Annotated in this window: 104 protein-coding genes and 4 tRNA genes (2 of these 108 only partly in view); 61 read left to right on the top strand and 47 right to left on the bottom strand. The window is 68.1% G+C overall.

Annotation, left to right across the window (positions count from 1 at the left end):
* From A5775_RS05515 to fadD8, 10 genes are all read right to left on the bottom strand, one after another.
* On the bottom strand, positions 1-8 hold the 5' end (the start) of the coding sequence (locus A5775_RS05515; protein WP_082952884.1) for a hypothetical protein. It extends 1,357 nt beyond the left edge of the window; the window shows 8 of its 1,365 coding nt (coding positions 1-8); the start codon lies at positions 6-8; the stop codon falls past the left edge of the window.
* A gap of 35 nt (positions 9-43) precedes the next feature.
* A complete protein-coding gene (gene menE, locus A5775_RS05510) occupies positions 44-1,144 on the bottom strand; it encodes an o-succinylbenzoate--CoA ligase (protein WP_231995118.1) in 1,101 nt (366 codons plus the stop codon).
* Between the two features lie 59 nt (positions 1,145-1,203).
* The gene (locus tag A5775_RS05505) at positions 1,204-1,506 is read right to left on the bottom strand and encodes a DUF3349 domain-containing protein (protein ID WP_067248734.1); all 303 of its coding nucleotides are present in this window, start codon (positions 1,504-1,506) and stop codon (positions 1,204-1,206) included.
* A 56-nt stretch (positions 1,507-1,562) separates the two neighbouring features.
* Entirely contained in the window at positions 1,563-1,874 is a 312-nt protein-coding gene (locus A5775_RS05500; protein ID WP_067248730.1) for a hypothetical protein, read from the bottom strand.
* A complete protein-coding gene (locus A5775_RS05495) occupies positions 1,871-3,112 on the bottom strand; it encodes an inorganic phosphate transporter (protein WP_067248727.1) in 1,242 nt (413 codons plus the stop codon). The genes A5775_RS05500 and A5775_RS05495 overlap by 4 nt, the downstream gene beginning before the upstream one ends.
* Positions 3,113-3,209: 97 nt before the next feature.
* Positions 3,210-3,617 carry a VOC family protein gene (locus A5775_RS05490; RefSeq protein ID WP_067248724.1) on the bottom strand — a complete coding sequence of 136 codons (408 nt, stop codon included), beginning with the start codon at positions 3,615-3,617 and terminating at the stop codon, positions 3,210-3,212.
* Between the two features lie 39 nt (positions 3,618-3,656).
* Positions 3,657-4,553, bottom strand: a complete 897-nt coding sequence (locus A5775_RS05485) for an SDR family oxidoreductase (RefSeq protein WP_067248720.1) — start codon at positions 4,551-4,553, stop codon at positions 3,657-3,659.
* Between the two features lie 29 nt (positions 4,554-4,582).
* Entirely contained in the window at positions 4,583-5,485 is a 903-nt protein-coding gene (locus A5775_RS05480) for a 1,4-dihydroxy-2-naphthoyl-CoA synthase (RefSeq protein ID WP_067248717.1), read from the bottom strand.
* Positions 5,486-5,497: 12 nt separating this feature from the next.
* Positions 5,498-5,953, bottom strand: coding sequence for a nitroreductase family deazaflavin-dependent oxidoreductase (locus A5775_RS05475; protein WP_067248714.1), 456 nt, complete (start codon positions 5,951-5,953; stop codon positions 5,498-5,500).
* Between the two features lie 101 nt (positions 5,954-6,054).
* Positions 6,055-7,656 carry a fatty-acid--CoA ligase FadD8 gene (gene fadD8, locus A5775_RS05470; RefSeq protein WP_067248710.1) on the bottom strand — a complete coding sequence of 534 codons (1,602 nt, stop codon included), beginning with the start codon at positions 7,654-7,656 and terminating at the stop codon, positions 6,055-6,057.
* A 133-nt stretch (positions 7,657-7,789) separates the two neighbouring features.
* On the opposite strand from fadD8, the gene A5775_RS05465 reads away from it, so the two are divergent.
* The 6 genes from A5775_RS05465 to A5775_RS05440 all read left to right on the top strand — a co-directional run bounded on the left by A5775_RS05465 (position 7,790) and on the right by A5775_RS05440 (position 14,689).
* The gene (locus A5775_RS05465) at positions 7,790-9,394 is read left to right on the top strand and encodes an amidohydrolase (RefSeq protein WP_067248707.1); all 1,605 of its coding nucleotides are present in this window, start codon (positions 7,790-7,792) and stop codon (positions 9,392-9,394) included.
* A gap of 50 nt (positions 9,395-9,444) precedes the next feature.
* Positions 9,445-10,362, top strand: a complete 918-nt coding sequence (locus A5775_RS05460) for an o-succinylbenzoate synthase (protein ID WP_231995117.1) — start codon at positions 9,445-9,447, stop codon at positions 10,360-10,362.
* Complete coding sequence (locus A5775_RS05455) at positions 10,359-11,144, top strand: alpha/beta fold hydrolase (RefSeq protein WP_067248701.1); 786 nt, start codon at positions 10,359-10,361, stop codon at positions 11,142-11,144. Before A5775_RS05460 ends, A5775_RS05455 begins: the two co-directional genes overlap by 4 nt.
* 153 nt (positions 11,145-11,297) lie before the next feature.
* The gene (menD, locus tag A5775_RS05450; protein ID WP_067248697.1) at positions 11,298-12,947 is read left to right on the top strand and encodes a 2-succinyl-5-enolpyruvyl-6-hydroxy-3-cyclohexene-1-carboxylic-acid synthase; all 1,650 of its coding nucleotides are present in this window, start codon (positions 11,298-11,300) and stop codon (positions 12,945-12,947) included.
* Between the two features lie 14 nt (positions 12,948-12,961).
* Complete coding sequence (locus tag A5775_RS05445; RefSeq protein WP_197512372.1) at positions 12,962-13,483, top strand: DUF3592 domain-containing protein; 522 nt, start codon at positions 12,962-12,964, stop codon at positions 13,481-13,483.
* A gap of 51 nt (positions 13,484-13,534) precedes the next feature.
* Positions 13,535-14,689 carry a glycosyltransferase family 1 protein gene (locus A5775_RS05440; RefSeq protein WP_067248690.1) on the top strand — a complete coding sequence of 385 codons (1,155 nt, stop codon included), beginning with the start codon at positions 13,535-13,537 and terminating at the stop codon, positions 14,687-14,689.
* A gap of 10 nt (positions 14,690-14,699) precedes the next feature.
* Here the strand turns inward: A5775_RS05440 and A5775_RS05435 are convergent, their stop codons facing one another.
* Entirely contained in the window at positions 14,700-15,524 is an 825-nt protein-coding gene (locus A5775_RS05435) for an SDR family oxidoreductase (protein WP_067248687.1), read from the bottom strand.
* 55 nt (positions 15,525-15,579) lie between these two features.
* On the opposite strand from A5775_RS05435, the gene A5775_RS05430 reads away from it, so the two are divergent.
* On the top strand, positions 15,580-16,272 hold the full coding sequence (locus A5775_RS05430; RefSeq protein ID WP_067249018.1) for a demethylmenaquinone methyltransferase: 693 nt from the start codon (positions 15,580-15,582) through the stop codon (positions 16,270-16,272).
* 7 nt (positions 16,273-16,279) lie between these two features.
* Here the strand turns inward: A5775_RS05430 and A5775_RS05425 are convergent, their stop codons facing one another.
* Positions 16,280-16,687, bottom strand: a complete 408-nt coding sequence (locus A5775_RS05425; RefSeq protein ID WP_067248684.1) for a DUF732 domain-containing protein — start codon at positions 16,685-16,687, stop codon at positions 16,280-16,282.
* A gap of 103 nt (positions 16,688-16,790) precedes the next feature.
* Positions 16,791-18,038, bottom strand: coding sequence for a menaquinone reductase (gene menJ, locus A5775_RS05420; RefSeq protein ID WP_067248679.1), 1,248 nt, complete (start codon positions 18,036-18,038; stop codon positions 16,791-16,793).
* 22 nt (positions 18,039-18,060) lie between these two features.
* Between menJ and grcC1 the strand changes: the two genes are divergently transcribed.
* The 3 genes from grcC1 to A5775_RS05405 all read left to right on the top strand — a co-directional run bounded on the left by grcC1 (position 18,061) and on the right by A5775_RS05405 (position 20,379).
* Positions 18,061-19,077: a nonaprenyl/(2E,6E)-farnesyl/geranylgeranyl diphosphat synthase gene (grcC1, locus tag A5775_RS05415; protein WP_067249014.1), complete on the top strand. Its 1,017-nt coding sequence runs from the start codon at positions 18,061-18,063 to the stop codon at positions 19,075-19,077.
* Positions 19,078-19,173: 96 nt separating this feature from the next.
* On the top strand, positions 19,174-20,037 hold the full coding sequence (htpX, locus tag A5775_RS05410; RefSeq protein ID WP_067248677.1) for a zinc metalloprotease HtpX: 864 nt from the start codon (positions 19,174-19,176) through the stop codon (positions 20,035-20,037).
* Between the two features lie 81 nt (positions 20,038-20,118).
* Positions 20,119-20,379 (top strand): helix-turn-helix transcriptional regulator, encoded by a 261-nt coding sequence (locus tag A5775_RS05405; RefSeq protein ID WP_067248674.1) that lies wholly within the window; start codon positions 20,119-20,121, stop codon positions 20,377-20,379.
* Between the two features lie 26 nt (positions 20,380-20,405).
* Here A5775_RS05405 and A5775_RS05400 read toward each other — a convergent pair whose 3' ends face one another.
* From A5775_RS05400 to A5775_RS05385, 4 genes are all read right to left on the bottom strand, one after another.
* Entirely contained in the window at positions 20,406-21,944 is a 1,539-nt protein-coding gene (locus A5775_RS05400; protein WP_067248671.1) for a SulP family inorganic anion transporter, read from the bottom strand.
* 244 nt (positions 21,945-22,188) lie between these two features.
* Positions 22,189-23,214, bottom strand: a complete 1,026-nt coding sequence (locus A5775_RS05395) for an NAD(P)H-dependent glycerol-3-phosphate dehydrogenase (protein WP_067248668.1) — start codon at positions 23,212-23,214, stop codon at positions 22,189-22,191.
* 59 nt (positions 23,215-23,273) lie between these two features.
* Entirely contained in the window at positions 23,274-24,785 is a 1,512-nt protein-coding gene (locus tag A5775_RS05390) for an NAD(P)/FAD-dependent oxidoreductase (RefSeq protein WP_067248665.1), read from the bottom strand.
* A 219-nt stretch (positions 24,786-25,004) separates the two neighbouring features.
* The gene (locus A5775_RS05385; RefSeq protein WP_067248662.1) at positions 25,005-25,496 is read right to left on the bottom strand and encodes a YajQ family cyclic di-GMP-binding protein; all 492 of its coding nucleotides are present in this window, start codon (positions 25,494-25,496) and stop codon (positions 25,005-25,007) included.
* A 69-nt stretch (positions 25,497-25,565) separates the two neighbouring features.
* Here A5775_RS05385 and A5775_RS05380 point away from each other — a divergent pair.
* Both A5775_RS05380 and A5775_RS05375 read left to right on the top strand, forming a co-directional pair.
* Positions 25,566-25,649: transfer RNA gene (locus A5775_RS05380), tRNA-Tyr, on the top strand.
* Between the two features lie 317 nt (positions 25,650-25,966).
* Positions 25,967-26,176 carry a hypothetical protein gene (locus A5775_RS05375; protein ID WP_067248659.1) on the top strand — a complete coding sequence of 70 codons (210 nt, stop codon included), beginning with the start codon at positions 25,967-25,969 and terminating at the stop codon, positions 26,174-26,176.
* 121 nt (positions 26,177-26,297) lie between these two features.
* Here the strand turns inward: A5775_RS05375 and A5775_RS05370 are convergent, their stop codons facing one another.
* The 3 genes from A5775_RS05370 to A5775_RS05360 all read right to left on the bottom strand — a co-directional run bounded on the left by A5775_RS05370 (position 26,298) and on the right by A5775_RS05360 (position 30,186).
* Positions 26,298-27,626, bottom strand: a complete 1,329-nt coding sequence (locus A5775_RS05370) for a hypothetical protein (protein ID WP_067249010.1) — start codon at positions 27,624-27,626, stop codon at positions 26,298-26,300.
* Positions 27,627-27,894: 268 nt separating this feature from the next.
* Positions 27,895-29,124 (bottom strand): cytochrome P450, encoded by a 1,230-nt coding sequence (locus A5775_RS05365; RefSeq protein ID WP_067248656.1) that lies wholly within the window; start codon positions 29,122-29,124, stop codon positions 27,895-27,897.
* Between the two features lie 174 nt (positions 29,125-29,298).
* On the bottom strand, positions 29,299-30,186 hold the full coding sequence (locus A5775_RS05360) for an NYN domain-containing protein (protein WP_067248651.1): 888 nt from the start codon (positions 30,184-30,186) through the stop codon (positions 29,299-29,301).
* Positions 30,187-30,265: 79 nt separating this feature from the next.
* Here A5775_RS05360 and A5775_RS05355 point away from each other — a divergent pair, with 79 nt between their 5' ends.
* Complete coding sequence (locus tag A5775_RS05355) at positions 30,266-31,135, top strand: alpha/beta fold hydrolase (protein WP_067248647.1); 870 nt, start codon at positions 30,266-30,268, stop codon at positions 31,133-31,135.
* 59 nt (positions 31,136-31,194) lie between these two features.
* The gene (locus A5775_RS05350; RefSeq protein WP_067249004.1) at positions 31,195-32,562 is read left to right on the top strand and encodes a cytochrome P450; all 1,368 of its coding nucleotides are present in this window, start codon (positions 31,195-31,197) and stop codon (positions 32,560-32,562) included.
* Here A5775_RS05350 and A5775_RS05345 read toward each other — a convergent pair whose 3' ends face one another.
* Genes A5775_RS05345 through A5775_RS05335 form a run of 3 tightly spaced genes read right to left on the bottom strand, consistent with a single transcriptional unit; the run spans position 32,563 to position 34,441 of the window.
* Entirely contained in the window at positions 32,563-33,741 is a 1,179-nt protein-coding gene (locus tag A5775_RS05345) for an FAD-binding domain (protein ID WP_067249001.1), read from the bottom strand.
* A gap of 8 nt (positions 33,742-33,749) precedes the next feature.
* Positions 33,750-34,115: an STAS/SEC14 domain-containing protein gene (locus A5775_RS05340; protein WP_067248643.1), complete on the bottom strand. Its 366-nt coding sequence runs from the start codon at positions 34,113-34,115 to the stop codon at positions 33,750-33,752.
* Positions 34,112-34,441 (bottom strand): hypothetical protein, encoded by a 330-nt coding sequence (locus tag A5775_RS05335; RefSeq protein ID WP_067248640.1) that lies wholly within the window; start codon positions 34,439-34,441, stop codon positions 34,112-34,114. Before A5775_RS05335 ends, A5775_RS05340 begins: the two co-directional genes overlap by 4 nt.
* A gap of 61 nt (positions 34,442-34,502) precedes the next feature.
* Here A5775_RS05335 and A5775_RS05330 point away from each other — a divergent pair, with 61 nt between their 5' ends.
* A complete protein-coding gene (locus tag A5775_RS05330) occupies positions 34,503-34,910 on the top strand; it encodes a helix-turn-helix domain-containing protein (RefSeq protein WP_067248638.1) in 408 nt (135 codons plus the stop codon).
* Here A5775_RS05330 and A5775_RS05325 read toward each other — a convergent pair.
* Positions 34,907-36,172 (bottom strand): cytochrome P450, encoded by a 1,266-nt coding sequence (locus A5775_RS05325; RefSeq protein WP_067248634.1) that lies wholly within the window; start codon positions 36,170-36,172, stop codon positions 34,907-34,909. The genes A5775_RS05330 and A5775_RS05325 overlap by 4 nt on opposite strands.
* Positions 36,173-36,266: 94 nt before the next feature.
* A complete protein-coding gene (locus A5775_RS05320) occupies positions 36,267-38,477 on the bottom strand; it encodes an FUSC family protein (protein WP_067248997.1) in 2,211 nt (736 codons plus the stop codon).
* Positions 38,478-38,626: 149 nt separating this feature from the next.
* Between A5775_RS05320 and galT the strand changes: the two genes are divergently transcribed.
* The 3 genes from galT to A5775_RS05305 all read left to right on the top strand — a co-directional run bounded on the left by galT (position 38,627) and on the right by A5775_RS05305 (position 41,723).
* Positions 38,627-39,730: a galactose-1-phosphate uridylyltransferase gene (galT, locus tag A5775_RS05315; RefSeq protein WP_197512360.1), complete on the top strand. Its 1,104-nt coding sequence runs from the start codon at positions 38,627-38,629 to the stop codon at positions 39,728-39,730.
* Positions 39,727-40,818, top strand: a complete 1,092-nt coding sequence (locus tag A5775_RS05310) for a galactokinase (RefSeq protein ID WP_067248628.1) — start codon at positions 39,727-39,729, stop codon at positions 40,816-40,818. The genes galT and A5775_RS05310 overlap by 4 nt, the downstream gene beginning before the upstream one ends.
* Positions 40,819-41,021: 203 nt before the next feature.
* Positions 41,022-41,723 (top strand): PAS and ANTAR domain-containing protein, encoded by a 702-nt coding sequence (locus tag A5775_RS05305; protein WP_067248625.1) that lies wholly within the window; start codon positions 41,022-41,024, stop codon positions 41,721-41,723.
* Positions 41,724-41,727: 4 nt separating this feature from the next.
* Here the strand turns inward: A5775_RS05305 and A5775_RS05300 are convergent, their stop codons facing one another.
* A complete protein-coding gene (locus A5775_RS05300; RefSeq protein WP_067248622.1) occupies positions 41,728-42,213 on the bottom strand; it encodes a hypothetical protein in 486 nt (161 codons plus the stop codon).
* Positions 42,214-42,253: 40 nt separating this feature from the next.
* Positions 42,254-42,934, bottom strand: coding sequence for an LpqN/LpqT family lipoprotein (locus tag A5775_RS05295; RefSeq protein ID WP_067248619.1), 681 nt, complete (start codon positions 42,932-42,934; stop codon positions 42,254-42,256).
* A 199-nt stretch (positions 42,935-43,133) separates the two neighbouring features.
* On the opposite strand from A5775_RS05295, the gene A5775_RS05290 reads away from it, so the two are divergent.
* On the top strand, positions 43,134-45,770 hold the full coding sequence (locus A5775_RS05290; protein WP_067248616.1) for a GH92 family glycosyl hydrolase: 2,637 nt from the start codon (positions 43,134-43,136) through the stop codon (positions 45,768-45,770).
* Between the two features lie 9 nt (positions 45,771-45,779).
* On the opposite strand, the gene A5775_RS05285 is transcribed toward A5775_RS05290, so the two are convergent.
* Complete coding sequence (locus tag A5775_RS05285; RefSeq protein ID WP_067248614.1) at positions 45,780-48,155, bottom strand: lysylphosphatidylglycerol synthase transmembrane domain-containing protein; 2,376 nt, start codon at positions 48,153-48,155, stop codon at positions 45,780-45,782.
* A 172-nt stretch (positions 48,156-48,327) separates the two neighbouring features.
* Here A5775_RS05285 and A5775_RS05280 point away from each other — a divergent pair, with 172 nt between their 5' ends.
* The 10 genes from A5775_RS05280 (at position 48,328) to A5775_RS05235 (ending at position 59,700) form a co-directional block, all read left to right on the top strand.
* Positions 48,328-49,275, top strand: coding sequence for a class I SAM-dependent methyltransferase (locus A5775_RS05280; protein WP_067248993.1), 948 nt, complete (start codon positions 48,328-48,330; stop codon positions 49,273-49,275).
* 74 nt (positions 49,276-49,349) lie between these two features.
* Entirely contained in the window at positions 49,350-50,072 is a 723-nt protein-coding gene (locus tag A5775_RS05275) for a FadR/GntR family transcriptional regulator (RefSeq protein WP_067248610.1), read from the top strand.
* Positions 50,069-50,866 carry an ABC transporter permease gene (locus A5775_RS05270; RefSeq protein ID WP_067248605.1) on the top strand — a complete coding sequence of 266 codons (798 nt, stop codon included), beginning with the start codon at positions 50,069-50,071 and terminating at the stop codon, positions 50,864-50,866. Before A5775_RS05275 ends, A5775_RS05270 begins: the two co-directional genes overlap by 4 nt.
* A gap of 1 nt (position 50,867) precedes the next feature.
* Entirely contained in the window at positions 50,868-51,746 is an 879-nt protein-coding gene (locus tag A5775_RS05265) for an ABC transporter permease (protein WP_067248602.1), read from the top strand.
* 5 nt (positions 51,747-51,751) lie between these two features.
* On the top strand, positions 51,752-52,975 hold the full coding sequence (locus A5775_RS05260) for an MCE family protein (RefSeq protein ID WP_067248599.1): 1,224 nt from the start codon (positions 51,752-51,754) through the stop codon (positions 52,973-52,975).
* Positions 52,972-54,003 carry a virulence factor Mce family protein gene (locus A5775_RS05255; protein WP_067248596.1) on the top strand — a complete coding sequence of 344 codons (1,032 nt, stop codon included), beginning with the start codon at positions 52,972-52,974 and terminating at the stop codon, positions 54,001-54,003. Before A5775_RS05260 ends, A5775_RS05255 begins: the two co-directional genes overlap by 4 nt.
* Positions 54,000-55,475, top strand: coding sequence for a virulence factor Mce family protein (locus tag A5775_RS05250; protein ID WP_067248593.1), 1,476 nt, complete (start codon positions 54,000-54,002; stop codon positions 55,473-55,475). The genes A5775_RS05255 and A5775_RS05250 overlap by 4 nt, the downstream gene beginning before the upstream one ends.
* On the top strand, positions 55,472-56,971 hold the full coding sequence (locus A5775_RS05245) for a virulence factor Mce family protein (RefSeq protein ID WP_067248590.1): 1,500 nt from the start codon (positions 55,472-55,474) through the stop codon (positions 56,969-56,971). Before A5775_RS05250 ends, A5775_RS05245 begins: the two co-directional genes overlap by 4 nt.
* Positions 56,972-57,042: 71 nt before the next feature.
* The gene (locus A5775_RS05240) at positions 57,043-58,146 is read left to right on the top strand and encodes a virulence factor Mce family protein (RefSeq protein WP_082952894.1); all 1,104 of its coding nucleotides are present in this window, start codon (positions 57,043-57,045) and stop codon (positions 58,144-58,146) included.
* A gap of 3 nt (positions 58,147-58,149) precedes the next feature.
* Positions 58,150-59,700, top strand: a complete 1,551-nt coding sequence (locus A5775_RS05235; RefSeq protein WP_067248587.1) for an MCE family protein — start codon at positions 58,150-58,152, stop codon at positions 59,698-59,700.
* Between the two features lie 17 nt (positions 59,701-59,717).
* Here A5775_RS05235 and A5775_RS05230 read toward each other — a convergent pair whose 3' ends face one another.
* From A5775_RS05230 to A5775_RS05210, 5 genes are read right to left on the bottom strand one after another with little or no spacing between them, the layout of a single operon-like run.
* A complete protein-coding gene (locus tag A5775_RS05230; RefSeq protein ID WP_082952882.1) occupies positions 59,718-60,473 on the bottom strand; it encodes a TVP38/TMEM64 family protein in 756 nt (251 codons plus the stop codon).
* Between the two features lie 8 nt (positions 60,474-60,481).
* Positions 60,482-62,188 (bottom strand): exodeoxyribonuclease V subunit alpha, encoded by a 1,707-nt coding sequence (recD, locus tag A5775_RS05225; protein ID WP_067248983.1) that lies wholly within the window; start codon positions 62,186-62,188, stop codon positions 60,482-60,484.
* A gap of 11 nt (positions 62,189-62,199) precedes the next feature.
* Positions 62,200-65,502 (bottom strand): exodeoxyribonuclease V subunit beta, encoded by a 3,303-nt coding sequence (recB, locus tag A5775_RS05220; RefSeq protein ID WP_067248584.1) that lies wholly within the window; start codon positions 65,500-65,502, stop codon positions 62,200-62,202.
* The gene (gene recC / locus A5775_RS05215) at positions 65,502-68,798 is read right to left on the bottom strand and encodes an exodeoxyribonuclease V subunit gamma (RefSeq protein ID WP_067248581.1); all 3,297 of its coding nucleotides are present in this window, start codon (positions 68,796-68,798) and stop codon (positions 65,502-65,504) included. Before recC ends, recB begins: the two co-directional genes overlap by 1 nt.
* A 37-nt stretch (positions 68,799-68,835) precedes the next feature.
* Positions 68,836-69,702, bottom strand: coding sequence for a cyclopropane mycolic acid synthase family methyltransferase (locus A5775_RS05210; protein WP_067248576.1), 867 nt, complete (start codon positions 69,700-69,702; stop codon positions 68,836-68,838).
* A gap of 163 nt (positions 69,703-69,865) precedes the next feature.
* On the opposite strand from A5775_RS05210, the gene A5775_RS05205 reads away from it, so the two are divergent.
* From A5775_RS05205 to A5775_RS05190, 4 genes are read left to right on the top strand one after another with little or no spacing between them, the layout of a single operon-like run.
* Positions 69,866-70,381: a nitroreductase family protein gene (locus A5775_RS05205; RefSeq protein WP_067248572.1), complete on the top strand. Its 516-nt coding sequence runs from the start codon at positions 69,866-69,868 to the stop codon at positions 70,379-70,381.
* Positions 70,382-70,430: 49 nt separating this feature from the next.
* A complete protein-coding gene (locus A5775_RS05200; RefSeq protein WP_067248568.1) occupies positions 70,431-71,180 on the top strand; it encodes a class I SAM-dependent methyltransferase in 750 nt (249 codons plus the stop codon).
* Between the two features lie 27 nt (positions 71,181-71,207).
* Complete coding sequence (gene cynS, locus A5775_RS05195; protein ID WP_067248565.1) at positions 71,208-71,675, top strand: cyanase; 468 nt, start codon at positions 71,208-71,210, stop codon at positions 71,673-71,675.
* On the top strand, positions 71,676-72,680 hold the full coding sequence (locus A5775_RS05190) for a patatin-like phospholipase family protein (protein WP_067248562.1): 1,005 nt from the start codon (positions 71,676-71,678) through the stop codon (positions 72,678-72,680).
* Between the two features lie 111 nt (positions 72,681-72,791).
* Here the strand turns inward: A5775_RS05190 and A5775_RS05185 are convergent, their stop codons facing one another.
* The 5 genes from A5775_RS05185 to A5775_RS05165 all read right to left on the bottom strand — a co-directional run bounded on the left by A5775_RS05185 (position 72,792) and on the right by A5775_RS05165 (position 78,074).
* Complete coding sequence (locus tag A5775_RS05185; RefSeq protein ID WP_067248559.1) at positions 72,792-73,271, bottom strand: hypothetical protein; 480 nt, start codon at positions 73,269-73,271, stop codon at positions 72,792-72,794.
* Positions 73,268-75,688 (bottom strand): molybdopterin oxidoreductase family protein, encoded by a 2,421-nt coding sequence (locus A5775_RS05180; RefSeq protein ID WP_067248555.1) that lies wholly within the window; start codon positions 75,686-75,688, stop codon positions 73,268-73,270. The genes A5775_RS05185 and A5775_RS05180 overlap by 4 nt, the downstream gene beginning before the upstream one ends.
* A 56-nt stretch (positions 75,689-75,744) precedes the next feature.
* Positions 75,745-76,440 carry a crotonase/enoyl-CoA hydratase family protein gene (locus A5775_RS05175; protein ID WP_067248552.1) on the bottom strand — a complete coding sequence of 232 codons (696 nt, stop codon included), beginning with the start codon at positions 76,438-76,440 and terminating at the stop codon, positions 75,745-75,747.
* Positions 76,441-76,456: 16 nt separating this feature from the next.
* Positions 76,457-77,290 (bottom strand): hypothetical protein, encoded by an 834-nt coding sequence (locus A5775_RS05170; protein ID WP_067248980.1) that lies wholly within the window; start codon positions 77,288-77,290, stop codon positions 76,457-76,459.
* Between the two features lie 70 nt (positions 77,291-77,360).
* Positions 77,361-78,074 (bottom strand): MBL fold metallo-hydrolase, encoded by a 714-nt coding sequence (locus A5775_RS05165; protein WP_067248549.1) that lies wholly within the window; start codon positions 78,072-78,074, stop codon positions 77,361-77,363.
* 131 nt (positions 78,075-78,205) lie between these two features.
* On the opposite strand from A5775_RS05165, the gene A5775_RS05160 reads away from it, so the two are divergent.
* The 12 genes from A5775_RS05160 to rplA all read left to right on the top strand — a co-directional run bounded on the left by A5775_RS05160 (position 78,206) and on the right by rplA (position 83,345).
* Entirely contained in the window at positions 78,206-78,412 is a 207-nt protein-coding gene (locus tag A5775_RS05160) for a type II toxin-antitoxin system VapB family antitoxin (RefSeq protein ID WP_067248547.1), read from the top strand.
* A 150-nt stretch (positions 78,413-78,562) separates the two neighbouring features.
* Positions 78,563-78,635 (top strand) — tRNA-Thr (locus tag A5775_RS05155).
* 51 nt (positions 78,636-78,686) lie between these two features.
* Positions 78,687-78,760: transfer RNA gene (locus A5775_RS05150), tRNA-Met, on the top strand.
* Positions 78,761-78,805: 45 nt separating this feature from the next.
* Positions 78,806-78,973, top strand: coding sequence for a 50S ribosomal protein L33 (gene rpmG / locus A5775_RS05145; protein ID WP_067248545.1), 168 nt, complete (start codon positions 78,806-78,808; stop codon positions 78,971-78,973).
* A 75-nt stretch (positions 78,974-79,048) separates the two neighbouring features.
* Positions 79,049-79,501, top strand: coding sequence for a (3R)-hydroxyacyl-ACP dehydratase subunit HadA (gene hadA / locus A5775_RS05140; RefSeq protein ID WP_369827779.1), 453 nt, complete (start codon positions 79,049-79,051; stop codon positions 79,499-79,501).
* Complete coding sequence (hadB, locus tag A5775_RS05135) at positions 79,488-79,916, top strand: (3R)-hydroxyacyl-ACP dehydratase subunit HadB (RefSeq protein WP_067248540.1); 429 nt, start codon at positions 79,488-79,490, stop codon at positions 79,914-79,916. Before hadA ends, hadB begins: the two co-directional genes overlap by 14 nt.
* Positions 79,917-79,919: 3 nt before the next feature.
* Positions 79,920-80,420 (top strand): (3R)-hydroxyacyl-ACP dehydratase subunit HadC, encoded by a 501-nt coding sequence (gene hadC, locus A5775_RS05130; protein ID WP_067248537.1) that lies wholly within the window; start codon positions 79,920-79,922, stop codon positions 80,418-80,420.
* A gap of 144 nt (positions 80,421-80,564) precedes the next feature.
* A tRNA-Trp gene (locus tag A5775_RS05125) sits at positions 80,565-80,637 on the top strand.
* A gap of 163 nt (positions 80,638-80,800) precedes the next feature.
* A complete protein-coding gene (gene secE / locus A5775_RS05120; protein ID WP_067248534.1) occupies positions 80,801-81,244 on the top strand; it encodes a preprotein translocase subunit SecE in 444 nt (147 codons plus the stop codon).
* Between the two features lie 44 nt (positions 81,245-81,288).
* On the top strand, positions 81,289-82,092 hold the full coding sequence (gene nusG / locus A5775_RS05115; RefSeq protein ID WP_067248532.1) for a transcription termination/antitermination protein NusG: 804 nt from the start codon (positions 81,289-81,291) through the stop codon (positions 82,090-82,092).
* A 47-nt stretch (positions 82,093-82,139) separates the two neighbouring features.
* Complete coding sequence (gene rplK, locus A5775_RS05110) at positions 82,140-82,568, top strand: 50S ribosomal protein L11 (RefSeq protein ID WP_067248529.1); 429 nt, start codon at positions 82,140-82,142, stop codon at positions 82,566-82,568.
* A gap of 69 nt (positions 82,569-82,637) precedes the next feature.
* Complete coding sequence (gene rplA, locus A5775_RS05105; RefSeq protein ID WP_067248527.1) at positions 82,638-83,345, top strand: 50S ribosomal protein L1; 708 nt, start codon at positions 82,638-82,640, stop codon at positions 83,343-83,345.
* A 74-nt stretch (positions 83,346-83,419) separates the two neighbouring features.
* Here the strand turns inward: rplA and A5775_RS05100 are convergent, their stop codons facing one another.
* The 7 genes from A5775_RS05100 to A5775_RS05070 all read right to left on the bottom strand — a co-directional run bounded on the left by A5775_RS05100 (position 83,420) and on the right by A5775_RS05070 (position 90,331).
* The gene (locus A5775_RS05100) at positions 83,420-84,637 is read right to left on the bottom strand and encodes an RNA polymerase sigma factor (RefSeq protein WP_067248524.1); all 1,218 of its coding nucleotides are present in this window, start codon (positions 84,635-84,637) and stop codon (positions 83,420-83,422) included.
* A gap of 4 nt (positions 84,638-84,641) precedes the next feature.
* Complete coding sequence (locus A5775_RS05095) at positions 84,642-85,340, bottom strand: YciI family protein (RefSeq protein WP_067248976.1); 699 nt, start codon at positions 85,338-85,340, stop codon at positions 84,642-84,644.
* 94 nt (positions 85,341-85,434) lie between these two features.
* A complete protein-coding gene (mmaA4, locus tag A5775_RS05090; RefSeq protein ID WP_067248973.1) occupies positions 85,435-86,331 on the bottom strand; it encodes a hydroxymycolate synthase MmaA4 in 897 nt (298 codons plus the stop codon).
* A 164-nt stretch (positions 86,332-86,495) separates the two neighbouring features.
* Positions 86,496-87,356 carry a cyclopropane mycolic acid synthase family methyltransferase gene (locus A5775_RS05085; RefSeq protein ID WP_067248521.1) on the bottom strand — a complete coding sequence of 287 codons (861 nt, stop codon included), beginning with the start codon at positions 87,354-87,356 and terminating at the stop codon, positions 86,496-86,498.
* Between the two features lie 88 nt (positions 87,357-87,444).
* Positions 87,445-88,293 carry an alpha/beta fold hydrolase gene (locus A5775_RS05080; RefSeq protein WP_369827778.1) on the bottom strand — a complete coding sequence of 283 codons (849 nt, stop codon included), beginning with the start codon at positions 88,291-88,293 and terminating at the stop codon, positions 87,445-87,447.
* Positions 88,294-88,359: 66 nt separating this feature from the next.
* The gene (locus A5775_RS05075; protein ID WP_067248516.1) at positions 88,360-89,706 is read right to left on the bottom strand and encodes an AarF/ABC1/UbiB kinase family protein; all 1,347 of its coding nucleotides are present in this window, start codon (positions 89,704-89,706) and stop codon (positions 88,360-88,362) included.
* A 40-nt stretch (positions 89,707-89,746) separates the two neighbouring features.
* Positions 89,747-90,331 (bottom strand): DinB family protein, encoded by a 585-nt coding sequence (locus A5775_RS05070; RefSeq protein WP_067248513.1) that lies wholly within the window; start codon positions 90,329-90,331, stop codon positions 89,747-89,749.
* Positions 90,332-90,392: 61 nt separating this feature from the next.
* On the opposite strand from A5775_RS05070, the gene A5775_RS05065 reads away from it, so the two are divergent.
* From A5775_RS05065 to rplL, 6 genes are all read left to right on the top strand, one after another.
* Positions 90,393-94,574, top strand: a complete 4,182-nt coding sequence (locus tag A5775_RS05065) for an NEW3 domain-containing protein (protein ID WP_067248510.1) — start codon at positions 90,393-90,395, stop codon at positions 94,572-94,574.
* The gene (locus A5775_RS05060; protein WP_067248506.1) at positions 94,571-95,188 is read left to right on the top strand and encodes a malonyl CoA-ACP transacylase; all 618 of its coding nucleotides are present in this window, start codon (positions 94,571-94,573) and stop codon (positions 95,186-95,188) included. Before A5775_RS05065 ends, A5775_RS05060 begins: the two co-directional genes overlap by 4 nt.
* A 5-nt stretch (positions 95,189-95,193) precedes the next feature.
* Positions 95,194-96,114, top strand: coding sequence for an ROK family protein (locus A5775_RS05055; RefSeq protein WP_067248503.1), 921 nt, complete (start codon positions 95,194-95,196; stop codon positions 96,112-96,114).
* A gap of 42 nt (positions 96,115-96,156) precedes the next feature.
* A complete protein-coding gene (locus A5775_RS05050) occupies positions 96,157-96,597 on the top strand; it encodes an anthrone oxygenase family protein (RefSeq protein WP_067248500.1) in 441 nt (146 codons plus the stop codon).
* Between the two features lie 253 nt (positions 96,598-96,850).
* Entirely contained in the window at positions 96,851-97,480 is a 630-nt protein-coding gene (gene rplJ / locus A5775_RS05045; RefSeq protein WP_067248498.1) for a 50S ribosomal protein L10, read from the top strand.
* A 44-nt stretch (positions 97,481-97,524) separates the two neighbouring features.
* Positions 97,525-97,917, top strand: coding sequence for a 50S ribosomal protein L7/L12 (gene rplL, locus A5775_RS05040; protein WP_067248495.1), 393 nt, complete (start codon positions 97,525-97,527; stop codon positions 97,915-97,917).
* A 49-nt stretch (positions 97,918-97,966) separates the two neighbouring features.
* On the opposite strand, the gene A5775_RS05035 is transcribed toward rplL, so the two are convergent.
* Complete coding sequence (locus tag A5775_RS05035; RefSeq protein ID WP_369827777.1) at positions 97,967-98,650, bottom strand: TetR/AcrR family transcriptional regulator; 684 nt, start codon at positions 98,648-98,650, stop codon at positions 97,967-97,969.
* An 83-nt stretch (positions 98,651-98,733) separates the two neighbouring features.
* On the opposite strand from A5775_RS05035, the gene A5775_RS05030 reads away from it, so the two are divergent.
* The 10 genes from A5775_RS05030 to A5775_RS04985 all read left to right on the top strand — a co-directional run bounded on the left by A5775_RS05030 (position 98,734) and on the right by A5775_RS04985 (position 115,267).
* Positions 98,734-100,236, top strand: a complete 1,503-nt coding sequence (locus tag A5775_RS05030) for a carotenoid oxygenase family protein (RefSeq protein ID WP_067248493.1) — start codon at positions 98,734-98,736, stop codon at positions 100,234-100,236.
* Between the two features lie 172 nt (positions 100,237-100,408).
* Positions 100,409-101,419 (top strand): ABC transporter ATP-binding protein, encoded by a 1,011-nt coding sequence (locus tag A5775_RS05025; RefSeq protein WP_067248492.1) that lies wholly within the window; start codon positions 100,409-100,411, stop codon positions 101,417-101,419.
* A gap of 393 nt (positions 101,420-101,812) precedes the next feature.
* The gene (locus A5775_RS05020; protein ID WP_156660574.1) at positions 101,813-105,352 is read left to right on the top strand and encodes a DNA-directed RNA polymerase subunit beta; all 3,540 of its coding nucleotides are present in this window, start codon (positions 101,813-101,815) and stop codon (positions 105,350-105,352) included.
* 69 nt (positions 105,353-105,421) lie between these two features.
* Positions 105,422-109,372 (top strand): DNA-directed RNA polymerase subunit beta', encoded by a 3,951-nt coding sequence (locus tag A5775_RS05015; RefSeq protein ID WP_067248487.1) that lies wholly within the window; start codon positions 105,422-105,424, stop codon positions 109,370-109,372.
* Between the two features lie 97 nt (positions 109,373-109,469).
* On the top strand, positions 109,470-110,225 hold the full coding sequence (locus tag A5775_RS05010) for a deoxyribonuclease IV (protein ID WP_067248483.1): 756 nt from the start codon (positions 109,470-109,472) through the stop codon (positions 110,223-110,225).
* A gap of 28 nt (positions 110,226-110,253) precedes the next feature.
* Entirely contained in the window at positions 110,254-111,093 is an 840-nt protein-coding gene (locus A5775_RS05005; protein WP_067248478.1) for a PHB depolymerase family esterase, read from the top strand.
* A gap of 47 nt (positions 111,094-111,140) precedes the next feature.
* Positions 111,141-112,769 (top strand): acyl-CoA dehydrogenase family protein, encoded by a 1,629-nt coding sequence (locus A5775_RS05000; protein WP_067248474.1) that lies wholly within the window; start codon positions 111,141-111,143, stop codon positions 112,767-112,769.
* Between the two features lie 73 nt (positions 112,770-112,842).
* Positions 112,843-113,781: a crotonase/enoyl-CoA hydratase family protein gene (locus A5775_RS04995; RefSeq protein ID WP_067248471.1), complete on the top strand. Its 939-nt coding sequence runs from the start codon at positions 112,843-112,845 to the stop codon at positions 113,779-113,781.
* Positions 113,782-113,783: 2 nt separating this feature from the next.
* Positions 113,784-114,503, top strand: coding sequence for a PaaX family transcriptional regulator C-terminal domain-containing protein (locus A5775_RS04990; RefSeq protein WP_067248467.1), 720 nt, complete (start codon positions 113,784-113,786; stop codon positions 114,501-114,503).
* The gene (locus tag A5775_RS04985; RefSeq protein WP_067248970.1) at positions 114,500-115,267 is read left to right on the top strand and encodes a crotonase/enoyl-CoA hydratase family protein; all 768 of its coding nucleotides are present in this window, start codon (positions 114,500-114,502) and stop codon (positions 115,265-115,267) included. The genes A5775_RS04990 and A5775_RS04985 overlap by 4 nt, the downstream gene beginning before the upstream one ends.
* Before the next feature lie 12 nt (positions 115,268-115,279).
* Here A5775_RS04985 and A5775_RS04980 read toward each other — a convergent pair whose 3' ends face one another.
* On the bottom strand, positions 115,280-115,343 hold the end of the coding sequence (locus A5775_RS04980) for a DUF3060 domain-containing protein (protein WP_067248462.1). The gene runs 395 nt beyond the window's last position; only the last 64 of its 459 coding nucleotides appear in the window; its start codon lies off the right edge, out of view — the gene reads right to left on this strand; it ends in the stop codon at positions 115,280-115,282.

Genomic DNA, 115,343 nt, shown 5'->3' with positions numbered 1-115,343 from the left:
TCCCGCACTGCCTGCCGTCGAGCGAGCCTCACGGACGAACAGCCTATTGATCGCTCGCGCCGCCGAAGCGGCGCACCAACGCCGCGCGGTCGACCTTGCCGATGCCGCGGCGCGGCAGCGCGTCGACGATGTGTACCTCGCGCGGCGCGGCGGTGGCGTCCAGGGTGCGCGTCACCTGCGCGCGCAGCGCGTCCAGGGTCGGCGCCACGCCGCCGTCTCGGAGGACGATCGCGGCGGCCACGCGTTGCCCCAGCCGGCCGTCGGGCAGCCCGAACACCGCGCAATCGCTCACGGCGGGGTGGGTGCACAGCGCCGCCTCGACCGGCTGCGGCAGCACGGTCAGCCCGCCGGTGCTGATCGCGTCGTCGGCGCGGCCCAGGACCGTCAGCGCCCCCGCGTCGTCGATGGCGCCGAGGTCGTCGGTCTTAAACCAGCCGGGCTCGGCGAACGGGTCCGGTTCGATGGGGTTGCGGTAGCCCTTGGCCACCGTCGCGCCCCCGATGGCGATCCGCCCGTCGGTCACGCGGAGCCGCACCCCATTCAGCGCGACGCCGTCGTACACGCACCCGCCCGCGGTCTCGCTCATGCCGTAGGTGCGGACCACGGTGATGCCGGCTGCGGCCGCGGCGTCCAGGACGGGCCGCGGGGCGGGTCCGCCGCCGAGCAGCACGGCGTCGAGTCCGGCCAGCGCGGCCGCGGCCGCCGGGTCGGTGAGCGCCTTGGCCAACTGTGCGGCAACCAGTGAGGTGTATCGCCGGCCGGGATCCAATGCGCTTATGGCACTGGGCAATTCGGCGAGATCAAACCCAGCCGACACGTCCATCTCGACCGGGGTGGTGCCGGCGAGCAGACTGCGCACCAGCACCTGCACCCCGGCGATGTGGTGTGGCGGCAGGGCGAGCAGCCAGCCGCCCGGCCCGCCGAGACGGTCGTGGGTGGCCGTCGCGCTGGCCCGCAGGGCGGCGGCGGTCAGCAGCGCGCCCTTGGGGGTGCCAGTGGTTCCCGACGTCGCCGCCACCAGGGCCACGTCGTCGTCGATGGCGTCCCCGACCCGCAGCCCCGCCCGCAATGCTGCCGACTCGCGATCGTCGCCCGCGGCCAGCGCCACCAGGGCGGGGTCGCGTCCCTGCAGTACCCGTTCCAGCGCGGGCAACAGTGTCGAGGCCGCCGACCCCGACGGAACGTGCACTGCGCGCAGTACGGCTATGCGGAATCTCCGGCCTGATCGGCATCATCGAAGGGCCAGCCCTGGGCCGCCAGCCGCACCCGCACCCGCTCGACGTCCTTCGGCGACGGCAGCTCGTCGGTGATCTGGGTGATCAGCACGCCGATGTCGACGTCGTCGAACTCGCCGCGCCGCACCAGCTCGCTGGCCACCGCCTTGGCTTCGTCATTGGAGAACCGGCGCGCCAGCAGCGCGAGGACCGGAAAGGTGTCGGTGGGTGGCACGCCCTCGGGATAGCCCGCGCGGAGCCACGAAACGATGGAATTGAGGAATCCGTTCACGCGGATGCAGCTCTCCCCGGCGTCCGGTTCGCCAACTCGGTAGACATTGAACGATGCTACTTGGGATTCGCTCCGAGCAGCGGATAGCCAGTGTGATGGGCGATGAAGTCCCGGGCAATGTAGAGCAGGGCCAGTGCGATCGCCGCGATGACCAGCGCATAAATGGTCCACGCCAAAGCGGTCAGCATCGGGTTGCGGTGGGGGGCGTTTCCGTTGCTGGCGCCGCCGGACTCGATGTCGCCGGCGCCCCCGGACTGCAGCCGTATCCCGAGGGCGAACAGCCCCGGCAGGGCGGCCCCGGCCAGCATGGCGAAGAGCAGAATCTTCAAGCTGGCTTGGTAGTTGAACCAGTCGCCGATGTGGCTCATGAGGCGTTCGCTTTCAGCGACGGGTCATCGGAGTCGTATCGGGCCGCGATGTCGCCGAGTATGGGTCCGGCATCGGCGGGTGGTCGTGGGTCATCGGCCGCGTCCAGCCCGCTGGTCAGATCGCCCTGCCATTCGGCGTTGACGTTGTGGTGGTCGACCTTGATCTTGCGCGAGCGGATGTAGATGGTGGCCGAGACCGCGACCAGCAGCGTGAAGCCGACGATCGCGCCCGGGTAGCCGCCGATCAGGTGCACGATCTCGTACGTCAAGGCGCCGACCAGCCCGGCGAGCGGCAGGGTGACCAGCCAGGCCACCCCCATGCGGCCGGCGACGCCCCAGCGGACCTCGCCGCCGGGCTTGCCCAGCCCGCTGCCCAGCACCGACCCGGTGCACACCTGGGTCGTCGACAGCGCGTAGCCGAAGTGGGCCGAGAGCAGGATCACCGCGGCCGAGGAGGACTCGGCGGCCATGCCTTGCGGCGACTGGATTTCGACCAGGCCCTTGCCCAGGGTCCGGATGATGCGCCACCCGCCGAGGTAGGTGCCGGTCGCCATCGCCAACGCGCAGCTCACGATGACCCACACGGGCGGCATGGTGGCGGTGTTGCTGACCGACCCGTAGGAGATCAGCGCCAGGAAGATGATGCCCATCGTCTTCTGCGCGTCGTTGGTGCCGTGCGCCAGCGAGACCAGCGAGGCCGAGCCGATCTGGCCGCGCCGGAAACCCGCCTCGGTGCGCGCTTTCGGGACGCCGCGGGTGACACGGTAGACCAGCCAGGTGGCGACCGCGCCGATCAGGATGGCCAGGATCGCCGACACGACGGCCGGAACGATGGCCTTGGAGATCACGCCCTTCCAGATCACTCCGTGCGCGCCGACGGCCGCGATCGTGGCGCCGACGATGCCGCCGATCAAGGCGTGCGATGAACTCGAGGGGATACCGAGGAGCCAGGTCAGCAGGTTCCAGACGACGCCGCCGACCAGGCCGGCGAACACCAGTTCCAGTGTCACGATGTTGGAGTCGATGAGGCCTTTGGCGATCGTGGCGGCGACGGCGGTGGACAGGAACGCGCCCACCAAATTCAGTACCGCGGAGAGTAAGACGGCCGTTTTGGGTTTGAGCGCGCCGCTGGCGATAGAGGTGGCCATCGCGTTGCCCGTGTCGTGGAAGCCGTTGGTGAAATCGAAAGCCAATGCCGTGATTACAACGACGATCAAGAGGAACAATTGGATGTTCACAGAGCCTGATTCTGGTGGTAGGGGCAATCCATTGTCGAATGCGGCATGACGTGAAACGCGGGTGTATTTTCAGTCGTCGCCGAATGTTACCTTTCAGTTAACCGGAATTTGCCTGCCGTTCACCTCGTGTGTCGCGCCGTAGCGGATGGTCCGCGGGGATCTGAATGAAGATGAGCGTGATTCCGTCCGGGTCCAGGACGTGCATCTCGTGCAGGCCCCACGGTTCCTGGCGCGCCTCGCGAGCGATCGACACGCCGCGGGAGCGTAGCTCGGCCTGGGTTGCCTCGATGTCGCGGACCTGCAGCCACAGCGCACCCGGGAACGGGCCGCGGGAGTGGTCCGGGGAGCCGTACCCGGCGAGCTCCAGCAGCGACTGCCCCGCGAAAAACACTGTGCCGCCGCCATATTCACGGGCTATCGCCAGGCCGATCTGATCGCGGTAGAAGGCCAGCGACTGCTGATAATCGGCAGGCCGAAGCAGCATCCGGCTCGCCAGGATCTCCATGCCTCGTGTCTATCACACGGCGTGATCGCGCTGGTCGGGTCAGCTGTCGCCCTTGCGGTTGGGCTGAATGCTCTGGCGCTGCATGACGGCGTTGACCCAGCGGGGGCCGAAGGTGTCCAGCGCCTTGGCGGCGATCGCCATCCGCGGCGCGATGCGTACCGGCCGGGTGCGGGCGGCGGTGATCATCCACTCGCCGGCCTCTTCCGGGGTCAGCGCCGGCATGCCCTGGTACGCCTTGGTCGGCGCGATCATCGGGGTGGCGACCAGCGGGTAGTACAGCGCCGTGGAGTGCACACCCTTGTCGCCCCACTCCGTTTCGATGACCCGGCTCACCGTCGACAGCGCGGCCTTCGACGCGTTGTACACCGCGAACAGCGGCGACGCCTCCGAGAGCACCCCCCACGTCGACACGTTGATGATGTGGCCGTCGCCGCGCTCGATCATGCCCGGCGCTAGGCCGCGAATCAGCCGCAGCGGCGCGTAGTAGTTGAGCACCATGGTGCGTTCGACGTCGTGCCAGCGCTCCAGCGATTCGGCCAGCGGACGGCGGATGGACCGGCCGGCGTTGTTGATCAGGATGTCGATGCCGCCGAACCGTTTCTCGACGTCGGCGACCAGCGCGTCGACGGCGTCCATGTCCGAGACGTCGCAGGTGATCGCCGTGGCGTTACCGCCGGCCGTGGTGATCCGCTCGGCGAGTGCGTCCAACAGCTCTTGGCGCCGCGCGACGACGACCACCGTGGCCCCTTCGCGGGCGAACTGTTCGGCCGCGGCCTCGCCGATCCCCGAGGACGCCCCGGTGAGCAGGATGCGCTTCCCCGCCAGGTTGATCGGCTTGATCAGCGGCCGGTTGACCAGCACCTGCGGGGCCATGGGCGGTCGCATGGTGGCCAGCACCAGCTGGTCGGTGAACCGTCGAAGCGGACTCTTACTCACGGGACGCGAGTCTAGGCGGGCGGGCGGCCTCAGAAGTACCGGGGAAACCGGCTCCAGTCCGGGTCCCGCTTTTCCAGGAACGCGTCGCGGCCCTCGACGGCTTCGTCGGTCATGTACGCCAGCCGGGTGGCCTCGCCCGCGAACAGCTGCTGGCCCACCAGGCCGTCGTCGAGCAGGTTGAACGCGAACTTCAGCATGCGTTGCGCCTGAGGGGATTTGGCATTGATCTCGCGCGCCCACTGCACACCGACTCGTTCGAGGTCGGCGTGATCGACCACCTCGTTGACCGCGCCCATGTGGTGCATCTGCTCGGCGCTGTAGGGCCGCCCCAGAAAGAAGACCTCGCGGGCGAACTTCTGGCCGACCTGGCGGGCCAGATAGGCGCTGCCGTAGCCGCCGTCGAAGCTGCCGACGTCGGCGTCGGTCTGCTTGAACCGGGCGTGTTCGCGGCTGGCCAGGGTGAGGTCGCAGACCACGTGCAGGCTGTGCCCGCCGCCGGCCGCCCACCCGTTGACCAGACAGATGACCACCTTGGGCATGAATCGGATCAGCCGCTGGACCTCGAGGATGTGCAGCCGCCCGGCCCGCGCGGTGTCGACGGTGTCCGCGGTCTCGCCGCTGGCGTACTGGTAGCCGCTGCGTCCGCGGATGCGCTGATCCCCGCCGGAGCAGAACGCCCAGCCGCCGTCCTTGGGGGAGGGGCCGTTACCGGTCAGCAACACCACACCCACGTCGGGCGACATCCGGGCGTGGTCGAGCACCCGGTAGAGCTCGTCGACGGTGTGTGGCCGAAACGCGTTGCGCACCTCGGGCCGGTTGAAGGCCACCCGCACGGTGGCGTCGTCGACATGCCGGTGATAGGTGATGTCGGTCAGGTCGTCGAAGCCGTCGACAACGTGCCAAGCCTGTGCATCAAACGGGTTGTCACTCAAGGGTTTCAGCTCCTATACCGGGTCCAGCCGGAACACGGCGCAGCGGCCGGCCAGCGCCTCGAACTCCTCGGGGCGCCCGTCGGTGACCAGGCCCGCCCGCTTCATGAAACCGACGCCGGTGGGCACCTCGGTCGGGAAGGCCCGCAGAATCGGCCGCGCGTCGTCGGGCGACAACTCGGCCATCCGCACTCGCTCGACGTGCCGGCCGCGCGCGATCGTCGCCTGCTGTGCCGCGCGCACGTTGGCCACCCAGTCGGCGCCGGGGAATCCGGCGACGACGTACCGGGTGCCGTCGAGGACCATCGGGGTCACCGGCGTCGATCGCGCGGCGCCGGAATTACGGCCGGGCACGGTCAACACGACCGGACTCTCGCCGCCGAAACTCATTCCCAGCCGTGACATTCCGATGAAGACCTTGTTCGCCGGCTTCAGCCACCACGGGGGCCGGACGCGGTTGGCGCTTCCCATAGGCAGCGACGTTACCTCTCGGCCCCTCATGCGCCGAGTGTGCGGCCAGCCGCACGTTCGGCCGCGGGTGTGCGGACAGCCGCACACTGGAGCGGCCGGCGTCAGCCCACCGAGCGTTCGGCGCCTTCCCAGAACTGCGCCCGCACGGCCTTCTTGTCGGGCTTGCCCAGCCCGGTCAGCGGCAGCGATTCGGCGAGCACCACCCGCTTGGGTGACTGCACCGAGCCCTTGCGGTCTTTGACCGCGGCCTGGATCTCGGCGGTCATCTTCTCGATCGCCGCGTCGTCGCGGGGCGCGTCGGCGCGCAGCACCACCACCGCGGTGACGGCCTCACCCCACTTGTCGTCCGGTGCGCCGACCACGCACACCTGGGCGATGGCCGGGTGCTCGGCGACCACGTCCTCGACCTCGCGCGGGAACACGTTGAAGCCACCGGTGACGATCATGTCCTTGACCCGGTCGACGATGAAGTAGAAGCCGTCCTCGTCCTCGCGGGCCATGTCGCCGGTATGCAGCCAGCCGTCCTTGAAGGTTTCGGCCGTGGCCTCCGGCAGGTTCCAGTAACCCCCGGCCAAAAGCGGCCCGCTGACACAGATTTCGCCCGGCTCGCCCTGGGGCACCGGCTTGCCGTCCTCGCCCAGCAGCGCGACCCGCGCGAACAGCGTCGGGCGCCCGCACGAGGTGAGCCGCTTCTCGTCGTGCTCGTTCTTGGCCAGGTAGGTGATGGCCATCGGGGCCTCGGACTGCCCGTAGTTCTGGGCGAAGATCTTGCCGAACCGGCGGATCGCCTCGGCCAGTCGCACCGGGTTGATCGCCGACGCGCCGTAATAGACGGTCTCAAGCGACGAGAGGTCGCGGGTGTGCGAATCCGGGTGGTCCATCAGCGCGTACAGCATCGACGGCACCAGAAAAGTGGCCGTAATGCGTTTCTCTTCAATGGTTTTCAGCACATCGGCGGGGTCGAACTTGGGCAGCACGTGCATTTCGCCACCCTTGATCAGGGTGGGCAGGAAATACGCCGCGCCCGCGTGCGAGAGCGGGGTGATCATCAAAAACCGCGGGTCCTCCGGCCATTCCCATTCGCTGAGCTGGATCTGGGTCATCGAAGAGATCGACTGCGCGGTGCCCATCACGCCCTTGGGCTTGCCGGTGGTGCCGCCGGTGTAGGTCAGGCCGATGACCTGATCCGGCGGCAGGTCAGCGGCGGTCAGCGGCTGCGGGTCGTATTTGGCCGCCTCGGCCGCCAGGTCGACCGCGACGCCGTTGAGCGCTTCGGGCACCGGGCCGATGGTGAGGATCTGCTTGAGCCCGGGGACCTTCTCCAGCAGGGCCAGCGCACGCTCGACGAACATCGGGTTGGGGTCGATGATCAGCGAGCTGATGCCGGCGTCGTTGAGCACGTACGCGTGGTCGTCCAGCGAGCCCAGCGGGTGCAGGGCGGTGCGCCGGTAGCCGCGGGTCTGGCCGGCGCCGATGATCAGCAGCACCTCGGGGCGGTTGAGCGAGAGCAGGCCGACCGCCACGCCGGTGCCCGCGCCCAGCGCCTCGAACGCCTGGATGTACTGACTGATCCGCTCGGCCATCTGACCACCGGTCAGCGTGGTGTCGCCGAGGAACAGCACCGGCTTGTTCTTGTGGCGCTTGAGCGCGCCCACGAGCAGGTGGCCGTTGTGGGTCGGGTTCCGCAACAGATCGTCCGTCATGTGGCAAGACTAGAACGTGTTGCAATTTGGGTCCGCCGCACCCTCAGCCGTCCCCCCGGATCATTGCCTGACCCGTGACGACCCGCTTCGACCGGCCCCGCCGCTCTCGCGATCGCCACTAGGATCGCTACTCATGGGACAGGCAGATCTCGTCGTCACCGGAACCATCCTGACGGTCGACGAGACGCGGCCCACCGCCGAGGCGCTCGCCGTCGCCGACGGCCGCATCATCGCCGTCGGTAGCCGGGCCGAGGTGGCCGAACTCACCGGCCCCGACACCCAGACCATCGACATCGCCGACGGCTGCGTCATGCCGGGATTCGTTGAGGCCCATGGCCATCCGCTGATGGAGGCGGTCGCCCTGTCGGACCGTCTCGTCGACATCCGGCCGGTCACCATGCGCAGCGCCGACGACGTGGTCTCCGCGGTGCACTCGGAGGTCGCGCGGCGCGGATCCGACGGCGCCTACCTCAACGGCTGGGATCCGCTGCTGCAGAACGGTCTTCCGGAACCGACGCTGAGTTGGCTCGACGGCATCGCGCCCGACGGCCCGCTGGTGATCATGCACAACTCCGGGCACAAGGCCTACTTCAACTCGCGCGCCGCCCAGCTGCAGGGCCTGAACCGCGACACCCCCGACCCCAAGGGCGCCAAGTATGGCCGCGACGCCAACGGTGAACTCGACGGCACCGCCGAGGAGACCGGCGCGGTGTTCCCCCTGCTGGGCGGGGTCATCGACTTCGCCGACTACCCGCGAATGCTGCTCGCCGAGTGTGCCCGGCTCAATCGCGCCGGACTGACCACCTGCTCGGAGATGGCGTTCGACCCCGGGTTCCGGCCGTTGGTCGAACAGCTGCGCGCACAGCTGACGGTGCGGCTGCGGACCTACGAGATCTCCAACCCGCAGATGTCGACCGCCGCCACACCCGGGCAGGGCGACGACATCCTGCGCCAGGTCGGCATCAAGATCTGGGTCGACGGCTCGCCCTGGATCGGCAACATCGACCTCTCGTTTCCTTACCTGGACACCGAGGCCACCCGGATCATCGGCGTCGCCCCCGGTTCGTGCGGCTGCGCCAACTACACCGCCGAGCAGCTGCACGAGATCGTCGGCGCCTACTTCCCGCTCGGTTGGCCGATGGCCTGCCACGTGCAGGGCGACGCCGGCGTGGACACCATCCTCGATGTGTACGAAGAGGCGCTGCAGCGCCACCCGCGCGACGACCACCGATTAAGACTCGAGCACGTCGGCGCCATCCGGCCCGAGCAGCTGCGGCGCGCCCACGATCTCGGCGTCACCTGCAGCATCTTCGTCGACCAGATCCACTACTGGGGCGACGTCATCGTCGACGGCCTATTCGGTGAGGAGCGTGGAAACCGTTGGATGCCAGCGGGATCCGCGGTGGCCACCGGGATGCGGATCTCATTGCACAACGACCCGCCGGTCACGCCCGAGGAGCCGCTGCGCAACATCAGCGTGGCGGTGACCCGCACGGCGCCGAGCGGCCGGGTGCTCGGACCCGAGGAGCGTCTGACGGTCGAGCAGGCGATCCGCGCGCAGACCATCGACGCCGCCTGGCAACTGTTCTCCGACGACGCGATCGGCTCGCTGGAGGTCGGCAAGTACGCCGACCTGGTGGTGCTCTCAGCCGACCCGCGCACCGTGGCGCCCGAGCGGATCGCCGACCTCGACGTGCGGGCGACGTATCTGGCCGGCCGGCAGGTCTACAGCGCGTGACTGCGGCACTCGAGGACATTTTGGACCGCCTGCACGTGGTCGCGCTGCCCATGCGGGTGCGGTTCCGCGGCATCACCACCCGCGAAGTCGCGCTGATCGAGGGCCCCGCCGGCTGGGGGGAGTTCGGGGCGTTCGTCGAGTACGAGCCGCCGGAGGCCGCGCACTGGCTGGCCTCCGGGATAGAAGCCGCCTACCGCCGGCCGCCGCCGACCCGTCGCGACCGCGTCCCGATCAACGCCACCGTGCCGGCCGTGCCCGCCGCCCAGGTGGGCGAGGTGCTGGCCCGCTTTCCCGGCGCCGCGACGGCCAAGGTGAAGGTCGCCGAGCCAGGGCAGACGCTGGCCGACGACGTCGCGCGGGTCAACGCCGTGCGTGACCTGATGCCGACCGTGCGGGTGGACGCCAACGGCGGCTGGAGCGTCGAGCAGGCGGTGGCCGCCGCGTCCGCGTTGACCGCCGACGGCCCGCTGGAGTACCTCGAACAACCCTGCGCGACGGTCGGCGAACTCGCCGAGTTGCGCCGGCGGGTCGACGTGCCGATCGCCGCGGACGAAAGCATCCGCAAGGCCGACGATCCGCTGGCCGTGGTCCGCGCCGGCGCCGCCGACATCGCGGTGCTCAAAGTCGCTCCGCTGGGCGGGATTTCGGCCATGCTCGCCATCGCCGACCAGATCGACATCCCCGTCGTGGTCTCCAGCGCGCTGGACTCGGCGGTGGGGATCGCCGCCGGGCTGACCGCCGCGGCGGCCCTGCCGCAGCTTCGGCACGCGTGCGGACTGGGCACCGGCGGGTTGTTCCTCGAGGACGTGGCCGAGACCGCCGCACCCGTCGACGGGAGCCTGGGCGTCGGCCCGGTGACGCCGGATCCGGCGCGGCTGCGCACGCTGGCGGCACCGTCGCAGCGTCGGCAGTGGTGGATCGACCGGGTCAAGGTGTGCCATCGGTTGCTTGTACCGTCGTCCGGGTGATCAACCTGGCTTACGACGACCGCGGCTCCGGTGAGCCCGTGGTCTTTATCGCCGGCCACGGCGGCGCCGGACGGACCTGGCACCCCTATCAAGTCCCCGCGTTCCTGGCGGCCGGATACCGCGTCATCACCTTCGACAATCGCGGAATCGGCGCCACGGAGAACGCGGAAGGCTTCTCGACGCAAACCATGGTCGCCGACACCGTGGCGCTGATCGAAGAGCTGAACGCGGCCCCCGCCCGCATCGTCGGAATGTCGATGGGCGCCTTCATCACCCAAGAACTCATGCTCGCCCGGCCCGACCTGGTCAGCTCGGCGGTGCTGATGGGCACCCGCGGCCGCATGGACCGCGCGCGGCAGTTTTTTCGCGACGCGGAGGCCGAGCTGGCCGACGCCGGCGTCACGCTGCCGGCCGCCTACGAGGCGAAAATCCGCCTGCTGGAAAACTTTTCCCGCAAGACACTCAATGATGACACCGCGGTCGCCGACTGGATCGCCATGTTTTCCACCTGGCCCGTCAAGTCCACTCCGGGCATGCGCGCCCAGCTCGACATCGCGCCGTACACCAGCCGGTTGTCGGCCTACCGCAGCATCGCGACGCCGGTGCTGGTGATCGGCTTCTCCGACGACGTCCTCACGCCGCCGTATCTGGGCCGGGAGGTCGCCGACGCGTTGCCCAACGGCCGCTACATGCAGATTCCCGACACCGGCCATCTCGGCTTCTTCGAACGGCCGGACGCCGTCAACGCCGCCATGCTGAAGTTCTTCGACGAACCCAGATAGGCGCCCAACGTCGACTTGCGGGGCGAAATCACGCGATAGGGCCGCAATAACTCCACGCTCGGCGTGCGATGAACGGGCTGGGTTGGATTGCCCGCTTCCTCCTCCCGCCGCTGTGCGGCGGGCATCGTCAGCGGGCTGTGACACCCTGTAGGAGTGAACCCCTCGACGACACAGGCTCGCGTCGTCGTTGACGAGCTGATTCGCGGCGGTGTCCGCGACGTGGTGCTTTGCCCGGGTTCGCGGAACGCGCCGCTGGCCTTCGCGTTGCAGGACGCCGACCGGTCCGGTCGGATCCGGCTGCACGTGCGCATCGACGAGCGCACCGCCGGCTATCTGGCCATCGGCCTGGCGATCGCCGCCGGCGCGCCGGTGTGTGTCGCCATGACGTCGGGCACCGCCGTCGCCAATCTGGGCCCGGCCGTGGTGGAGGCCAACTACGCGCGGGTTCCACTGATCGTGCTGTCGGCCAACCGACCCTACGAACTGCTGGGCACCGGCGCCAACCAGACCATGGAACAGTTGGGCTACTTCGGCACCCAGGTCCGGGCCGCCATCAGCCTGGGCCTGGCCGAGGACGCCCCGGAGCGGCTGGATGCGCACAACGCCACCTGGCGCTCGGCCACCTGCCGGGTGCTGGCCGCCGCCACCGGGTCTCGCACCGCCAACGCCGGCCCCGTCCAGTTCGACATCCCGCTGCGCGAACCGCTGGTGCCCGGTCCCGCACCCCATGGCGCGGTGATCCCCCCGGGCCGCCCGGGCGGCCGGCCGTGGACCTACACCCCGCCCGTCAGCTTCGACCAGCCGCTGGAAATCGACCTCACACCCGACACGGTCGTCATCGCCGGTCACGGCGCGGGCGCGCACCCGGCTCTCGCGCAGCTGCCGACCGTGGCCGAGCCGACGGCGCCGGCCGCGGAAAACCCGCTGCACCCCTTGGCCCTGCCCTTGCTGCGGCCCAAGCAGGTCATCATGCTCGGGCGCCCGACCCTGCATAGGCCGGTGTCGGCGTTGCTGGCCGACCCCCAGGTGCCGGTGTACGCGCTGACCACTGGCCCCCGCTGGCCGGACGTCTCGGGAAACTCGCAGGCCACCGGCACCCGCGCTGTCACCACCGGGGCGCCGAACCCGGCGTGGCTGCACCGCTGCGCGGAGACGAACCGGCACGCGAACGACGCGGTGCGCGGCCAGCTGGCGGCGCACCCGCTGACCACCGGCCTGCACGTCGCCGCGGCCGTGGCCGACGCCTTGCGGCCCGGTGACCAGCTGGTGCTCGGGGCGTCCAACCCGGTCCGCGACGCGGCGCTGGTCGGCCTGGACACCCACGGCATCCGGGTGCGCTCCAATCGCGGGGTCGCCGGCATCGACGGGACGGTGTCGACGGCGATCGGGGCGGCTCTCGCCCACGAACGGGACGGGAACGCGGACGGCCCGGCGCGCACCGTCGCGCTGATCGGCGATCTGACGTTCGTGCATGACAGTTCCGGGCTGCTGATCGGCCCCACCGAGCCGACCCCGCGCCACCTGGCCATCGTGGTCTCCAACGACAACGGCGGCGGCATCTTCGAGCTGCTCGAGCAGGGCGACCCGCGGTTTTCCGACGTGTCGTCGCGGGTGTTCGGCACCCCGCACGATGTCGACGTGGGCGCGCTGTGCCGCGCCTACCACGTGGAGAGCCGTCAGATCGAGGTCGACGAATTGCGCGCCGCCCTCGACGAACCCGGCCCCGGGATGCGGGTGCTGGAAGTCAAGGCGGACCGCTCCTCGCTGCGGCAACTGCACGCCGCCATCAAGGCGGCGCTATGAGGCGCGGGTAGATGGTGCGATCCCCAAAGGTTCTGCTGCACATACTGATTCATGGACGCAGTGATGAACCGACGAAAACGCGCGCCAGAATCGCGTTGCGGTGGGCCCGGATTGCGGTACTGATCGTCGCCGCCCTGGTCACGCTGCAGTCGATGCTGCTGGTGGCCGGCGCCTGGCGCGACGACCTCGCGATCAGCCACCACATGGGCGTCGCGCAGGCGGAGGTGCTCAGCGCCGGGCCGCGTCGCTCCACGATCGAATTCGTCACCCCCGAGCGCGTCACCTATCGTCCCGAGCTCGGTGTGCTCTATCCGTCCCACCTGGCCACCGGGATGCGGATCTACGTCGAGTACAACAAGAACGACCCCAACCTGGTCCGCGTGCAGCATCGCAACGCCGGGCTGGCGATCATCCCGGCGGGATCCCTCGCGGTGGTGGGCTGGCTGGCCGCGGCGGCCATCCTGGTGCTGCTGGCGCTGCTGGACAAGTGGCTGGACCGCCGCGCCGAAACCGCCGAACCTGCAAATTTCGCGTGACGGATGCCGGTAGGCAACCTTGTCGACAGCCGGCGCTGACACGGTGATGGTGTGCGCGTTGCCATCGTCGCGGAATCTTTCCTGCCGGAAGTCAACGGTGTCAGCAACTCGGTGATCCGGGTGCTCGAGCATCTGCGCCGCACGGGCCACGAAGCCCTCGTCATCGCCCCCGACACGCCCCCCGGCGAACCGCCCGCGGAGCGCATTCACGACGGCATCCGCGTGCACCGGGTGCCGTCGCGGATGTTTCCGAAGGTGACCACGCTGCCGCTGGGCGTGCCGACGCCCCGGCTGGTGAGCGTGCTGCGCGGATTCGACCCCCACGTCGTGCATCTGGCGTCACCGGCGTTGCTGGGCTATGGCGGCGTGCGCGCGGCGCGGTGGCTGGGGGTGCCGACGGTCGCGGTGTATCAAACCGACGTACCGGGTTTCGCGGCGAGCTACGGCATCCCGATGACCGCACGCGCCGCCTGGGCCTGGTTTCGCCACCTGCACGGCCTCGCCGACCGCAACCTGGCCCCGTCCAGTGTAACGATGGAAGCGCTTGTCACCCACCGTTTTCCGCGAGTGCACCGGTGGGCGCGCGGCGTCGACGTGCTGCAGTTTGCGCCGTCGGCGCGCGACGAAGCGCTGCGGCGGCGGTGGTCGCCTCACCGCAAACCCATCGTCGGGTTCGTGGGCCGGCTCGCGCCCGAGAAACACGTCGAGCGACTTGCCGGGCTGGCCGGCGGTGGCGCGGTGCAGCTTGTCATCGTGGGCGACGGTGTCGACCGCGACAGGCTGCAATCGGCAATGCCGACAGCGGTTTTCACCGGCGCGCTCTACGGCGACGAGCTCGCCGCGGCGTACGCCAGCATGGACGTGTTCGTGCATCCCGGTGAGCACGAGACGTTTTGTCAGGTCGTGCAGGAAGCGCTGGCGTCGGGGTTGCCGGTCATCGCCCCCGACGCCGGCGGCCCACGCGACCTCGTCACGCCGTGGCGGACGGGTCTGCTGTTGGGGGTCAACGAGTTCGAGGCGCGGCTGCCCGAGGCCGTCGCGCATCTGATCGCCGAACGGCCACGCTACGCGCCGGCCGCGCGGCGCAGCGTGATCGGCCGTAGCTGGCCGGTCATCTGCGACGAGCTGCTCGGCCACTACGAGGCGGTGCTGTCGCCGTTCGAGCGGCGCCGGCTGTTCGCCGCGCGGTACGCGCAGGGTCAGTGACGGCCTGCGATCAGCCTTGCGCCAATTCGGCGACGGGCTGCCAATCCTCCCAGTTGCGGAGCCGGCTCTCGTAGTCGGCCCTGGCCGTCTCCAGCGGGGACGAGCCGAAGAACACTCGCAGCGGCGGCTTTTCGGCGTCGACCACCTTGACTAGCGCGGCCGCCGAGGCGGTCGGGTCACCCGGGCTGGCCCACCGCCGGCTGCGCTCGGCCTGCACGGCGGCGCGAATGTCGTCATAGGCCGGCAGCGGCTCGGCGTGCCTGGCCGACGGACCGGCCCAGTCGGTGTCGAAGCCAGCCGGCTCGATCAGCGTGACGTGCACACCGAACGGGGCGACCTCCTGGGCCAGCGCCTGCGAAAAGCCTTCCAGCGCCCACTTCGACGCGTGGTACATGCCTACCAATGGGAACGCGGTGATGCCCCCGATCGAGGACACCTGGATGATGTGGCCGCTGCCCTGCTCGCGCAGGTACGGCAGCGCGGCCTGGGTGATCCACAGCGCTCCAAAGACATTGGTCTCGATCTGGTCGCGTGCGTCTTGTTCGGAGAGTTCCTCGACGAACCCGAACTGGCCGTAGCCGGCGTTGTTCACCACGATGTCGAGCCGGCCGAAGTGGTCGTGCGCCTGCTTGACCGCCGCGAAGTCCGCGTCGCGGTCGGTGACGTCCAATCGAATCGGCAACAGCGCGTCGCCGTACTTGCGCGCCAGGTCGTCCAGCGACGCCGTATCGCGGGCGGTGGCGGCGACCCTGTCGCCGCGCTCCAGCGCCGCGATCGCCCAGGCCCGTCCGAAACCTCGCGATGTACCGGTGATAAACCACACTTTCTCAGTCACGCAGAGTTGCAACGCTGCTGTCGCCGCGTAATTCCCCAGGGGTACCGTCCGTGTGGTGAGCCGCGCGGAGTTGGACAAGGACCCCCGGGACGTCGCGTCGATGTTCGACGGCGTCGCCCGGCGCTATGACCTGACCAACACCGTGCTGTCGATGGGCCAGGACCGCTACTGGCGCAAGGCCACCCGGGCGGCGCTGGAACTCCGGCCCGGCCAGCGGGTGCTGGATCTCGCCGCCGGCACCGCGGTATCGACTGTCGAGCTGGCGAAATCCGGCGCGTGGTGTGTGGCCGCCGATTTCTCGGTCGGCATGCTGGCGGCGGGGGCGGCGCGCAACGTGCCGAAGGTCGCCGGCGACGCCACCAGGCTGCCCTTCGGTGACGACGTATTCGACGCCGTAACAATCAGTTTCGGGTTGCGCAACGTGGTCGACACCCAAGCCGCGCTGCGCGAGATGGCGCGCGTCACGCGTCCGGGCGGTCGACTGGCGGTGTGCGAGTTCTCCACGCCCACCAACGGCCTGTTCGCCACGGTCTACAAGGAATACCTGATGCGGGCGCTGCCGCGGGTGGCGCGGGCGGTGTCGAGTAACCCCGAGGCCTACGTGTACCTGGCGGAGTCGATCAGGGCGTGGCCCGACCAGGAGGGGTTGGCGCAGCAGCTGACCCAGGCCGGCTGGGTGGGGGTGCGGTGGCGGAACCTGACGGGCGGCATCGTCGCCCTACACGCGGGGTACCTGCCCCCGCGCTGAGGCGGTTTTAGTGATTGCCGGCCGCTTGGACGACGTCGACGTGTTCCGGGCAGTAGTGGTCGACCGCCGCGCCGAGGAACTGCAGCGACTGGCCCTCGGTGGTGCCGCGCGGCAGGTTGCGCTGGATGAACGTCGCGGACTGGTGGGCGTCGTGGTCGACGCCGTGATCTATCCGGTCGCAGGTGATCTTGCCCAGCCACGCCAGTTGGTCCTGCGGCTGGTAGATGCCGAAGCCGTTGACGGTGTTCTTGAACGGCGCGTCGTAGTCGCTGGGCGGTGACGGTGTCCGCGGGGTCGGGTACGGCGCCGTCGGCGGGGGATCCGCCTGCGCCGGAGCGGAGAGCTGCGCCGGCGCGGCCAGCGCGAAAGCAGCAACAGCAGCGGCACCGATAGTAGCCAGCATCGTTCCCTTCATTAGCTGGACTATACACGCCCGGTATCAGGCCCGCCGACAAACGGCGCAGGCCGATCGAGCGCCCCATTGGGCCCGCCGCACCCGCCGACCAGCGGCGATGCGCTCAGCTGAACGGCGTCCGGCGGTCGATCAGCCGCGACAGTCGGCCACCGCCGCGCCAGGCGCGCGCCACCCAGTCCGCGTCCTCGTCGGTGACCAGGTTGGCCATCACCCGCACGGCGATGGTCATCAGCGTCGGCGAGCGCATGGCGATCGGCCCGGTCGAGGGCAGGAATCGCTGGAAGGTCAGCAGCAGCGCGAGCCTGCGCGCCACCGAGAACCCGCGACCGTAGTGCTGCCGCAGCAGCGACGGCCAGACCTGCGACAGGTCGCCGCCATCGAGCAGCTCGAGCATTTCAGAGGCCAGCCGGCCGGTCTCCAGCCCGTAGTCGATGCCTTCGCCGTTGAGCGGGTTCACGCACGCCGCGGCGTCGCCGATCAGCATCCAGTTGGCCCCGGCCACCCCGGACACCGCGCCGCCCATCGGCAGCAGCGCCGACGACACCGCCCGGGGCGGGCCGGTGAAGTCCCACTCGTCGCGGCGCAGGTCGGTGTAGTAGTCGATCAGCGGCCGCAGCGCCAGATCCGCCGGCCGTCTCGACGTCGACAGCGCCCCGACGCCGATGTTCACCTCGCCGTTGCCCAGCGGAAAAATCCAGCCGTAGCCAGGCAGCACTTTGTCCTTGGAGCCGTCGGGTCCGCGCAGTTCCAGGTGCGAGGTCAGCCAGGGGTCGTCGGCACGCGGCGTACTCAGGTATCCGCGGGCGGCGACGCCGTACACCGTTTCCTGATGCCACCGCCGGCCCAGCTTGCGCCCGAGCGACGAACGGGCGCCGTCGGCCACGATCAGCTGGCGACACCCCACCTCGGTGCCGTCGGCCAGGGTCAGCGACGTCACCCGGCCCGATGAGTCATGTTGCACGCCAACGGCTTTGGTGCCCAGCATCATCCGCGCCCCGGAATCCTCGGCGACTTTGCGGATCCGGTCGTCCAGCTCGACGCGGGCCACCGCGCTGCCGGTGGACGGGAAGGACGGGCCGGGCCAGTCCACTTCCACCTCGCCGCCGAACCCGCTCATCCGCAATCCCCGGTGCCGGATGCGGGTGTCCAGCCAGTCCCCGAGGCCCAGGCGTTCCAGCTCGGCGACCGCGCGCGGGGTCAGCCCGTCACCGCAGGCTTTGTCGCGGGGAAAGCTCGCCGAATCGATGACCAGGACCTCGTTGCCTGCGCGCGCGGCCCAGGCCGCCGCCGCCGAACCGGCGGGTCCGGCACCCACGACCACCACGTGGGCTCGGGTCGCTCGCGTCTTCATGCACACCAGTATGTTTGGTCCCGTGAATACTCCGGCGACGGTGGTGGCGGGCGTTGATCTCGGTGACGCGGCCTTCGCGGCGACGGTGCGCGACGGTGTCGGGCGGATCGAGCAGCTCATGGACACCGAGCTGCGCAGCGCCGACGAGATCATGACCGAGTCGCTGACCCATCTGTTCAAGGCGGGCGGCAAGCGGTTCCGGCCGCTGTTCACCGTGTTGTCGGCGCAGCTCGGGCCCCACCCCGACGCCGTGGACGTGACGATCGCCGGCGCCGTGATCGAGCTGGTGCACCTGGCCACGCTGTATCACGACGACGTGATGGACGAGGCCGAGGTGCGGCGCGGCACCCCCACCGCCAACGTGCGCTGGGGCAACAACGTCGCGATCCTGGCCGGCGATTACCTGTTCGCCACCGCATCGCGGCTGGTGTCCCGGCTGGGTCCCGAGGCGGTGCGCCTGATCGCTGAGACGTTCGCCCAGCTGGTGACCGGGCAGATGCGCGAGACCCGCGGCCTGACGGGCGCGGCCGAAGGGGCGGACCCGATCGAGCACTACCTGAAGGTGGTGTACGAGAAGACCGCGTGCCTGATCGCCGCGGCGGGCCGGTTCGGTGCCATGTTCTCCGGCGCCGACGCCGACCAGGTGGAGCGGCTCAGCCGCCTCGGCGGCATCGTGGGCACCGCGTTCCAGATCTCCGACGACATCATCGACATCGACAGCGACTCCCACGAGTCCGGCAAGCTGCCCGGCACCGACGTGCGTGAAGGTGTGCACACCTTGCCGATGGTCTACGCGCTGCGCGAACCCGGTCCCGAAGCGGCGCGGCTGCGCGAGCTGCTGGTCGGGCCCATCGACGACGACGAGGTGGTGGCCGAGGCGCTGGCGTTGCTGCGGGCGTCGGCGGGCATGGCCAAGGCCAAGCAGGTGCTGCACGAGTACGCGGCGCAGGCGCACGGGGAGCTGGCCCTGCTGCCCGACGTGCCCGGCCGGCACGCGCTGCAGACGCTGGTCGACTACACCATCAGCCGCCACGGCTAGCCGGTCACGGAACTCCTTGACCCGTTTCGGGCGTTCCATAGTCGACAATGAACGAGCGTTCCGGAGTCTGCTCCGGTATGTCCTAGGAGGACACCGATGACCTGGCATCCGCACACCAACAGGTTGAAGACCTTCGCCCTGTTGGTCGGCATGTCCGCGTTGATCGTGTTTGTGGGCTCGCTGTTCGGTAAGACCGCGATGTTCATCGCGGTGCTGTTCGCCATCGGCATGAACATCTACACGTACTACAACAGCGACAAGCTGGCGCTGCGGGCGATGCATGCGCAGCCGGTCTCCGAGCTCCAGGCGCCCGCGATGTACCGGATCGTCCGGGAGCTGGCCACCGCCGCGCACCAACCGATGCCCCGGTTGTACGTCAGCGACACCAACGCGCCCAACGCGTTCGCGACCGGCCGCAATCCGCGCAATGCCGCGGTGTGTTGCACCACCGGGATTTTGGGCATTCTCACCGAGCGTGAGCTGCGTGCCGTGTTGGGACACGAGCTTTCGCACGTCTACAACCGCGACATCCTGATCTCGTGCGTCGCCGGCGCGATGGCGTCGGTGATCACCGCGCTGGCCAACATGGCGATGTTCGCCGGCATGTTCGGTGGTAACCACCGCGATGGCGAGAATCCCTTTGCGCTGCTGCTGGTTTCGTTGCTGGGCCCCATTGCCGCGACGGTCGTGCGCCTGGCGGTGTCCCGGTCACGGGAATACCAGGCGGACGAATCGGGCGCGGTGTTGACCGGCGACCCGCTGGCCCTGGCGTCGGCCCTGCGCAAGATCTCCGGCGGGGTCGAGGTGGCTCCGCTTCCGCCGGAGCCTCAGCTGGCCAGCCAGGCACACCTGATGATCGCCAGCCCCTTCCGCGCCGGCGAGCGGATCGGGTCGCTGTTTTCGACGCACCCGCCGATCGAGGACCGCATCCGCCGGCTGGAGCAGATGGCCGGGCGGTAGTAACGGCGGCACAACGCCGCGTGCACATAGCCCGAACCACACGTAACATCGGAGTTAGCTGTAGTCCTTTGGCTGCCGTTAATGAAAGCGGTGATTGCGATGTCGGACTCTCATTCGATCGATATTCACGAAGCCGGGCTGGCGCTGAACTTGCCCGACCTGATTTTCGAAACACGTGCCGGTGCCGATATGAACCAGGAGCAACTGGCGCACGCACTCGGCACCACCCGGGCGGAGGTCGCCGCGTGGGAGAGCGGAGACGAGGTGCCGCGCGTGGATGTGCTGCAGCGCCTTGCGGAGGTTTGCGGCAAGCGGCTGCACATCAGGATCGACGTCGACTGACCGAACGGGCGATGCGCGGCGGGCAATTACGCGGCGGCTCCGGGCGTTTGCGCCTCGACCAGCGGGTCGTGCGTCCCGCGGTGACCCGTCTCGACCACGCCCTGGATGTGAACCATGCCGCCCGTCGCCTCGTGCTGGCGCTGCCAGTCGGTAATCGCTTGGTGCGCAGCGTGATCGAGGTAGTGCACCGAAATGGCCACCGTCGCCGTCGCGCCTTGGGGAACCAACGCCAGCATCCGCGTCAGCCTCGGCAGCGCCAGGAAGGTGCAGGCCGCGCCCCCGATGACCACTCGCCATTCGTCGTCGACCTGGTGGGCATCGATCTTGGCCCGGATCACCCGCCATCCGGTCAGCGCGATCGCCAGCGCGAGCCCGATCAGCACCCCGTGCAGCAGGTTGAGAAAGATGACGCTGACCGCGGTCACCACGTACACCGCGAGATCGCGGTGCTTCATTGCGGTTTCGATGTGGGCCGGCTTGAGCAGCTGAACGCCGATGACGATGAGCAGACCGGCAAGAGCGGCGGTGGGGATCTCTTCGACCAGGCCGGCGAACGGAATGGTGAACAGCAAGATCCAGACGCCGTGCATGATCGCCGAGGCGCGGGATTTGGCGCCCGCGTTGACGTTTGTCGAGCTGCGGACGATCACCCCGGTGATCGGCAGCCCGCCGACGGTCCCCGAGATGATGTTGGCGGCCCCCTGTCCGACCAGCTCGCGGTTGAAGTCGGTGCGGGGCCCGTGGTGCATCCGGTCGACCGACACCGCTGACAGCAGGCTCTCGACGCTGGCAATGAGCGCGACGGTGATCACCCCGATGGTGAACGCGCCCCAGTTGCCGTGGGGGAGGTCGGGCAGCTGCAGCGCGTCCAGCGGTGACCCCTCGAGGTCGATCCGGCGCACGTGGAATCCGAAGACGATCGAAATCACCGTCGCCGCCACGATGGCGACCAGGGGACCCGGAATCCGGCGCACGGTGGCGGGCACCCACCGCCAGGCGACCAGGATGACGATCACCAGAACGCCCAGGATCACCCCCGGCCGGTGCGCACCGATGATTTGACCCGGCAGGCCGATCAGGTTGTGCCAGGCCGTGCTCTTGGACTTTCCGCCCAGCAACACGTGCGCCTGCTGCAGGGCAATCGTGATGCCGATGCCGGCCAGCATGGCGTGCACGACGACCGGTGAAATCGCCAGCGCGGCGCGCGCCACGCGGCTCAGCCCCAGCAGAACCTGCACGATTCCGGCGGCAACGGTGATCAAACACGTGATGCCCCAACCGAATTCGGAAATAAGGCCGGCAACGACGACGGTAAGCCCGGCCGCGGGCCCGCTGACTTGCAGCGGGGATCCACCCAGGCTGCCGACCACGATGCCCCCGACGATCGCGGCGATCAGACCGGCGAGCACCGGGGCGTTGGATGCGATCGCGATCCCCAACGACAGAGGGAGCGCGACCAGGAAGACCACCAGCGAGGAGGGCAGGTCATGCCGGATGAGGCCGCGCAACCGGTCGGCGGGTGGCCCGATGCGTTTCCGATCGCCCGCCTGTTGGATGTCTAGCATCGGTCCCGTCCCTCGTTGGGAGTTTGCGGGGGATGTTCCGATATCCGCCCCATCTCGCGGCCAGTTACATCTTCGTAACGGGTTGGCGTGCAGCAGATTACGGCGAGATGATCCGTAGGATCGCACCCGAATACCGCTGGCTACCTGGTCTGACGGTATTTTGCTGGCAAACTTGGGTCAAGCCGACGGGGCCGGCCCATAGAGAACGCAAAGATTTGAATTTGGCCAGCGGGGGACGCCCAGGTCAGAAGCCCGAGCCGTGCACCTCGTGACCGGGAACCTCGGCGATCAGGCCGCGGTAGGCCTCCTCGACGGACGAATTGTGGTTGATCACGGCGTCGACCTCACGGGCCACGGGCATGGTGAGGCCGAACTCGTTGGCAAACTCCATGATCACGCTGGCGGCTTTGACGCCCTCGGCGACCTGGTTCATCGAGGCGATGATCTCGTCGATCGGCTTGCCCGCCCCCAGTTGTTCACCGACGTGGCGGTTACGGCTGCGCTGGCTGGTACAGGTGACGATGAGGTCGCCCAGTCCGGCCAGCCCCGGGAAGGTGTCGGGATGCCCGCCCACCGCGACGCCCAGCTTGGTCATTTCGCGCAGTGCGCGGGCGATCACCAGCGCGCGGGTGTTTTCGCCGATGCCCAGCGAGTACCCCATGCCGACCGCGATGGCGAACACGTTCTTCAACGCCCCGGCCATTTCCGCCCCGATGACGTCGTCGGTGGTGTACACGCGAAAGCGCCGGGTACGGAACAGTCCGGACAGCCGCGTCGCCAGATGCTGGTCGGGCATGGCCAGCACCGCGGCGGCGGCGTAGCCCTCGGCCACCTCGCGCGCGATGTTCGGTCCGGCCAGGATGCCCGCGGGGTGCCCGGGCAGCACCTCCTCGACGATCTGGGACATCCGCATGTTGGTGCCCTGCTCGAGCCCTTTGACCAGTGACACCACCGGCACCCACGGCCGCAGCTCCTTTGCCAGTTCGGTGAGCACCCCGCGGAAGCCGTGCGAGGGCACGCCCATGACGACGACGTCGGCCGAGTTCGCCGCCTCCGCGAAGTCGGTGGTGGCGCGCAGTGTGTCGCTCAGGATGACGTCGTTGCCGAGGTAGCGGCTGTTGCGGTGGTTGTCGTTGATGTCGGTGGCGGTCTCCTCGGAGCGCACCCACTGCAGCGTCGGCCCGCGGCGCGCGCAGATTGAGGCCACGGTGGTGCCCCAGGAACCGCCACCGAGGACAACGACTTTGGGCTCGCGCTTGTCAGATGCCATGGCGATCAGCGTATTGCCGACATCTGAGTTTTAGAAGCAGTTCACGAACTCCGCTGCTCCTAGCCCGCCAGGGGTTCGCGGTCGGCGGCCCGGCCGAACACCATCGCCTCTTCGATGCGGTCGAAGCGGTAGTCGATCGCGTCGGCGAGATAGTTCTGCCGCACGTTCCACGGCCGTTTGGTGCCCGACTTCGGCAGCGCGTGTACCGAACGCAGCACGTAGCCGGCGTTGATGTCCCACGACGGCTTCTCGGTCATCGGCTCGTTGCCGCGGTGCGGGGCGGCGTGCGTGTAGCCGTGAGACCTCATGTGTTCCAAGAGTTTTGCCGTCGCCCGGGCGGTGATGTCGGCTCGCAGCGTCCATGACGCGTTGGTGTAGCCCACACACCAGAAAAGGTTCGGCACGTCTTCGAGCATGTGCGCTTTGTAGACGAAGCGGTCGCTGGTCTTGATCTCGTTGCCGTCCAGACTGATTGTGGTGCCGCCGAGGGCCTGCAGCTGCAGGCCGGTGGCGGTGACGATGACGTCGGCGTCGAGGTGCCCGCCGGATTTGAGCGCAATACCGGTCGCGTCGAAATGGTCGATGTGGTCGGTGACCACGTCGGCGCGTCCGGCGCTGATGGCCTCGTACAGGTCGGCGTCGGGGATCAGGCACATCCGCTGGTCCCACGGGTTGTAGCTGGGCTTGAAGTGGGTGTCGACGTCGTAGCCGGCCGGCAGGCTGTTGATCGCCTTGCGCCGCAACAGCCATCGCACGAGCCCCGGCGCCTTGCGGGATAACGCGAAGAACACCGCCTCGGTCAGCGCGCTGTACATGCGGACGACGAGATGAGCGGGCTTGCGGGGCAGCAACTTTCGAGAGACGGAGGCGACGGTGCCGTACTTGGACGCCGAGATGAGATAGGTGGGTGAGCGCTGCAGCATGGTCACCTGGGCCGCGCGCTCCGACAGCGACGGCAGCAGCGTCACCGCGGTCGCTCCGCTACCGATCACCACGACCTTCTTGCCGGCGTAATCCAGGTCCTCGGGCCAGTGCTGGGGGTGGACCACCGTGCCCTTGAACTCTTCGATGCCCGGGAAGTCGGGCGTATAGCCCTCGTCGTAGTTGTAGTAGCCGCTGCCGAAGAACAGGAAGCGGCCGCGGTAGAGCTTGCGCGCCCCGTCCTGCTCGACGGTGACCGTCCAGGTGTCGGTCGAGGAATCCCAGTCCGCCGAGCGCACGTAGCTGTTGAACCGGATGTGGCCCTCGATGCCGTACTTGCGCGCGGTGGCGCTCAGGTACTCGCGGATGTGCACACCGTCGGCCACGCCCTCTTTGCGGGTCCACGGCTCGAACGGGAAGGACAGCGTGAAGATGCTGCTGTCGGAGCGCACCCCCGGGTAGCGGAACAGGTCCCAGGTCCCGCCGATCTGCGCGCGCCGCTCCAGGACGGTGTACGTCAGTTGCGGATTGCGTTCGGTGATCCGATAGGCCGCGTCGATACCGGAGATGCCGGCGCCGACGATGATGACGTCGGAGTAGTCGGCCTCGGTCTCGTCGTGGCCGGCGGCCTCCTGGGGAGTCACGGTCATCGTGAACCTCGCTCAAATTGTGGGACTCGTCACTAGCGTAGAGACCCACCGGTTGGTCGGGCTAGTAACCGGCCAAACCGGGTCGCATTGCGCGGGCGGGGGCTCGCATTGGGCCGCGGCTCGCATTTGGACCGCGACTCGCATTTGGACCGCGAGCGTAACCTCACGGCGAAAAAGTGCGCCGGAAATCGCAGTGCCGTTACGCTCGCGCCCCGAGAATCACCGGTAGTTGACGAACTGCAGCGCCACGTCCAGGTCGGCCTGCTTCAGCATCGCCTGGACTGCCTGCAAATCGTCGCGCTTTTTGCTGGTGACCCGGATTTCGTCGCCCTGGATTTGAGTCTTGACGGACTTGGGACCGTCATCGCGGATCAGCTTGGTGATCTTCTTGGCGTTCTCACTGCTGATGCCTTGCTTCAGCGACCCGCTGACCTTGTAGGACTTGCCCGAGGCCTGGGGCTCGCCGGCGTCGAAGGCCTTCATGGAGATGTCGCGGCGGATCAGCTTCTCCTTGAAGACGTCGACGGCCGCCTTGACGCGTTCCTCGGTGGACGACGTCAGCTCGATGGCCTCGTCGCCCTTCCAGGCGATCGTGGTGTCGGTGCCGCGGAAGTCGAACCGGGTGGCCAGCTCCTTGGCGGCCTGGTTGAGCGCGTTATCGACCTCTTGGCGATCCACTTTGCTGACGATGTCGAACGATGAGTCCGCCATGCATTCCGTCCCTTCATCAGGTGATAGGCGTTTGTGCTTTGTCTACTCGCTCGTTGTAACCTGTCTGGCGGCAGGTTGCCCGAGCGGCCAATGGGAGCGGACTGTAAATCCGTCGCGAAAGCTTCACAGGTTCGAATCCTGTACCTGCCACCACAGTTTTTCAGATCGATGGCCTCTTGGTTCCGGGGAGGATGCCGGCCGCCTGGCCGCACCCTCCCGCCTGACGGTTGCAGGCCCGCAAGTGTCTGCAACCCCTAAGATTCGGTTTGCTCGGCGCAGCCGCGTGGCGCGCCGCCGCTTGCCCCGCTGAGCGACGCTGGCCGGGCGACCGGCCGGTAGGCCAGGGCCGCCGGTGCCGTTGTGCGACACGTGCGCAATTTCTACAAACCAATTGTAAAAATTTGCGCCGCACCGGTGTGGCGGGTGCCGCGGCGGGTACTGCTGTGAGAGCGCGATTTCTAGGGGGCGACATGTCTATCAGTCCCGCCACCATCTCAGTACTCCGCGAGTGCCGCAGCGCACTGACGACAGCGCGCGAATCGGCCCTCTCCGCGCAGACCGGCCTGGCCGGCGTCCGCAAGGCCCGCGCCGCCGAGCTGGCCGAGAAGATCGCCGATGCCATCGCTTTCGCCGACCGGCTTTTCTTCGTCGTCCAATCCGACCAACGCGCCGGACAGTGACGTACGAGCATTGAACGCCAAGCAGGCACCCTCCCGGTTCGACTCCTCCAACCCATCGGCCGGGAGGGTGTCCTATGGTGCGGCGACTGGTCCGGCTTCCCCACGTCCTCGCATCCGAAGGTCAGAACCAGGGTCCGGGGTAGTGGCCGTCCTGGTCTTGCACCATGACGATCTCCTTGCATTCGCCATTGGCCGACGGCGCGGTCTCGCCGCGGCACACCAGCGTCCATCCGGAGATCCGCTCGAACGGGCGTACCGACCAGCTGGAGGCGACGGGATCCGTTGCGGGCAGCGCGATTACCGAGAATGTCCCGCCGGCGCCGGTGAGGTAGAGGTGGTCCTCGAAGAACGCCAGCTTGGAAATCGACAGCTTCTTGGCGTCGTCCCGGTTCTTCAGGAAATCCCACCGTTGGTCGCGTAGGTTCCACACGCCGAACCCGAATGAGGAGTTGTCCGAATTGTGGCCGTCGACCAACAGTTTCCCGCCGGACAATGACGCGGTCAGCCCGCTGCCGGAAACCCGATCGGAATCGCCGATCTTGATGATGGACTTCGCGTTGAGGTCGTAGAACATGGTCGACACCGCCGGGGGATTGGACGAATCCCTGCGGGTGAGCTTCACCAATGTATTTGGGCCGTCGGTTAATTCGTCGTCCACGGATTGCACGTCGTTGTCCTGATAGATCGCTTCCCCGGTCGGGCGGCGCAGCTCGGCTCCCGAGGCCCTACCGGGATCGGTGTTGCGTTGAAACGCCAGCACGTCCTGCCATACCCGGGCGGGCTGGGGGTCGTCCCACATGATCGCCAGGTCGGCGCCGGAGAGGACCGCGGTTCGGGGTGGGGACGCGGCGGCGCGACCGTCGGTGAAGGCGTTCACCCACGCCACACCCGAGGAGGTCGAGGCCAGCCCCCATTCCTTCGGCGCAGTCAACTTCAGACCCGGGGACGGCGGCTGCAGTTCTTTGCTGGCCACCTGCCGGCCCGAGGCCCAGTCGTAGGAATATGCGGTGGTCTTCGAGAGTTCGGGCGCTGGGGCCTGCGCCGGCTTGACCGTGGTGACCACGTACACGACCTTCATGTCGGCGGCGCCGCCGGTCAGCGCGCACATCGCGCCGGTGAGGTTCTCGCCGGCGGGAACGGTGGGGACGGCGGGCGCAATGTACTGCCCCGTCTTCGGGTCGAAGATCTTCGGCCGGATGTCGTCGAGCGCGGACTTGCCCGCCGAAAAGGTCTGCGGGCAACCGAAATACGCGGTGCCGCCATAGCTTTTCCAATCCTTTTCCAGCGGTCCCGTGATCGGGGCGGGCGCCGCGGCCGCGCGGGTGCTGGTTTTCGAAGCCGACGTCGACGCGGTGGGGGTCAGCGGGGGCGCCGACACGGTTTCCGAACACGACGCCAGGACCAGGCAGGCGGTCGACGCGACGACGGCGCGCCCCCAGGCTGCACCCATCGAAACCCCCATGACGTTCGTGTGACCACAGGAGCGTAAAGCCGCCCCGATGCCACCGCGACTTGGCGGAGGACTAACGATTGCCGCGGCCTGGCCGCATTGGCGGTGTGAAGCCGTGGCGTTTGGTGTGAAGCTCCGGCTTTCGGTGTGAAGCTACGGCGGCCGCGCTCGGCGTGTCGACACCCTGTGCGCACAGTCAAAGCCGTGGATTCACACTCGACGCCCAGAGCACACTCGACGCCCAGAGCGCACACTCAACGCCGGAGGACTAGCTGTCGAACTCCAGGGGCAGGCTCAGCGGGCCGCTCAGGGTTCCCATCGGCTTCCATGGCGCCGGCCCGGCGATGCGCGGATTGAGCAGGCGGCCGGTCAAGACGGTCAGCGCCTCGGCGATCTCGCGCCTGGCCAGGTTGGCGCCGAGGCAGTAATGCGCGCCGCCCCCGAACGTCAGGATGGGCGGGGCGCCCTCGCGGGTGATGTCGACGCGTTCCGGGTCGTCGTAGACCGCGGGGTCGCGGTTCGCCGCGCCGGTGTTCACCAGGACCATCGTGCCGGCGGGGAACACGTAGCCGTCGACGTCGGCGTCCTCGGCCACCAGCCGCAGCGTTCCGCACACGATCGGCGAGTGACGCATGGTCTCCTCGACGGCACGCATCGCCAATTCCGGCCGCGCGCGCAACAGCTCCCACTGCTGCCGGTGCTGGCACAGCAGGTGCACCGACGCGGCGACCTGGTTGCGGGTGGTGTCCGTCCCCGCCAGCAGCAGCCCCCCGGCGAGCATGCGCAGTTCGGCCGCGTTGAGACGGTCGCCCTCATCCTCGGCGCGGATCAAATCGGACAGCAGGTCGTCGGTCAGGCTGTGCCGGCGGCGGGCGACCATCTCGTCGACGTAGGCGTCGAGCTGGCGCCACGCGCGCATCACGACGGGCTCGACCTCGGTCAGGTCGACGGTGAAGCTGAAGGCCTTGAAAACGTCGTCCGCCCACAGTGAGAACTGTTGCCAATCCTCGCGCGGCGCCCCGAGCAGCGCGCAGATGATCGGCACGGGATACGGGCGGGCGATGTCGGTGACGATGTCACAGCGCCCGGCGTCGGCCACCTGATCGACCAGGTCGTTCAGCACGCCGACCATGGTGTCGTGCAGGCGCAGGGTGGCCTTCGGCGTGAACGCCTTGGAGGTCAGGCTCCGCAGCCGGTGGTGCTCGTCGCCCTCGAGGCACAGCAGGCTGTTGACCACCTTGTCCCACAGCGGGCCCGAAGTGATGCCCTGGACAAGGAGATTCAGGCCGGGCGGGATCTGGAATCGCGTATCCCGCAGAACGGACCGGACCATGTGGTAGCCGAGCACCTCGGGGCCGTGCGGTCCCAGCGCGACGGGTGCGTGCCGCTGCGCCTCCCGCAGGCGCGGATAGATCTCCGCGGGAGTTTCGTCGTCGCGGTAGCACAGGGTGGGCAGATCGGCATCGAAAACGCTTGGGGGAGCGGCACCGACGGTCATGACGGTCTCCTCATCGATCCCCCACCACCTGCGGACGACTTTCAGACAATGTATGGCCACCGCGGGGGGCTGTCAACGACATCGGCTGACAACCCGTGCGGCGAACCGTGCGGGTGTGGAAAACGCCATACATCGAAGAGAAAATGCATTGCGGCGGGATGCACGCCGCACTGCTCAATCGTGTGCGCGCAGCCGCACCATCCGTGTCGTCGAGGTCTCGTCCAACTCGACGACATCGGACCGCGAACGCAGAAAGTCGCTGAATGACCGGAAACCCAAAGACCTTTCGCTGAACGACGGGTCCATGCGCCTCATCTGTGCCTTCACCGCGGAGTTGTGCAGCCAGTCGACGTCGTCTTTCTCCAAGCCGATCTGCAGCGCGCGGATCAGCAGCGCGGTGGCGGCGGCTTGCGCGTCGGGCGGCTCCGGCTCCTCGGGCTGGGCCGCCTTGGCGCGCCCGCCGCGCCGCTTCGGGGGGTCCGCCTCGGCCGGCGCCGCCTCGCGGTCGACCACCGGAACCCCCGGCAGTGCGTCGTACACGACGAACTCCTCGCAGGCCGCCGCCAACGCCCGGCTCGATGCCCCCGCCACCCCGATGCCCACCACGTACCGGCCGAGCCTCTTGCAGCGCTGGGCCAGCGGGATGTAGTCGGAGTCGCCGGCCACGATCACCACGTGGGTCAGGTCGGGCAGTCGGAACATGTCCTCGACCGCGTCGACGGCCAACCGGATGTCGGCGCCGTTCTTGCCGTAGGCCGCCGCGGGGAACAACTGCACCAGGTCGACCGCGCGGGCCACCAACTGTCCGCGGTACCCGGCGTTGATGTCCGCCGACCAGTCCGCGTAGGCGCGGGTGAGGACCAGGGTCCCGAACGACGACGCGAAGTCGAGGATCGCGCCGACGTCGACCGTCGCCCGGGCCAGGTGCTCGGAATACTGCTCGAGGCCCTTGGCTTTGTCCTTCTGAAACGAGTTTCGCCCGTGAATCTGGTCGTAGCGGGAGATCACGATGTTGTCGAAGTCGAGGTAGACGGCCACGCGGGCCGCAACCGGTTCGGTCATGCACTAGATCATTGCTCAACCGGCGGGCATTTGCCGCGACCCCGGTCGTGAGCAGGACCAAAGCGGGTACACAGCCCCCATGAGTGACATGAAATTTCTCGAGCTACATGGCGATCGCATCGCCTACCGCGACGAGGGGGAGGGCGAGGTGCTGCTGCTCATCCACGGCATGGCAGGCAGTTCGGGCACCTGGCGGTCGGTCATACCGGCGTTGTCGAAGAGGTTCCGGGTCATCGCGCCCGACCTGCTCGGTCACGGCGAGTCGGCGAAGCCCCGCACGGACTACTCGCTGGGCGCGTTCGCCGTGTGGCTGCGCGATTTCCTCGACCAACTCGGCGTCAGCCAGGCCACCGTGGTCGGTCATTCGCTCGGCGGTGGGGTCGCGATGCAGTTCGTCTATCAGCACCCCGACTACGCCAAGCGGTTGATCCTGATCAGCAGCGGCGGGCTCGGTCCCGATGTGGGATGGGTGCTGCGGCTGCTCGCGGCCCCCGGAGCGGAACTGGTGCTGCCGATCATCGCGCCGCCGCCCGTGCTGTCCGCCGGCAACAAGCTCAGGTCCTGGTTGAGAAGCGCGGGCATCCAGTCGCCGCGCGGGGCCGAGCTGTGGAGCGCCTACTCGTCGTTGTCCGATGGCCAGACGCGGCAGTCATTCCTGCGAACGCTCAGGTCGGTGGTCGACTACCGAGGCCAGGCGGTCAGCGCGCTCAACAGGCTCTCGCTGCGTGAGGACTTGCCGGTCATGGCGATCTGGGGAGAGCGCGACGGCATCATCCCCGTCGACCACGCGTATGCCGCACATAAGGCTCGTACCGACGCCAGGCTCGAAATTCTGCCCGACGTGGGTCATTTCGCGCAGGTGGAAGCGCCGAACCAGGTGGTGGAGCTGATCGAGGACTTCATCGCCACCGAGCACCGCGATGCGGAGACCACCCGGCTGCCCTTGTGATTCAGGTGCCCGGCGACGCAACCCCGCTTTATGCGCGCGCCGGTCGTAAAATTGTGGCGATGCGCAAAGCAGCGCCCGCATTTCCGCCGGGGCCCCGGCTGCCCCGGGCGGTACAGGCCGCTTTGATGCTGCACAGCGGGTCGCACTTCGTCGCCGCCTGCCGTCGCCGTTATGGCAGCGTGTTCACGCTGCGGGTCGCCTCGATCGGCACGCTCGTGTATCTGGCCGACCCCGCCGACATCAAGACGGTATTCGCCGGCGACCCGCGTGTCTTCCACGCCGGTGAGGCCAATTCGATTCTGGGCGGTTTGCTCGGCGAGAGCTCCCTGCTGGTGATCGACGAAGACGTCCACCGCGATCGGCGGCGTCTGATGGTGCCGCCGTTTCATCGGGACGCCGTCGCACGCCAAGCCGGACTGATGGCCGAGATCGCCGCGGCGAAGATCGCACAGTGGCCGGTGGGCACGAGCTTCGCGGCCGCGCCCAGGATGTCGGAAATCACCCTCGAGGTGATCCTGCGGACGGTCATCGGCGCCTCGGACCCGGCCCGGCTTGCCGCGCTGCGTGCGATCATGCCCCGGCTGCTCACCGTCGGCCCGTGGACGACGCTGGCACTGGCGAAGCCGGACCTGCAGCGCTATCTCCCGTGGCGGGGGCTGCGTCGGCGAATCGCCGAAGCCGACCGTCTGCTCTACGCAGAGATCGCCGAGCGCCGCGCGGACCCAAACTTGGCCGACCGCACCGACGTGCTGGCGATGCTGGTCCGCGCCGACATCGGCGGGGACACGATGTCCGACCGTGAGCTGCGAGACCAGCTGATGACGCTGCTGGTGGCCGGGCACGACACCACCGCCAACGGGTTGTCCTGGGCGCTCGAACGGTTGACCCGCCATCCGGCCGTACTGGCCAAGGCCGTGGCCGCCGCCGAGGCCAGCGCCGCGGGCGATCCGGCCGGCGACGAATATCTCGACGCGCTGGCGAAGGAAACGCTGCGGATCCGTCCGGTGGTGTTCGACGTGGGGCGGATCCTCACCGAACCGGCCGACGTCGCCGGATACCGGCTGCCGGCCGGGGTGACGGTGGCACCCGGAATAGGGCTGGTGCACACGAGCGCCGCGGTGTACCCGGACCCGCACCGGTTCGACCCGGACCGCATGCTGGGCGCCACGCTGAGCCCGACGACCTGGTTCCCGTTCGGCGGCGGCAACCGGCGCTGTCTGGGCGCCGGATTCGCCATGGTCGAGATGCGCGTGGTGCTCCGCGAGATCCTTCGCCGGACCGAATTGAGCACCACCACGGCGGCCGATGAACACCAAAGGCTCAAATTCGTCGTCCTGGTGCCGCATCGGGGCGCTCGCATCCGGGTGCGGGCGATCCGGGAGCTCCCCGCCGCCACGCCCGCGGCCACGCGGACGCCGGCACGGTAGTCAGATGCCGTAGTCGGGCAGCTCGAAGTCGTCGCGCACGTCGCCCGCGAGGAGCGTCGCCATCGGGGCGAAATTCATGGTGCGGATGGCCATGTTGCGCACCCACAGACCGAATCGGGTCCGGGTGGCGAAGAAACCGATGAACCGCGCCGCGCCGGCTTGCTTGCTTTCGATGAAGGGACGCAGCCGCGTCTCGTAGGCGTCGAACGCGCGGCGATGGTCACCCCCGGCCCGCGCGAGCTCGCCGGCCAGCACGTAGGCCTCGGTGATGGCCAGGCCGGTGCCCTCGCCGCCGAGCAGCGAAATGCATCCGGCCGCATCGCCGACGAGTAGCACTCGCCCCCGCGACCAGCGGTTCATGTGGATCTGGCTCACGACATCGAAGTACAGGTCGTCGACACCGGCGGGGCCATCGTCAAGCGCGGCCAGCATGGTGTTGGCTTCCCAGCCGCAGTCACCGAACATGTTGCGTAGCTGCTCTTTTGGTGGCACGCCGGCGCCGTCGTGTTCGGCGCGGAAGATGAACAAGAACGTGGTCCGGTCGCCGCGCAGCGCGAAACGCGCCAATTGCCGCCCCGGTGCCGCATAGGTGACGTAGGCCAGTTCGTCGCGCGGCCGGTAACCGTCGACCACGCAGGCCGCCACCTTGCAGCCCAGATAGCGCTCGAATTGTCGCTCGGGCCCGAAGACCAGACGGCGCACGGTGGAATGCAGCCCGTCGGCGCCGATCACCAGGTCGAAATTGCGCGCGGCGCCCCTGTCGAAGCCGAGTCGAACACCGTCGTCGCGCTCGTCGACGGAGGCGATGCTGTCGCCGAAGACCGTTTCGACCTTGCCCTCGAGGGTGGCGTAGATCGCGGCGGCCAGGTCGCCGCGCGCCAAGCTGGTGAAGTCGTCGCCGAGCAGGCGGCGAAAGACGTTGACGTCCACGTCCGCCTTGACCTCGCCGCGCGACCCGACCGAACGGAGCCGTTCCATGTCGTAGCCGGCGGCCCGGATCGGTCCTTCGATGCCCATCCGCTTGGCCACCTGGTAGCCGACGCCCCAGAAGTCGATCATGTAACCGCCGGTGCGGAATTGCGGCGCCTGCTCGATCAGCGTCGGCGTGTGGCCGCTGCGATGCAACCAGTGGGCAAGCGACGCCCCGGCCACTCCAGCACCGCTGATGGCGATTCTCATGGTGGCCTCTACGTTCGCACCCACTCCCATGCGGCGTCTAGGCGTTCACGGTCGAACGTTCGCAACTCGCCGCTCATCAGCAACGCGGCGGCGACGTTGACGCACCATTGTTCCCAGCGTGGTGCGCCGACCACGGCCACCCTGCGAAAGTCGTTGCGGTGCCTGATATCGAAAAGGGTGTTGACCCACGCCGCGCGCAGGGTCCATCCATCGAAGGGCTCGTCGATGAAGAACAGCACGTTCAACGTGCCGAACTGGTCGAGCAAGGTTCGCACCGCGGGCACGAGCACGTCGCGGTAATCGCTGGTGGTCAGCTTGTTCTTCGCCCGCAGTCCCAACACGTCGCCGTCGCTCTCGCGCATGACGTCGATCACGACTGGACTCCCGGTTGGGTGTAGGGCGAAAGCAGATCGTCGGCGATAGTGCCCAAATCGGCTGGGGCGTCGATGATCACAACAAATGCGTCGTCGTCTGCCTCGGTGCTGAACCGAAGAAACGGGCAGCACTCCCGCTCCCGACGAATTAGTTCCCGCGCCAGCGCGGCCGCTGCCGGCCGGTACCGGAGCCGGACGCGGTGACCGTCGCGCTGATAGGTCTGCAGGGCCGTCGCGTTGAGCTGTTTTATCCACGCAATCCGCGCCGCGTGGTCGGACACCGGGAGGGCACAAGCGGCCGGTATGGATCGATCGTCGGTGGACATGACTCCAGGATCGGACTTCACGTGGGTTGAGGGTCAAGGCAGCACGGGAGACCATGGGCATATGGCTCTCAAAATCGGCGAGCTTGCCGATGCAACCGGGACGACGGCACCGGCGATTCGCTACTACGAACAAATCGGTCTGCTGCCCCGCCCGCGACGGGTTGGCGGTCAGCGTCGCTATGAAGACGACGATGTGCGCCGGGTGACGTTCATTCGACGCTGCCGCGACCTTGACTTCTCGGTCGAGCAGGTCCGCGGCCTCGTCGAACTCACACGTGATCGCGACCGTTCGTGCCTGCAGGCCCGTGACTTGGCGGAGCTGCATCTGACGGCGGTGCGGGCAAAGATCGCGGACTTGCGCATGCTCGAAAGCCACATCGCCGAGCTGATCGCGACCTCGAAGGTCGAGTGCGGCGGCGGGCCCGCCGCGGAGTGCGTGGTGTTGAACGGGCTGTCGCGTCCCGTTTAAGCGCCTCGATTGACCGGGCAGGCGCCCAGGTAATCGACGTGCCAGTGCTTGATGCCGTTGATGAACGACGATCGCAGGCGCTGCGGGTTCTCCAGCGGGGCCAGGTCGGGCAGCCGATCGGCGAGGGCATTGAACATGAGGTCGATCGTCATGCGGGCCAGGTTGGCGCCAATGCAATAGTGCGCTCCGGTGCCGCCGAAACCGACATGCGGGTTGGGGCTGCGCAGGATGTCGAAGGTGAACGGGTCGTCGAAGACCTCTTCGTCGAAGTTGGCCGAGCGGTAGAACAACACCACCCGCTGGCCCTTCGTGATGGCCACGCCACCGAGTTCGGTGTCCTCGCGCGCGGTGCGCTGAAACGCCGTGATCGGTGTGGCCCAACGGATTATCTCGTCGGCCGTGGTCTTGGGTCGCTGCGCCTTGAACAACTCCCACTGGTCCGGATGGTCGGTGAAGGCCATCATTCCCTGGGTGATCGAGTTGCGCGTCGTCTCGTTTCCGGCGACGGCCAGCGTGACCACGAACATGCCGAACTCGGCCTCCGAGAGGCGCTGACCGTCGGCATCGGCCCGGATCAGCGTGGTGACGATGTCTGGATTTTCTGACCCGGGCTCCTCGGCCTTGCGCGCCGCCAATTGCATGGCGTACCACATCAATTCGCCCGCCGAGGTCAGCGCGTCGTTGCCGGCGAACTCCGGGTCGTTACTGCCGATCATGTTGTTCGTCCAGTCGAACAGCTTGTCGTAGTCCTCGTGCGGCACGCCGAGCAGCGCGGAAATGGCCTGCAGCGGCAACTCGCAGGCCACCTGGCGGACGAAGTCGCCCGACCCCGCGGCCGCCGCGTCGGTAACGATGCGCCGCGCGCGCTCGGAGAGTTCGGCGCGCAGCCGCTCGACCGCGCGCGGCGTGAAGGCCCGCGAGACGATCTTGCGCAGCCGGGTGTGCTCGGGATCGTCCATCATGATCATCGACGCCCGGCCGGCCTCAATCTGCCCGGCCGCCAAGTCTTCCCGGTAACGCGGGACGATCGACTTCGCGGCCGACGAGAACACGTCGCTGCGCAGCGAGACGTCGCGAATGTCGCGGTGCTTGGTCACCACCCAGTAGCCGCCATCACCGAATCCGCCCTGCCCCGGCGCCTGCTCGTTCCACCAGACCGGTTCGGTGGCGCGCAATTCGGCGAACTCCTGCACCGGCAATCGGTGGGCATAGATGTCGGGATCGGTGAAATCAAAACCCGGCGGAAGGTTCGGTGGGGCCATGGGATTGCTCCTCGGCTGTGGCTACGGACCTCGACGGTTAGCACAATGGTAGCCGCGTGCGTGCGCGATCGGTAGCAAACCGGGGCGCCGCGCGTCAGCGCGGGGCGAGGCCGGCGGTCTGGACGCGTTCGCGCCCACCGAGATTGGTGGCGGCGGTGATGATGGCCCGCTCGATCTGGCGAAGGGCGTGCACCGCGGTGAGGAATCGCCGGGTGTCGGGCCGTGGTTGCCCGCCCTGACCGTCGCCGTCGCGTTGCCGGGCCAGGGTTTCGGCGGCGTCGAGGTCGTCGGCCGCCGAGAGCAGGGTCGGTGCGTGACCACCATCGATGGCCTCCTGCAACGCCTCGATGTTGCGTCGCGTCTGGGCGGCGGCCGCCGAAAAGGCCTGGGCGAGCGGCGGTGAACCGACCGGGTCCTGATACTGCTCGCTGCTGCGCGCCAGGCTGCGGCCGTACTGGTCGCACGCGGTGAAGATCCGCAAGGCGCGGCGGATGCTGCGTCGGCCCGCGAGCCCGGCGACGCCCGCCAGGTGTGGCTTGGCGGTGACCCGGAACTGCTGCAGATCCCGGTCGACCCGGCGCGCCAGTTCGGACGGGCTGGCGCCCTCGTCCTCACCGAACATGGTCGCGGTGCAGACCTCGATCAGCGCCGACAGGCTCGTCAGGAAGGCGCGGGTGTCGGTGCGGATCGCGGTTCGGGTGTTCGTCGGCAACACCACGATGGCCACGGTCGCTCCGATGACGGCACCGATCGCGGTCTCTTCGATCCGCAGCATCAGCACGCCGAAGGAGAACTGCCCGAGCAGGCCGTACAGCAGCGCCAGCATCGTGGTGATCCAGAAGGTCATCAGGCTGTAGGTGACCGTCATGAAGTAGAAGGCGCAGAACAGGCACGCGAAGATTCCGGCGAGCGCGGCCGCTTGGTGGCCGGTCAGCAGCGTGGCCACCAGCACGCCGGCGGGCACGCCGAGCAGCGTGCCGAGCAGGCGCTGCCAGCCCTTGGTCAGGGTTTCGCCCCAGGAGTTGGTGCCGGCGAAAATGACGAACGCGGCGATCACCGCCCAATACCAGCGGGCCGGCGAGACCAGCTCCCCGGCGACGATGGCCAGCGATGCGGCGACGGAGACCTGGATGGCTTGCCGGGTGGTCGGCAGCAGCCCGCCGGGGTGGTCTTCTCCGGGCGTCTCCTCCGGCGCGGCGCGCTCCGCAGTCGGTGGGCGCTCGCCGTCGGCGTCGTCGAGGGGGGCGCCGGCGGCCATGCGGTCGACGATCGCCCGCACGTCGGACGTGGCCCCCGCGGCGTTGATGATCGCCAGGGCGAGGCGGCGGACGGCGGTGGCGCCCGGGTCCTCATCGGCCGCCGCGGCGCCGCGCCGCTCGTTTAGCAGCCGTTGCGCGTCGCCGGCGGCGCGGCGCAGCCCTTCGGGTTCGGGCAGGCGGATCGCCCGCGCCAGCTGGGACAGCGCGTCCACGAGCGCCACCCGGGTGGGGGCGGGGATGGCTTCCGGGTCCTCGCCCACCACGACGGCGGCACGGCGGCCGGCGGTGGCGACCCATTCGATGGCCAGCTCGGCGTCCAGCAGCCACGGCGCCAGCTGCTCGGCGGTGACGCCGGGCCACACCGTGCCCGGATCGGCGTTGTCCTCGATCTGGCTTTGCACCTGCAGGGCGGTCTCGTTGAGCCGGACGGTGCGCGCCCGCATGCGGCGCCGCCGCCGTTCGTCGAGGCGGCCCGTCCGCACCACTTCGGCGGTGGTGTCGACGACGATCGCCATCCGCGCCCGCAGCGAGCGGATGGTGGCGCGCAGCACCCGCTCGGGCCGGTCGGGCAGCACGTAGGTGGTCATCACGTAGGTGCACACCGCGCCCACCGCGACCGCGCCGATCATCCAGGGCAGCTCCGAGACTCGGGCCCGCAGATACAGGGTGAAGAAGTACGACATGAACGCGACCATCCCCAGGGCCCTGCCGCGCGCCCCGAAGCGGCGGATGTAGGCCGCGGTGAACACGATCACCACGAAGACGGCATCGCTGGCCACCACGTGCGGCGCCAGCAGCGCGGCGGCGGTGATGGCCACCGCGGCGGGGACGGGCAACAGCGCCATGGTGATTCGTTGCCGGCGGGGGTCGGGCTCGTTCACGGATCGCGACGCGACCATGGTGATGACGACGCCCAGCAGTGCGACCGTCAGGGGTTGTCCCGTGGCCCTGGTGAGGACGAAGAGGACCAGCAGGGAAAGGCCGAGCGCGGCCGTCGTCCGAGTCGCCATCCGCAGCCGGAGCAAGCCAGGATCGGAGCCGATCACCCAGTTGCGGGCGCGATCGTAGCCAGCAAAGATCGGGGACCCCCTCGTCTCCGCGAGCAGCCGCGGAATCGCACTGTCAGGCCGGCTCGCGTGCGGCTCGGTGTCTGCTCGCTGCCGGGACATACCTGACCAAGCTAGTCTTCGACATCGTGACTCCGCCGACGCGCGCGAAGCTGGCTGACGGTCGTGACCTGCTGTTCTTCTCGCTGCCCGGGCATCATCCGGCGCCGGTCGCGGATCGCCGGCCGCTGCCGGCGCGCGCCACCGGGGCCGCTGCGCCCTCGGGGCAGTCGCAGTTGCGGTTCGACCGAACCACCGGGCAGTGGGTGATCATCGCCGCGCTGCGCCAGGACCGCACCTACAAGCCGCCGCCGGAGGCCTGCCCGCTGTGTCCGGGTCCGACCGGGCTGACCAGTGAGGTACCCGCCCCCGACTACGACGTGGTCGTCTTCGAGAACCGCTTTCCCAGCCTGTCCGGCGCCGCGATGCCGCTTCCCGACCCCGGCGACGTCGACGGCTTCGTGTCCGCCGCGGCGCATGGCCGCTGCGAGGTGATCTGCTTTTCGGCCGACCACACCGGGTCCTTCGCCGAGTTGGAGCCTGCGCACGCGCGGCTGGTGGTCGAGGCGTGGCGGCACCGCACGGCCGACCTGCTGGACACACCGGGCATCGAGCAGGTGTTCTGCTTCGAGAACCGCGGCGAGGAAATCGGGGTCACGCTGACCCATCCGCACGGTCAGATCTACGGCTATCCCTATCTGACGCCGCGCACGGCCGCCATGCTGGAACAGGCTCGCACACACCGAAAACGCCACGGCAGCAACCTGTTCGGTGATCTGCTGGCCCGCGAGGTCGCCGACGGCAGTCGCATCGTCGCGCGTAATGATTTGTTCACCGCGTTCGTGCCGTTCGCGGCGCGCTGGCCGGTCGAGGTGCACATCTATCCGAACAGGTTCGTGCCCAACGTGATAGGCCTCGACGAGGACGAAGTGGATGGGTTCGTGGCTGTCTATCTCGACGTGCTGAAGCGTTTCGACCGGATGTATTCCGCACCGCTGCCCTACATTTCGGCGGTGCACCAGTATTCCGGCACCGGAGCTCAGGCGGAGGGATACTTCCACATCGAATTGATGTCCATCCGGCGCAGCGCCACCAAGCTCAAGTACCTGGCGGCCTCCGAATCGGCGATGGACGCCTTCATCAGTGACGTCACCCCCGAAAGCGTGGCCGAGCGGTTACGGGAACTGCAGTGACGGTGCGCTATGGCGCGCCGGGGCGGATCAACCTGATCGGCGAGCACACCGACTACAACCTGGGTTTCTCGCTGCCGATCGCGTTGCCGCAGCGCACCGTGGCGACCTTCACACCCGGCCCCGGCGACGCGATCACGGTGGCCAGTGACCGCGCCGATGTTCCGGTACGCATCCCGATCACCACCGCTCCGGGGGAGGTGACCGGCTGGGCGGCCTATGTCGCCGGGGTGATGTGGGCGCTGCGCCGGGGGGGCCATCCGGTGCCCGGCGGCGTGATGTCGATCAGCAGCGACGTAGAAATGGGTTCGGGCCTGTCGTCCTCGGCGGCGTTGGAATGCGCGGTGCTGGGCGCGATCGCCTCGGCCGCCGGTGTGCGCATCGACCTCAAAGAGCGGGCGCGGCTCGCCCAGCGGGCGGAAAACGAATATGTCGGTGCGCCAACGGGTTTGCTCGACCAGCTCGCCTCGCTGTTCGGCCGGCCGGCGAGCGCGGTGCTGATCGACTTCGCCGACCTCGCCGTCACACCGGTGGCATTCGACCCCGACGCCGCCGGCGTCGCCCTGTTGCTGATCGACTCCCGGGAGCGCCACAGTCATGCGGGCGGCGACTATGCGGCCAGGCGCCGGTCGTGCGAGCGGGCGGCCGCCGATCTGGGCGCGTCGTCACTGCGTGAGGTCGGGGACCGCGGGACCGCCGACCTGGCGGCGGTAAGGGACCCGGTCGACGCCCGTCGCGCCCGCCACGTGCTCACCGAAAACCAGCGTGTCATCGATTGCGTCACGGCGCTGAATGATTCGGACTATGCCGAAGCCGGGCGGATCTTCACCGCCTCACACGCCTCCATGCGTGAGGACTTCGACATCACCACCGAACGCATCGACCTGATCGCGGATGTCGCGGTGCGCGCGGGCGCGCTGGGCGCGCGGATGACCGGCGGCGGATTCGGCGGCTGTGTGATCGCGCTGGTGCCCATCGAGCGCACCGGGCTGGTCGGCGAAGCGGTGCGGCAGTCCGTGGTCGACGCCGGCTTCGAACAACCCGTCGTCACCCGCACCCGCGCGGCCGCGGGCGCGGGCCCGTGCGAGTGAGCGGAGCCCAAACTTACTCGTCCGGCAATTTTCTTTATTCCGCGGTGACCACCGGTCAGAAACTGTAATCTCACCGCCATGGGGGTAGCAGCTCACTCCTGCACATGCAGTGCCAGTTTTCCCGCGCGGGCATCGGCGATCCACGCGAGATCGCCGCTGCTTTCTGCCGCCAGTCCGATTGCTCTCGACGTGAAACATCCGCCATGGCTTGGGAATTAGACCGCCAGGCGGCAGCGATCGAGCGCGGTTTGGCCGGCGACGTACCGCAGTGCGCGGGCTGGTTCCGCTTCTACTTCGAGGGCCGGCGCTGGGTGTGGTCCGACCAGGTCCAGCGCATGCACGGCTACCAACCCGGCACCGTGACACCCACCACCGAGCTAGTGCTGTCGCACAAGCATCCGGCCGACCGCCCCCAGGTGGTCGAGATCATCAACGACATGATCAGGCGTCGTCAGGCGTTCAGCACGCGGCACCGCATCGTGGACACCCGCGGGCTCATCCACCATGTCCTCGTGGTGGGCGACCGATTCTGCGACGACAACGACGAGGTCGTCGGAACCCACGGCTTCTACATCGAAGTCACACCGGCGCCCACCCGCACCCGCGAGGAATCCATCACCGCCAAGGTCTCCGAGATCGTCCGGCGCCGCGGCGTGATCGACCGCACCAAGGGGATGCTGATGCTGATCTACGGCATCGACGAGGACGCTGCGTTCACCATGCTCAAAACGCTGTCCCAATCGGGAAACCTGAAGCTCGGGTCGCTCGCCCAGCGAATCGCCGAAGACTTCACCGCGCTGGGCAAGGAAGTCATCACCGCGCGTTCGCGATTCGACCGGTGCCTGCGCGCCGCGCACCTGGGTGCGCCCGGCGGCGATCGCCATCCCGGCGACACCGCCGGCTGAGCGGCTATTGCGCCGCGCTCAGCCGGACCGCGCCCAGGTGGAGCCGGTCGACCGCCTCGGCGAACTCGTCGCGCGTCGGTATGCGGTGATCGCGGAATTTCAATCCGATCATGCGCTGCGCGCGCGCCAGGCCATAGGACTGCGCAGCGCGCAACAAGAGATCCGAAACCATGGCCCGGTCGCGGATGAGCTCGCCGCGCATCGCCGTCGTCTTACCGCCGTACACGACGTCGACGGGGGCGCCATCGCGGAAGTTCTGCTTCCATGGCGCACCGGTCAGTGCGTAAAGCTGACCATCAATCAGGTGCGCGCTCAACGGAATTGAATACGGGCGCCCCGTCCTGCGGCCGGTGAAACTCAACACCATGAATTGCTTGCGCGCGGCCCCGGCGAAGGGGCTGCCCAGCAGAAACCCCATCACCGGGTTGATGAGACGCATTAGCGCCGACGGTGGATGCCCGGCATCGACCGCATATGACTGCTCTGTGATGCGTTTACCGTAGGGCCAATTCGGCTCGGCGGACCACCTCTCAGCCGGTGATGGTGGTCTGGGCGTCGATGACGCTCGCCGCTTCGATCAGCGGGCCTTGATCGCCCTCCAGGCCATCGGCGCTGAGCCGCAGCACATAGACCGCCCCCTGGCTGGGGATCACCACCGTCTTCTGGGCGATGACGCGGGTTTTGCCGCCCTTCTCGTACGTGCCCCCCAACTGCCAGGCCTGGAAACCGCCGAGCGTGGACGCGGAACCATCACCGCCGCCTTGGAATCCCGGCAGGTTCTGCACCTCGCCCGGGGCGTATTGGAGGACCTTGGCCGGATCGACGCTCCCGGTGAGCTTGGAGAACAACGACGAGATGGTGGGCGGATCGGAGGGATTGGCGGGGTGGCTTTGCACGATGCTGCCCCAGGAGGTGCCCGAGTCCTGGTTGGGCTGCCAGCCCGTGGGCACCGGCAGGTCGACGCTCGGCCCGGGATCGCCGTGGCGGACGGGTGTCTGGGAGATGTTGTTGTCCTTGACGTAGTCGGCGACGGTGTACTTGGCTTTCGCCGCCGGTGCCCCGCCGGTCTGCGACGAGGTCGTCGACGAGGTCTGCGACGAGGTGGTAGTCGTGGACGTCGGCGTTTTGTCACCGGATTTGTGGTCGTTGCCGCAACCGGCGAGCGCCAAACTCAGCGCCAAGGAAATGGTTGCTAGAGTCAAATATTTCATTAATTCAATCTCCCGAAAATAGGGCAGGTACCTGGGTCGGCAACGCTGAAATGACAGTAACCGAAAATTCCTATGCGTTTGCCAGAATTCTGCGTCTTTTGCCGGCCGTCCGGGCGCGCGCCGATCGTTATCCAATTCGCGGGTCAAAACGCCACCGCAATACACCGCTGCGCGGCCGTTATCGGAGTAAGAGACAGGTATGCGGTCACGAAGGGCGCTGATTGCGGTCATCGCGGCCTCGGCCGTCTTCATGACCTTCATCGCGGCGGCGCCGCCGAAGGGGTATGACGGCCCGCCCGTCTTCGTGGCGAATCCGGTCGATCACGTTGCGACGCTCATCGGCACCGGGACGGGCGGCGAGACGGTCGGTGAGATCAACAACTTCCCCGGCGCCACCGTCCCGTTCGGGATGGTGCAGTACTCGCCGGACACCGCCGGCAACTACGCCGGCTACAACTACGACAACCCGCGCTCGACCGGGTTCAGCATGACTCACGCGTCGGTGGGATGCGCTGCGTTCGGCGACATCTCGATGCTGCCGGCCACCGGCGGCGTCGGCCTGCAACCCTGGAACGCCTGGGAGACGATCGCCCACGACGACACCGAGCAGGGCGTGCCCGGCTACTACACGGTGCGGTTTCCCAGCACCGGAGTGAAGGCGGAACTGACCGCCACCGCGCACACGGGCGTCGGTCGATTCAGCTACCCGGACAACGGCCGCCCCGCCCTGCTGCAGGTGCGCTCGGGCTCGTCGCTGGCGGGCAACTCCCGCGCGACCATCCAGATCGGGGAGGACAACACCACCATCACGGGCTGGGCCACCAGCGGCGGGTTCTGCGACAAGCCGAACGCCTACACGGTGTATTTCGCCATGAAGTTCAGCCGGCCCTTCACCTCGTACGGCTCCTGGGACGGCGCCATGGTCTACGCCGGGGCACGCAGCGCGAACGCGCCGTACAGCGGTGGCTACGTGGGGTTTCCGGCTGGCTCGGTGCTCGAGGTGCGCACCGCGATCTCCTACGTCGGAATCGAGGGTGCGCGGGCGAACTTGGCGGCCGAGGACGCGGCGAACTTCGACGACGTCCGCGCCGCCGCATCGCGGGAATGGAACGCCGCCCTGTCCCGCATCTCGGTTGCCGGCCGCAATGTCGACGATCTGACGACCTTCTACACCTCCCTGTACCGATCCCTCTTGCACCCCAACATCTTCAACGACGCCGACGGCCGCTACGTCGGGTTCGACGGCGCTATCCGCACCGTGGCGGCGGGGCATACGCAATACGCCAACTTCTCCGACTGGGACACCTATCGATGCCTGGCGGCGTTGCAGGCGTTGCTGTTTCCGGACCGGGCCAGCGACATGGCCCAATCGCTGGTGAACGACGCCGAGCAGAGTGGTTCGCTGCCGCGCTGGGCGTTCGCCAACGCCGCGACCGGCGAGATGACCGGAGACAGCGTGGTGCCGCTCATCGTCAACCTGAATACGTTCGGGGCCAAGGACTTCGACGCCCGCGCCGCGTTGCGCCACATGGTGGACGGGGCGACCAAGGGCGGGGCGGGGCTGGCCGGTTACGTGGAGCGGCCCGGCATCGAGACCTATCTGCGGTTCGGTTACGCGCCGTTCACCCTGGAATTCGGCCGCAACGGCTGGATCGCCGACGCGTCGATCACGCTGGAGTGGTCGATCGACGACTTCACCATCTCCCGGTTCGCCGACTCGCTCGGAGACGCCGCCACCGCCGCCGAATTCCAGAAACGGTCGCAGTACTGGCAGAACCTGTTCAATCCCACCACCCAGTCCGTGGTGTCGCGCAGCTGGAGCGGATTCTTTCGCTCCGGCCCCGCGGTCGTGGTGTCCCCGGAGAACTTCGGCCAAATCGGGTACGACGAGGGCAACGCCGAGCAGTACGTCTGGTCGGTGCCGCACAATGTCGCGGGCCTGGTGACCGCCCTGGGCGGCCGCGCTGCCGTGGCCGACCGGCTCGATCGCTTCACCGAGAAGCTCAACGTCGGCCCCAACCAGCCCTATCTGTGGGCGGGCAACGAGCCGAGTTTCGGTGTGCCGTGGCTGTACAACTACATCGGTCAACCGTGGAAGACTCAGCGCACGGTCGACCGGGTGCGGGGGCTCTTCGCGCCGACGGCTGACGGCGAGCCGGGCAACGACGACCTGGGCGCTCTGTCCGCCTGGTATGTGTGGGCGGCGCTGGGCCTGTACCCGGCCACCCCGGGAACGTCGATCCTCACCGTGGGCGCACCGCTTTTCGATCGTATCGACATCGCGCTCCCGGCAGACAAGTCCTTGCGGATCTCCGCCCCCGGCGCGTCCGCGCCGCACCACCTCAAATACATCAGCGGCCTGAAGATCGACGGCCGTCCCACCGAGCGCACGTCGCTGCCGGAGTCGATCATCACTACCGGCGGCACGCTGACGTTCTCGCTCGCCGCCTATCCCGACAAGCGCTGGGGCACAGCAGAATCGGATGCGCCACCGTCGTTCGGGGAGGGCAGTTCGACGGTGACCGTCAACGTCGCCCAACCCGTCGTCACGATCGCACCCGGGCACACGGGAACCGTCAGCCTCGACGCTCAGCGCATGATCGACGACGCCGGAGGCTACTCGGTCTCCGGCACCTCCTCCGACGCCGGGATCACCGTGACACCCACGTCCGGCCAGTTCGCCACGGACGGGGCGGCCAAGGTTTCGGTCCCGATCGCGGTGGCACAGTCGGTGCCCGAGGACTACTACCTGGTGTATTTGACCACTACCGTCGGCCAAAGTGTGCGTAGGTCAACGGTTCTCGTGGTCACGCAGGCTGAATCCGCCAACTCCTAGCCGGCCCGCTCAGATCATCTCGTTGGTGGTCAGCCACCGCATCACCGGCCACCCGACGAACACCGGTAGCCAGCAGGTCAGCATCCGGTACAGCAGCACCGACGGCACACCGATGGCGGCCGGCACGCCGAAGGCGGCCAGGCCACCGATCAGCGCCGCCTCGACGGCGCCCACGCCGCCCGGCGTCGGGGCGGCCGAAGCCAGCGTCCCGCCGACCATCGTGACCACGGTGACGGCGACGAACGTCGTCCCGCCGCCGAAAGCCTCGATGCTGGCCCACAGCGCCAGCGCCGCACCGAGCGTGGTGCCCGCACACCCCAGCAGGATCACGGCCAGCCGCCGGGGCTCGCGCGCGAGCTTCACCAGATCGCTGATCACCTCGTTCAGCTTCGGGCGCACCTCGGTGGCCAGCCACCTGCGCAGCGTGGGCACGAACAAGAACGTGCCGATGATGCCCAGCGCCACACCGGCGATCAGATACAGCAACGTCGCACTCGGCACGAAGTGCGAGAGATTCATCGAGGCGCCGGCGGCGGCGGTGAACACGATCAGCAGCGCGAGATGCGCGATCACCTGGACCGACTGCTGCAGCGCCACCGCCGCGGTGGCCCGCATCGCCGGCAGGCCGCTCTTCTGCAAAAACCGGGTGGACAGCGCCAACCCACCGACACCTGCGGGTGTGGTGGTCGCCGCAAAAGTATTGGCCACCTGCGCAATTGACAGCGTCCAGAAGTTCACCGTGCCATCCGTGCAGGCCCACAGCGCGGCGGCCGCACCGACGTAGGTCAGGGCCGACACCAGCAAGCCCAGCGCCGCCCACGACCAGTTCGCCGACTTCAGCTCGGAGAAGAACGTCGGCGCCGTGCTGATGAAGGGATACGCGACATAGACCAGCGCACCGAAGAGCACCAGCTGAAACATCTGGCTGCGGGTGAACCGGGTGATGGTTTGCGGTCTGATCTGATCGGCGCCGGTTTGGCGCTTCACCTCCGCGCGCGCCCCGGAGATGACCGTGCCGGCGTCGGGCACCGATCGCCGAATGAACCGCGGCAGAGCGACTTTGGTGAGCCGACGCGATGCGGACAAGATGGTGGCCGCGCCGAACACGTCGATCGCCGCGCGCACCGCCGACTTCGGGTCATACAGCGCCGACGTCGTCACCAGCAGCTGCGCGATGTCGGACTGAAGCTGGGCGTCGGTCGCGCCGTACTCGGCGCTGCCGAAGCTGCCGAACAACACCGCGCCGTCGTCGACCGTGATGTGCTGACTGCGCAGGTCACCGTGGGCGATCTGACGGTCGTTGAGGATCCGCAGCGATTCCCACAGCCGGCGAACGGGCGTCGTCGTCGCGCAGCGGTCGATGGACGTGCCGCGAGCAGGCTTGTGCGAGTGCAGCATCCATCCCCGGGCCAGGGGGGCGAGGGCGATCGTCGCGGTGTTGGCCAGCCCGGTGTCACCGATGGCGATCGCCATCAAGGCGCGGTGCTCCACCGCGCGGCGCATGGACGTCACCAGGGGAGCGGTCTCGGTGTCGCGCAGCTTCAGCTTCCCCCAGAGCTGGCGCAGCGCGCCGCCGCTGCGTTGATGCGGGCCGTACAACTCGATCAGCGCTGCGTGGCCGGCATCTTCGCCGTCGGCCGAAAGGATGAGCGGGCCGCGCCCGGCCGGCCGCACCACGGTGAGCCGCGAGACGACGAAGCCTGCTTTGGCCATGGCGCGCACCGCGGCGTCCAGCGGGACCTCGAGCGCGGGGGTGCCGACGACCAGCACCACCAGCGCGCCGATGACCCACCCGACCGCCAGGCCCACCAGCGATCGCGCCGGAACGATCGCGCTGATCACCAGGTGGATGGGCACGAAGGCCAGCAGCAGCGCCCACCACCAGCGCCGCCAGCGCGCCGGCAGCCAGGGGCCCGACACCGTCAGCACCGCCGCCAGCATCCCGATCCATCTCGGGTCGTCGAGCAACTGTGCCGGCAGGGTGCTGAGCCGGTCGTGGACGTCGAAGTGCCATCGGGGCGCCGCCAGGCCGGTGCCGCTGATCGACAAGAGGACGATCGCGCTCAGCCCCGCGGTCGCGTACGCGCCCAGCAGCTTCCACTGCCCCGCGACGATCAGGCCGATGAGGATCATGAACGGCAGCGCCACGATCGCCAACCCGTAGGCCAGGTACACCACATCGGATTGGGTGGGCGACAAGACGCCGACGATCTGCGAGACGGATTTCTCCAGCGCTATCCACTGCGGGCGGGTGATCACCGAACCCGTGATCACCAACGCCAAAAACAGTGCGGCCAACAGCAGCCGCAGGATGTCGTTGGTCCGTCGGGTCAGTGGCTGCAGCAGGCTGCCGGAAACGGTGATGTCCCGCCCGTCAACTCGCATGTATCAACGATCCTTCGGATTCGCTCGGCATTGCTGACGCCGCGCTTTCGCCCCTGCTGATGGGCTCGCCGACAAGTTAGCTTAAATACCCGGCTCGTTGACAGCTCCCACTCATCCGCCGCGCGTAGGGTCGGGTAGATAGCCGTGCTAGCCAAGTGGGAAGGACGTGCGCGTGGCCAGGACCGAGAATGACAGCTGGGAGATCACCGAAAGCGTGGGGGCGACCGCTCTGGGTGTGGCCGCGGCCCGCGCGGCGGAGACCCGCGGCGAAAACCCGTTGATCAGCGATCCATTCGCCCAGGTGTTCCTGGACGCCGCAGGTGACGGCGTGTGGAACTGGCACTCCGCGGGCCAGCTGCCGGCCGAGGTCGTCCAGGCCGAACCGACCTTGCCGCTGCAGATGCAGGCGATGGTGGGCTACATGGCTTCGCGGACGGCGTTTTTCGACAAGTTCTTCCTCGATGCGACCGGCGCGGGGATCCGGCAGGCGGTGATCTTGGCGGCCGGTCTGGACGCCCGGTCCTGGCGGTTGGCGTGGCCGGCGGGGACGACGGTTTACGAACTCGACCAACCCCGGGTGCTCGACTTCAAAGCGTCGACGCTCGGCGAGCACGGGGCACAGCCCGCCTGTAATCGCATCGCCGTTGCGGTGGACCTGCGTCAGGATTGGCCGGAGGCGTTGCGACAGGCGGGTTTTGACGCTAAAGCGCCCAGCGCGTGGTCGGCCGAGGGGCTGATGCCGTACCTGCCGGCGGCCGCGCAGGAGTTGCTGTTCAACCGCGTTCAAGGGCTCACCGCTCCCGGTAGCCGGGTCGCCGTGGAGGCGTTAGGACCCACGTTCCTCGACCCGCAGGTTCGCGCGAAGCGCCGCGAGCGCATGGACAGGATCCGGACGCTGATGGCGCAGGTCGATCCGCAGCGGGAGGTCCCGCGGACCGACGAACTGTGGTATTTCGAGCAGCGCGAGGACGTCGGTGACTGGTTCGGCCGGCACGGCTGGGACGTGACGGTGACGCCGTCCGACGCGTTGATGGCCGGCTACGGGCGCGCGGCGGCCAACGAGGTCCGGGACTACGTGCCCGGGAACCTGTTCGTCGCGGCGCAGCGGACGGCGAGTTAACCGCCTCGGGAAAGATTGGCGACACGCCGGTGGTCTGACCATCTGACTGGCCGCCGGCCAGCGACACTGGCGGCATGGCGCTGCAGACCGTAATTCGCCGATCGGTGCCGGAAGCGGTCTTCGACCAAATCGCGACGGATGTGCTCAGCGGCGCGATGCCACCCGGTGCGGCGTTGCCCAGCGAGCGCCGACTGGCAGAGGTATTCGGGGTGTCCCGGCCCGCCGTTCGCGAGGCGCTCAAGCGGCTCTCGGCGGCCAGCCTGGTCGAGGTGCGCCAGGGCGGCCTGACGACGGTGCGCGATTTCCGGCGGCATGCCGGCCTTGATCTGCTGCCCCACTTGCTTTTCCGCACTGGCGAACTCGACGCGAGTGTTTTCCGCAGCATCCTCGAGGCCCGGCTGCGTATCGGTCCGAAGGTCGCGGAACTCGCCGCCGAACAACACGGAGCCGCGCTGGCTGCATTGCTCGAGGACCCGCTGCGCACCCTCGAGGACTCCGGAGAAGCGGTCGAGTGGCAACGCGCCTCGCTGGCGTTCTGGGACCATGTGGTCGACAGCTCCGGTTCAATCGTCTTTCGATTGATGTACAACGCTTTTCGCGCCGCATATGAGGGGGCGCTGGCCGCCCTGGCCGCCGACATGGCCGCCGAGGTCAACCGCACGGACTTGTATCGGGAACTGGCCGAGGCAATCTGCGCCGGCGACGTCGCCACGGCGAGGACAACCGCCCACGACGTTCTCGCACTCGCCAACTCCACGATGCTGGCCGCACTCGACCGTTGGGCGGAACGGGCGTGAGCACCTCCGCCGTGATCACCACCTATCTTCGTGGCCAGATCCAGCCCGGAATCGACGCGGTCGGCGGCTTTTTCCGGACCTGCGTGCTGACCGGCAAAGCGCTGTTTCGACGGCCTTTTCAATGGCGGGAGACGATCGAGCAGGGCTGGTTCATCACCAGCGTCTCGTTGCTGCCCACCCTCGCGGTCGCGATTCCCCTGACGGTGCTCATCATCTTCACGCTCAACATCCTGCTGGCGGAGTTCGGCGCCGCCGACATCTCGGGCGCCGGCGCTGCATTGGGTGCGGTCACGCAACTGGGCCCGCTGACGACCGTGCTGGTGATCGCCGGCGCCGGGTCCACGGCGATCTGCGCCGACCTGGGCGCGCGCACCATCCGCGAGGAGATCGATGCGATGGAGGTGCTCGGCATCGACCCGATCCACCGGCTGGTGGTACCCCGCGTCGTCGCCGCGACCATCGTCGCCACCCTGCTCAACGGTGCGGTGATAACCATTGGCCTGGTGGGCGGATTCGTGTTCGGTGTTTTCATCCAACACATCTCGGCCGGCGCCTACGTCAGCACCCTCACCCTGATCACCGGTCTGCCCGAGGTGATCATTTCGGTGGTCAAGTCGGCCACGTTCGGAACGATCGCCGGCCTGGTCGGCTGTTATCGCGGGCTGACCACGAAGGGCGGCCCCAAGGGCGTCGGCACCGCCGTCAACGAGACCCTGGTGCTGTGTGTGATCGCGTTGTTCGCGGTCAACGTGGTGCTGACGACGATCGGCGTCCGGTTCGGGACGGGGCGCTGACATGACGGCGATATCGGCGCCCGGCGCGCTGCGCGCCCGCTACCCACGCACGGCAGCCAACCTGGACCGCTATGGCGGCGGCACAGCCCGAAGGCTTTGGCAGATCGGCCTTTTCGCGCGGTTCGCCCGGATCAGCGTCGGGCAGATCGGGTGGGCGATGCGCCACTACCGGCGGGAGACGCTGCGGCTGGTCGCCGAGATCGGCATGGGCACCGGCGCGATGGCCGTCGTCGGCGGCACGGTCGCGATCATCGGGTTTGTGACGCTGTCCGGCGGTTCGCTGATCGCCATCCAGGGCTTCGCGTCGCTGGGCAACATCGGCGTCGAGGCCTTCACCGGATTCTTTGCCGCGCTGGCCAACACACGCATCGCCGCGCCCATCGTCGCCGGCGTCACGCTGGCCGCCACCGTCGGCGCCGGCGCCACCGCCCAGCTGGGCGCCATGCGGATCAGCGAGGAGATCGACGCGCTGGAAGTCATGGGCATCAAATCGATTTCGTTTCTGGTCTCCACGCGGATCCTGGGCGGCTTGGCGGTGATCGTGCCGCTGTACGCCCTCGCCCTCGACATGGCGTTCACCTCGGGTCAGGTCGTGACGACAGTTTTTTACGGACAATCAAACGGCACCTACGAGCACTACTTCCGCACGTTTCTGCGACCCGAAGACGTGGGCTGGTCGGTGCTCGAGGTCGTCATCATCGCCGTGGTGGTGATGATCACCCATTGCTACTACGGCTACACCGCCAGCGGGGGGCCGGTGGGCGTCGGCCAGGCGGTCGGTCGATCGATGCGGTTCTCGCTGGTCTCGGTGGTGGTGGTGGTCCTGCTCGCCCAGTTGGCGCTCTACGGCGTCGACCCTAATTTCAACCTCACGGTGTAGCCGCCATGACGACACCGGTGACGCGGAAGAGCCGACGCGCGTGGGTGTACGTCGAGGGTGTGCTGCTGTTATTGGTCTGCGGCCTGGTTTTGCTGCTGGTGTATCTGCAGTTTCGGGGGGATTTCACACCCAAGACCGAGCTCACGATGGTCGCCACGCGGGCGGGCCTGGTGATGGAGCCGGGATCCAAAGTCACCTACAACGGGGTCGCGATCGGCCGGGTGGCCGGCATCTCGGAGATCGAGCGTGACGGGGCTCCGGCAGCCAAGCTGATGTTGGACGTGGACCCGCGCTACATCAGGCTGATTCCGGCCAATGTGGCGGCCACCATCGAGGCGGCGACCCTGTTCGGCAATAAATACGTGTCACTGACATCACCGGTGGCACCGGAAAAGCCTTCGCCGCGGCGCATTTCGACTCATGACGTGATCGATGCGCGGTCGGTGACCACCGAATTCAACACGTTGTTCGAGACGGTGAACGCGATAGCCGAGAAGGTGGATCCGATCGAGCTGAACGCCACGTTGTCCGCGCTGGCGCAGGCGCTGGACGGGCTGGGAGGCAAGTTCGGTGAGTCGATCGTCAACGGGAACGAGATTCTGGCGCAGCTCAATCCACGAATGCCCCAGATCCGCTATGACGTGCGGCGGTTGGCTGACCTGGCCGATGTCTACACCAGGGCCGCACCCGACCTGTGGGATTTTCTGCGCAATGCGGTGACCACTGCGCGCACGCTGACCCGTCAACAGGGTGACCTGGACGCGGCGCTGTTGGCGGCGGTGGGCGTGGGTCACAGTGGCGAAGACATTTTCGCGCAGGGTGGGCCGTATCTGGTGCGCGGGGCGGCCGATCTGGTCCCCACCGCTGATCTGCTCGACGGCTACAGCCCCGAACTGTTCTGCATGATCCGCAACTTCCACGACGCCGCACCGGAAGTGGCGAAAGCGGCCGGCGGCAACGGCTATTCGTTAGCGGCGGCCGGTTCAATCATCGGTGCGCCCAACCCGTACGTCTACCCGGACAATTTGCCGCGGGTGAACGCTCACGGCGGCCCCGGTGGACGGCCCGGCTGCTGGCAGAAGATCACGCGGGAGCTGTGGCCCGCCCCGTATCTGGTGATGGACACCGGCGCCAGCCTGGCGCCCTACAACCACCTCGAGATCGGCCAGCCGCTGGCCACCGAATATGTCTGGGGACGCCAATACGGGGAGAACACGATCAACCCATGAAAGTCACTCGCACAGCGGTGAAACTCGGCATCTTCTGGTGCGTGCTGGCCACGTTCACCGTGATGATCATCATCGTGTTCGGCCAGGTGCGGTTCGACCGCACCACCGGGTACTCCGCGATGTTCACCGATGCCAGCGGGCTACGGGCGGGGCAATTCGTGCGCGCGTCGGGGGTGGAGATCGGCAAGGTCTCCAAGGTGACGTTGACCCAAGGGGACACCCGAGTGTTGGTGGAGTTCAACGTAGATCGCTCACTGCCACTGGATCAGGCGACGACCGCGTCGATCCGCTATCTCAACCTGATCGGCGACCGCTACCTGGAACTCAAACGCGGCCAGAGCGGCCGACGGCTGGATCCCGGTGGCCGCATTCCGCTCGAGCACACCCAGCCGGCGCTGGATCTCGACGCGCTGATCGGCGGGTTCCGGCCGCTTTTCAAGGCATTGGACCCGAACAAGGTCAACAGCATCGCCCAGTCGATCATCACCGTATTCCAGGGACAGGGCGCCACCATCAACGACATTCTCGACCAGACCGCCGCGCTGACCGGGGCCCTGGCCGATCGCGACAAGGCGATCGGTGAGGTCATCAACAACCTGAATACCGTGCTGGCCACGACCGTCAAGCATGAGAGGGAGTTCGACCGCACGGTCGACAAGTTGGAATCGCTGATCACTGGATTGAAGAACAGGGCCGATCCGCTGGCCGCCGCCACCGCACACATCAGCGACGCAGCCGGAACCCTGGCCGGTCTGCTGAGCGACGACCGGCCATTGCTGCACGGCACGCTCGGACACCTCGAGGGCATCCAGCAGTCGCTCATCAACGACCTGCCGACGCTCGACGACGTGCTGGCCAAATTGCCGGACGCGTTCCGCGTGATCGGCCGTGCCGGCGGCATCTACGGCGACTTCTACAACTTCTACCTGTGCGACATCGCGATCAAGGTCAATGGATTACAGCCTGGCGGCCCAGTACGCACGGTCAAGCTCTTCGGACAGCCGACGGGGAGGTGCACGCCGCAATGAGAACGCTGACCGAGTTCAACCGCACCCGCGTCGGACTGATGGGCACGCTGGTCACGTTGCTCGTCGTCGGTGTGGGTCAGAGCTTCACCAGCGTTCCGATGCTGTTCGCCACACCGACCTACTACGCGCAATTCGCAGACAGCGGCGGCATCAGCGCCGGCGACAAGGTGCAAATCGCCGGGGTGAACATCGGTTTGGTGCGCTCGTTGGTGATCCGCGGCGACCGCGTGCTGGTGGGCTTCACGATGCCCGGCAAGACGATCGGGACGCAAAGCCGCGCGGCGATTCGCACCGACACCTTTCTCGGACGCAAGAACATGGCGATCCAACCCCGTGGCTCGGATCCACTGCGGCCCAATGGGATCATTCCGTCGGGACAGACCACCACGCCCTACCAAATCTACGACGCGTTCGTCGATGTCACCAAGGCCGCGACGGACTGGAACATCGACGTCGTCAAGCGGTCGCTGCAGGTTTTGTCGGAGACATTCGATCAGACCGCGCCGCATCTGAAGGCCGCCCTCGACGGTGTGGCCAAATTCTCCGGCACCATCGGCAATCGGGACGATCAGATCAAACAGCTGTTGGCCAACGCCGACAAGGTCACTCGCGTGCTCGGCGACCGCAGCCAACAGGTGGACGGGTTGCTGGTCAACGCCAACACTCTGCTGGCCGCATTCCGACACCGCAGCCAGGCGCTGAGCATACTGCTGAGCAACGTGTCGGCGGTGTCCACGCAGGTGTCCGGCTTCATCAAGGAAAACCCTAACGCCCACCAAGTGCTGCGACAGTTGGGCACGGTCAGCGACGAGCTGGTCAAGCGCAAGAAGGAACTCTCCGACGTGCTGGTACTGGTCAGCAGGTACACCGCGTCCCTGACCGAGGCCGTCGCCTCGGGGCCGTTCTTCAAGGCGATCGTGGCGAATCTGCTGCCCTACCAAGTCCTTCAGCCCTGGGTCGACGCGGCGTTCAAGAAGCGGGGCATCGACCCGGAGAACTTCTGGCGCAGCGCCGGGCTGCCGGCGTTTCGCTGGCCCGATCCCAACGGCACCCGGTTGCCCAACGGTGCCCCGCCGCCGGCGCCGCCGGTGCTCGAGGGCACTCCGGATCATCCGGGACCGGCCGTACCGCCGGGGTCGCCGTGTTCGTACACACCGGCGGCCGAGAGCCCGCCACGGCCCGAAAACCCGCTGCCCTGCGCACTTTCCGGCCAAGGCCCGTTTGGCTCGGTCCCCGACGGTTTTCCGGCTCCGCTGGATGTTGAGGCGTCCCGGCCAAATCCCGACGGGCCGCCGCCGGCACCCGGCGTTCCGAGCGCGGGGCGGCCGGGCGAGGCGCCGCCGGACGTTCCCGGCACCGCCGTGCCGCTCCCGGTGCACGCCCCACCCGGGGCGCGTACCGAGAACCTGAATCCGCCAGGGCCACCGGCGCGGCCGGGGCCGCCGCCGGGGACAGGTGGTGGCCGCCGATGAGCACCATCTTCGATATCCGCAGCCTCAAATTGCCCACGGTGTCCGCCCGGGTAGTCGTCGTAGGGGCGTTGGCGGTGGTCTTCGTCTTCATCGCGGCGGTCGCCGGAGCGCAGCTCTACCGGAGGCTGACCACCACCACGGTGGTCGCGTATTTTTCTGAGACACTCGCGCTGTACCCGGGCGACCGAGTCCAGATCATGGGTGTGCGGGTCGGTTCGATCGACAAGATCGAGCCGGCCGGCGACAAGATGCGAGTCACGTTGCACTACGACAACACCTACCAGGTGCCCGCCAAGGCCACCGCGTCGGTGCTCAACCCCAGCTTGGTGGCCTCGCGCACCATCCAGTTGTCACCGCCCTACACCGGCGGCCCGGTGCTGCGCGGCGGCGACGTCATCCCGATCGAGCGCACCCAGGTGCCCGTGGAGTGGGATCAGTTGCGGGACTCCATCAACGGGATCCTGCGCCAGCTCGGCCCGACACCCCAGCAGCCGGCGGGCCCGTTCGGCGACGTGATCGAATCGGCCGCGGACAATCTGGCCGGCAAGGGTAAGCAGGTCAACGAAACCCTGAACAGCTTGTCGCAGGCGTTGACCGCGCTCAACGAGGGCCGAGGTGACTTCGTCGCGATCACCCGAAGCCTGGCCCAGTTCGTCACCGCGCTGTACCAGAACAGTCAACAGTTCGTCGCACTCAACGACAACCTGGCCCAATTCACCGACTGGTTCACCAGATCCGACCACGACGTGAGCGACACCATCACCCACATCGACGACGTGCTGGGCGTCGCTCGAAAATTCCTGAACGACAACGGGTCCGCGCTGACTCACGACGTCGACAACCTCGGTGACGTGACCACCACGATCCTGCAGCCCGAGCCGCGGGACGGCCTGGAAACCGCGTTGCACGTGCTGCCCACCTTTGCGGGTAACTTCAACAACCTCTACCAACCCGCGCACAGCTCGCTGGTGGGCCTGTTCGCGTTCCCCAACTTCGCCAACCCGATTCATTTCATCTGCAGCGCCATGCAGGCCGGCAGCCGGTTGGGCTATCAGGACTCGGCCGAGCTGTGCGCGCAGTATCTGGCGCCGGTTTTGGACGCCATCAAGTTCAACTATCCACCGGCCAGCCTGAACCTGTTCAACTCGGCGGCCACTCTGCCCAAGGAAGTGGCGTACTCCGAAGAGCGGCTGCGGCCGCCGCCGGGATACAAGGACACCACCGTCCCGGGAATCTTTGCGCGCGACACCCCACTGGCGCATGGCAATCACGAGCCGGGCTGGGTGGTTGCGCCCGGGATGCAGGGCACGCAGGTCCAGCCGTCCACCGCCGCGATGCTCACCCCCGAATCGCTGACCGAGCTCATGGGTGGTCAGGACATCGCGTCACCGCCGCCCGGGGTCAGTTCGCCCGGCCCGCCGAACGCCTATGACGAGTCGAATCCGCCACCCCCGCCGTGGTTTCCGCCACCCACGCGACCAGGCCCGGGCCAGTGAGCGTGAACGGCAAGCCGAACCGCTCGGCAGCGCGGCGCCTGATCATCGGAGCCGCCAGCCGCGGGCTGGCGATGCTGCTGGCCGTGGTGATGTTGACGTCCTGCCATTGGCGGGGCATCGCTGACATGCCGCTACCGGTCGGGCGCGGCACGGGCGCCGACCACATGACGATTTACGTGCAGATGCCAGATACCTTGGCGCTGAACACCAATAGTCGGGTCAGGGTCGCCGATGTATGGGTCGGCACGGTGCGTGCCATCACCCTGAAGAACTGGATCGCGACGCTGAGACTGGATCTCGATCCGGGCGTGAAGCTACCGGCAAACGCGACCGCCAAGATCGGCCAGACCAGCCTGCTGGGCACTCAGCATGTCGAGCTGACCGCGCCGAAGACCCCGTCCGCGCGGCCATTGAAGAGCGGCGACACGATCGCACTGAAGGATTCCTCGGCGTACCCCACCGTCGAACGCACGTTGGCAAGCGTCGCGGTGATCCTCAGTGGTGGCGGCATCGCGAATCTCGACTCGATCCAGACCGAGGTCGTCAACGCCCTCGATGGCCGCGCCGATCAGATCCGCGAATTCCTCGGGCGGTTGGACACATTCATCACCGAACTGAACCGCCAGCGCGACGACCTCACCCGCGCCATCGACTCGACCAACGAGCTCCTGGCCATCTTCGCGGACCGCAAAGACACACTGGACCAAGTTCTGACCGACATCCCGCCGCTGATTCAGCATTTCGCCGACACCCGCGAGCTGTTCGCCGACGCCACCGAATCCCTGGGCCGATTCAGCAGCGCCGCCAACCGGGCGTTGGCCGGGGCCCGGCCCAACCTGGACCGGGACCTGCGGTCGCTGCAGCGGCCGCTGCGCCAACTCGTCCTGGCCGGCCCGTTCGTGGCCGGAGCGCTGAAGTTGGGTCTTACAGCGCCGTTCAACATCGACGACGTCAAGCAGGTGATCCGCGGTGACTACGTCAACGTGTCCGCCGCGCTCGACCTGACACTGTCGACCATCGATAACACGATGCTGACCGGAACCGGCTTGTCCGGCGCGTTGCGGGCGCTCGAGCAGTCGTGGGGACGGGATCCGGACACCATGATCCCGGACGTGCGCTACACGCCGAACCCCAACGACGCCCCGGGAGGGCCGCTGGTGGAAAGGGGTGAATGAAAGATGCTGCCCCGCTTGATAAAAACGCAGTTGGTGCTGTTGACGGGCGTGGCGGTGGCCGCGGTGGTGATCCTCGGCTGGTACTACCTGCGGATACCGAGTTTGGTCGGCGTCGGCCGCTACACCCTGTATGCCGAATTGCCGCAATCCGGGGGCCTGTACCGCACGGCCAACGTCGCCTATCGGGGCATCACCATCGGCAAGGTCACCGGTGTCGAACCAACCGAGCGCGGCGCGCGCGCGACGATGAGCATCGAGAACGGCTACCAGATACCGACCGACGCGTCGGCCAATGTGCACTCGGTCTCGGCGGTCGGCGAGCAATACATCGACCTGGTTGCGACCGCCAACCGGGGCCCGTACCTGCGCGACGGACAGACGATCACCAAAAGCACGGTGCCCAGCCAGATCGGCCCCGCCCTGGATGCCGCCAACCGCGGGTTGGCGGTGCTGCCCAAGGACAAGGTGGCCGCACTGCTGTACGAGTCGTCGCAGGCGCTGGGTGGGCTGGGGCCGTCGCTGCGCCGCCTGGTGGATGCCACCCAGGCGATCGCCCACGACATGCGGGGCAGCATCGATGACGTCGACGACATCATCGGGCGGTCGGCACCGATCATCGACAGCCAGGCCGATTCCGTTGGCACGATCAGGCGTTGGGCCGCCAACCTGAGCACGGTGACCGGGCAGACCGCGCAGAACGATCAGGCGTTGCGCAGCGTTCTGGCCAACGCGCCGCCGACGGCCGCTCAGGTCAACACCACGTTCGGCGACGTGCGGGAGTCGCTGCCGCAGACCCTGGCCAATCTCGAGGTCGTCATCGACATGCTCAAGCGCTACCACAATGGCGTCGAGCAGGCGTTGGTGTTCCTGCCGCAGTCGGGTGCGATCGCCCAGTCGGTGACCGCGCAATCTCCCGGCCAGGCCGCCCTCGGCGTCGGCGCCATATCGCTCAACCAACCACCGCCATGCCTGACCGGCTTCTTGCCGGCATCGGAATGGCGGGCTCCGGCCGACACCACCACGGCGCCGCTCCCGGCCGGCATGTATTGCAAGATCCCCATGGACGCGACGAATGTGGTTCGAGGGGCGCGCAATTACCCGTGCGTCGACGTGCCGGGCAAGCGGGCGGCGACCCCGCGCGAATGCCGCAGCACCGAACCCTATGTGCCGGTGGGCACCAACCCCTGGTACGGCGACCCCGATCAGATACTCACCTGTCCTGCGCCGGGCGCGCGCTGTGACCAACCCGTGAAGCCCGGTCAGGTGATCCCGGCGCCGTCCGTCGACAACGGCCTCAACCCGCTGCCCGCCGATCAGGTGCCCGGCACACCGCCGCCGAAAAGCGATCCGTTGCAGCGCCCCGGATCGGGCAGCGTCCGGTGCAACGGGCAGCAACCCAACCCGTGCATTTACACGCCGGCGACGCTGCCCACCGCGCTCTACGACGTGCGCAGCGGCACGGTCGTGGGTCCCGACGGTGTGGTGTATTCCGTTGCGAATTCGACCAACATCGGGGACGAGGCGTGGAAGAAGATGCTGGGGTCACCGCGCTGACACACGCGGATAACCCATCAGGGCTGCCCGGTGTGCGGATCCGGGTCCGGCGTGTCGCCACTGCCGCGGCCGTGTCCACGCCATTGCCGGTATCCGCGATGCGCGGCGAACGCGCCGGCGACGGCGGTCACGCACCACACCGCGATCGCGGCGTAGGCCAGCGGCGAGGAGCGGTTGGCGATCGAGGCGCCCAGCGCGGTGTAGACGAAGGCCCGCGGAACCGATCCGATGAACGCGCCAACGGCCATCTGCCACAGCGGAACTCCGAACGCCCCGAACGCGTAGGAGGCCAGCGCGTCCGAGATCCCGGGGACGAACCGCTGCCCGACCACCGCCCACAGCCCCCGGCGCCCGATGAGGGCGTCGATGCGGTCGGACCGGGTCGCACCCAACAGCGCCCGGGCGCTGTCGCGCCCGGCCCGCCGCCCGACGAAACTCGCGACGATCGCGGTGCCCACCGTCGCGCCCAGCGTCACGAACACGCCCAGCAGCGGACCGAACAACAACCCACTGCCCGCGGCCAGAATCGAGCCCGGAACGAACAGCGCGCCGAGCACGGCCGAGACGACGACGTAAGTCAGTGGCGCGGCCGGACCGGTGGCCGACACCACCTGCCGGACCTCCTCGATGTCGATCACGTGCGCGACGGCCACCAGGTAGAACACCAGGGCCAGGAAGGTGACAAACACGGCGAGGCGCAAAAAGTGGCCGCGTCGCGACGCGGTCGGCGATGCCGCCCGCGATGTCGGTGTGGGACCGTCGTTGTCGTCCATGCCGGCTGTCAACTCGTCGCGGCGTCGGCCCGCAGCCGCTGCCGCAATCCGGTGGCCCGCATCGCGCGGCGCTCGATGGCGGCGCGCACCGAGGCCTCGGGTCCCACCACCCGCACCTTGGCCTTCGCCCGGGTCACCGCCGTGTAGAACAGTTCCCGCGTCAGCAATCGCGAATCCTCCGGCGGTATCAACACCGTCACCTCGTCGGCCTGGCTGCCCTGACTCTTGTGGATGGTCATGGCATGCATGGTCTCGACCTCGCCGAGGCGGCTGGTCGCGAAGTCCAGCGGTCCGGTGGCGCCGGCGATGACGGCCCGCAAGCCGTCCGCGCCGGCCACCGTCACGCCGGTGTCTCCGTTGTAGAGCCGCAGCCCGTAGTCGTTCGCCGTCACCAACACCGGACGCCCGGCGTACCACTGCGACCAGGCGGGCTGGCCGGTCGCTTCGGCAATCCATTTGTGCACCAGTGTGTTCCAGTGCGTCGCCCCGTAGGGTCCCTCGCGGTGCGCACACAACAGCCGGTGCTCGTCCAGCGTGGCCAGCGCCTCTGTCGACGCGCCCACCAGCGCGGCCGATCGCAGCCGCAGCGCGTGCGCGACGAGTACCTCCCGCAGCCGATCGGCCGGACGCCCGGACTCCACCCACTCGACATGCTCACCGCCGGCCGCCAGCAGCTCCACGACCCGGTCCGCGTCACCGACCCGGATCGCTTCTGCCAGCGCGCCGATCGACGTGCCGAACCGGTGTGGCGTGTGCAGCGCGGCGACCCGCACGTCACCGCGGGCGGCCAGCCCGTCCACCAGGTCGGCCAGCACGGCGCCCGCCTCGACCGAGGCCAACTGGTCGGGGTCGCCGACCAGAATCAGCCGGGAGTCCGGCCGGATCGCTTCAACCAGCCGCGCCATCATCGTCAACGACACCATCGACGTCTCGTCCACCACGACGACGTCGTGCGGCAGCCGGTTGGCGCGATTGTGCTTGAACCGCACCGATGTATCCGGCCGCGGTCCCAGCAGCCGGTGCAGCGTGGTGCCCGGCAGGCCGGTCAGCCGCGCCCGGTCGACCGGGCGGAGCTTTTCGGCTCCCGCGGCCACCGCCTCGGCCAGCCGCGCCGCCGCCTTGCCGGTCGGTGCGGCCAGCGCGATCCTGGGCGGCGGCAGACCGGCCCGCTCGGCCTGCTCGATCAGCAGGGCGAGCAGCCGCGCGATCGTGCTGGTCTTCCCGGTGCCGGGGCCGCCGGTCAGCACGGTCACCGCCTGCGACACCGCGATTTCGGCGGCCACCCGCTGTTCTTCGTAGCCGGGCTCGAAAAGCCGGTCATAGCTGGATGATTCGACGACGACGGGTGCGGCCGACAGGGACAGCAGGTCGGTGCACACCTGCTCTTCCTCGAGCCAGTACCGGTCGAAGTACAGCAGATCGCCGAAAAGACGCAGCACCGGTGGCGGTCCGAGCAAAGCACTGGCCCGCACCGCCGCCAGCCAGTCGTCGGCGGCGGGCCACGGCAGGTCGGCGTCGCTGACCTGGGCGGGCGCCGCGCGCAGATCCACACAGACCGAGCCGCCCCGCAGCGCGCGCACCACCAGGGCGACCGCCAACGCCACCCGCTCGTCGGACTCATGGATGAGCGCGGTGAGCCGTTGCGCGACATGGACATCTGCGGCCTCGAGGACACCGGCATCGCTGAACGTGCGCAGCAACCCGGTCGCCGACATCACCTCCACCGTCACGCGGGCACCCCCTGGGCATCGAGCAGGTCCGACACGGCCGCGATCAACGACGCCGGCGGCTGCCAACTGAAGACGCCGGCCGGGTGCCCGTCGAGCACCGGGGTCTCCGCACCGCACATGCCCCGCACGAACAAGTAGAGGACACCCCCGAGATGCCGGACCGGGTCGTAATCGTCTACCCGCCAACGTAAGAACCGGTGCAGCACTGCGCAGTACAGCAGCGCCTGCAGCGGATAGTCCGAATGCAGCATCGCCTCCGCCATCCGTTGCCGGTCGTAGTCGGCGGCCGTCAGCGGCCGCTCCGGATCCCCGAGCCGGTTGGTCTTGTAATCCACCACCACGAAGCGGTGCCCCGTGCCGTCGGGAATGCGGAGCACGGCGTCGATCGAACCGGTGAGATAACCGCGCAACGACTGATCACCGAGCGCGGGGTCACTCAACCGGTCGGCATACGACGCCAGCGGATCGTCGGCCGGGAGGTGCTCGCGCAACAGCGGCGCCAGATCCGCCAGTCGGACCTCGGGCGCGACCGAGGGACGATCGCCGCCGGCCAGCGGAAGCTCAAAATCCAGTTCCCGCAATCGATCCGAGCGCCCGATGTGGCGCAGCGTCAGCCCGCCCGCCAACGGGCCCAGCGGCGTGTCGTGCATCGGCACCATCGCGGCGGCCAGCGCCTCGGGGGTGACGGCGACCGGCCACCACGCCGAGTGCTCCCGGATGTGCGCCTCTAGCTCGGCCGCCAGGTCCGCGGCGAACGGGTCGGCCGTCTCCAGCACGGCGTGGACCAGGGAGCCGAACGTGGCGCCCGCCGGAAGGTCCGCCATCGGCGAGGGCACGTCCGGCCCGGCCACCGGCGAGGCCAACGGGATATCACCCACCTCGTCGTCGAGTTCGGCGGCGTCGGGTTCGCTGCCGACCCCGCTGGCCTGGGCCACCCGGATCAGGCCGGAATAGGAGGTGCGCCGCCACGTGGTGTCGATGCTGCGGTGGAAGTGGCGGCTGTCCAGGTGCGGGGGCATCGGCGCGGGCGGCAGCGGCGGGGCCGGCGCCACCAGCGAGTCCTCGATGACCGGCCCACCGGCCGCCTCCCACTCCCGCAACCGGGCCAGGGCGTCGTCGTCGGAGACCTTCGCGGGTTCGCACCGGTCCGGAACCACGGGTTCGCCGGGCCGCCGCCCGCGCAGCAGCCGCGACAGGCCGCCGTTGGGCTCGTAGTACGCCGGTGACCACCATGCGACCACCTGGGACTGCGCCCGGGTCAACGCGACATAGGTCAGCCTGCTGTCGTCGCTGGCATCCTCTTTACGACCCAGCCGCTCAACGGTTTTGAAGTCCGGGCTGTCCCTGCCGCCGACGTGTAGGCAACGCGCGCCATCCTCGTCGTGGAACAGCACCACGTCGCTGTCCTGGGTGTTGCGGTTGAACGCGAACGGCAGGTACACGATCGGGTATTGCAGGCCCTTACTGACGAAGACCGTCATGATCTGGACGGCCGCGGCGTCGCTGTCGAGCCGGCGGTTGCGTTCGGGTGCGCCGCCGCGCTCGTCGCGTTGCCGTCGCAGCCAGTCGCGCAGCGCCGGCAGGGTGTAATGCTCGCGGTGCGCCACCTCCTGCAACAGCTGGGTGATGTGCGCCAGGTCGGTCATGTGCCGCTCACCGCCCCGCCAGCCGAGCACTCGATCGCGCATCCCCAACAGTTGGGCGGCTTCGAAAATGGCCGCGACGCCGCGTTCGCGGGCATGACCTGCCCACTCCCGCAGGGCTTTCGCGATCCGATCCGTGAGGGCGTCACCGCCGACCGCCAGCGTTTGGGCGGTCTCGCCGAAGAACATCGTCGCGGCGGCGGCCCGCACCATGCCGGGCCGGTGCGGTTGGTCGAACGCCTCCAACAGGCACAACCAGTCCTCGGCCGCATCGGAGGTGAACACGTCGGTGTTCCCGGTGTAGACCGCCGGGACACCCGCATCGCAGAGCGCGTGGAAGCAGGCGTGCGCGTCCCGGTGCCTTTCCACGATGACGGCGATGTCGCGGGCCTGCAGCGGTTCACCGTCGAACGTGGCGCCGCCGGCCAGCAGGGCGCGGATGTCGGCGGCGAGATCGGCGCCGATGTGTTCCCGCAGCTCGTCGATGGGCAGGTTCTGAATGCCGCGTCGGCCCAGCGTCTTTCGCGATACAACACGCAGCCGGAACGGATCGTTGCGCGGCGCGCCGGCGAGCCGATGACCCCGGTGATGAGCGCCGACGTCGTTGACCACGATCGCGGGGTCACCGAGCTGGGCGCCGCGCAGCACCACCTGCAGCCGCTGCAGCAGCGCGGAGTCGCTGCGCCAATTGGTGTCCAGCGTCCTGCGCCGGCCCGCCGTCTCGGCCGCCCGCAGGTAGGTCACGATGTCACCGCCGCGGAACGCATAGATCGCCTGCTTGGGGTCGCCGATGAGAATCACGGTGGAACGCCCGCTGAACGCGCGGTCGATCACCTGCCATTGCACCGGGTCGGTGTCCTGAAACTCGTCGACCATGACGATCGGCCAGCGTTGATGCATGCGCAGCCGGGCGGGGGAGTCGTCGGTGGCCAGCGCGTCGGCCAGCCGGGTCAGCAGATCGTCGTAGCCGAGGACGCCCAGCCGGCGCTTACGCGTATCGAGCTCGGCGAGAACGTCATTGGCGAACCTGAGGCTGACGGCGGCCCGCGAATCGGGGTCCGGATCGCGCGGCCGCAGCTGCGTCGACGGGTTGTTGACCACCTCGCGCGCCAGCCTCAGCGCTTCGGAATAGTGCAGCGCCGGGTCGTCGCGTTGCTGTCCGAAGTGCGCCAGGTACAAGTCGTCGACGATCTCGACCACCAGGTCGTCGAGGCTGTCGAGCAGGGTCACGCTCGCGGCGGTGTCGCCGGCCACGCCCAGCGAGCGCAGCACCAGCTGGCAGAACTGATGGGTGGTGGCGATGGTCGCCGCATCGAAGCCGGCCAGTGCGTCGCGAAGACGCTGCCGACGCACCGCGCGTTGATCGTCGGTGCCCTCCAGCAGGTACGCCACCAACTGGTTGTCGCCGACCGTCGACGGGTCGTCGAAAGCGCGTACGGCGTCGACGATTTGGCAGCGGACACGTTCCCGCAGCTCCTGGCTGGCCGCGCGGCCGAACGTGATGAGCAGCATCTGATCCAGGCTCGCCGCACCGTCGGCGAGATACCGCGTCACCAGACCGGCCAGCGCGAACGTTTTGCCGGTCCCGGCGCTGGCCTCCAGCACGGTGGTGGAGCGCTCGGCCGGCAGCGCGCCCAAGAGGTCGAAGCGCTCCATCAGACCGGCCTCCGCTCGGCGCGCAGCATCGGCAGCCAGAGCCGGGCCGCGTAGGCGCCGAGCCGGTTGTCTTCGCCGTCGCACTCCTCGCCCGGCCGCACCGGCTGCATCAGGTCCTCCAGCGGCGCGCCGCGACCCCACGCCCGCACGTGCGCGGGCGCCTGGTCCTCGCCGGGGTAGCGGTCACTGGATCTCCATCGGCGCCGCGCCTCGGCCGCCGGGTCGTCGCCGCCGTGCCGGGCGGCCGCCCACGCATAGGACGTCTTGACGGGCAGCGGAAGCGGCTCCCGCCGTCCCGCATCGTAGATTGTCACCAGCTCGCGCAGCACCCCGACGGGATCGCCACCCGGCGGCGCCAGTCCCTCCGTCCGGATGCTCCTACCCCGGCGCATCCGCCCGATGCACACCGCCGACCAGTCGCGGCCGCGGTCGTGAGCCGCCAACGCCAGCAACGGAATCCACGACTCGAGCAGGTGCTTGCCGTCCAGCCTCGAATAGGTCACCGAGACCAGGGCATCGCCGTAGACGGGGGACACCGTGCCGGTGAGCCGACGCCCGGCGCCCAGGTCGATGTCGACGTCATAGGCGGCGGCGTCGGCGGGGCGATGACGAAGCGCCTCGAGCGCCAACGTCGCGGCCTGCTCGCGAATCTCGGTGACCTTGCGCCATCCCAGCTGACCCGGAGGCAGTGTGCCGCGACGCCATTCGGCCTGCCGCGCATCATCCGGACTCATCCCGCGCAGGATGTCGCCTAGCATCCGGTCGCCGACGGTCCACTCCTCGAGGCCGTCGATGTCGACCGGCATGGCATCTTGGACGCCGTCGACGTCGTAGGGCAGCGTGAATTCCAGCGCGCGGAAAAAGCCTTTCACCGGGTCCTTGAAGAAGCCGACGAGGTCGGCGAGGTTGACGTCGCCGGCCGGCGGGGGCGGCAGCGGCGCCGCAATGAACCGCGGTGCTTCGGTGTGTTCGCCGGCGGCCGCGCGCGCCGCGCGCAGCACCGTGGGGTCGAAACTGAACGGCATCCCGGGCACCAGTTCACCGGGGATGACGTTGCGAATGTCGAAGGGCTGCAAGGGATGCTCGACCACGATACGGTGGCGAACCTTCGTGGCCGTGGTCATGTCGAGGGTGTCCAGCAATTCGGCCAGCGGCACCGCGGGCGGGCGTGGCTGCCCCGAATATTCGTTGGCGCCGGTGTAGGTGATCACCAGCTTTTCGGTGGCGGCGCCGATCGCGTCGAGCAGCAATTGTCGGTCCTCGGAGCGGATGTCGCGTTCCCCGGTCATCGGGCGGCGGGCCAGCACGTCGTCCCCGTCGGCGACGCCGAGGCGCGGGAACAGTCCGTCGTCGAGGCCGACGAGGCACACCACCCGGTGGGGGACCGAGCGCATCGGCACCATGGTGCATACCGTCAGGGTGCCGGTGCGGAAGTTGGCCCGCGTCGGTCGCCCGGCGAGGTGCCGGGTCAGCAGCGCGCGAATGTCGGGCAGGCGCAGCATGGTGTCGCTGCGCGACCCGGCGTGCCCCAGGGCCGCGGCGAACTCTCGTTGCACCTGACCGGCCTGCCATTCCTCGGCGTCGTACACCCGCGTCAACAGCGTGATGCCGTCGGCGAGGGTGGCCAGCCACTCGGCCAATGGTCTTGTGCCGGTGAGGGAGTCGACCACGCGCTGTAGGCGGGCTACGAATTCGGCGAACTGACCGGCCAGCGGGACGCGGTTGCTGCTCACGTCGTCGAGCGGCAGTGTCGCGTCGATCCACGCGTTCGAGTCATCGGACATCGCCACGCCGGCCAATATCCGGTCGATGCCGAAACGCCATGTGTTGTGCACGAAGTCGACGTGGTAGGGCCGCCGATGCTCCTGGTCGAGTCCCCACCGGATGTTCGCCTGCCGCACCCAGCGGGTGATGGCCTCCAGATCGTCGTCGGTGAAGCCGAAACGGGCCCGCACCGGCGCGGCCTGTGCCAGGTTGAGCACCTCACTGGCCGTCACCCTGCCGCCGGCCAGCGCCAGCAGCTGGGCGGCCACCTGCAGCAGCGGGTTGGTCTGGATCAGTGAACGATCCGCCAGCCGCACCCGCAGCTGGTGGGCGGGATGCGCGCCGTGCACCACGTCGCCGAGCCCGAAGTCGGCCACGATCAGCGGCGCGTAGGTCTCGATGTCCGGGCACATCACCAGGATGTCGCGCGGCTCGAGCGTCGGGTCGTCGGCCAACAGGCCCAGCAGCACCTCGCGCAGCACGTCGACCTGGCGGGCCGCGCCGTGGCAGCTGTGGATCTGCACCGATCGGTCGTCGTCGGCGAGCGTGCGCCCCTGCGACCGAACGACATCGGCGGCGATGTCGGACTGCACCCAGCCGAGCAGCGTGTCCGGGCGCGCCTCGCCGGGCAGGTACTCGTCGGTCTGCGGGTCCGCCGGCAGGCCGCGCTGGAGCTCGCGCACATCCCGTCCGAGCGTGGCGAGCAGTGGATGGCGCACGGCCCGGTGGCTGGTGTCCCCGCGCCGGGGGATCGCCCCGTGCGCACCGGCCAGCGCCCGCCACAGCCGGTCGCTGGGGTGCGGCAGCCACAGATGCAGCTCGTGGTGGATGGCCACCGCGGCCAGCAGCTCGGAATCGGTACGGGACAACCGGGTGTGCCCGAACAGCGACAGCCGCCCCGGCAGGTCGCTGGGCGCCTCGGAAAGCCGCGCGAGGGCGTTGGCGTGGCGAACGTGCGGCGGATCGGCCGCCACCCGCGAAACCAGCGCCCGCCACAGCTCCGGCTGCCAGCGCAGGTCCTCGTCGAGCTCACCCGGGTCGCCGCCCAGCCAGTCGAGCAGCAGTTGCGGGCGTTGCCGGGCGTAGGAGGCGAACAGCCCGGCCAGCCGGCGGGCCACCTCGTACCGGCGGCCCCGGCGCAGCTCGGCCTCCGCGCCGGTGTGGAAGTGCCCGACATGCGTTGCCAGCGTGCGGCACCACGGTTCGTCCAGCGAACAGTCGATCGCCTCCAGCAGCGGCCAGGCCATGGCCTCCGGCGACCACGGATCGGCGTCGGCCGTGCCGGTGATCTCGGCGATCAGCGAGCCCGGACTGCGGAACGAAACCCCCGCGCACACGCCGCCGGAAACCCCGCCGCCGCCGGCGCGACCGAGCACATGCGACAGCCGTTGGCTCAGCCAGCGCTCCACGCCGCGCGCCGGGACCACGACGAGTTCGGTGGCGAACGGGTCGGCCGGCGGATCGGCCAGCAGAGCGCCCAGACCGTCGGCCAACAGATCGGTGCGCTCGGCGCGGTGTAGATGAAGCGGCATTGCGCTGTCACGATAAACCCCCGGCGCCCGGCGGGGCCTACTTCGTCAGCGTGAACTGGTTGACGTCGATGTATCCGGCCCGGAATGCGTTGGCGCAGCCGGTCAGATAGCGCATGTAGCGCTGGTAGACCTGCTCGGACTGAATCGCGACGGCCTCGTCGTGGTGCGCCCGCAGCGCCTCGGCCCAGCAGTCGAGGGTGCGGGCATAGTGCAGCTGCAGCGACTGCCGGCGTTTCAGGTTGAAACCCATCTTGGAGGCGTGGAACTCCACCATCTCGATCGCCGGCAACTGGCCGCCCGGAAAAATTTCGGTGGCGATGAATTCGTTGAAGCTCGTCTGCTCCTCGGACAGTTGCAGGCCGCGTTCGACCATCTGCTGCGGGGTCAGCATGGTGATCGTGTGCAGCAGCATCACCCCGTCGTCGGGAAGGGTGCGATACGCCATGGCGAAGAAGTCGTCGTAGCGGTCATAGCCGAAATGCTCGAACGCGCCTATGGAGACGATCCGGTCCGCGGTTTCGTCGAACTCTTCCCAGCCGTGCAGCAGTACCCGCCTGCTGCGTTCGGTGTCCAGCGCGTCGAAGAGCTGCTGCACATGTTGCGCCTGGTGTGTCGACAGGGTCAGGCCGATGACGTTGACGTCGTAGTTTTCGATCGCGCGGCGCATGGTGGCGCCCCAGCCGCAGCCGATATCCAGCAGCGTCATCCCGGGCCGCAGGCCCAGCTTGCCCAGCGAGAGGTCGATCTTGCGCAGCTGCGCCTCTTCCAGCGGGATGTCCCGGTTGCGGTCCCAATACGCGCAGCTGTAGGTCATGGTGGGGTCGAGAAACAGCCGGAAGAAGTCGTCCGACAGGTCGTAGTGGGCTTGCACCTCTTTGAAGTGCGGCGTCAGGTTGTCGGCCACGGCGGCTACCCGCCTTTCTGACTCGGGTGCATTCAGTTATCCACGAACGGGCCGCGAGGTTGGTTCACGGCTTTCCCAATATCGCGGTAAGCAAACTTCGACGGCGCCCCTTCGGGCGAGCTTCGTCAATACTTGGGAAAACAGCTGCCGGGAGGTAAACCAGATGGACGCTTGGGACGCGATCTGCGCGCGACGCAACGTGCGCGAGTACCAACCGCGGGCGATCGCCGGCGAGGACCTCAACCGGATCGCCGAAGCCGGGTGGCGCGCGCCGTCGGCAAAAAATCGTCAGCCGTGGGATTTCGTCATCGTCACCGACCGCACCCAGCTGCGGCAGCTGTCCACGGTCTGGCGGGGGGCCGGTCACATCGCCGCGGCGCCGGCCGCGATCGCGATCGTGGCGCCGGTGCCGCCCGACGAGCGTCGCGTGGTCACCGACAACTACGACATCGGCCAGGCCACCATGGCGATGATGATCGCCGCCACGGAGCTGGGAATCGGGACCGGTCATTCGTCGGTGGGGGATCAGGAGAAAGCACGCGCCATCCTGGGCGTGCCCGACGATCACCTGGTGGCTTTCCTGTTCGGTGTCGGCTATCCCGCCGATCGACCGCTGCGCCCGATCCGCGAACCGAATCGCCGGCCGTTTTCCGAGGTCGTGCATTACGGCCGGTGGTGAGGACGCGTGAAAAACCTTCGGCGACTTGCCGAGTCGTAAGCTGAGGGGCGTGCATGACCACCAGGGCGATTACGGAGTCGATGGGTCTTTCCACAAAGTCTCGGCGCGAACCCAGGCGATAGGCATCGGCGCTCAAGCCGCCGCCCTGGCCGTGTGGGCGGGGATCAGCTGGGCGCGCGGCCAACGGCTCAGGGCGGCGCTGGCCGCGGTGTCAAGCGCCGGCATCGCGGGAAACACGCTCCTGTACATGTACGCGACGCGGTCCGGGAAATTCGTTGTGTGGGACCGCGTTCTGCGCGACCTGCGGCTCACCGGCGACGAGACGGTGCTCGACCTCGGGTGTGGACGTGGTGCGGTGCTGCTGGCCGCGGCCAAGCGGTTGCCGCGGGGCCGCGCAATCGGTGTCGATCTGTGGCAGGCGGACCAGACGGACAACTCGCAGCAGGCCACGCTGGCCAACGCGGTCGCCGAAGGCGTCGCCGATCGCATCGAGGTGCACACCGCCGACATGACCGCGCTGCCGCTGGCCGACGACAGCGTCGACGTGATCGTGAGCAACCTGGCCATTCACAACATCGGCGGCCATGCCGGCCGGCGACAGGCGCTCGACGAAGCCGCGCGCGTGCTGCGACCGGGCGGCCGGCTGGCGATCGCGGACCTCTGGGAGACCCGTCAGCACGCCGACCGGCTGCGCGAACTGGGCTGGCGCAACGTGCGACGGCGCAATCTCGGCTGGCGCATGTGGTACGGCGGCCCCTGGTTCTCCACGCGGCTGGTCACCGCGACCAAACCGGGCTGAGGCGTGGTCCCGGCGCGTCCGGCGTGCATGCTGGGACCCATGACGAGAACCGAACTCACCGAACAGATCGTCGTCGCGCGCCTGGCGAAGGGGCTGACGTGGCAACAGCTCGCCGACGCCGTCGGCAGACCGGTGGTATGGACCACCGCGGCGTTGCTCGGACAGCACCCGATCCCGGTCGAGCAGGCCAAGGTCCTGGCCGAGATGCTCGGCCTCGACGCGTCGGCGGTGCCCGTGCTGGCCGGAGCCCCCATGCGGGGCGGGCTGCCCACCGCAGTGCCGACCGACCCGACCGTCTACCGCTTCTACGAAGCACTGCAGGTGTACGGCGGCGCCCTCAAGGAACTGATCGCCGAACAGTTCGGGGACGGAATCATGAGCGCGATCAACTTCAGCGTCGACCTACAGAAGAAGCCGCACCCGTCCGGGGACCGCGTCGTGGTGACCTTCGACGGGAAATTCCTTCCCTACCAATGGGTTTCGTCGGAGAAGTAGATGGCATCGAAAAAGCGCCGGCCGAAACCGGTCGATCTCGTGCTCTCCGGCGGGGGCGTCAAGTTCATCGGTCTGGTGGGCGCCATCGTCGCGCTGATCGATGCGGGTTATTCGATCAAGCGGGTCTCGGGGGTCTCGGCCGGTTCCGTGGTCGCGGCGATCCTGGCAGCCGGCTCCAACGATTCTCAGCTGACCGGTGCGCAGGTCAAGGAGCTCGCCTTCTCGGTCCCGCTGCGCAAGTGGCGCGATGCCGGACCCGTCCCCTATCTCGGTGCGGCCTGGGGGCTGGTCACCGATTCGAGCATGTACCGCGGCGACGCGGCCCACGACTGGATTCGCAGCGAGTTGAAGAACTTCGGGGTCACCGTCTTCGGCGATCTGCACCTCGACGACGACGCCCTGCTCGAAGGGCGGCGCGACAAGCTGGTGGTCACCGTTGCCGACGTGACGGCGGCGCAGCTGGTGCGGTTCCCGTGGGACTATCGGCGGCTCTACGGTCTGGATCCCGATGAGCAGCCGGTGGCCGACGCGGTGCGCGCCTCGATGGCGATCCCGTTCTTTTATCGCCCGGTCAAGCTGACCGGCGCCGACGGCACGACGTCCACCCTGGTCGACGGCGGTGTGCTGTCGAATTTCCCCATCGACACTTTCGACCGGCCCGACGGCGGCGTGCCGCGCTGGCCCACGTTCGGGATCACGGTCCTGCCGAGGCTCACCGAGGGCATCGGCGCGGTGATGCCGGCCCTGAAACCGTTGCGCTTCCTCGAACAGACGGCATTGCTGGAAAGCCTGGTCACCACGATGCTGGCCGGCCACGATCAGACCCATCTCAGCAAGCCGTGGGTCGCGGCGCGCGCCATCGCGGTCGAATCCACCGACGTGGGCGTGCTCGACTTCGACGTCTCCAGGGGCCGCCTCGAAGAGCTCTACGAGAGCGGCTATGCGGCGGCGCAGGCCTTCCTGTCGACGTGGGACTGGCCGGCTTATCTGGACCGGTTCCGGTAAGCCGTCGGCCCGCCGGGTGAAGTGACGGCCCGGCGCGCACGTGTCAGACTGGCGGCGAGGAGGCGAAGGGAACGCGGTGGCGGCTCACGGGCGGCCACCGCGTTCGCGGTTTTAGTTCATCAACACTTGCGGCGAAAGCTCTTTCAGCATCCCGTTGGCCCAGCGCATCTGCCGCAGCGTCTCGGGATGACAGCGCGAGGCCAGGCTCAGCAGCTCGGAATCCTTGGCCGCCTGCGCACCCTGGGCCAGCAACTCCCAATCCAGCGACACCCCCGCCGCCAGCCGGTGAATCCGGCGCAGGTCGGCGAGCAGCATCAGGCCCGGCTCCGGTCGGTGCCGCAGCAAGCCGCCGATCCGCGATTGCAGGAAACCGGTGATCGCGCCGGTGCGCGGGTCGGCGGACAGGCGCAGGCCGTAATGCCGGCCGTGCCGCGCCAACTCGGCGAGGTGATGGCGGGACCAGCCGGCCAGGTCTTGCGCCAGGTGGCTGACGTCCTGGTCGCTGTGGTGGCGCGCGGCGACCACATTGAGTTCATGGGCCAGCTTGCGCTCGGAGCGGTGCAGTTCGCGGATCGCCAGTTTCAGCTTCATGGCCGACTCCCCGCCGATAGGACTTCGGTCACGCCGGCCGACGCCGGCGCCGCGCCCGCGGGTGCCGACCCGTTTCGCTGCGCGTGCCTCCCGCGGACCTTGTGCAGCCGGGCGGCAGCCGTCTTGTAGATCGGCTGCTTGGACACCGGATCCCAATCGGTCAGCGTGAGTTCGTTGCCGGCCCGGTGGTGGCCGTGGCCGGCCCCTTCCTGGTCGAGGTCCCAGTAGCCGTAGTGGAAGGGCACGAACAGGACGCCGTCGCGGATGTCGCGGATCCGCGCCGCGCACCTGATGCGTCCGCGCGGCGTGCTCACCTCGACGAGCTCGCCCTCGGCGATGCCCAGACGGCGTGCATCGCCCGGCGAGACCTCGACCCATACCTCGGGTGCGGCCTGTTGAAGCTGCTGGGCCCGTGCGGTTTTCGTGCGGGTATGGAAGTGATAGACGGTGCGGCCGGTGATCAGCGCGAACGGGAACTCGGGGCTGGTCCGCTCATGCGGTGGAACGTATTCGGCCGCCTTGATGATCGCCTTGCCGTAAGGGTTCATCGAGCGGTATTCGTCGGGCTGCAGCGGGGCGCCGGTGATCAGGTCTTTGCCATATGCCTCGCAGTATTCGGGCTTCGCCCAGAACTTCGCGTCGGCGTAGAGCCGTTCGGTGCCGTCGGGATGTTCTGTGTTACAGGGCCATTGGATGCCGCTGCCGCCGCGCAGCTTCTCGTAGCTCAAACCCGTGTAGTCGCACGGCCGGCCCGCGCTGCATTTCTTCCACGCCTCGAAAGCCGACTCGGCATCGGTCCAGGGCGGAAACGGCTGGCCGTCCTTGTCGCGGAAGTCCATCCGGCGCGCGTAGTCCAGGAAGATGTCGAGGTCCGGGCGCGCGGAACCCGGTGCCTGGACTGCCTTTTCGGACAGATGCACGGTGCGGTCGGCATTGGTGAAGGTACCGGTCTTCTCCGCCCACGCCGCGGCGGGCAGCACGACATCGGCCATCGCGGCGGTTTCGGTCAGGAAGATGTCCTGAACGACGAGGAACAGCCGTTCCTGGGAGAAAATGTCGCGGATGCGGGGCAACTCCGGCAGCGACACCAGCGGATTGGTGGCGGTGACCCACAGCATCCGCAGCGTCCCCTCCTCGGCGTAGCGGAACATCTGCATGGCGTGCGTGGGCGGACCGTAGTGCGGAATCTGCAGGGGCTCGAGGTTCCACAACTGGGCCAACTCGGCGACGTGGGAGTCATTGGACCAGTTGCGGAAACCGGCCAGGTCCCCGTCGGCGCCGCATTCGCGGGTGTTCTCCGCCGTCGGCTGCCCGTTCATCTGCAACACACCGCATCCGGGCTTGCCCAGCATGCCGCGGACCAGGTGAATGTTGTTGACCTGCACGGCCGCCGCGGTGGCCTGATGCGACTGATAGAAGCCCTGCAGCACGGTGGACAGCAGCCGCTTCGCCGTGCCCAGCAGCCGCGCCGCGTGCCGGATGTCCTCGGCCGCAACGCCGCAGATCTCGGCGACCCGTTCGGGCGGGAACTCCTCGACCCGGCCGCGTAGCTCGTCGAAACCGACTGTGTGCGAGTCGATGTAGTCCGAGTCGATCCAGCCGTTGCCGATGATCTCGTGCAGCAGGCCGTTCATCAGCGCCACGTTGGTGCCCGGCACCGGCGCCAGGTGGACGGTGGCGCGCTTGGCGACCGGCGTCAGCCGGGGGTCGACGCAGACGATCGCCGGCGGCGCGTCGCCGGCCAGCCGGTCCAGCATCCGCGCCCACAGCACCGTCTGCGTCTCGGCGACGTTGTGCCCGAACAACGCGATGACGTCGGCGTGGTCGACATCGGTGTAGGACCCCGGCTGTCCGTCGCAGCCGAACGACTCCTTGAGCGCCTCGGCCGCCGTCGCGGTGCACAGCCGGGTGTTGCCGTCGACGTGGTTGGTGCCGATCGCCCCGTGCGCGATGGCGCCCTGGGTGTAGTAGGCCTCCAAGAACAACTGTCCCGACGTGTAGAAGCCGATCGAGCTGGGGCCGAAGTTGTCGAGCAAGTCCCTGGTTCGGTCCACGATCCGCCCCATGGCGGTGTCCCAGTCGCACGGCTTCAGCTCGCCGCCGGTCCTGACCATCGGTGTGGTGAGCCGGTCGGCGGACGCGTTCGCCTGCCAGCCGAACAGATCCTTGGGGTCCAGGCGCCCGTGGTTGACGCGGTCGACGGCCCGCCCGCGCACGCCCACGATCCGCCCGTCCTTGACGGCGATGTCCAGACCGTCGCCGTTAGAGTGCAACACCGCCGCCGATTGCACCCAGCGATCCACCGATTCGGGAGTGATCCCGTCGGCCAGGTAGGTGTCGACCCGCTCCGGCCAGCGGGTGCCGGGTTCATACGGGGTGCGCGTCCCCCAGGGGTTCGCGATGCGATCTATCGTCACGGGCAGAGGACTTCCCCCGCAGCGGCCCCCGAAACCACGTCAGGCAGGTGCCTGGCCTACAGCCCGAATTCGGCTTCGATCCCGTCGATGCCGGCGCGGATGGCCGCCAGGGCGTCGGCCCGAGCGCGCAGCTTGGTCGCGGCGTGGGCGCGCTGATTCAGCCCGGCGAATTCGGTGGCGGCTTCCTCGGCGCGGTCCATCACCATCTCGGGCAGCACGATCTCATCGATAAAGCCTGCGGCAAGGGCGGTTTCACCGAAGAACGTTCTGGCCAGCCCGGCGGCCTGCTGATACCCCGACGGCGTCAGCCTCAGCTTCATGATCTCGCACGCGGCATACGGGATGACCATGCCGATCGCGACCTCGTTGGCCTGGATGTTGTAGGCATGCGCGGCCACCCGGTGATCGCCGGACGACAACAGGAACGCCCCCATCGCGATCGCATGGCCGGTACACGCCATCACCACCGGCTTCGGAAACGACAAGAGGCGATACGCCAGCTCGAACCCGCCTCGCAGCATGTCGATCGCGGGCTGCACCTCGCCGGAGGTGAGGATCTTCAGGTCGAAGCCGCCGCTGAACACCCGCTCGTTGCCGGTGATCACCAGCGCCCCGGCGTTGTCCGCCTCGGCTGTGTCGATCGCGTCGTTCAGCGCCTGCTGCATGGTCGGGCCCAGCGCGTTGACCTTGCCGTCGTCCATCCTGATGATGGCGAGGGAGTCCTTGGTGCTGTAGTGGACCGGGGCGGTCATGGGTGGCTCCTTGCCGTCAGGCGGGCGCGCTGTGGTGTTTGCCCAGATCGTCTTCGGCGTTACTCCAGCGCAGGCTGACATCGGTGGGTTCGTCGAGTTGGCGGGTGCGCCATCTGTCCTGGGTCTCCCGAACCGCGGTGTTGATCCGTTCGATCTCGCTGCGGAAAACCTCGGGCCGGGTCTCCTTGCTGGCGTAGTGGAAGTAGGTCAGCAGGCTGCGCAGCAGCTCCAGCTTCTCCTTTTCCCGCTTCGCCAGGTCATGGGTGGTCATCAACTCGATGCGCTGGACGGGTGGCAGGGCATCCCAGTCCAGCACCACCTCGGTGTGCAGCGGAGAGCGCTCGCGCCGCCAGAACCGCCGGTCGCGCGGCTGAGCGGGTCGGTCGTAGTAGCTGACGGTCCCGGTGAAACGCGACTCGATGCCACTGCCGATTTCGGCGCGGTCGAGCGCGGAATCCCACACCAGGCGCCATTCCTGGCCGGGCGCCAGCACCGGCAGCTCACGGGGCAGTCGCAGTTCGACGACGTCGGCGTAACCGTCGGTGGCGCTTTCGTATTCGGCCACCGTCGGCGGATTGACGAACGCGAACTCGATGTCATACGCGGCGGTCTGGCCGAAATTGCGGACCACGAGTTCGATCACGTGCCAGTCGGCGGGGTGCGGCTCCATGAACACCCCGACGTGCGGGCGGGTTTTTTCCGCCGCCGCGCGGCGATTGCGGGCGATCTGGCTGTTGGTGAAGACCAGGGTGACGACGGCGAGGGCGATCGCCGCCCACGCTGCCCACGCAATCCAGGTGCTGGACCCGACGTCGGTGACCCCATGCCAGCTGTCCTGGAGCCAACCCATGGAATCCACCCTCCGCTTATATCACAGGGCCGGGCGCCGAATGGTCACCATCGAGCGATCACCCCGTTGCTCAGCCACCCATCAGCATTCGCCATTGGTCAAGGTCCGCGGCCCGATACACATAGTTGGAACGCTTGACGTCCGACAGCGAGGCACTGGGCTGCGCCGAATACCAATGCCCCGGAAACACCGTCGGATCACCGGGAAGGGTCGCGAGCCGCTGCAGGCTGCGGTACATCTCGTCGGAGTCGCCACCGGGGAAGTCCGTGCGCCCGCAGCCCTCCAAGAACAACGTGTCGCCGGCCACCAGGCGGCCGTCGAGCAGAAAACACTGGCTGCCCGGGGTGTGGCCCGGGGTGTGCAGCAACTCGATCTCGATATCGCCGATGCTGACCTTGTCATGGTTCTCGTGCGCGGTCAGGTCGCCGAGGCCGATCCCGGTGACTCGCGAAACCCACAGCGCCTCATGGGTATTGACGTGCACCGGCACCGCCGTGCGTTCCAGCAGTTCGGCCAGGCCCTGCAGCGAGAAGCCCATCATCGATCCGCCGACGTGGTCGGGGTGGTGGTGGGTCACCAGCACCCCGGAGAGATGCATACCGTCGGCCTCGAGGGCGTCGAGGAGATCACCGGCGGCGTAGGCCGGGTCGACGACCACGCAATCCCCGGTTTGCCGGTCGCCGATCAGGTAGGCGAAGTTGCGCATCTGCGTCGCCAACATGTCCTCGGCGGCGAAGTCGCGCCCGGAGAGCAGTTGACGAAAGTACAGCCGGTCTTCTGACACGTGACCAGATTAGGACCCGGATCGCGGCGGGCCGCGGGTAGTCCGCCACCGCTTCGATTGCGCCGCCCCGAGGCGGTGACACCCCTGCTGAGCGCCCGGTTGGGCTCGTTTTCAGTGGGTATTGTTGGCGCATGAAGAAGAAGGTCGAAATCGAGGTCGACCTCGAACTGGTCGATGAGGCGATCCGCCGCTTCGGTGTCGCCGGCGCGCGCGAGGCCGTCAATCTCGCGCTGCGCACCCTGCTTCATGAGGACCCTTCCGTCGAAGAGGACGACGAGTACGACGAATTCAGCAACCTCAACGCGTGGCAACCGCGCCGCACCGTCGGGCCCGGGTGAGCCGCGCACCGGCTTCGTCGATGTCGGATGAGCCCGGCGTTTCGGGCAATCACCGTTGGCCACTGTCCAGCGGTACTCGTGGTTTGGTGCCGCTGCGAGCCAGGTTGTACCCTCTTTTAGGCCCGCGCGACTGATCGCTTCGGGTGAACGGCCCCCTTAGCTCAGTCGGTAGAGCGTTTCCATGGTAAGGAAAAGGTCAACGGTTCGATTCCGTTAGGGGGCTCGGCGGACGCCGAGCAGGCGTGGCGGCCCCGGCCCCAAAGGGGTGGCCAGAGGCGATGTAGCTCAGTCGGTTAGAGCGAACGACTCATAATCGTTAGGTCGCCGGTTCGAGTCCGGCCATCGCTACAACAGAACAGCACAGATTTTTTCAAGAATCGAGAGAGAACCGTCATGGCGTCCAGTACCGACGTACGGCCGAAGATCACCTTGGCATGCGAGGTGTGCAAGCACCGCAACTACATCACCAAGAAAAACCGCCGGAACGACCCGGACCGACTGGAGCTGAAGAAGTTCTGCTCCAACTGCGGTAAGCACCAGGCGCATCGGGAGACACGCTAGCGGCGGCCCGCCAGCGTTTATTCCGATTGACTAGGTAGTTTAAGAACCGTGCCGTTAACCGAAAGCATCGTCGGGATGCACTACCGCTACCCCGATTATTACGAGGTCGAGCGGGAGAAGATCCGCGAGTACGCGGTCGCCGTGAAACACGACGACCCGGCGTTCTTTGAGGAGAAGGCGGCGGCCGACCTCGGCTATAAGGGGCTGCCCGCCCCCCTGACATTTGTCTGCGTGTTCGGCTACACGGCGCAGACCGCATTCTTCAAGCACGCCAACGTCGCCGTCCAGGACGCCCAGATCGTTCAGGTCGACCAGGTGCTGAAGTTCTTCGCGCCGCTGGTGGCCGGCGACAAGCTCTACTGCGACGTCTACGTGGACTCGGTGCGGGTGTCGCACGGCACCCAGATCATCGTTACCAAGAACGTCATCACCAATGAGGCCGGTGACGTCGTGCAAGAGACCTACACGACCCTGGCGGGCCGTGCCGGCGATGATGGAGATGAGGGATTTACTGATGCCACTGCGTGAGTTCAGCTCCGTGAAGGTGGGTGACCAGCTTCCAGAGAAGACCTACCCGCTGACCCGACAGGATCTGGTGAATTACGCGGGCGTATCTGGCGACCTGAACCCGATCCACTGGGACGACGAGATCGCCAAGGTCGTCGGTCTGGAGACCGCGATCGCGCACGGCATGCTCACCATGGGCATCGGCGGTGGCTACGTCACCTCGTGGATCGGCGACCCCGGCGCGGTCACCGAGTACAACGTGCGATTCACCGCCGTGGTGCCGGTGCCCAACGACGGCAAGGGTGCCGAACTGGTCTTCAGCGGCCGGGTGAAGTCGGCCGACCCGGAGACCAAGTCCGTGACCATCGCGCTCACGGCCACCACCGGCGGCAAGAAGATCTTCGGCAGGGCCATCGCGTCCGCGACCCTGGCATAGTGCATGGCGCTCAAAACAGACATCCGGGGAATGATCTGGCGCTACGCGGATTATTTTGTGGTGGGTCGTGAGCAACTCCGCGCGTTTGCGCAATCCATCAAGAACGACCATCCAGCGTATTTCGACGAAGACGCTGCCGCCGAACTCGGCCACAGTGCGATCGTGGCACCGCTGACCTTCGGGACGATCTTCGCCAAGCTGGTTCAGCTGGATTTCTTCCGGCATGTCGACATCGGCATGGAGACCATGGTGATCGTCCAGGTCGACCAGCGGTTCGTGTTCTCTATGCCGATCAAGGCCGGCGACAAGCTGTGGGCCCGGATGGAAATCCAATCGGTGGACGAGCGTTTCGGCGCCGACATCGTCGTCACCAAGAACATCTGCACCAACGAAGCTGGTGAGATCGTCATGGAGGCCTACACCACCTTGATGAGCCAGTACACCGACGGGTCCGCGAACCTCAAATGGGACGCCAACTCCGGACAGGTCGTCAGAACGGCGTAATTAGTATCTGACTCCTGCTGCGATGTACACTCGGACCTCGGGGTTTTCCCAGCACCAGCGCGCTTTCCGTGAGTCGAGCAATCGGAAGGCGCGCGTGTCATGTAAGCCCCGGTAGGTAAGCGCAGGTTGGCCTGCCAACCGCGAAGGGGCGTAGCTCAACTGGCAGAGCAGCGGTCTCCAAAACCGCAGGTTGCAGGTTCAAGTCCTGTCGCCCCTGCTGAAGACGGACGGGACACCGGCCGACGAGCGTCTGGAGACGATGCGGGCCCGGGGGCCTGAGGAGGAACCAGACAACAAGAATGTGCCATGGTGGACACTGGAAGAATGTGCCGCCACCGATGGGACGGCTTTCGGGGTACTAGCAAACAAAGGAGCGTGCGGTGAGCGACGAAGGCGATGTTGCCAACGACGCCACAAGCGACGGCACCCAGACCGAGGACGGCCGCGCGAGCGGCGGTCGGACGGCGGTGGTGACGCGGCCGCAGCGCCCGACCGGTAAGCGATCCCGGCAAAAACCGGCCGACGCCGACGCCGAGTCGCCGGACGAGATCGAGGGCTCCGGCAAGGAGAAGGCCAAGAAGGGCGCCAAAGCCAAGAAGGCCGCCAAGCCGAGGAAATCCGCGGACAGTCGGGCCAACCCGGTCGTGTTCGTCTACAACTACCTCAAGCAGGTCGTTGCGGAGATGCGGAAGGTCATCTGGCCCAACCGCAAGCAAATGCTCACGTACACCTCCGTTGTGCTGGTCTTCCTGGCCTTCATGGTGGCGCTGGTCGGCCTGGCGGATTTCGGCCTGACCAAGCTGGTGCTGTTGGTGTTCGGCTGAGCGAGTGACGCCGCTTTTCAAAGTGACAGAGAGGACTCACACCCGTGACTACCTTCGACGGTGACCCGTCCCCGGGTGACGCGGTCGACCTGAAAGAGACCACCGACGCCGAGGCTTCGGCGGCTTCTGAGGCTTCTGACGACACGGCGGCCCCCGCGGACTCCGAGGTCACCGAGGCGACCGCGGACGACGCCGCCGAGGCGCACGACGAGCCGGCCGAAGAGGCCGACCCGGCGGTCACGCTCAAGGCGGAACTGCGCAGCAAGCCCGGCGACTGGTATGTCATCCACTCCTACGCGGGATACGAGAACAAGGTCAAAGCCAACCTCGAAACGCGTGTGCAGAACCTCGACGTCGGGGACTACATCTTCCAGGTGGAAGTGCCGACCGAAGAGGTCACCGAGATCAAGAACGGCCAGCGCAAGCAGGTCAACCGCAAGGTGCTGCCCGGCTACATCCTGGTGCGCATGGATCTGACCGACGACTCGTGGGCCGCGGTGCGCAACACCCCCGGCGTCACCGGCTTCGTCGGGGCGACCTCGCGTCCGTCGGCGCTGACGCTCGACGACGTGGTGAAGTTCCTGCTGCCGCGCGGCGCGGCGAAGAAGGCCGCCAAGGGTGCGGCAACCACCGCCGCCGCCGCCGAGGTCGGCGGGCTGGAACGCCCGACCATCGAGGTCGACTACGAGGTCGGCGAGTCGGTCACCGTCATGGACGGCCCGTTTGCCACGCTGCCGGCCACGATCAACGAGGTCAACGCCGAACAGCAGAAGCTCAAGGTGCTGGTGTCGATCTTCGGCCGCGAAACCCCGGTCGAACTGACCTTCAGCCAAGTCTCCAAGCTCTAAACCGGCGCATTCGCCGGGCGTAAACCAGGAAGGAACAGCACAATCTCATGGCCCCGAAGAAGAAAGTCGTCGGGCTGATCAAGCTTCAGATCCAGGCGGGACAGGCCAACCCGGCGCCGCCGGTCGGGCCCGCGCTCGGTCAGCACGGCGTCAACATCATGGAGTTCTGCAAGGCATACAACGCCGCCACGGAGAACCAGCGCGGTCAGGTCATCCCGGTGGAGATCACGGTCTACGAGGACCGCAGCTTCACCTTCACGCTCAAGACGCCGCCCGCCGCCAAGCTGCTGCTCAAGGCCGCCGGCGTGGGCAAGGGCTCGGCCGAACCGCACAAGACCAAGGTCGCCAAGGTCACGTGGGATCAGGTCAAGGAGATCGCCGAGACCAAGAAGTCGGACCTGAACGCCAACGACATCGACGCGGCCGCCAAGATCATCGCGGGCACCGCCCGGTCGATGGGTATCACCGTCGAGTAATACCCGAACACCGTGGGAGGGCCAGCTTCGGCCCGATAACCACGACCCAACACCAGATTGGATGAATCAATGAGCAAGAACAGCAAGGCATACCGCGCCGCCGCCGAGAAGGTGGACCGCAACAGCCTCTACTCCCCGCTGGAAGCGGCCAAGCTCGCCAAGGAAACGTCGTCGAGCAAGCAGGACGCGACCGTCGAGGTGGCGATCCGGCTGGGCGTCGACCCGCGCAAGGCGGACCAGATGGTCCGCGGCACGGTCAACCTGCCGCACGGCACCGGCAAGACGGCCCGGGTCGTGGTGTTCGCGGTCGGCGACAAAGCGGACGCCGCCGTCGCCGCGGGCGCTGATGTGGTCGGCAGCGACGACCTGATCGAGAAGATTCAGGGCGGCTGGCTGGATTTCGACGCCGCGATCGCGACCCCGGACCAGATGGCCAAGGTCGGTCGCATCGCGCGGGTGCTCGGCCCGCGTGGCCTGATGCCCAACCCCAAGACCGGCACCGTCACCCCTGATGTCGCCAAGGCCGTGGCCGACATCAAGGGCGGCAAGATCAACTTCCGCATCGACAAGCAGGCCAACCTGCACTTCGTCATCGGCAAGGCCTCCTTCGACGAGAAGTCCCTCGCCGAGAACTACGGCGCCGCGCTCGACGAGGTGCTGCGGCTCAAGCCGTCCGCGTCGAAGGGCCGGTACCTGAAGAAGATCACCGTGTCGACGACGACGGGCCCGGGCATTCCGGTCGACCCGTCGGTCACCCGCAACTTCTCTGAGGCCTGATCTTTCGCGAGCAGACGCGAAAGCCCCTTTTTCTCGGCGCGTTGGGTGCTTTTGTGTCTGCTCGCGGGTGAGTGTTAACCCCCGCACTCGGCGATGCGTCGCTGCAGGAACGCGCGGCCCGGCTCAGATCCGTTGGACGCCAACGCCGCTCGGTACCACGTGAGCGCATCAGCCGGTCGGCCCGCGCGGCGCAGCAGGTCGGCGCGCACGGTCGCGACGAGGTTCGAGCGAACGAGCCGCGGATCGCCCGCCACGTTGTCCAGGGCGGCCAGGCCGGCGTCGGGACCGTCGCGAAACCCGATCGCCAGCGCGCGATTGGCCGCCACCACCGGGGAGCCGGTGATCCGCCATAGCCGGTCATAGGCCGAGCAGATGGTGACCCAATCGGTCTGTTCCCACGACGACGCCGTGGCATGCAGCGCGGCGATCACCGCCTGGGGCAGATAGGCGCCCGTCGAACCCTGGGCCCGCCGCAACCGGTCGAGCCCGCGGGCAATGCGTGCGCGGTCCCATCGGCGCCGGTCCTGATCCTCGAGCGGCACCAGCATCCCGGACTCGTCCACCCGGGTCGTGCGTCGCGAATCATGCAGCAGCATAAGGGCGGACAGCGCGTGCGCCTCCCGCTCCTCGGGCAGCAGGGCGCACAGCTCCCCGCCCAGCCGGATCCCCTCGTCGCACAGGTCGTCCCGGATGGCCGAGGGCCCCGCGGTCGACCAGTAGCCCTCGGTGAACACCAAGTAGACGCAACCGAGCACGTGCGGTGTGCGCTCGGGCAGCAGCTCGGCCGGTGGGACGCGCAGCGGGATGTTGGCGTGCCGAACCTTGTTCTTGGCGCGGGTGATTCGCTGGCCGATCGCCGTCTCGGTCTGCAGGAGCGCGCGGGCGATCTCGCCGACGGTCAGACCGGACACCAGCCGCAGCGTCAGCGCCAGTTGTGATTGCCGGTCCAGCGCCGGGTGTGCGCAGGTGAACATCATCCGCAACTCGTCATCGCGAACCGGATGCGGGTCGGTGCGCTCGGTGCGCGCCCTGATATCGTCCAGCACGGCCGCCAATTCCTTTCCGGGGCGCACGGATTCGCGTCGCAGGCGATCCCGGGCGCGGTTACGGCCAACGGTCACCAGCCACCCGCCCGGGTTGACGGGCATCCCGTCGCGCGGCCAGGTGCGCAGCGCTTCGGCGCAGGCCTCCTGGACGGCGTCCTCGGCGACGGTGAGGTCACCCGACCACCGCGCGAGCGCGGCCACGGCCGGGCCCCATTCCCGGCGGAAGACGCCGTCCAGGTCGGCCATCTGCTTACAGGCCGGAGACCCCCGCCAGCTGGCGCAGGTGCACTGCCGAGGCGGGGATCATCGATGCGATCTTGACGGCCTCGTCGCGATCCGCGGCGCTCAACAGGTAGATGCCCGTGGCGATTTCGGCGCCCTCCGCGTATGGCCCGTCGGTGATGAGGACCTCGCCGTCGCGCACCCGCACGGTCGTGGCCGTGGACCGGTCGTGCAGCGCGGCGCCGCCGATCACGTGATCACCGGCGGCGGCGTGCAGATCGACGTGCTTGGCCGCCACCGCCTCCCACTCGGGCGTGCCCGGCGTATGCGCGGATTCGGCGGGTTCGGCCAGCAGTGCGAGCCAGTCGTTGCCGGTGAGCGCGCGGGACGGCTCGACGGCGTGGACCACCGGCCACAGCTCCACCGCGCCGAACGCGGCGACCGGGACATCGCGCGCCAGTGCCAGCGCCTCGTCGAGGTTTTCGGCTTCGAAGACGTAATAACCGCAAGCCACCTCGGCGGCCTCGGCGAAGGGCCCGTCGGTGACCGTCGGCGCATCCGGACCGCCGGTGATGGCCACCGCGTCCGCGGCGGGCGCCAGCGCGTCACCGGCTTTGATCGCCGGCCCGGCTTTGGCGTGAAAGCTCTCGAATGCTGCCATCGCGGCGGCGGCATCGTCGGGCGTACGGTCTTGCTCGTTGCTGATCAACAAGGCGAAGTACTGCATGGTCGTCACCTCCGGTAGTGAGCGAAGCCGTCTGCTCCACTCTCTACCTACTCGACGAACCGCGCAGCGCCAATCCGACAGACGCTGCGGAAATTCAGGCGGCCGCGCCCGGCTTGACGTAGGTCACCAGGCTGACGTCGAGCATCTCGTCACCGAAATAGTGCTCGCAGCCGCGCAGGTACTTGATGTAGCGGTTGTACACCTCTTCGGAGGTGACCTCGATGGCCTTATCCCGGTTGGACTCGAGTGTGTCACCCCAGATGTGCAGGGTCTTGATGTAGTGCGGCCGCAGCGAAAGCGGTTCGGGCACAACGAAACCAGCCTTCACGCCGTGATCGACCATCATCTGGGTGGTGGGCAGCCGGCCGCCGGGGAAGATCTCGGTGACGATGAACTTGATGAACCGCGCCGTCTCGAAGCTCAGCTTCTTGCCGCGCGCGGCCAGGTCGTACGGGTGGTAGCTGACACTGCTCTGGACGGTCATCCGGCCGTCGTCGGGCATGATGTCGAAGGTCCGCTTGAAGAAGTCGTCGTAGTTTTCGTGACCGAAGTGCTCGAAGGCCTCGATCGACACGATGCGGTCGACCGGCTCGGAGAAGTCCTCCCAGTTCTGCAGCCGCACCTCACGCGAGCGGCCGCTGTCGATCGAGCCGAGCAACTCCCGGCTGCGCGCGTGCTGGTTCTTGGACAGGGTCAGGCCGATGACGTTGACGTCGAACCGCTCGACGGCGCGTTTCATGGTGGTGCCCCAGCCGCAGCCGATGTCCAGCAGGGTCATGCCCGGCTTGAGGTCCAGCTTGTCGAGGTTGAGGTCGATCTTGGCGTACTGGGCGTCTTCCAGGCTCATGTTGTCGCGCTCGAAGTAGGCGCAGCTGTAGATCCGCGACGGGTCCTGGAACAGGCCGAAGAAATCGTCGGAGACGTCGTAATGCGCCTGAATGTCCTCCGAGCGCGTCCGCGTCTTCGTCGGGCCAGTCGGTTGCTCAGCCATTTTGGTCCTGTTCTCCTGGATGACGATCACTGCCTATATCCACGCACGGATCGAGGGGTCTCGTGTGACCAGCAACGATACCCAACGTCGAGGCATCGGTTCCTAAGGGTGCAGCGCGCGTCGCGGGGCCGACCGCGGAGGCAAAGTCTACTTTTCCGCCGACGCTACTTCGTCAGCGTGTACTGGGCCACGTTGGAGATGCCTTTGCGGAACAGGCCGGCGCAACCGGTCAGGTAGCGCATGAAGCGGTCGTAGACCTCTTCGGACTGCAGGGCGATCGCGCGTTCGCGATTGGCCTCCAGGTTGGCCGCCCAGGTGTCCAGCGTCCGGGCATAGTGCGGCTGCAGGTATTGCGTCTGCTCGAGCGAGAAACCGCTGGCCCGCGAAAGGTCGACGATGTCGGATTCGCCGCACATCTGCCCGCCGGGAAAAATTTCCTTGCCGAGGAAGTGCAGGAAACGCAGGTCGGTCATCGTGATTTTGATGCCGACTTCTTTCCAGTGCGACTGCGGATACGTGAATATGCTGTGCATCAGCATCCGGCTGTCGTTGGGGAGGGTCTCGTAGGCCCAATCCCAGAACGCGGGCCAACGTTCCTTTTTGAATGCGTCGAAGGCCTCGAAGCTGATGATCCGATCGACGTGCTCGTCGAACTCTTCCCAGCCCTGCAGCCGGGCCTCGGCTCGCCGCGTTGTCGGGATCGCGGCCAGCTTCGCTTTGGTGCGCGCGTAGTGGTTGCGGCTGAGCGTGATGCCGATGACGTTCACGTCGTACTTCTCCAGCGCCCGGACCACGGCCGCGCCCCAGCCGCACCCGACGTCGAGCAGCGTCATGCCCGGCTCGAGGTTCAGCTTGTCCAGTCCCAGATCCAGCTTGGCCAGCTGTGCCTGTTCCAGCGTCATGTCGTCGTCTTTGAAATAGGCGCAGGTGTACACCATGTTGGGGTCGAGAAACAACGCGAAGAAGTCGTCCGAAATGTCGTAGGTTGCCTGCGACTCTTCGTAATACGGCTCCAGCTTCACCATTGCTACACCCACCCTCCTTCGACAACCGTACAACCCGCCGCCTTGGACTGGAAATGCGGGGAAATGTTTCTACGGCATGCTTTTTGGCTCAATACGCCTCGCCGAAGTTGCTTGTCAGTACGCCAACCACCTGATCCCACAACTGCTGTGGCAGATCATGACCCATCCCGTCGAATAACACCAATCGGGCGCCGTCGATGGCCCGCGCCACCGCGCGGCCGCCGAACGGCCGCATCAATTTGTCCGCCCGGCCGTGGATCACCACGGTGGGGGCGATGGTCCCGCGGTTGTAGCGCCGCAGGCTGCCGCTGCCCAGCACCGCGGCGAAATGCCGCGCGACGCCCTGCGGGTAGTAGTTGCGGTCGTACCCCTCGGCGGCCTCGGCGCGGGCCCGCTCGTCGGGCAACCGGTAGCGCGGGCTCCCGATGATCTTGCCGACCCGCACCGCGTTGTCGATGATCACCTCGCGCGGCGAGTTCGGCGCCGGCCCCTTCAGCAGCGCCAGCAACGCCCGCGGTGCCGGCGGCGGTAGCAGGGCCGAATTGTTGCTGGAGAAGATGATCGCCAGGGTGGTGGTCCGCTCACGGAACCGTGCGGCGAAGATCTGGGCGATCATGCCGCCCATCGACGCGCCCACGATGTGGGCGCGGTCGATGCCCAGATGATCCAGCACGGCCGCGGCGTCGTCGGCCATGTCCTCGAGCTTGTACGTCGCCTGGCTGGGCAGACCCAGCCAGGACCGGGCCAGCCGCGTCGCCAGCGGCTGTCCCGCGCTGACATGCCGGGTCTTGCTGGACAGGCCGACGTCGCGGTTGTCGTACCGGATGACCCGCAGGCCGCGGTCGACCAGCTTTTCGCAGAACGCGGTCCGCCACAGCACCAGCTGGGCCCCCAGCCCCATGATGAGCAGGACGGGCGGGTCGTCGATGTCGCCCATGTCCTCGTAGTACAGCTTCAGGTCGCCTGATATGGCGTGTCCCGTGCGGACCTGCACCGCGCGCTCCTATACCTCGACGTCGGAGGAGTGTTCGCGGCTGACTTCGACCATGAAGTTCGCGAAATACCCCGTCAATTGCGGATCCGCCATCATCTGCCAGCTGGGTGCCAGCAGCTTCATGTAGCGCTCGACATAGAGGAATTGCTTGCCGATCAGCACCAGCTCGCGCGGCAGCTTGACGTCGTAGGCGTCCGCCAGCGTCGACAGCTGGCGGCCGATGTCGGCGTACGACATGTCGCCCAGCGTCGACATGGTCAGCGGGGTGGCGAACTTTTCCAGATCCTTGGCGGCCTCGGCTTCGGGCTTCATGGTGCCGACGGCGCCCATCAGCACCACGATCTTGCCCGCCGCGGCGTGGTCCTTCTTGACCAGCAGCGCGTACACCAATTCGCGCAGCAGCCACCTGGTGCGGGGATCGATGCGGCCCATGATGCCGAAGTCGAAGAAGACGATGCGGCCCTGCTCGTCGACGTAGAGGTTGCCCGCATGCAGGTCGCCGTGGAACAGCCCGTGCCGCAGCCCGCCTTCGAAAAGCGAGAACAGCAGCGCCTTGACCAGCTCGACGCCCTCGAACCCCGCCTTGCGGATGGCGGCGACGTCGTCGATGCGGATGCCGGACACCCGCTCCATCGTCAGCACCCGGTCACTGGTGAAGTCCCAATAGACCTGCGGCACCCGGATGTTGCGGCCCAGCGGGGAGGCGTGCAGGTGCGACACCCACGCTTCCATCGACTGCGCCTCCAGCCGGAAATTCAGCTCCTCGGCCAGGTTGTCGGAGAAGTCGGCGACGACGTCCTGCGCGGACAGCCGCCGGCCCAGCTTGGCCACCTCGACGGCCTGGGCGAAGCGCTTGAGAATCTGCAGGTCGGCGGCGACCCGGCGGCGAATGCCCGGCCGCTGGATCTTGACGACGACCTCCTCACCGCTGTGCAGGGTCGCGTAGTGCACCTGGGCGATCGAGGCCGACGCGAACGGCACCTCGTCCCAGCTGGCGAACAGCTCGGACGGGTCGCCCCCGAGCTCCTCGATGAACAGCTTGTGCACCTCGCCGGGGTCGGCGGGCGGCACCCGGTCCAGCAGGCCGCGGAACTCCCGGGACAGCGATTCGCCGAACGCCCCGGGGCTGGACGCGATGATCTGCCCGAACTTGACGTACGTCGGTCCCAGGTCGGCGAAGGTCTGGGGGAGCTGTTTGATCACCTTCTGCTGCCACCGCCCCCGGCCGGGCAGCGCGGTGACGATGCGAGCGGCGAAGCGGGTGGCCTGCCAACCTGTCACCGCTACCCGGGCCGCTTCGACCGGCAACGGCACCCGGTCGAGCTTGGCCACGTCGCGATGTTTGGTAGAACTCATTCCAGCAGTCTGCCAAATCGGTACTGGCAAGTCCCAATCTCTACCGGGGCCGATCCCCGCTTCGCCACGGCTGCACCCACCCCTGGATCGACCAGCCCTCGAGTCCGGCGATCAGCTCATACATGGTGGCGCCGTCGATCGTCTCTCGGATGATGTCGGCATGCCCGGCGTGCCGCGCCAGCTCATTGATCACGTGCAGGATCACCCAGCGCACCGACCACGCCTGCTGGTCCTTGGGGAACCACGGGATGTCCCGCGGCACGGGCACCGCGGCGTCGAGGTCCGCGGTCTCGGCTAGCCGCAACGTCGTCGCGTTCTGCGTCTCGAACGCCCGCAGCAGCCCGTCCAGCGTCTCGTCGGGCGCCATCACGTGCTGGTCCGCGAACTCCTTGCTGATCTGGTCGAACGGGCGGGTGTCTTTCGGCGGCGCGTCGGGCGCGGCGGCGACGCGCGCCATCCAGCTGCGCTGCATCCCGGTGGCGTGCTTGATCAGCCCGCCGATCGACAACGCACTGACCGAGGGCGTGGACCGGGCCTGTTCGTCGGTGAGGCCGAGTGACACGGCGAAGTACGCGCTCTGGTGGAACGCGAGGAATTCGCGCAGGGCGCTGCGTTCGTCGGCCACTGGCCGGGCGAGGGCGGGCATTGTCCGATCGTAGTTCGCTCTCACGCCGTAAAGTGCGGGGATGCAGCTGGTTTCGGCGCACGCGACCGAGCTTTTCGTCGGGCCGCCGGACGTCCCGCTGCAGCTGGTGCGGGTCACGGTCGAGGGGTGCGCCGCGCCGACGCCGATCCGCGTCGACGGCGACGGGCTGAGCGGGGAGGTCCTCGCCGAGCCCGGCCGCGACGTGATCGAGGTCCCGGTCGACGTGCGGCGTCCCGTGGTGGGCGAGCGACGGTCCGCGCAGGTGCGCGCCGGCGGCGCCCACCTGCCGTTCGACTTCATCATCGCCGAGCCCGGCTGGACCATGTTCATGGTCAGTCACTTCCACTACGACCCGGTGTGGTGGAACACGCAGGGCGCCTACACCAGCGCATGGACCGAGGACCCGCCGGGGCGGGCCCGGCAGACCAACGGCTTCGAGCTCGTGCACGCACACCTGGAGATGGCGCGCCGCGAGCCCGAATACAAGTTCGTGCTCGCCGAGGTGGATTACCTCAAGCCGTACTGGGACACCCGCCCCGAAGACCGCGCCGACCTGCGCCGGCTCATCGCGCAGGGCCGCGTCGAGGTGATGGGCGGCACCTACAACGAACCCAACACCAACCTCACCAGCCCGGAAACGACGATCCGAAACCTGGTGCACGGCATGGGTTTCCAGCGCGGCGTGCTGGGTGCCGACCCGGCGACCGCGTGGCAGCTGGACGTGTTCGGCCACGACCCGCAGTTCCCGGGGCTGGCCGCCGACGCCGGACTGACGTCGAGTTCGTGGGCGCGGGGACCGCACCACCAGTGGGGCCCGATGCACAGCGACGGCGGCCTGGGCGGCATGCAGTTCTGCAGCGAGTTCGAGTGGATCTCGCCGTCGGGTCGCGGCCTGCTCACCCACTACATGCCCGCGCACTACTCGGCGGGCTGGTGGATGGACTCCGCGACGTCGCTGAGCGACGCCGAGGACGCCACGTACGAGCTGTTCGATCAGCTCAAAAAGGTGGCGCTGACCCGCAACGTGCTGCTGCCCGTCGGCACCGACTACACCCCACCCAACACGTGGGTCACCGCGATCCATCGCGACTGGGCGGCCCGCTACACCTGGCCGCGATTCAGGTGCGCCCTGCCGCGCGAGTTCTTCGCGGCGGTCCGCGCGGAGCTGGCGCAGCGCGGTTGCGCGCCGTCACCGCAGACCCGGGACATGAACCCGATCTACACCGGCAAGGACGTGTCCTACATCGACACCAAGCAAGCCAACCGGGCCGCGGAGAACGCCGTCTTGGCCGCCGAGCGCTTCGCGGTGTTCGCGGCGCTGATGGCCGGCGCCCACTACCCGCATGCCGCCCTGGCCAAGGCGTGGGTGCAGCTGGCCTACGGCGCACACCACGACGCGATCACCGGCTCGGAATCCGACCAGGTCTACCTCGACCTGCTGACTGGCTGGCGCGACGCGTGGGAGTTGGGCCGCGCGGCCCGGGACAACTCGCTGGCGCTGCTGTCCGGTGCGGTCGAGGGGGACGTGGTCGTGTGGAACCCGCTGGCCCACCGGCGCGACGACCTCGTCACCGCCCGGGTCGACCCGCCGCTGCGCGCGGGCGTGCGGGTGCTGGACGCCGACGGCGCCGAGCTGCCCGCGCTTGTCGAGCACGGCGGCAGCTCGGTCACCTGGCTGGCCCGCGACGTCCCGTCGCTGGGCTGGCGGGCCTATCGGCTGGTTCCCACCGATGACGGGGCGCGCGGCTGGGCGCCGGCGCCGGGAGCGGTGATCGCCAACGAGCACTACCGGCTCGAGGTCGACGCGGCCCGCGGCGGGGCGGTCGCCTCGCTGATCGACGACGGCCGCGAGCTGATCGCCGAGGGCCGGGTGGGCAACGAGCTCGCCGTCTACGAGGAATACCCGTCGCACCCGAGCCAGGGCGAGGGCCCGTGGCATCTGCTGCCCAGGGGGCCGGTGGTGTGTTCGTCGGAATCGCGGGCGCGGGTGCAGGCCTACCACGGTCCGCTCGGCCAGCGGGTGGTGGTGCGCGGCCGGATCGGCACGCTGCTGCGTTACACCAAAACCCTGACGCTGTGGCGGGGAGTCCCGCGGGTGGACTGCCGCACCACGATCGACGAGTTCACCGGCGCCGATCAGCTGGTGCGGCTGCGCTGGCCGTGCCCGGTGCCGGGCGCCATGCCGGTCAGCGAGGTAGGCGACGCCGTCGTCGGCCGGGGGTTCGCGCTGCTGCACGCCGCCCCCGACGGCTCCCGCTCGGTGGACACCGCCCGGCACCTCTGGACGTTGGACAACCCCGCGTACGGCTGGTTCGGCCTGTCCTCGGCGGCCCGGGTCCGGGTGTCGGGGGCCGGTGTGCGGGCGATCTCGGTCGCCGAGGTGGTGTCGCCGGCGGAGACGATGTCCGCGCCGCTGGCCCGCGAGCTGATGGTGGCGCTGGTCCGCGCCGGCGTCACGGCCACCTGCAGCGCCGCGGACAAGCCGCGCTACGGCCACCTCGAGGTGGATTCCAACCTGCCCGACGTGCGGATCGCGCTGGGCGGGCCGGGTCGCAACGCCTTCACCAAGGATGTGCTGGCCCACGCCGATCCGATGTACGCCACCGAACTGGACCGCCAGCTGGCGGCGACCGGCCGGGCCAGGGTGTGGGTGCCCGCCGAGACGCCGCTGGCCGCGGTGTGGGCGCCCGGCGCCGACCTGCGCGGACTGCGGGCGCTGCCGGTGCTGGTGATCGACGGCCGCGACGAGCAGGGCCTGCGGGCGGGGATCGCGTCGGTGGCCGAGGACCTGCGTGACGCCGAGATCGTCGTCGCGCAGCAACACCCGTCGGGAGCGGATGCGTTCGAGGATCGCACCGTCGCCCTGCTCAACCGGGGGGTGCCCAGCTTCGCCGTCGACACCGAGGGCACCCTGCACACCGCGCTGATGCGCTCCTGCACCGGCTGGCCGTCGGGCATCTGGATCGACGACCCGCGCCGCACCGCGCCGGACGGCTCCAACTTCCAGCTTCAGCACTGGACCCATGATTTCGACTACGCCTTAGTCAGCGGACGGGGCGACTGGCGGCGCGCCGAAATCCCCGCCCGCAGCGCGCAGTTCTCCCAGCCGCTCCTCGCCGTCGCCGGGGGCCGGGGCCCCGGCGCGCTGCCGCCGGCCGGTTCGCTGCTACACGTCGAGCAGGCCGAATCGGTGCACCTGGCGGCCCTCAAGGCGGCCGGCAATCCACTGACCGCGGGCAGCGCGGCGCCGCTCGACCCCAACGCGGTCGCGCTGCGGTTGGTGGAAACGACCGGTGCGGCCACCCGCGTCGTCCTCGGCTCGGACTTCGCGGCGATCGGCGAGCTGCGGCGCGCCGATCTCCTGGAACGCCCAGCCGAGCGCCTGGATTCGGTCGACCTGCACGGCTACCAGGTGGCGACCGTGCTCGCCCGCCTCGACACGCCCGCCGCGCCGTCGCCCGCCGTCGGGCTGGCACCGCAGGCCGAGGTTGCCCAACCCCTGTACGCCCGCTACTGGCTGCACAACCGGGGCCCCGCGCCGCTCGGTGGGTTGCCGGCGGTCGCCCACCTGCACCCGACGCTGATCAGCGCGCAGCCCGGCGCCCAGGTGACCATGCGTCTCACCGCGGCCAGCGACTGCAGCGACGCCACGCTGCGCGGCGCGGTCGTCCTGGCGTGTCCGGACGGCTGGTCTGCCGCACCGGCGGAGCTGCCCTTCACCCTGTGCAGCGGCGGCCACCTGGAGGCCGACGTGGTGGTGTCGGTCCCGGCCCGCGCCGCACCGGGTCTCTACCCGGTCCGGGCCGAGCTGCGCCTCACCGGGGATGAAATCCCGGCCCCCTGGCGGCAGGGGGTGGAGGACGTGTGCGTGGTGACCGTGGGCGGCGGGCCGGTCGACCCCGGCGAGCTGGTCTACCTTGCCGACGGGCCCACCGGGGTCACGTTGCGGCCCGGCGAAGCGGGTGACCTGACCGTCACCGTCGGTACCCACGGCCGGGCCGACCTGACGCTCGAGGCGCATCTGATCAGCCCCTGGGGCACGTGGGAATGGATGGGCCCCGCCGCGCTCGGCGCGGTGCTGCCCGCCCGCGGCACCGTCGACCTCGACTTCCGCCTGACCCCGCCGCCCTGGCTGGAACCCGGCCAGTGGTGGGCGCTGGTCCGCATCGGCTGCGCCGGGCGGCTGGTCTACTCGCCCGCGGTACAGGTGACGGTGACATGAGCGGCCGGCCGATCGCGACCGTCGCCGGCGTCCCCGTGTCGTCCGCTGTCCTCGACGCCGCCGAAAACCGGTTGCGCGCCGCGCGGGGAGCGGGCGCGCTGCCGGCCGGCGGCACCCGGGAGGGCCGCCAGCTGCGGCGCTGGCTGACCCAACTGATCGTGACCCAACGCGTGGTCGCCGCGGAGGCGGGCGCGCGGGGGCTGACCCCGCGCGGCGCGCCGTCCGAGGCCGAGCTGCTGCCCGACGCGACCGCACGGCTCGAGATCGGCAGCATCGCCGCGGCCGTGCTGGCCGATCCGCGCGCCCGGGCGCTGTTCGCCGATGTCACCGCCGCGGTGCAGGTCAGCGACGACCAGGTGGCCGCCTATCACGCCCGCAACCCGCTGCGGTTCGCCACGACCCGAGGGGGCCAAAATGGCTGGCGCACAACGGCGTCGGCCGCGCCACCGCTGCGCGAGGTGGGATCGGTGATCGCCGAGCATCTGCGCGGTGCCGCGCGGCGGCGCGCCTTCCGGCTGTGGCTGGACGCTCGGCGCGCCGAGCTGGTGCGGCTCGCGCCGGGCCACGAGCACCCCGGCGACCCCCGTCAACCCGACAACACCCACCGGCACTGAACGCCATGCGTACCCTCTGTCTGGACATCGGCGGCACCAAAATCGCTGCCGCACTGGTCGATTCGGGCGGTGCGCTGGTGTACACGGCGGTCCGCCCCACCCCGGTCACCACCTGCGCCGACGACGTGTGGGCCGTCGTCGAAGCGATGATCACCGACGCGGTCCGGGCGGCGGACGGCGCGGTCGCCGCCGTCGGCATCGCGTCGGCCGGGCCCGTCGACCTGCGCACCGGGTCGGTCAGCCCGATCAACATCGGGAGCTGGGACCGTTTCCCGCTGCGCGACAAGGTCGCGGCCACGGTGCCGGGGTTGCCGGTCGTGCTGGGCGGCGACGGTGTGTGTATGGCGTTGGGGGAGCACTGGATCGGGGCGGGCCGCAGCGCCGGCCCGGACGCCCGGTTCCTGCTGGGCATGGTGGTTTCCACCGGGGTGGGCGGCGGCCTGGTGCTCGACGGCGCCCCCTACACCGGGCGCACCGGCAACGCCGGTCACGTCGGGCACGTCGTGGTCGAACTGGACGGCGCGCCGTGCACGTGCGGTGGCCACGGCTGCGTGGAGACGGTGGCGTCCGGACCGTGGATGGTGCGCTGGGCGCGGGAAAACGGGTGGTCCGCGCCGCCCGGGGCGGGCGCCAGCGACCTGGCCGTCGCGGCGGCGGCCGGAGACCCGTTGGCTCAGCGGGCGTTTCACCGATCGGCCAACGCGCTCGCCGCGATGATCGCCTCGGTCGGGGCGGTCTGCGATCTGGACCTCGTCGTGATCGGGGGAGGGGTGGCCAAATCCGGGCCGCTGCTCTTCGACCCGTTACGGGCCAAGCTGGCCGACTACGCCGGGCTGGATTTCTTGTCCGGGCTGCGGGTGGTGCCCGGGCAGCTCGGCGGTGCAGCCGGTCTGATCGGGGCAGCCCGGCTCGCGGCCCTCAGCTGACGCGCCGCAGGCCGCCCCAGTCAGATCCTTACGCTGACTGCCATGAACCACAGCATCGACGCGCTCGCGCTTGTGATCACGGGACTGTTGGTGGGCGTGGAGCTGGGGGTCGCGGTGTTCTTCCACCCGCTCATCGCGCGACTGCCTGACGACGCCTTCCGCGCGGCCCGCGGCGGCGCCGCCCGAGCGCTGGGCACCACGTTGCCGTTCTGGTACGCCCTCAGCCTGTTGCTGTTGGTGGCGCTCGCCATCAAGGAGCGCGCAGCGCCGCGCGATTGGCTGTTCGGCGCCGCCGGCGCCCTGATGGCGTTGGTCGTTTTGCTGTCGGTCACCGTGTTGGTACCCATCAACAACCGCATCGCCAAATGGCCGGCCACCGGCGAGCTCTCGCGCCAGCTCGCGCTGCGGTGGGATCGACTGCACCGGCTACGGGTAATCCTGTTGGTGGCGGTGCTCGTCCTGCTGACCCTGGCGGTCGTCTGAGCCGTCATCTGAGCTCCGTTTTGGCTGACCGCCCAGGCCACGCTATGGTGTTAGCCGTTCCACCGAAGACCGTCGGTCACCGAGCAATCGGTTGAAGGTCCGGGAGTATCCCGGCGGCCCACGCAGGAGGACGAGGCACCAACGCCGGCTCGCGCCGGCGTGTTTTGCGCCCCGGCCGCTTCCTGCGCCGGGGCGTTCGTCGTTTTCGGGGAATCGAGACGACACGTCGCACGACTCACCTCAGGAGGTAGGCATGGCCAGGGCTGACAAGGCCACCGCCGTCGCGGACATCGCCGAGCAGTTCAAGGAATCAACCGCGACCCTGATCACCGAGTACCGCGGTCTGACGGTCGCCAACCTGGCCGAGCTGCGGCGCTCGCTGAGCGGCTCGGCCACCTACTCGGTGGCCAAGAACACGCTGGTCAAGCGGGCTGCTTCGGAAGCCGGGGTCGACGGCCTCGACGAACTGTTCGCCGGCCCGACGGCCATCGCGTTCATCACCGGGGAGCCGGTCGACGCCGCCAAGGCCATCAAGACCTTCGCCAAGGAGCACAAGGCGCTGGTCATCAAGGGCGGCTACATGGACGGCCGCGCGCTGACGGTCGCCGAAGTCGAGCGCATCGCCGACCTCGAGTCGCGCGAGGTGCTGCTGGCCAAGCTGGCCGGCGCGATGAAGGGCAACCTCGCCAAGGCGGCCGGGCTGTTCAACGCCCCGGCGTCGCAGGTCGCCCGGCTCGCGGCCGCGCTGCAAGAGAAGAAGGCCACAGAATCTCCGGCCGCCGCCCCGGAAGCTCCCGAACCCGCCGCCGCCGCGGAACCCGCCCCAGAACCAGCTTCGGAAACACCCACTGAGGCTCCGGAAACCCCGGCCGAAGCCGAATAACAACCCACCCCGAACCTGGGAAAAACAAGGAAGGACCCACACCCATGGCAAAGATGTCTACCGACGACCTGCTCGACGCGTTCAAGGAAATGACCCTGCTGGAGCTCTCCGACTTCGTCAAGAAGTTCGAGGAGACCTTTGAGGTCACCGCGGCCGCCCCGGTCGCCGTCGCCGCGGCCGGCCCGGCCGCCGGTGGTGCGCCCGCCGAGGTCGCCGAGGAGCAGTCGGAGTTCGACGTGATCCTCGAGTCCGCCGGCGACAAGAAGATCGGCGTCATCAAGGTGGTCCGCGAGATCGTCTCCGGCCTGGGCCTCAAGGAGGCCAAGGACCTGGTCGACGGCGCGCCCAAGCCGCTGCTCGAGAAGGTCGCCAAGGAGGCCGCCGACGAGGCCAAGACCAAGCTCGAGGCCGCCGGCGCCACCGTCACCGTCAAGTAAGTCAGTTCGCGTAAACCCCCGGGATGGAGATCCCGGGGGTTTCGTGCGCTCAGTGTGCGTGCATCGCAGTTTGTAGCGACTGGGCCACCCGCTCCGGTGAATCCCCAAGGGCCACAAGCAGGTTCGTCGTCATCGCGCTCAGCACCGGGATCACGGCCGAGCTGTCATCGCCGTAATAGCCGGCCAGTTCCAGCATGACGAACCCGTGGATCGACGCCCAGAACTGGGCCGCTACCGCCACCACCGCCGCGTCGTCATCGGCCGCGCCGGCGCCGATCCGCGCCGCCAGTACGCACCGGTGCACCGCGCGCACGACGTGCGCAAAGCTGGGGTAGCCGCGCTCGATCTCGTCGATCGTCAGCGTCAGGACGTTGTGGGCGGGTGCGTTGATGCCGTGCGCGCTGGTGCTGCCGAACATCAGCCGATACATGTGCGGGCGCTTGATCGCGTAGCGCCGGTAGGCGGCACCGATCACGTACAGGTCGGCGACCGGGTCGTCGGTCTCGGGGGCGGCCAACGCGGCGTCGAACTGCCGCAGACCCTCCTCGGCCACCTCCGCGATCAGCCCGCCCATCCCGCCGAAATGGGTGTACAGCGCCATCGTCGAGGTGCCCGCGGCGCCGGCCACCTTGCGGGTCTGCAGCGCGTCGGGGCCGTGCTCGTGCAGCAGGTCGACCGCCGCGGACAGCATGTCCTGACGAACGCTGCGAACACTGTGGACGCTGCCCTGCATCTCCGAAGCCATCCTTGCCATCCTCTCACCCGGGGCGTAGCGTGCCAATAACGCTGAAATAACGATGTTATAGGAGTTCAGCCATGACGACCACGAGAATCGAAACGTCGGCGAATCCGTACCTCGAAGGCTTCCTGGCCCCGGTGCGCGCGGAGGTCACCGCCACCGGCCTCACGGTCACCGGGCGCATCCCCGACCACCTCGACGGGCGCTACCTACGCAACGGCCCCAACCCCGTCGCCGAGGTCGACCCGGCCGTCTACCACTGGTTCAGCGGCGACGGCATGGTGCACGGGGTCGCGCTGCGCGACGGTGAGGCGTGCTGGTACCGCAACCGGTGGGTGCGCACCACCCACGTCTGCGACGCACTCGGCGAACCGGCGCCCAGCGGCTTGAACCCACGGGCAGGCATGCTCTCCGTCGGACCCAACACCAATGTGCTGAGCCATGCCGGACAAACACTTGCGCTCGTCGAGGGGGGCGGGGCGAATTACCGCCTGACCGACGAGCTGGACACCGAGGGGCCCTGCGATTTCGACGGCACCCTGTTCGGGGGATACACCGCCCATCCGCACGCCGATCCTCGGTCCGGCGAGCTGCACGCGGTGTCCTACTCGTTCACCCGCGGGCGGACCGTCCAGTACTCGGTGATCGACACCGCGGGCCGGGCCCGGCGCACCGTCGACATCGAGGTGGGCGGGTCGCCGATGATGCACGACTTCTCGCTGACCGACAAGTACGTGGTGATCTACGACCTGCCGGTCACATTCGACCCCATCCAGGTGATGCCGACGAACGTGCCCCGCTGGCTGAGTGCGCCGGCCCGGCTGGTCATGCAGTCACTGATCGGGCGGGTGCGGATGCCCAGCCCGATGACCACGGCGATCAATCGCAATCGGCAGCCGACCAATCGGATGCCCTACAGGTGGGACGACGACTACCCGGCGCGCATCGGGGTCATGCCGCGCGACGGCGGCAATCGGGACGTCCGCTGGTTCGACATCGAGCCCTGTTACGTCTACCACCCGCTCAACGCCTACTCCGAGATGCGCGACGGGGCAGAGGTTTTGGTGCTCGACGTGGTGCGCTACTCGCGGATGTTCGACCGTGACCTGCGCGGTCCCGGCGACAGCCGGCCGACGCTGGATCGCTGGACCGTCAACCTGGCGACGGGGTCGGTGGACAGCGAACGCCGCGACGATCGCCCCCAGGAGTTCCCGCGTATCAACGAGGCCTTGCTGGGCGGGCGGCACCGGTTCGGCTACACCATCGGCACCGACGGCGGGTACCTGTCGGGCGGGACCTCCGAGATGTCCACCGCCCTGTACAAGCACGACTACGCCACCGCCACCAGCACGACCGCCGAGGTCGATGCCGGCCTTTTGCTCGGCGAGATGTCCTTTGTGCCCAACCCCGCGGCGCGCACCGAGGACGACGGCATCCTGATGGGCTTCGGATATCACCGCGAGCGCGCCGAAGGCCAACTCGTGTTACTGGATGCGCAGACGCTTGAGCACGTCGCCACCGTGCATCTGCCGCAGCGGGTGCCGATGGGTTTCCACGGCAACTGGGCGCCGGCTGGCTAACACGTACGTCAAATAAGTTGCGCCGTCGGGGCTTCCGGCTGATCTCAGCACGGCCAATTTTTTCTCCGCCGTGTTCGGCAACCCTGATGCCGTGTGGCAGCTGTGCGCTACAGTGACTCATGCCACACAAAAGGGCAGGTGGCGGGCACGAGTGTCGACGGAAGGATTTCCCATGGGCGTCGCAATCGAGGTGAATGGACTTACGAAGTCCTTCGGTTCCTCGAGAATCTGGGAAGACGTGACGTTGGAAATCCCCGCCGGGGAGGTCAGCGTCCTGCTGGGGCCGTCGGGTACCGGCAAATCGGTGTTCCTGAAGTCGTTGATCGGTCTGTTGCGCCCGGAGCGCGGCTCGGTCGTCATCGACGGCACCGACATCTTGCAGTGTTCGGCCAAGGAGCTCTACGAGATCCGCACGCTGTTCGGCGTGATGTTCCAGGACGGCGCCCTGTTCGGTTCGATGAATCTCTTCGACAACGCGGCCTTCCCGCTGCGCGAGCACACCAAGAAGAAGGAAGGCGAGATCCGTGACATCGTCATGGAGAAGCTGACCCTGGTCGGTCTCGGCGGCGATGAGAAGAAGTTCCCCGGTGAGATCTCCGGCGGTATGCGCAAGCGCGCCAGCCTGGCCCGCGCTCTGGTGATGGACCCGCAGATCATCCTGTGCGACGAGCCCGACTCCGGCCTTGACCCGGTTCGTACCGCCTACCTGAGCCAGCTGATCCTCGACATCAACGCCCAGATCGACGCCACCGTCCTGATCGTGACGCACAACATCAACATCGCCCGCACCGTGCCGGACAACATGGGCATGTTGTTCCGGCGCAAGCTGGTCATGTTCGGCCCCCGCGAGGTCCTGCTGACGAGCGACGAGCCGGTCGTGCGGCAGTTCCTCAACGGCCGCCGCATCGGGCCGATCGGCATGTCCGAGGAAAAGGACGAGGCGACCATGGCCGAAGAGCAGGCGGCGCTGGATGCGGGACAGCATGCGGGCGGTGTCGAGGAGATCGAGGGCGTGCCCCCGCAGATCGTCGCGTCGCCCGGAATGCCCGAGCGCAAGGCCGTCGCGCGCCGCCAGGCTCGGGTGCGCGAGATTCTGCACACCCTGCCCAAGACGGCTCAGACCGCCATCCTCGACGACCTCGAGGGCACCCACAGGTACCGCGCGCACGAGATCGGCGACTAGGACATCCCGGCCGCCGGTTGCGCGATAACTCCGCGTAACACGGCGGCCCGCCCTCTTGACGACGGGCCCTAAACGAGCCAGTCTGTTGGGCAGCATGAATCCAGCGGAATGTCGAGATGCCAGCCAGCGCCGATATCCCTGGACTCCTAGTGCTGGGAAGTTGAGGAATGCGCCGTCCTGCGCTATTGTTGGACGTTGCGCTGGCTACCTCCTGCCCACCTCACCCGCCACCTGACACTGTGGTCTAAGCCTGAGCCCCATTACGTGGCTTAGTTCTTTAGTTGCGCGTGAGATCCGGACAGATCGTTCGCCGGCCGAACCGACAAAATTCGCGGCGAGCTGGCCGGTGATCCCGGCCTTCGTTAGTCGCACGAGGTGCTGGAAGGATGCATCTTGGCTGATTTCCGCCAGAGCAAAACGGATCGCCCACAAAGTTCCTCTAACGGACCGAGTTCCTCTAACGGAAGTTCCTCAAACAGCTCCGTGCCTGGAGCGCCCAACCGAGTTTCCTTCGCCAAGCTCCGCGAACCGCTCGAGGTTCCCGGCCTGCTTGACGTGCAGATCGACGCCTTCGAGTGGTTGATCGGCGCGCCGCGGTGGCGTGAGGCGGCCGCCGCACGCGGCGAGGGCAAGGCCGCGGGGGTCACCCCGGTGGGCGGCCTCGAAGAGGTGCTCTTAGAGCTTTCGCCGATCGAGGACTTCTCCGGCTCGATGTCGCTGTCGTTCTCCGACCCGCGCTTCGACGAGGTCAAGGCGCCGGTCGACGAGTGCAAAGACAAGGACATGACGTACGCGGCCCCGCTGTTCGTCACGGCCGAGTTCATCAACAACAACACCGGTGAGATCAAGAGCCAGACGGTGTTCATGGGTGACTTCCCGATGATGACCGAGAAGGGCACCTTCATCATCAACGGCACCGAGCGTGTCGTGGTCAGCCAGCTGGTCCGCTCGCCCGGTGTGTACTTCGACGAGACCATCGACAAGTCGACCGAGAAGCTGCTGCACAGCGTCAAGGTGATTCCGAGCCGCGGCGCCTGGCTGGAGTTCGATGTCGACAAGCGCGACACCGTCGGCGTGCGCATCGACCGCAAGCGCCGCCAGCCGGTCACCGTGCTGCTCAAGGCGCTGGGCTGGACCAACGAGCAGATCCACGAGCGGTTCGGCTTCTCCGAGATCATGATGTCGACGCTGGAGAAGGACAACACCGCCGGCACCGACGAGGCACTGCTGGATATCTACCGCAAGCTGCGTCCGGGCGAGCCGCCGACCAAGGAGTCCGCGCAGACTCTGTTGGAGAACCTGTTCTTCAAAGAGAAGCGCTACGACCTGGCCCGGGTGGGTCGTTACAAGGTCAACAAGAAGCTCGGCCTGAATGTCGGTGCGCCGATCACCAGCTCGACGCTGACCGAAGAGGACGTCGTCGCCACCATCGAGTACCTGGTGCGCCTGCACGAAGGCCAGCCGACGATGACGGTGCCCGGTGGCTCCGAGGTTCCCGTGGAGACCGACGACATCGACCACTTCGGTAACCGTCGGTTGCGCACCGTGGGCGAGCTGATCCAGAACCAGATCCGGGTCGGCATGTCGCGGATGGAGCGCGTCGTCCGCGAGCGGATGACCACTCAGGACGTCGAGGCCATCACGCCGCAGACCCTGATCAACATCCGGCCGGTCGTCGCCGCGATCAAGGAGTTCTTCGGCACCAGCCAGCTGAGCCAGTTCATGGACCAGAACAACCCGCTGTCCGGGCTGACCCACAAGCGCCGCCTCTCGGCGCTGGGCCCCGGCGGTCTGTCCCGTGAGCGCGCCGGCCTGGAGGTCCGTGACGTCCACCCGTCGCACTACGGCCGGATGTGCCCGATCGAGACCCCGGAGGGTCCCAACATCGGTCTGATCGGCTCGTTGGCGACATACGCGCGGGTCAACCCGTTCGGGTTCATCGAGACGCCGTACCGCAAGGTGGTCGACGGTGTGATCAGCGACGAGATCCACTACCTGACCGCCGACGAGGAGGACCGCCACGTCGTGGCGCAGGCCAACTCGCCGATCGACGCCGACGGCCGGTTCGAGGAGTCGCGTGTCCTGGTCCGCCGCAAGGCGGGCGAGGTCGAGTACGTGCCCTCGTCCGAGGTGGACTACATGGACGTGTCGCCGCGCCAGATGGTGTCGGTGGCCACCGCGATGATCCCGTTCCTCGAGCACGACGACGCCAACCGGGCCCTGATGGGCGCCAACATGCAGCGCCAGGCGGTTCCGCTGGTGCGCAGCGAGGCGCCCCTGGTGGGTACCGGCATGGAGCTGCGCGCCGCGATCGACGCCGGCGACGTCGTCGTCGCGGAGAAGGCCGGGGTGATCGAGGAGGTTTCTGCCGACTACATCACCGTGATGGCCGACGACGGCACCCGCCACACCTACCGGATGCGCAAGTTCGAGCGGTCCAACCACGGCACCTGCGCCAACCAGGCGCCGATCGTCGACGCGGGTGACCGCGTCGAGGCCGGCCAGGTGATCGCCGACGGTCCGTGCACCGAGAACGGCGAGATGGCGCTGGGCAAGAACCTGCTCGTGGCAATCATGCCGTGGGAGGGGCACAACTACGAGGACGCGATCATCCTCTCCAACCGTCTGGTTGAGGAGGACGTGCTCACCTCGATCCACATCGAGGAGCACGAGATCGACGCCCGCGACACCAAGCTGGGCGCCGAGGAGATCACGCGGGACATCCCGAACGTCTCCGACGAGGTGCTGGCCGACCTCGACGAGCGCGGCATCGTGCGCATCGGGGCCGAGGTCCGCGACGGCGACATCCTGGTCGGCAAGGTCACCCCGAAGGGGGAGACGGAGCTGACGCCGGAGGAGCGGCTGCTGCGCGCGATCTTCGGTGAGAAGGCCCGGGAGGTCCGCGACACCTCGCTGAAGGTGCCGCACGGCGAGTCCGGCAAGGTCATCGGCATCCGGGTGTTCTCCCGCGAGGACGACGACGAGCTGCCGGCCGGCGTCAACGAGTTGGTGCGCGTCTACGTGGCCCAGAAGCGGAAGATCTCCGACGGCGACAAGCTGGCCGGGCGGCATGGCAACAAGGGTGTGATCGGCAAGATCCTGGCCCAGGAGGACATGCCGTTCATGCCGGACGGCACGCCGGTGGACATCATCCTGAACACCCACGGTGTGCCCCGACGGATGAACATCGGCCAGATCCTGGAGACCCACCTGGGTTGGGTCGCCAAGTCCGGCTGGAACATCGACGGCTCACCCGACTGGGCGGCCAACCTGCCTGAGGAGCTGCGGCACGCGCAGCCGAGTCAGATCGTGTCGACGCCGGTGTTCGACGGGGCCAAGGAGGAGGAGCTGCAGGGAATGCTGTCCTGCACGCTGCCCAACCGCGACGGTGAGGTCATGGTGGACGGCGACGGCAAGTCGGTGCTGTTCGACGGCCGCAGCGGCGAGCCGTTCCCGTACCCGGTGACCGTCGGCTACATGTACATCATGAAGCTGCACCACCTGGTGGACGACAAGATCCACGCTCGCTCCACCGGGCCGTACTCGATGATCACCCAGCAGCCGCTGGGCGGTAAGGCGCAGTTCGGCGGCCAGCGCTTCGGTGAGATGGAGTGCTGGGCGATGCAGGCCTACGGCGCGGCGTACACACTGCAGGAGCTGTTGACCATCAAGTCCGACGACACGGTCGGCCGGGTCAAGGTGTACGAGGCGATCGTCAAGGGCGAGAACATCCCGGAGCCGGGCATCCCCGAGTCCTTCAAGGTGTTGCTCAAGGAACTGCAGTCGCTGTGCCTCAACGTCGAGGTGCTCTCCTCGGACGGCGCGGCGATCGAATTGCGCGAAGGCGAGGACGAGGACCTCGAGCGGGCCGCGGCGAACCTGGGGATCAACTTGTCCCGCAACGAATCTGCGTCTGTTGAGGACCTGGCCTAGCGGCAAGCTCATTGCTGCTCAAGCCAGCCTCGTATTGGTAACTAAACCCGCAAGGGGAAAGGGAGTTACGTGCTCGACGTCAACTTCTTCGATGAACTCCGTATCGGCCTGGCCACCGCGGAGGACATCAGGCAATGGTCTTACGGCGAGGTCAAGAAGCCGGAGACGATCAACTACCGCACTCTGAAGCCAGAGAAGGACGGGCTGTTCTGCGAGAAGATCTTCGGACCGACTCGCGACTGGGAGTGCTACTGCGGCAAGTACAAGCGCGTCCGGTTCAAGGGCATCATCTGTGAGCGCTGTGGCGTTGAGGTGACTCGCGCCAAGGTGCGTCGTGAGCGGATGGGCCACATCGAACTGGCTGCCCCGGTCACTCACATCTGGTACTTCAAGGGCGTGCCGTCGCGGCTGGGATATCTGCTCGACCTGGCGCCGAAGGATCTCGAGAAGATCATCTACTTCGCCGCCTACGTCATCACCTCGGTCGACGACGAGATGCGCCACAACGAGCTCTCGACGCTCGAGGCCGAAATGATGGTGGAGCGCAAGGCCATTGAGGACCAGCGCGATGCCGATCTGGAGGCCCGCGCCCAGAAGCTCGAGGCCGACCTGGCCGAGCTGGAGGCCGAGGGTGCCAAGGCCGACGCGCGCCGCAAGGTTCGTGACGGCGGCGAGCGCGAGATGCGCCAGCTGCGCGACCGGGCCCAGCGTGAGCTGGACCGGCTCGAGGAGATCTGGACGACCTTCACCAAGCTGGCTCCCAAGCAGCTGATCGTCGACGAGAACCTCTACCGCGAGCTGATCGACCGCTTCGGCGAGTACTTCACCGGCGCCATGGGCGCGGAGTCGATCCAGAAGCTGATCGAGAACTTCGACATCGACGCCGAGGCCGAGACGTTGCGTGACGTCATCAAGAACGGCAAGGGGCAGAAGAAGCTTCGCGCCCTCAAGCGGCTCAAGGTGGTGGCCGCCTTCCAGCAGTCGGGCAACTCGCCGATGGGCATGGTGCTCGACGCCGTGCCGGTGATTCCGCCGGAACTGCGCCCGATGGTGCAGCTCGACGGTGGCCGGTTCGCCACCAGCGACCTGAACGACCTGTACCGCCGCGTGATCAACCGGAACAACCGCCTCAAGAGGCTGATCGACCTCGGCGCGCCCGAGATCATCGTCAACAACGAGAAGCGGATGTTGCAGGAGTCCGTGGACGCGTTGTTCGACAACGGCCGTCGTGGCCGCCCGGTCACCGGGCCGGGTAACCGCCCGCTCAAGTCGCTGAGCGATCTGCTCAAGGGCAAGCAGGGCCGGTTCCGCCAGAACCTGCTCGGTAAGCGTGTCGACTACTCGGGCCGCAGCGTCATCGTGGTCGGTCCGCAGCTGAAGCTGCACCAGTGCGGTCTGCCCAAGCTGATGGCGCTGGAGCTGTTCAAGCCGTTCGTGATGAAGCGGCTAGTCGACCTCAACCACGCGCAGAACATCAAGAGCGCCAAGCGCATGGTGGAGCGGCAGCGTCCCCAGGTGTGGGATGTCCTCGAAGAGGTCATCGCCGAGCACCCGGTGCTGCTGAACCGCGCACCCACCCTGCACCGGCTGGGTATCCAGGCCTTCGAGCCAATGCTGGTGGAAGGCAAGGCGATTCAGCTGCACCCGTTGGTGTGTGAGGCGTTCAACGCGGACTTCGACGGTGACCAGATGGCGGTGCACCTGCCGCTTTCCGCCGAGGCGCAGGCCGAGGCCCGCGTCCTGATGCTGTCGAGTAACAACATCCTGTCGCCCGCGTCGGGCCGCCCGCTGGCCATGCCGCGTCTGGACATGGTGACCGGTCTGTACTTCCTGACCACCGAGGTCGACGGTGACAAGGGCGAATTCAAGGCGGCCGCCAAGGATGAGCCCGAGGTGGGGGTGTACTCCTCACCGGCCGAGGCGATCATGGCGTCCGACCGTGGCGTGCTGTCGGTGCGGGCCAAGATCAAGGTGCGGCTGACCCAGCTGCGTCCGCCGGCCGAGATCGAGACCGAGGTGTTCGGCGCCAACGGCTGGCGGCCGGGCGACGCCTGGCTGGCCGAGACCACGTTGGGCCGGGTGCTGTTCAACGAGCTGCTGCCGGTGGGCTATCCGTTCGTGAACAAGCAGATGCACAAGAAGGTGCAGGCCGCCATCATCAACGACCTGGCCGAGCGCTACCCGATGATCGTGGTCGCGCAGACCGTGGACAAGCTCAAGGACGCCGGCTTCTACTGGGCGACCCGCAGCGGTGTCACCGTGTCGATGGCCGACGTGCTCGTGCCTCCGCGCAAGAAGGAGATTCTCGACCAGTACGAGGAGCGGGCCGAAAAGGTCGAAAAGCAGTTCCAGCGTGGTGCTTTGAACCACGACGAGCGCAACGAGGCGCTGGTGGAGATCTGGAAGGAAGCCACCGACGAGGTCGGTCAGGCGCTGCGTGAGCACTACCCGGCCGACAATCCGATCATCACGATCGTCGACTCGGGTGCCACGGGTAACTTCACCCAGACCCGAACGCTGGCCGGCATGAAGGGTCTGGTGACCAACCCGAAGGGTGAGTTCATCCCGCGTCCGGTCAAGTCGTCGTTCCGCGAGGGCCTGACCGTGCTGGAGTACTTCATCAACACCCACGGTGCTCGAAAGGGCTTGGCGGACACCGCTTTGCGTACCGCCGACTCCGGGTACCTGACCCGTCGTCTGGTGGATGTGAGCCAGGATGTCATCGTCCGCGAGCACGACTGCGAGACCGAGCGGGGCATCCTCGTCGAGTTGGCCGAGCGCCAGCCGGACGGCACCCTGATCCGTGACCCGTACATCGAAACCTCGGCGTACGCACGGACTTTGGGCGCCGACGCGGTCGACGAGGCCGGCAAGGTCGTCGTAGCGCGTGGTGAAGACCTGGGTGACCCGTCGATCGAGGCCCTGCTGGCCGCGGGCATCACGCAGATCAAGGTGCGCTCCGTGCTGACCTGTACCACCGGCACCGGGGTATGTGCGACCTGTTACGGGCGGTCCATGGCCACCGGAAAGCTGGTCGACATCGGCGAGGCCGTCGGTATCGTCGCGGCGCAGTCCATCGGTGAGCCCGGCACGCAGCTGACCATGCGCACGTTCCACCAGGGTGGTGTCGGTGAGGACATCACCGGCGGTCTGCCGCGTGTCCAGGAGCTGTTCGAGGCGCGGGTGCCGCGCGGTAAGGCGCCGATCGCCGACGTCACCGGGCGGGTCCGCCTCGAGGAGGGTGAGCGCTTCTACAAGATCACCATCGTTCCCGATGACGGTGGCGAGGAGGTCGTGTACGACAAGCTCTCCAAGCGGCAGCGGCTGCGGGTGTTCAAGCACGAAGACGGTTCCGAGCGGGTGCTTTCCGACAACGACCACGTCGAGGTGGGCCAGCAGCTGATGGAAGGCTCGGCCGACCCGCACGAGGTGCTGCGCGTGCAAGGTCCCCGCCAGGTGCAGATCCACCTGGTCCGGGAGACCCAGGAGGTCTACCGCGCCCAGGGTGTGTCGATCCACGACAAGCACATCGAGGTGATCGTTCGCCAGATGCTGCGCCGCGTCACCATCATCGACTCGGGCGCGACGGAGTTCCTGCCCGGCTCGCTGATCGACCGTGCGGAGTTCGAGGCGGAGAACCGCCGGGTGGTGGCCGAGGGCGGCGAGCCCGCCGCCGGACGTCCGGTGCTGATGGGCATCACGAAGGCGAGCCTCGCCACCGACTCGTGGCTCTCCGCGGCGTCGTTCCAGGAGACCACGCGCGTGCTGACCGATGCGGCGATCAACTGCCGCAGCGACAAGCTGCAGGGTCTGAAGGAAAACGTGATCATCGGAAAGCTGATCCCGGCCGGTACCGGGATCAACCGGTACCGCAACATCGCGGTGCAGCCGACCGAGGAGGCCCGGGCCGCCGCGTACACGATCCCGTCCTACGAGGATCAGTACTACAGCCCGGACTTCGGCGCGGCCACCGGTGCCGCGGTGCCGCTGGACGACTACGGCTACAGCGACTACCGCTAGTTCGGCAACGAAAAAACGAAAAAGCCCCGGGTCCGCCCGGGGCTTTTTCGTGCGCCGGGCGGTCGCCGGCGTCAGGACCCGTCACTACACTGGCCACGTGCTCATCGGTTCGCATGTCCACCAAGACGATCCCTTGGCCGCCGCGCAGGCCGACGGCGCCGACGTGGTGCAGTTCTTCCTCGGCAACCCGCAGAGCTGGAAGAAGCCCAAGCCGCGTGACGACGCCGAGGCGCTCAAGGCGTCGAGCATTCCGCTGTACGTCCATGCGCCGTACCTGATCAACGTGGCCTCGGCAAACAACCGCATCCGCATCCCGTCGCGCAAGATTCTGCAAGACACCTGCGACGCGGCCGCGGCCATCAACGCGACGGCGGTGATCGTGCACGGCGGCCACGCCGACGACAATGACATGGACGCCGGCTTCGAGCGGTGGGTCAAGGCCCTGGACTACCTGGAAACGGACGTGCAGGTCTATCTGGAGAACACCGCCGGCGGCGACCATGCGATGGCCCGCCACTTCGACACCATCGGCCGGCTGTGGGATCACATCGGCGACAAGGGAATCGGGTTCTGCCTGGACACCTGCCATGCCTGGGCCGCCGGTGAGCAGCTGATCGACGCGGTCGACCGGATCAAGGCGCTGACCGGCCGCATCGACCTGGTGCACTGCAACGACTCGAGGGACGCGGCGGGCTCGGGTGCCGACCGGCACGCCAACTTCGGTACCGGGCAGATCGATCCCGAGCTGCTCGCCGCGGTGGTCAAGGCCGCCGACGCCCCGGTCATCTGCGAAACCGCCGACGAGGGCCGCAAGGACGACATCGCGTTCCTGCGGGAGAAAACAGGCGGCTGAGACCAGGGCCAGCGCTTACCTTTGATCCATGCTGCGCCGACTCCCCACGCTCCTGGCTGTTGTCCTGACGATCGCGGGTTGCTTCCCCGGCGTCGCCAGCCTGCCGTCGGCCTTCGTGACCGGCACCAGCGTCCACCACCTCAAGGTCGGTGAGCTCGATCGCAGCTACCGGCTGTACAAGCCCGCGGGAGTGCCCGCCTCGGCCCCGCTGGTGGTCATGATGCACGGCGTGTCGGGAAGCGCCAGGGAAGCCGAAAAGGATTACCGCTGGAACGGATTGGCCGATTCGGGGAAGTTCTTCGTCGCCTACCCCGACGGGCTCGACCATGCCTGGAACGTCGACGGGCAAACCTGCTGCGGCCGGTCCGGACGAGAAGGCGTCGACGACGTCGGCTTCATCACAGCGGCCGTCGCTGACATCGCCAAGAACGTCGGCATCGACGCCGCCAAGGTCTATGCGACCGGCATGAGCAACGGCGGCATCATGTCCTACACGCTGGCGTGCACCACCGAGATTTTCGCGGCGATCGGCCCGGTCGCGGGCACCCAACTGAACGCTTGCCCGACGCCGCACCCGATGTCGGTCATGCACATTCATGGCACCGCCGACGACCTGGTGCCCTATGGCGGCGGGCCGGGCTACAGCGTCATCAACGGCCCCCCCGTGCCGAACGTGAATGCGTTCTGGCGCAACGTCGATCGGTGCGGCGCCCCGTCCACCGCCGCCGACGGCCCGGTCACCACCTCGACCGCGGACTGCGCCGACGGCCGCGGCGTTGCGCTCCTCACGGTCGACGGCGGCGGCCACGAGTGGCCGGATTTCGCGACGCGAGAACTGTGGCAGTTCTTCGCCGCCCACCCACGCTGACCATTACAGCTCTTGTGCAACTGTCGGAAAAATGTAATATTGAGGACATGTCGGATACCCATGTCGTCACCAACCAGGTCCCACCCCTGGAAGACCACAACCCCGCTACCTCGGCGGTGCTCATCGAGGCCCTGATCCGCGAGGGCGGCCAGTGGGGCCTGGACGAGGTGAACGAGGTCGGCGCGCTGACGGCCAGCCGCGAGGCGCAGCGGTGGGGTGAGCTCGCCGACCGCAACCGGCCCATCCTGCACACCCACGACCGCAACGGCCATCGCGTCGACGAGGTCGAATACGACCCCGCGTACCACGAACTGATGCGCGCGGCGATCGGCCACGGCATGCATGCCGCGCCCTGGGCCGACGAGCGCCCGGGCGCGCACGTCGTCCGCGCCGCCAAGACCTCGGTGTGGACGGTCGAGCCGGGGCACATCTGCCCGATCTCGATGACGTATGCCGTGGTGCCCGCGCTGCGCCACAACCCGGAGCTGGCCAAGGTCTACGAGCCGTTGCTGACCACCCGCGCATACGACCCGGAACTCAAGCCGGCCACCACCAAAGCGGGCATCACCGCGGGCATGTCGATGACCGAGAAGCAGGGCGGCTCGGACGTGCGTGCGGGCACCACGCAGGCGACTCGCAACGCCGACGGGACCTACAGCCTGACCGGCCACAAGTGGTTCACCTCGGCCCCGATGTGCGACATCTTCCTGGTGCTCGCGCAGGCACCCCGAGGGTTGTCGTGTTTCATGCTGCCCCGCGTGCTGCCCGACGGCACCCGCAACCGGATGTTCCTGCAGCGGCTCAAGGACAAGCTCGGCAACCACGCCAACGCCTCCAGCGAAGTCGAATACGACGGCGCGATCGCCTGGCTGGTGGGGGAGGAGGGCCGCGGCGTGCCCACCATCATCGAGATGGTCAACCTCACCCGGCTGGACTGCACCCTGGGCAGCGCCACCAGCATGCGCACCGGCCTGACCCGCGCCATCTATCACGCCCAGCACCGAAAGGCCTTCGGCGCCTATCTCATTGACCAGCCGCTGATGCGCAACGTGCTGGCCGACCTGGCCGTCGAGGCGGAGGCGGCCACCATGGTCGCGATGCGGATGGCCGGCGCCACCGACAAAGCCGTGCGCGGCGACGAGAAGGAAACGCTGCTGCGCCGGATCGGCCTGGCGGCCAGCAAGTACTGGGTGTGCAAGCGCGCCACCCCGCACGCCGCCGAGGCGCTGGAATGCCTGGGCGGCAACGGCTACGTCGAGGACTCCGGCATGCCGCGGCTGTACCGGGAGGCGCCGCTGATGGGCATCTGGGAGGGCTCGGGCAACGTCAGCGCGCTGGACACGTTGCGCGCCATGGCGACTCGCCCCGAATGCATCGAGGTGCTGTTCGACGAAATCGCCGACAGCGCGGGTCAGGACCCCCGCCTGGGCAACCACGTCGGGCGGCTACGAGCGGACTTGGCCAACCTGGAGACGATCGCCTACCGCGGGCGCAAGGTCGCCGAAGACATCTGCCTGGCGCTGCAGGGTTCGCTGTTGGTGCGCCACGGCCATCCCGCCGTCGCCGAGGCGTTTTTGACGACCCGGCTCGACCGCCAGTGGGGCGGCGCGTTCGGCACCATGCCGGACGGGCTCGACCTCGCGCCGATTCTCGAGCGTGCTCTAGTAAAGGGATGACTCGCGCCGCCGACGACAGGGAAATGAGCGACGAGGCGGGGGCACCGCCCGCTTGCGGGGCGGAGCGGCGCTCATGACGCACGCGATCAGGCCGGTCGACTTCGACAACCTCAAAACGATGACCTATGAGGTCACGGACCGGGTTGCGCGCATCACCTTCAACCGGCCGGAGAAGGGCAACGCGATCGTCGCGGACACTCCGCTGGAGCTCTCGGCGCTGGTGGAGCGCGCCGACCTCGATCCCGGCGTGCACGTGATCCTGGTGTCCGGTCGCGGCGAGGGTTTCTGCGCGGGCTTCGACCTGAGCGCCTACGCCGACCGCACCGGCACGGCCGGTGGCACCGGCGCTTACGCGGGCACGGTGCTGGACGGAAAGACCCAGGCGGTCAACCATCTGGCGGATCAGCCCTGGGATCCGATGATCGACTACCAGATGATGAGCCGCTTCGTGCGGGGGTTTTCCAGCCTTATGCACGCCGACAAGCCCACGGTGGTCAAGATCCACGGCTACTGCGTGGCCGGGGGCACCGACATCGCGTTGCACGCCGACCAGGTGATCGCCTCCGCCGACGCCAAGATCGGGTACCCGCCGACCCGGGTGTGGGGCGTGCCGGCCGCGGGCCTGTGGGCGCACCGCCTCGGCGACCAGCGCGCCAAACGACTGCTGTTCACCGGCGATTGCATCACCGGCGCGCAGGCCGCCGAGTGGGGATGGGCGATCGAGGCGCCGGAACCGGCGGACCTCGACGAGCGCACCGAGCGGCTGGTCGAGCGGATCGCCGCGGTGCCGGTCAACCAGCTGATCATGGTCAAGCTCGCACTGAATTCCGCTCTGCTGCAACAGGGAGTGGCCACCAGCAGGATGGTCAGCACGGTATTCGACGGCGTCGCCCGCCACACGCCCGAGGGCCACGCGTTCGTCGCCGACGCGGTCGAGCACGGATTCCGTGAGGCGGTACGGCATCGCGACGAACCGTTCGGCGACCACGGCCGCCGGGCGTCCGGAGTGTAGCCATGCCGGACATGACGGCACGGTCGGTCGTCCTCAGCGTGCTGCTCGGCGCCCACCCGGCGCACGCCCGCGCCAGCGAATTGGTCAGGCTCACTTCGGATTTCGGCATCAAGGAGTCGGCGCTGCGGGTTGCGCTGACCCGGATGGTCGGTGCTGGCGACCTGGTCCGCAACGCGGACGGCTATCGGCTCTCGGATCGCCTACTCGCCCGCCAACGGCGCCAGGACGATGCCATCGACCCTCGCGTGCGCCCCTGGCACGGGGAGTGGATCACGCTGATCGTGACCAGCGTGGGAGACGACGCCCGCACCCGCGCTGCGCTGCGAACTGCCATGCACGGCAAGCGCTTTGGTGAGCTGCGCGAGGGGGTTTGGATGCGGCCCGACAACATCGACGCGGAGCTCGGCCCCGACGTGACGGCCAGGGTCCGGGTCTTGCGCGCCCGCGACGACGACCCCGCCGAGCTGGCCACGCGGCTGTGGGACCTGCCCGCCTGGGCGCAGGCCGGGCACCGGTTGCTCGACGAAATGACCGCCGCGCCGGACATTCCCGGCCGGTTCGTGGTGGCCGCGGCGACTGTCCGGCACCTGCTCGCCGACCCCGTCCTGCCCGACGAACTCCTGCCGTCCGACTGGCCCGGCGCCGCGCTGCGGGCGGCCTACCACGACTTCGCCGCTGAACTGCTGCAGCGGCGCGAACCACTATGTGCGGAGGCGACATGAGTGATCCGGTGCGCGTCGAGCGCAATGGCCCGGTGACCACGGTGATCATCGACCGGCCGGGGGCGCGCAACGCGGTCAACGGCCCGACGGCCGCCGCGCTGTATGGCGCCTTCGAGGAGTTCGAGCGCGACGACACCGCGTCGGTGGCCGTGTTGTGGGGCGACGGCGGAACATTTTGCGCCGGAGCCGATTTGAAGGCATTCGGCACACCCGAAGCCAACGCTGTGCACCGGAGCGGCCCGGGCCCGATGGGGCCGACGCGGATGGTGCTGTCCAAACCCGTCATCGCCGCGGTCAGCGGCTACGCCGTCGCCGGGGGTCTGGAATTGGCCGTCTGGTGCGATCTGCGGGTGGCCGAGGAGGACGCCGTGTTCGGGGTCTTCTGCCGGCGCTGGGGCGTCCCGCTGATCGACGGCGGCACCGTGCGGCTGCCGCGGCTGATCGGCCATAGCCGCGCGATGGATATGATTCTCACCGGTCGCGCCGTGGGCGCAGACGAAGCCCAGGCCATCGGGTTGGCGAATCGGGTGGTCCCCAAGGGCCAATCACGCCAGGCCGCAGAGGAATTGGCAGGACAACTCGCGGCGTTGCCGCAGCAGTGCCTGCGCTCGGACCGGCTCTCAGCGCTACATCAATGGGGGACAACGGAATCCGAGGCGCTCGACTTCGAATTCGCCAGCATCTCCCGGGTGGCCGCCGAGGCGAACGAAGGAGCCGGGCGGTTCGCCGCGGGCGCGGGACGGCACGGCGCCGGCGCCGGTTAGCCGCCCGGGCGGTCAGCTGCCCTTGTTGATCGTGTTGCCCGAGCCGAGGTTGTCGACCTTGGGATCACCGTCTTTG

The sequence above is a fragment of the Mycobacterium sp. 852002-10029_SCH5224772 genome (genome assembly GCF_001667315.1).
Lineage (GTDB): Bacteria > Actinomycetota > Actinomycetes > Mycobacteriales > Mycobacteriaceae > Mycobacterium.
Note: the sequence above shows the minus strand (reverse complement) of the source record. Positions and strands in the feature narration are given on the sequence as shown.

Excerpts from the sequence above, each read along its gene's own strand:
- A5775_RS05500 (WP_067248730.1), bottom strand. The coding sequence starts at position 1,874 with ATGAGCCACATCGGCGACTGGTTCAACTACCAAGCCAGCTTGAAGATT.
- A5775_RS05490 (WP_067248724.1), bottom strand. The coding sequence starts at position 3,617 with ATGGAGATCCTGGCGAGCCGGATGCTGCTTCGGCCTGCCGATTATCAG.
- A5775_RS05475 (WP_067248714.1), bottom strand. The coding sequence starts at position 5,953 with ATGGGAAGCGCCAACCGCGTCCGGCCCCCGTGGTGGCTGAAGCCGGCG.
- fadD8 (WP_067248710.1), bottom strand. The coding sequence starts at position 7,656 with ATGACGGACGATCTGTTGCGGAACCCGACCCACAACGGCCACCTGCTC.
- A5775_RS05465 (WP_067248707.1), top strand. The coding sequence starts at position 7,790 with ATGGGACAGGCAGATCTCGTCGTCACCGGAACCATCCTGACGGTCGAC.
- A5775_RS05460 (WP_231995117.1), top strand. The coding sequence starts at position 9,445 with ATGCGGGTGCGGTTCCGCGGCATCACCACCCGCGAAGTCGCGCTGATC.
- A5775_RS05425 (WP_067248684.1), bottom strand. The coding sequence starts at position 16,687 with ATGAAGGGAACGATGCTGGCTACTATCGGTGCCGCTGCTGTTGCTGCT.
- menJ (WP_067248679.1), bottom strand. The coding sequence starts at position 18,038 with ATGAAGACGCGAGCGACCCGAGCCCACGTGGTGGTCGTGGGTGCCGGA.
- htpX (WP_067248677.1), top strand. The coding sequence starts at position 19,174 with ATGACCTGGCATCCGCACACCAACAGGTTGAAGACCTTCGCCCTGTTG.
- A5775_RS05405 (WP_067248674.1), top strand. The coding sequence starts at position 20,119 with ATGAAAGCGGTGATTGCGATGTCGGACTCTCATTCGATCGATATTCAC.
- A5775_RS05400 (WP_067248671.1), bottom strand. The coding sequence starts at position 21,944 with ATGCTAGACATCCAACAGGCGGGCGATCGGAAACGCATCGGGCCACCC.
- A5775_RS05395 (WP_067248668.1), bottom strand. The coding sequence starts at position 23,214 with ATGGCATCTGACAAGCGCGAGCCCAAAGTCGTTGTCCTCGGTGGCGGT.
- A5775_RS05390 (WP_067248665.1), bottom strand. The coding sequence starts at position 24,785 with ATGACCGTGACTCCCCAGGAGGCCGCCGGCCACGACGAGACCGAGGCC.
- A5775_RS05385 (WP_067248662.1), bottom strand. The coding sequence starts at position 25,496 with ATGGCGGACTCATCGTTCGACATCGTCAGCAAAGTGGATCGCCAAGAG.
- A5775_RS05375 (WP_067248659.1), top strand. The coding sequence starts at position 25,967 with ATGTCTATCAGTCCCGCCACCATCTCAGTACTCCGCGAGTGCCGCAGC.
- A5775_RS05370 (WP_067249010.1), bottom strand. The coding sequence starts at position 27,626 with ATGGGTGCAGCCTGGGGGCGCGCCGTCGTCGCGTCGACCGCCTGCCTG.
- A5775_RS05365 (WP_067248656.1), bottom strand. The coding sequence starts at position 29,124 with ATGACCGTCGGTGCCGCTCCCCCAAGCGTTTTCGATGCCGATCTGCCC.
- A5775_RS05360 (WP_067248651.1), bottom strand. The coding sequence starts at position 30,186 with ATGACCGAACCGGTTGCGGCCCGCGTGGCCGTCTACCTCGACTTCGAC.
- A5775_RS05355 (WP_067248647.1), top strand. The coding sequence starts at position 30,266 with ATGAGTGACATGAAATTTCTCGAGCTACATGGCGATCGCATCGCCTAC.
- A5775_RS05350 (WP_067249004.1), top strand. The coding sequence starts at position 31,195 with ATGCGCAAAGCAGCGCCCGCATTTCCGCCGGGGCCCCGGCTGCCCCGG.
- A5775_RS05345 (WP_067249001.1), bottom strand. The coding sequence starts at position 33,741 with ATGAGAATCGCCATCAGCGGTGCTGGAGTGGCCGGGGCGTCGCTTGCC.
- A5775_RS05335 (WP_067248640.1), bottom strand. The coding sequence starts at position 34,441 with ATGTCCACCGACGATCGATCCATACCGGCCGCTTGTGCCCTCCCGGTG.
- A5775_RS05330 (WP_067248638.1), top strand. The coding sequence starts at position 34,503 with ATGGCTCTCAAAATCGGCGAGCTTGCCGATGCAACCGGGACGACGGCA.
- A5775_RS05325 (WP_067248634.1), bottom strand. The coding sequence starts at position 36,172 with ATGGCCCCACCGAACCTTCCGCCGGGTTTTGATTTCACCGATCCCGAC.
- A5775_RS05305 (WP_067248625.1), top strand. The coding sequence starts at position 41,022 with ATGGCTTGGGAATTAGACCGCCAGGCGGCAGCGATCGAGCGCGGTTTG.
- A5775_RS05295 (WP_067248619.1), bottom strand. The coding sequence starts at position 42,934 with ATGAAATATTTGACTCTAGCAACCATTTCCTTGGCGCTGAGTTTGGCG.
- A5775_RS05290 (WP_067248616.1), top strand. The coding sequence starts at position 43,134 with ATGCGGTCACGAAGGGCGCTGATTGCGGTCATCGCGGCCTCGGCCGTC.
- A5775_RS05285 (WP_067248614.1), bottom strand. The coding sequence starts at position 48,155 with ATGCGAGTTGACGGGCGGGACATCACCGTTTCCGGCAGCCTGCTGCAG.
- A5775_RS05275 (WP_067248610.1), top strand. The coding sequence starts at position 49,350 with ATGGCGCTGCAGACCGTAATTCGCCGATCGGTGCCGGAAGCGGTCTTC.
- A5775_RS05265 (WP_067248602.1), top strand. The coding sequence starts at position 50,868 with ATGACGGCGATATCGGCGCCCGGCGCGCTGCGCGCCCGCTACCCACGC.
- A5775_RS05260 (WP_067248599.1), top strand. The coding sequence starts at position 51,752 with ATGACGACACCGGTGACGCGGAAGAGCCGACGCGCGTGGGTGTACGTC.
- A5775_RS05255 (WP_067248596.1), top strand. The coding sequence starts at position 52,972 with ATGAAAGTCACTCGCACAGCGGTGAAACTCGGCATCTTCTGGTGCGTG.
- A5775_RS05250 (WP_067248593.1), top strand. The coding sequence starts at position 54,000 with ATGAGAACGCTGACCGAGTTCAACCGCACCCGCGTCGGACTGATGGGC.
- A5775_RS05245 (WP_067248590.1), top strand. The coding sequence starts at position 55,472 with ATGAGCACCATCTTCGATATCCGCAGCCTCAAATTGCCCACGGTGTCC.
- A5775_RS05240 (WP_082952894.1), top strand. The coding sequence starts at position 57,043 with ATGCTGCTGGCCGTGGTGATGTTGACGTCCTGCCATTGGCGGGGCATC.
- A5775_RS05235 (WP_067248587.1), top strand. The coding sequence starts at position 58,150 with ATGCTGCCCCGCTTGATAAAAACGCAGTTGGTGCTGTTGACGGGCGTG.
- A5775_RS05230 (WP_082952882.1), bottom strand. The coding sequence starts at position 60,473 with ATGGACGACAACGACGGTCCCACACCGACATCGCGGGCGGCATCGCCG.
- recD (WP_067248983.1), bottom strand. The coding sequence starts at position 62,188 with ATGTCGGCGACCGGGTTGCTGCGCACGTTCAGCGATGCCGGTGTCCTC.
- recB (WP_067248584.1), bottom strand. The coding sequence starts at position 65,502 with ATGGAGCGCTTCGACCTCTTGGGCGCGCTGCCGGCCGAGCGCTCCACC.
- recC (WP_067248581.1), bottom strand. The coding sequence starts at position 68,798 with ATGCCGCTTCATCTACACCGCGCCGAGCGCACCGATCTGTTGGCCGAC.
- A5775_RS05205 (WP_067248572.1), top strand. The coding sequence starts at position 69,866 with ATGGACGCTTGGGACGCGATCTGCGCGCGACGCAACGTGCGCGAGTAC.
- cynS (WP_067248565.1), top strand. The coding sequence starts at position 71,208 with ATGCTGGGACCCATGACGAGAACCGAACTCACCGAACAGATCGTCGTC.
- A5775_RS05190 (WP_067248562.1), top strand. The coding sequence starts at position 71,676 with ATGGCATCGAAAAAGCGCCGGCCGAAACCGGTCGATCTCGTGCTCTCC.
- A5775_RS05185 (WP_067248559.1), bottom strand. The coding sequence starts at position 73,271 with ATGAAGCTGAAACTGGCGATCCGCGAACTGCACCGCTCCGAGCGCAAG.
- A5775_RS05175 (WP_067248552.1), bottom strand. The coding sequence starts at position 76,440 with ATGACCGCCCCGGTCCACTACAGCACCAAGGACTCCCTCGCCATCATC.
- A5775_RS05170 (WP_067248980.1), bottom strand. The coding sequence starts at position 77,290 with ATGGGTTGGCTCCAGGACAGCTGGCATGGGGTCACCGACGTCGGGTCC.
- A5775_RS05160 (WP_067248547.1), top strand. The coding sequence starts at position 78,206 with ATGAAGAAGAAGGTCGAAATCGAGGTCGACCTCGAACTGGTCGATGAG.
- rpmG (WP_067248545.1), top strand. The coding sequence starts at position 78,806 with ATGGCGTCCAGTACCGACGTACGGCCGAAGATCACCTTGGCATGCGAG.
- hadA (WP_369827779.1), top strand. The coding sequence starts at position 79,049 with ATGCACTACCGCTACCCCGATTATTACGAGGTCGAGCGGGAGAAGATC.
- hadB (WP_067248540.1), top strand. The coding sequence starts at position 79,488 with ATGCCACTGCGTGAGTTCAGCTCCGTGAAGGTGGGTGACCAGCTTCCA.
- hadC (WP_067248537.1), top strand. The coding sequence starts at position 79,920 with ATGGCGCTCAAAACAGACATCCGGGGAATGATCTGGCGCTACGCGGAT.
- rplK (WP_067248529.1), top strand. The coding sequence starts at position 82,140 with ATGGCCCCGAAGAAGAAAGTCGTCGGGCTGATCAAGCTTCAGATCCAG.
- rplA (WP_067248527.1), top strand. The coding sequence starts at position 82,638 with ATGAGCAAGAACAGCAAGGCATACCGCGCCGCCGCCGAGAAGGTGGAC.
- A5775_RS05100 (WP_067248524.1), bottom strand. The coding sequence starts at position 84,637 with ATGGCCGACCTGGACGGCGTCTTCCGCCGGGAATGGGGCCCGGCCGTG.
- A5775_RS05095 (WP_067248976.1), bottom strand. The coding sequence starts at position 85,340 with ATGCAGTACTTCGCCTTGTTGATCAGCAACGAGCAAGACCGTACGCCC.
- mmaA4 (WP_067248973.1), bottom strand. The coding sequence starts at position 86,331 with ATGGCTGAGCAACCGACTGGCCCGACGAAGACGCGGACGCGCTCGGAG.
- A5775_RS05085 (WP_067248521.1), bottom strand. The coding sequence starts at position 87,356 with ATGGTGAAGCTGGAGCCGTATTACGAAGAGTCGCAGGCAACCTACGAC.
- A5775_RS05080 (WP_369827778.1), bottom strand. The coding sequence starts at position 88,293 with ATGGGCGACATCGACGACCCGCCCGTCCTGCTCATCATGGGGCTGGGG.
- A5775_RS05075 (WP_067248516.1), bottom strand. The coding sequence starts at position 89,706 with ATGAGTTCTACCAAACATCGCGACGTGGCCAAGCTCGACCGGGTGCCG.
- A5775_RS05065 (WP_067248510.1), top strand. The coding sequence starts at position 90,393 with ATGCAGCTGGTTTCGGCGCACGCGACCGAGCTTTTCGTCGGGCCGCCG.
- A5775_RS05060 (WP_067248506.1), top strand. The coding sequence starts at position 94,571 with ATGAGCGGCCGGCCGATCGCGACCGTCGCCGGCGTCCCCGTGTCGTCC.
- A5775_RS05055 (WP_067248503.1), top strand. The coding sequence starts at position 95,194 with ATGCGTACCCTCTGTCTGGACATCGGCGGCACCAAAATCGCTGCCGCA.
- A5775_RS05050 (WP_067248500.1), top strand. The coding sequence starts at position 96,157 with ATGAACCACAGCATCGACGCGCTCGCGCTTGTGATCACGGGACTGTTG.
- rplJ (WP_067248498.1), top strand. The coding sequence starts at position 96,851 with ATGGCCAGGGCTGACAAGGCCACCGCCGTCGCGGACATCGCCGAGCAG.
- rplL (WP_067248495.1), top strand. The coding sequence starts at position 97,525 with ATGGCAAAGATGTCTACCGACGACCTGCTCGACGCGTTCAAGGAAATG.
- A5775_RS05035 (WP_369827777.1), bottom strand. The coding sequence starts at position 98,650 with ATGCAGGGCAGCGTCCACAGTGTTCGCAGCGTTCGTCAGGACATGCTG.
- A5775_RS05030 (WP_067248493.1), top strand. The coding sequence starts at position 98,734 with ATGACGACCACGAGAATCGAAACGTCGGCGAATCCGTACCTCGAAGGC.
- A5775_RS05025 (WP_067248492.1), top strand. The coding sequence starts at position 100,409 with ATGGGCGTCGCAATCGAGGTGAATGGACTTACGAAGTCCTTCGGTTCC.
- A5775_RS05005 (WP_067248478.1), top strand. The coding sequence starts at position 110,254 with ATGCTGCGCCGACTCCCCACGCTCCTGGCTGTTGTCCTGACGATCGCG.
- A5775_RS05000 (WP_067248474.1), top strand. The coding sequence starts at position 111,141 with ATGTCGGATACCCATGTCGTCACCAACCAGGTCCCACCCCTGGAAGAC.
- A5775_RS04995 (WP_067248471.1), top strand. The coding sequence starts at position 112,843 with ATGACGCACGCGATCAGGCCGGTCGACTTCGACAACCTCAAAACGATG.
- A5775_RS04990 (WP_067248467.1), top strand. The coding sequence starts at position 113,784 with ATGCCGGACATGACGGCACGGTCGGTCGTCCTCAGCGTGCTGCTCGGC.
- A5775_RS04985 (WP_067248970.1), top strand. The coding sequence starts at position 114,500 with ATGAGTGATCCGGTGCGCGTCGAGCGCAATGGCCCGGTGACCACGGTG.